We start from the raw sequence: 115,343 nt of genomic DNA, 5'->3' as shown, positions 1-115,343 counted from the left end.
CAAAACCACGACCTTGTACAGTGCCGTGGATTATTTGAATGCGCCGGAAGTCAGTATCGTTACCGCCGAAGATCCGGTCGAGTACGTCATCGACGGCGTCGCTCAGTGCTCGATCAATCCGAAGATCAATTTGACCTACGAAGAAACCTTGCGCCATATTGTGCGTCAGGATCCGGATATCATTGTACTCGGAGAGATTCGCGACCGGTTTTCCGCCGATACCGCGATACAAGCGGCGCTGACCGGTCACAAGGTATTGACCACGTTTCATACCGAAGATAGCATTGGCGGCCTATTGCGTTTGCTCAATATGGAAATCGAAGCATTCTTGATCTCGTCGACCGTGGTATCGGTGGTGGCTCAGCGTCTGTTGCGACGGGTCTGCCGTCACTGCGCTGAACCCTTCCGTCCCGATCCGGCCTTGTTGCGACGTTTGAACATCACGCTCGACGATTTGACAGGCGGAGCCTTCATGTTGGGTAGGGGCTGCGAAAAATGCCGTTATACCGGTTATGCCGGCCGGGTTTGCGTCTTCGAATTGTTGTCGATGAACGAAATGGTCAAGGATGCGATCCTGCAACGCAAAACCTCCTACGAAATTCGCCGGATTAGTCTGGAGACGGCCGGTTTGGTGACGCTGGTCGAGGACGGCTTGGTTAAGGCCGCGGCTGGCGCGACCTCGTTGCAGGAAGTCATTCATAATTTGCCGCGTTTCGGCAAACCCCGTCCACTTTACGAATTGCGGCGCCTGCTAGGCAGCCGTTGATGCCGAATACTACTAAAAATGAGCGATAAGTCCCTCGCGGAGTTGATAGACGAAGCCATCGCGTCCGGAACTGCCGGCTTGCCGGTATTTCCACGCGCGGTCACCGAACTGCGGCTGGCACTAAAAGACGAGAATCGCTCGCTGGACGCTATCGCCAAGCAAATTGCGATGGATGCCAGTCTGGCCAGTCAAATTTTGAGGGTTGCCAACTCGTCGTTTTATGCCAGTCTGAGCAAAATTAATACGGTTAAGGATGCCATTGTCCGATTGGGCTTACCAAAGATTGTGCAAATAGCCACTTTGGTGATGCAAAAGGGGCTATTCACGACCAAGGATCTGGCCACCACGCAATTCATGACCAAACTGTGGCAGCACAGTGTCGCGGTGGCGTTGGGTAGCGAATGGTTGGCGAAACGCCTGGCTTTTCAGGCTCAGGCCGAAGAGGCCTTCATGGCCGGTTTGTTTCACGATATCGGTGAGTTGTTACTGATACGCTGCTTGGAAGACCTCCGTCTAAAGGAGCCCGATCTAAACTTGCCGGACGACTTAATACAAGAAGTTATTTCGCGCCAACACGAAGCAAAAGGCGCTTGGTTATTGCGATCCTGGAATTTGCCGGAAATTTACTGCAAGGTCGCCGGTTCTCATCACCATGCCGAATGCGCCGATAGCGGCACGGTCGAGTTGATCGTCAGAGTGGTCGATATGGTCTGCTACAAGCTTGGTATCGCACCGCGCGCGCAACCGGACTTAATGGTTTCGAGCAGCGAGGAAGCCGCGCGCTTGGGCTTGTCCGAGATTACGCTGGCCGAATTGGAGATTGCGTTGGAAGATTCGTTGGCCTTGTCGGCCTAGCGTTTGGATGGGGCTGCCTTTGCGTTCGAACTGATCGCATGCCGCGCGGCGAGGGCTTGAGCGTCGATCGAGGCCTACGTTCACGAACTTGCCGGGTACTTGGAATGTCGGTTGCCGCGCCAACCGCAAGCGGCGCGGCAACCGGTTTGCTTAGACCGCCTCGATTAAACTCGGGTCGTAGTCGTCCGGCGCTTCGAAGCCCAACAAATTCAGGATGGTCGCGGCCGAATTCGACAAGCCCGGCGCCGCGATGTCGCCGCGCAATCTGTAGCCGGGATTCTCCCCTGACACCAACACGAACGGCACCGGATTCAAGGTGTGAGAGGTTTTGGCCTTGGTGCGGCCCTCGGCATTACGCACCACATTACCTTTTTTGTCCAGCTCGTACATTTCGTCGGCGTTGCCGTGATCGGCGGTGATGATCGCGGTACCGTTCATTTCCAGAATCACCGGAATCAAACGCGCCAATTGCAAATCCAGACCTTGCATAGCGGTGACCGCCGCTTCGAAATTGCCGGTGTGGCCGACCATGTCGCCGTTGGCGTAATTGACCCGCAGGTATTGATACTTACCGCTGCGCACCGCGGCTATCAACGTATCGGTAATCTCGGCGCACTTCATCCACGGCCGTTGTTCGAACGGCACCACGTCGCTGGGGATTTCGACGTAGGTTTCCAAGGAATCGTCGAATTTGCCGGAGCGGTTGCCGTTCCAGAAATAAGTCACATGACCGAATTTTTGGGTTTCGCTGATCGCGTATTGGCTGATGCCGTTCTTGGCGAGATATTCGCCCAGTGTGCGATCAATGGTGGGCGGCTCGACCAAAAAGCGCGGCGGTAGTTTGGTGTCGCCGTCGTATTGCATCATACCGGCGTAAGTCACTTTCGGCAGCGGGCCGCGCTCGAACGGGCTGAATGACTCTTCGGTAAAGGCGCGGGAAATCTCGATGGCGCGGTCGCCGCGAAAGTTGAAGAACACTACCGCGTCGCCGTCCACGATGGTACCCAGCGGTTTGCCATCCTTGGCGATCACGAAGCCCGGTAAGTCCTGGTCGATGACATTGGCTTCGTTGCGGAAAGTTTCGATGGCTTCGTGGGCGCTGGCAAACTGCCGGCCTAAACCCAATACATGAATGTCCCAGCCGCGCTTGACCATGGACCAATCCGCTTCGTAGCGGTCCATCGTGATTTGCATCCGCCCGCCGCCGGACGCAATCGCCACGTCGAAATCCGCGCCGCGCAAGCCGTCCAGATAAGCTTCGAACGGATCGACGTACTCCAAAGCCGAGGTTTCGCCGACATCGCGGCCGTCAAGTAGGATATGCAGGCGCACTTTCGCAACACCTTCTTGCTTGGCACGCTCGATCATCGCTTTCAAATGGTCGATGTGCGAATGCACATTGCCGTCGGAAAACAATCCCAGGAAATGTAAAGTGCCGCCTTGTTTGGCGGTGGCGACCACGTCGTGCCAGGCATGACCTTGCCAGAGATGGCCGCTGGCGATGGATTCGGCAACCAATTTGGCACCCTGGGCAAACACCCGGCCGGCACCGAAGGCATTATGGCCGACTTCGCTATTGCCCATATCCTCGTCGCTGGGCATGCCGACCGCAGTGCCGTGCGCGCGTAGCGCAATCATCGGATAACTGGCCATCAGCTTATCCAGGGTTGGGGTACGGGCGGTTTTGACCGCATCGCCGTCCTCGCGCGGCGAAATACCGACGCCGTCCAGTACGATGGTGACCACGGGGCCGGGACAGGCGGAAAAGCGGGAAGATTTTTCGAGTTTCATAAGGTTTCGATAGTGTGGAAAATCAGCGAATGGAGGAATTTGCGCCTTGGCGGCAATCGGATCTTATTTTATCAGTTGTGCCGCTCGCCGGGATAACCGGCAAGGGCTAAGTACCGGCCGGGTTGGCAATTCATCCCATTTGGCGGAGGCCGTGTACGCCGCGAACCGCTTTGTCGTTGAATTGGGTTACGCGGTGCTGGCGAATTCTCGGCAATGCCATTACGATGGCGCGCCGCGTCCGCCGGATGGGCGCGGCGACATTTACGACAAAAGTTTAAGGAGCGCCCGATGGCATTAGCGTCGTTACGACAAATTCTGGATTACGCGGCCGAGCACGGTTTCGCGGTGCCGGCCTTCAACGTCAGCAATATGGAACAAGTGCTGGCCATCATGGCGGCGGCGCATGCTTGCGACAGCCCGGTCATCATGCAAGGCTCGGCCGGTGCCAACCGTTATGCCGGCGAAGTATTCCTGCGCCATTTGGTTTTGGCCGCCGTCGAACAATATCCGCATATCCCGGTCGTCATGCATCGCGACCACGCGCCGGCGCCGGCGATTTGCGCGCAAGCGATCCAGTCGGGCTTTAGCTCGGTGATGATGGACGGCTCGCTGTTGGAGGATATGAAAACGCCCGCTTCGTTCGAGTACAACGTCGAGGTCACCCGGCAGGTCGTCGCGATGGCGCACGCCTGCGGGGTGTCGGTGGAAGGCGAGATCGGTTGTCTGGGGGCGCTGGAAAACCGTCCGGACGATGAACACAGCCGTTTGCTGACCGATCCCGACGAGGCGGTCGAGTTCGTCGCGCGTACCGGGGTTGACGCACTGGCGGTTGCCATCGGCACCAGTCACGGCGCTTATAAGTTCAGCAAGCCGCCCACTGGCGAGGTATTGGTGATCAGCCGTCTGAAGGTATTGCAACAACGCTTGCCGAACCTGCATTTCGTCATGCACGGTTCCAGTTCGGTGCCGGGGGAATGGTTGCAAGTTATCAACGAATACGGAGGCGCGATTCCCGAGACCTATGGCGTGCCGGTCGCGGAGATCGTCGAAGGTATTCGATACGGCGTCCGCAAAGTCAATATCGATACCGATCTGCGGATGGCGTCCACCGGCGCGATGCGCCGGTTTCTGGCTCAGCCCGAACACGCCGCCGAACTGGATGCCCGCAAGACCTACCAAGCCGCCAGGGATGCGATGCAGGCCTTGTGTCAATCCCGTTACGAAGCGTTCGGCTCGGCCGGGCACGCCGGAAAAATCAAGGTCGTGCCGCTAAGTGCCATGGCAGAGCGGTACCGGCTGATTAAGGCTTAGCCAGGATGATCGCTGGCCGGCGTCCTCGGACATTCGGCCAGCGGCTCGTTGATGCCGGCGACGACCACGGTCCATCACTTTCCGATTGGCGAACACTGATGAACGATTCATACCGCAACGCCAAAACCTTCGACACGCAAGGCTATTTGCTGGTCCGAAGCCTGTTTTCCCAAACGCAGATCGCGGAGCTGAAAGCGATAGTCGAACGGATTTATCGAGCGTGGTTGGCTGAAAACCGGGCGTTGATGATCGCCAATCGCTTGGTGAATATGTATGGTTTGACCGACACTCGCTATTTTCTCGGAGAACCGGAACAGCGCTTAGCCTTGTTTGACTGGATCGCTCAGCCTTGCCTTGCGCTCTGGCTGGAAAGCCTATTCGGCGACACGCTCTACTTTCACAATACCCAGTTGTTTTTCAATCCCCACGATCCCGGCCAGGCGCCGTACTGGCACCGGGATCTGCAATACAGCGACGTGGACGATAGCACGCAACGCGCGGAGCAGGGCAGGTTATTGGCCTTGCATGTGCGGGTACCGTTGATCGCGGAACGCGGCGTGGCGTTGGTGCCCGGCAGTCATTGCCGTTGGGACAGCGAGCTGGAGCGGAATGTGCGCTTCGAAACTAACGGTTATCGTCAAGGCGACGATCTGCCCGGCAGCCTATTGATCGGGCTGGAGCCCGGCGATGCCTTGCTATTCGATGCGCAAATGCTGCATCGGGGACATTACCGGGACAGTGCCGAGCGCTTGGCCTTCGACATTTGTATTGGTCGTTATCATCCGGCCACTGCTTCGTTTTTGGATGCGGCGGTTTTACCCAGCGAAGCCGAGATGGCGCGGCTGGTCGATGATCGTTGGTATCGCCGAGCTTGGCGGGTGGCCGCCGGTATGGACTGAGTTCGAATTTTGGCGGGTTTGGGGGATGAGTGCGCGTGGCCCTAGGACCGGAGAGGCTAGGGCGAGACGATCGATTGGTACCCGGCCGATGGCTTCGAGCATCAAACCCACCGCCGAGGGCTCTCGAAAACCGGCAAAACGTTCAAGCCGTTATACCGGTGCTAAAGCAGTTGGGGAGGCGGCTGAGCTTGTATTAAATCCCCGTGACGGAGATACGTCTGATGACAGCTCGCCTCGCGCCTAGGGTGTATTAAAGCGATTTATACAGCGCTATCGCTTTGTTTAATTCTTCAGTGGCTTTTTGGATGTCGCCTTTCTTGGCTTGAATTTGTCCTTGCATTAAGGTTGCGTGGGCTTTCTTAGCGGTTTCGGAGCTGCCGGCAATCGCTTCTGAGGCAAAGCGCGCGGCTTTTAACTGAACTTGAGCGGCCGAGAAATCGCTTTTGCTGACTTCGACCAAGCCTTTTTCGATCCGCGAAATGATTTCGGCGGTGGCCGCCGCCGGGCTGCCGGTGGTTTCTTCGGCAAGCGCCGCGGTGCTGCTCGCCGCGAATGAGGTTGCGAAAACGAAAATGAGTGCTGCAATTTTGAGTAGATTCATGATGTATGCGTTTTATGAAAAGTAGGAAGGAGCCAATGACTAAAAATTGCGCCGTTTCAGCATATAGGCTGAAGCATGGACACCATGAGTGGCAATGGGGTTCACGTCCGTGCGAATGGGATAGGCGTTCTGCCCGAGCGTCGATGAAGACCCTGAGAACGTAAAGCGAATCCGTGCTGCTTGAAGGTTTGGTTTATCGCATTGGGTTAGGTAAGGTGTCTGCCCTACCGAGACCCATCATATAGGAAAACTCGATGCGCGGTACGGACAATTTGACAGTCCCTGGAGCGAATTTGATGTTGTGGAGGGGTAGGGTGGTTTCATTGGCAAATTCGGCCAAATCCCCTTTAGGTCGAGCAAAAACGTTTCTTGGTGTTTGCCGAGATTTTTGATGTTAGAGGTCAAGGCGTTTATGCTAAACCTTCGTTGCCTACCCTTGGGAGAACCGCCTTGAAGCTCTACGATATGCTGCTGTCCGGCAATTGTTACAAAATCCGCCTATTTTGCGGTTTGCTGGGACTCGAATACGAAACGGTGCCTATCGATTTGGCTAGGCAAGAAAATCGAAGCCCGGAATTCTTGCAACTCAATCCGCGCGGTCAGATTCCGGTTTTGCAGGACGGCGAGATCAGGCTTTGGGATTCGACGGCCATTTTGGTCTATTTGGCCAGGCAATACGGCGCGCCGCATTGGTTGCCCCTGGAGCCTTCTGCCTTAGCCGAAGTCATGCAGTGGTTAGCGCTCGCTCAAAACGAGCTGCTATACGGCTTGGCGCGGGCCCGGGCGGCTAATTTGTTCGGTAGGCCGTGGGACATCGGCCAATGCCAAGAACTGGGCAAGCGTGGTTTGGCGGTGTTGGAGCAACGGTTGGAAAACCGCGAGTGGCTGGCGAACGGCCGCATCAGTATCGCCGATGTGGCTTGCTATCCTTATGTCGCGCTGGCTTCGCAGGCCGGCATAGCGTTAGACGAATACCGGCATATTGGCGCGTGGTTGCAGCGAATCGGCCGTCAACCGGGTTATGTCGGCATGCCGGGGCTTTAACCGTCCGCCGGTTACAGTGGCGCGCACCCTACAGGCTGATGTTTCCGATGGGTGGATGGGCTGAGGTCGGCGAGGGCCTGACCGAATTCGCCGTCCACATCTGGCAATCGCGGATTTCCCGGAAACCCATGCGCCGCGGACCGGCTTGGTCGCTTGAAATGCTTGCGGGACGCCGACTGAATTAGCCTTGAAGGACGATGCCTCGACCAAAACGAGCAGGCTAGGCCACGGTATCGATATTGCCGCCGACACCGGTTGCCGAAGTATCGCCGGCCGTCGTCGTCAAACCCGACGCCGAATAGGTCGCTGGCTGAACTTCGGCTTCGTTGACGATTTTGGTCGCTTGCTCGCCGGCTTGGCGGAAAGCGTTGCTCAGCGTCAAACGGTTATTCAGGTCGTCCGATTTGACTTGCGCCTGATTGGCTCGGCTATCCAACGCCAGCGCTTTTTCCTCGTATTTATCCGCCATGGCTTGAGCGGAATCGGCTTGTTTCCTTAAGGATTGGGCCAGCTGTTCGGCTTGCTCGGCATTTCGTTTGGCCGAGACCGAACTCAGCTGTTGAAAGCCGGATTGCAGCGCGCTGGTAACGGACAAATCGCTCATGAGGAGACTCGAAATGACTAGGGAAACCCGAAAATCCAACGGTTGAAACCAAGATCAACCGACTGAATTACTCCCGCTTGTTACGCCGATTTGTTGGTTAAGTCAAGTCGATTGTTTGTCCGCTGCCACTCGGGGGCCAATCTTGGTTTTATCCGGGTTTCTCCATGGAGGACAGCGCCCGGTGGGAGATGTCGTCGGGCGCTCGGATCGCTGGTTTCGGCTTAAAACTCGTACTTCAACGAACCCATCACATTGACCGGATAACCGGGAATCGCGCCCAGACTGCTGCCGTCGGAGTTGGCGTAATAGCGTTTGTCCAACAGGTTGTTGACATTTAACTGAGCCGTCAAGCGTTGTTGGCCGAAACGTTGGGTATATGCGGCCATTGCATCCAAACGGACATAGCCGGGCATGTAGTAAGAATTATCCGAATCGCCTGGTCGCTTGCCGACCGTTACGACGCCCAGGCCCGCTTTAAACGCGTCGTTAAATTGCCACGTGCCCCACAAACTGCCTTGGTGCCTGGGTACGTTTTCCAGGCGTTTGCCTTGCAGTCCGTCGAAGTCCTCAATGTAATTGGCTTGCGTATACGCATATGTGCCAAGCAGATGCAGTTGGTCGGTAATCTGTCCGGCCAAATCCAGTTCTATGCCTTTACTACGGATCTTGCCAGCCAGAATCTGAAAATTGGGATCGGCTTGATGGGGATCGTCGGTCAGCAGATTGCTTTTGGTCAAATGGAAAAACGCCAAGGTCGACGAAAATTTCCGATCGGCAGATTCGGTCTTGATGCCGACTTCGTACTGTTGGCCTTGCTGCGGATCGAAGCGTTGGCCAGTGCCGGAGAGGCCGTTATTGGCGCTAAAGGATTCGGTATAGCTGCCGTACAGCGATAACCAGTCCTGAGCCCGGTAGACGACGCCGGCGCGGGGGCTGAAGGCGTTGTCTTCCTGCTTGACCCGGCCGGCTTGGGCGGCCGCCAGCGAGACCGGCGAAAACCGGCCGCCGGTGCTGACGTTGTCGTATCGGCCGCCGAGCAGGATGTGCAGCCGGTCGAACAGCGTGATTTGGTCTTGAACGTAAGCGCCTATCCAGGATTCCTTACGGTAGAAGAACGCGTTGTCGGCGGGCAGGGCGTTGAAATCGACTTGGCCGTAAACCGGCGCGAAGATGTCGATTCCCGCGACCGCCGCTCGCGCCGAATTCGACTCGGTTGTCGCATGAAAACCGTCGACGCCGATCAGCAGGTTATGCCGGCTGCCCAGGATTTCGAATTTGCCGTTCAAGTCGATATTACCGGAATGGGTCATGATGTCCTGCACGCCTTTGGAGGCGGTACGGTCTAAAAACAAGTGCCCGTCTTCCTCGCGCAGACCGCCGAAATTGAACAGGGTCGGTCCGCTCAAAGACCAATCCTTGAATAAATAACGCTGGGTGATTTTCCAATCGTCGTTGAAATGATAGGTCCAGTCGAAGCCGACTAGCTTGCTTTCCATCAACTGGCGTTGCGCGCCGTCCTTCAGCGTGCGGGTGATCGGAATCGGCGCCGGGCGATGGTCGATGGCCGGAATCCCGAAGTCGGCGTTGAAGCGGTCGCGCTTGTATTCCAGCTCCAGATTGGTTTCGAATTTTTCATTGGGCCGCCAGCTGAGTTTCGGCGCCACGAAATAGCGTTCGTTACCGACAAACTCCCGGAACGATTGGCTGTCCAGGTAGGAGCCATTGAGGCGGTACAGCACGGTTTTGTCGGCATCCAGCGGGCCGGTCGCGTCGATCAGCGTGCGGTATTGATCGTAACTGCCGAATTGTTGCTGGACCGAATAATACGCGGTATCCAACGGCTTTTTGGTCACGTAATTGACCAGGCCGCCGGGTTCGATGCGTCCGTACAATACCGCCGCCGGCCCTTTGACGATTTCCACCTGCTCGATATTGGCGATGTCGTAAACGTCCTGGCGGTTGAACAAGCCGTTGCGGTAGGCATCGCCGAATCCCGAGCCGGCTAGGCCGCGGATGATGAAATTGTCGTACAGATAGCCGCCTCCGGTGCGGCCCAGCACGCCGCTGACGTGGCCGTTGACCGCATCGGGCAGGGTGATGGATTGTTTGTCGGCCAGCACGGCCTTGGGTACCACCTGGATCGACACCGGCGTGTCCATGATGGGCGTGTCGGTCTTGGTCGCGGTGGTGGCGTTGGGTAGACGGTAATCGGTGTTGTAGGGATCGCTGGAATCGTAAGCGGCTTTACCGACGACATTGACCGGCGCCATCATCGTCGCATCGCCGCCGAGCGGCTTAATCGCCAGCGAGCCGTCCCCGGCAACCGAAGAGCTCAGGCCGGTGCCGGCCAGTAATTTGGCGGCGGCCTCGGGCAAGCTCATGGAGCCTTGCAAGGCGGGCGCGCGGCGACCGGCGACACTGTCGTGAGCGTAAAAGATTTGCTTGCCGGATTGCGCGGCCAGTTTTTGCAGCGCGCCCGCCAGATCTTGCGCCGGGATGTCGAAAGCGTAGCTCGGGTCGGCGGCGCGCACTTCGCAAGCCAGCAACGCGGCGGTCAATAAGAGCGGATGTTTTAGCGATGCGGTCATAGGGTCTCCTTGGGTTTAGGGTTTCCTATGAAACGCACCAGCGTCGAAAAGACGCCAAACCGTCGCGATTTATTTTGACAAGCGCTTACGTGGCTTGTTGGTGCGGACTTTAGGGGGTGTATTGTGTTTTCGGATAACCATTGCGGCTTGGTCAGCGGGATTAGATACGTCTGGTCGATTCTCCTGCGAATCCTGAGACGCCTCTAATCCAATTTCGGGTTAGAGGGTGGTTGCCCCCTGAATTCATAAGTTCCCGTTGGACTGCTTGTCGACGCGATATTAGGCGCGTGACGATGCAAAAAAATCGAATGGAGTTGGGGGATTTTCGTTTCTCAATCGTCTTACAAAATGTGCGCCGCTGATTAAACGTGTTAATACGGGTGCTGCCGTTTGGATAAATACTGATTAAGGAGACAACATGCTTGCTACCCTGTCTAGTCGATTGCTGATAATAGTCGTTGGAATGTGCTTGCTTTCGGCTAACGCGTATCCCGATCCCGGTTTGCCTTACGAGCAATTGGCGGGACAGATGCAAGTCGAACAATCGGACAAGAACCGCGTACCTCAAGTGGAATTTCAAACCGAGCCGCTGTATGGCGCGACACTGCTGAAGGAAACAGACTATCGGGGCGAAGGCCAGTTTCCATTGGAGTTTACCCGGTTCATCACCTCGCCGCGAAGCATCACGGCGGAAGACTGCGACAATCAAGCCGCCATGAACGGGGAGTGGCCTCATAGCTACTCCAGTTGTCTGATAGACCATCTCAACTATGGTGGATCCTCCGGCAATCGAACTATCAGTGTTTGCACGATGGGGATTTGCACCAAGTTCATGGAGAACCTGAAGCCTTATGCCAGAGACATACACGATACTCTGGTTAAAAACGGGTCTGTTAACGGCGTCACCTACAAATGGGTATATACCAATTTTAAAACCGGGATTCGCGAAGCTTACGATAGCAAAAACCGCTTGGTAGCTCGTTTCAACCGGGCGGGTATAGAACATCGCCTTACGTACCAAACCAATTCGCCGTACAGATTGACTGAAGTGACTCACATACCGAGCGGCCGCCGCTTAAGTTTTCAATATACCTCCGCCGTGCTGTCGTCGGTCACCGATCCGGACAATCAGGTTTACCGTTACAACTTCACCGCTAGCCCGCGAACCATTACATTGCCCGCCGCCGATGGGGCTTCGGCGGCGCTCGTCAGGACTTATGCCACGGTGACGACCGTCGATTGTAACGGGATACCTAACGCGTTTTCTTATCTGAGCAAAGTTCAAGAAGCCGGGCAAACAGTCTTGGATGTCAAATTTGATTGGCTCTGCGGGACTCTTTTTCCAACCTACTCTCAAATCACCCGTGCCGGCCATAACGCGAAGAACTTGCTACAAAAGCGCGGTTTAGTTCTTAACTCGAGTCCCACCAAATACAAACTGACCGAGCAATTTACCGATTCAGATTCGAGTGCCTATCGCTCGGTACCCTATTTCCGATCCTTCAAATGCATCAATTGTACCGACACCGACGCGGCTTTTCTTTATAGACCGGTCGCCGTCAGCACCCGTTGCGCCGGCTGCGACGCCGACTACCAAGGCTACACCTGGCAGAAAAACGGCGACATGCTGACCCGCACCGATTACCTCAACCGGGTCACCCGCTTTACCTACAACAGCAACGGCCTGCCCCTGACCGAAACCGAAGCCGACGGCACCGCCGAAGCCCGCACCACCACCCGTACCTGGGACAGCCGCTTCCCGCTGAAAACCTCGGAAGTGGTTGGCGAAGTCGCCAAGGACTGGCGCTATAACGACCAAGGCCACCTCACCCGCGAAATAGTGCGCCCCGCCTCGGAAGCCTTGGTCAACGACGCCTGTCCGGCCAACTCCAAAACCTGTCATCAAACCGATGTCAGCTACAACTACGACCCCAACACCCACGTCACGCTGCGCGTCGTCAAAACCGGGCCGCGCCCGGAAAACGGCGCCAGCGTCACCGACTACCGCAGCAACGGCGACCTGTGGAAAACCACCGACGCGCTGGATCACGTGAGTGAAGTCGTAAGCGTCAACGCCCACGGCCAAGTTACCGATCAGTCCGACATCAACGGCGTTCACACCGTCACGGCGTACAACGCGCTACGTCAACCCAAGACCGTCACGGTCGGCAACGACGTGACCCGTTACGACTACTACACCGACGGCCGTTTGAAAACCCTGACCCGGCCGGACAACAGCGTACTCCACTACACCTATACCCCGGCCGGTTCGGTCAAGACCGTCAGCCTGACCCACGACGGCATTACCGACAGCGTCGAATATCAACGCGATAGCCGGGGCAAGGTCCTGCACACCATCGCCAGCCGTAGCGGCGACAACCCACAGACCTGGCACCAATCCTTCGACGACAAAGGCCTGCTGTTGACCGCCTCGGACGGCAGCGGCGGCTGGAACCGGGAACTGAAACACAACGCCAACAACCTGCTGGAACGCAGTTGCCTGAGCGGCGAAATCTGCGACCTGAGCTTCTACACCGGTCTGGATCAGATCAGCGACCGGGCCAGGGCGCCGCTGCTGAGCAACGGCACGCTGGGCGCGCAAACCCCGCTATTCAGCCTGGACTACGACGTGGCTGGCCGGGTCAAGCAAGTCGTCGATCCGGTGAACGCCACCACGCTATTAAGCAACAACGAACTCGGCAAGCACACCGACGAAGACTCGCCGGACTTCGGCAACCGCGGTTCGGAATACGACAAGGCCGGCAACGAAACCTACCGGGCGGACAGCGACGGCCATAGCGCGGTCAAACAATACGATGCGCTGGACCGCTTGACCCGGATTGACTATTCCGATGGCACCAGCTTGGTCCAAACGTGGGATATTCCCACCATTTCCACTGACCCTGGCGCATCGACCAATTATGTCAATCGTGTCGCCAGTAGAAACCGAAGTTCGGTGGTTACCGGCGCCCGACAGGTGGTTGATAATCTCAAATACAACGGTCGTGGCGATATTGTCGCGGCGGAACAATTGATCACTGGCTTTAATACCTTAAAAACCGCCGCTCAATTCGGGGCCGGGCCAGGCGACTCGGGACGTTTAGAGCGCCTGACCTATCCCGGTGGCCTGGCCGTCGCTTACGGCTACGGTAGCGACGGACGGATTGTCGACGTGAAAGGCTATTTGCCGAACGGCTGGGCGGATACCTTGGCGGCGGATATCAGTTATCAGCCGTTGATCGGTCGCTTGCGAAAACTAATGTTCGGCAATGGTTTGGTGTATTCCCGCGAACGCGACGCCGGTGGGCGTTTGTCGGCGGTTAAGTTGGTCAAGCAAGACCAATCGGTGCTTTACAACAACGAGGTTCGCTACGACGAGCGAGATCGAGTAAGCGGTTACGGTGAATACGGCTTCGGTTACGACGACCTGGATCATTTGTCGTCCCAAACCACCACCCAAAGCCAACAGCGCACTGAGCTGACCCACAATAACAACGGCAATTTAACCCTGTTGCAAAACTTCAGCGCTTCGGGCGGGTTAGCCCGCACCGACACGTTCAGTTATCTCGACAACCGATTGGTCTCCGAAAATATGACCCCCGCTCCGCCAGCGAACGGCTCCGGTGGTTGGAATGCAGCTTACGGTTTCGATCTGTCGGGTTTCGTGACCAAATACGGCGGTTTCAGCTTTGGTTACGACGCCAGCCGGGCGATGGCCTACTTCAGCAAAGCCGGCGTCGGCAGCGAATCCTACCTATACGACGGCTTACGGCGGCGCGTCTTAAAAAGCGGCGTGGCCGGCGAGACTCGGTTTGTCTACGATCAGGCCGACCATCTGATTTTCGAAGTCGCCGCCAACGGCAAAATGCGCAATTATGTTTGGTTGGGGGATATCCCTCTGGCGGTGATCGACCAAAATGCCGATGGTAGTGCCGCCGCGCTGTACTACATCGAAACCGACTTCACCAACACCCCGCGCTATTTGCGCCGGGCGGCCGGCGACCTGACCCAACCGATCTGGGCTTGGCCGATCGCCCCCTATGGCGACACCCCGGCCCTGGAAGACCCGGACGGCGACGGCGTGAAGACCGCCTTCAACCTGCGCTACCCCGGCCAATACTACGACGCCTACTCCGGCCTGCACTACAACCACACCCGCTACTTCTCGCCCCGCGCCGGCCGCTACCTGCAACCCGACCTGATCGGCCTGGAAGGTGGCACCAATGTGTATACTTACGCCAACGGCAATCCGGTCAGCTATACCGATCCGACGGGGACTGAAAGCGAAAGCTGTGGTTGTTTCATGACGTTATTCAATTTTCTAAATTTCGCTTGGTCAGCCGAGATGGCTATGATTAGCGAGATGACGGAACCTTCTCAGTCGGATCAGAAACAGAGCGAAACTGATGTCGGCGATAAGCATCCATCGACTCCGACCGGTCAACGCGGGGCTCCAATGGATGTCCCTAAAGGTACAAATCAGCCGACGACTATTGGTGAGAGGGAATACGGCGGGCACTCACTCGACCAAATGCAAGGTCGGGGTGTTCCTCCAAGTGCAGTTGAGGATGCGATTACGAACGGAACTTCTGTCCCAGATAAAACATACCCAGATTCGAGAATTCAAAATACAAGCGTAGATGGGGGGCTCGTAGTTATTACGGATAGAGATACTGGTCGAGTCATTACGGTTATTACTAAATAACGAGGTAATAAAATGAGCGAATATTTAATCCGACAAATAAATCAACTTAGGTTTTCAATATCTGATTTCCATAATGGAAAGCTTGACTTTAATAGTTTTATTCGTCGCATGGAGATGATTGGTACTGTAATTGGAGGTGGTTTTTGGGAAGATTGTTTGTTTCCATTAATTCTGGATTTAGAAATAATAAATAGCGAGCTTATTGATAAAAGTCGTAATATTGACTCTGAAGAAAATAAGCAAATAAACTCTATTCTCGATAAATTGGAAGAAGTATTAATTCATGAGGAGGATTCGTTGTTATGTAAGGACCGTAGGTCCGATTAGCGAAGCGTAATCGGACGAATGGTTGGTATGTCTCCGATTACGCTTCGCTAATCGGAGACAGTTGGGCGGCAACCCTCTCGCGGTGATCGACCAACGGCCGGATGGCGGTCTGGTCAACCACGCCTAACTCGAAACCGACTTCACCAACACCCCGCGCTATTTGCGCCGGGTGGCCGGCGATCTGACCCAACCGATCTCGGCCTGGCCAATCGCCCCCTACGGCGATACCCCGGCCCTGGAAGACCCGGACGGCGACGGCGCGAAGACCACCTTCAACCTGCGTTACCCCGGCCAATACTACGACGCCTTCTCCGGCCTGCACTACAACCACACCCGCTATTTCTCCCCACACGTCGGCCGCTACCTGCAACCCGACCTGATCGGCCTGGAAGGCGGCACCAACGTCTATACTTACGCCAACGGCAATCCGGTCAGCTATACCGATCCGACCGGGACGTATGCGACGGGGACGTATGTACTCGAAGCTGTTCCGCCCCTTTTTGAATCGTTTGGCTTAGCTTCGATGATTAGCGATTTCACATCAGCAATCGGGAACGCTTTCAGTTCGATTGGATCGTTTGGTGCCACGATGGGATTGGGATTGCATTCGCCCGGACTCAATCTAGGCGAACAAGAGCAATTGGGGTATTGGCGGTCTACTTATACCTTAACTAAATATCGTTAAGGAACGGGGCGAAACTAAGGACGAAGGCGATGCAACTCACCACATCGTGGCGTGGGGAGCTAAAAGAGCAGAAGATTCGCGCGCCATTTTGGCGAAGGTAGGGATGAGTATTGACGATGCCAACAATGGCTTATTCGTGCATGGCATGTATCATGACTATCTTCATACTAGAGCCTATCATGAAGCGGTATATGATTCCTTACGAGGAGCGGCAACCTATGGTGAAGTTGCGGATTCTTTGGCTGGTATCCGTGCAAGAATCCAAGCCGGAACCTTCCCTTTTAAATGGTTAGAACACATCATTTATGAAAATCTATCAAATTAGATGCGATAACCGTTATAGAGTACCTTTGCTCGTGGATTCTAAAGCCAGTGAATCTTATCTGGAAGGCAAGGAGTGGATTTCATTGTTGGATAGTTGGCAACCGTTGCCGTTTTATTTTTATTCAGATCCAAAAGACATCAGAAAAGGCTGGGACAAGCGAGCGGATATATGTGCCTATCTTGAAGGGCTTTTTATACCTCAAAGCCTGCTAGATACTATTTTTCCTGCAAAGCCTCCGGAACTGGAGTTTTCGCCGGTCTTGATCGACGGGGAGGACTGGCTGTTGCTGAATTGCCTGAAAACCACCAAGGACTATGATCCGGAGCGATCGAAATTTCATCGAGATAACGATGACCGTCGGCAAATCTATATGATCGATTATGTCGTTATCCACGATCCCACCGTTGAGTCGGTCGGTTTGTTTACGCTCGAAGATTCCAATAGGTCAACCCTGTTTGCCACCCAGACATTTGTCGATCACATTCATCAACTTGGTTTGAAAGGCATCAGCTTTCGGGAAATCGGCATACTCGAACCACGTTAGCGAGTTGCCGATATAAACGCCATAGGACCGTAGCCATGTGGACGCGGATTTTAACGGTGGGCAAATTTGCCTACGCTTCATCTGCTCGTAACACTCGTTGATTCAGGGTGCCGGTAAGGCTGGGCGGCATCCCTATGGCGGTGATTGACCAAAATCAGATAGGCGTTTTTACTTCGCGCTAAATAGTTATAAAAGCCCGAATCAATCGTTGCCGCGCTTGTCGAGCACGGCTTGCCGCGGATTGGGTCGGCGAATGTCGATGGGCAGCGTCATCGCGATGATGTTCAAGGCGCTGTCGAGATTGTCGGTATGAAACGTGCCGCTGACCTTGAGTTTGGCCAAGGCCGGGTCGGCCAAGGTCAGGCGGATGTCGTGATAACGCTCCAGCTCGGCCAAAACCTCGTCAAGCCGGCGGTTTTCGAAGATCAACCGGCCTTCGCGCCAAGCGGTCTGCATCGCGATTTGGTTGGCGGGCAATTCGCGAAACCGGCCCTTACGGTCGAAACTCAACGCTTGGTTGGCGTGGATTTCCCGATTTTCGATGTGATCGACTCGAACCGCGCCTTCGACGACCGCGACCGTCACTTCGTCGTTATGCAGACGCACGTCGAAGCGGGTGCCTAAATCGACGACGCTAGCGCCACCGACTTCGATTTGGAACGGGCGGTCCCGGTCGTGCGCGACGTCGAAGTAAGCCTCGCCCTTGATCAGCACCAGCGAGCGACGCCAGCGGTCGAGGTGTACCGTCAATTCGCTGTCCGGACTCAATTCCAGCCGGGAGCCGTCCGCCAATTGAACCGTCCGGCTGGCGCCGCGCTCGGTCGCGTAAACCGCGTTGCGCCCGTACCAGCCTCGTTCGGAGAAGGTCGCCACGCCCAGACCCAACATCAGACAGGCCGCCAACGCCGATTCGGCGAGCCGGCGGCGCGGGCGCCGGTAGATCAGCGCGGCGGCGCGGACCGGAAAGTCCTGGCCCTTAAAGCCGTCAAGTTGTCGCCAGCGCCGCGCTATTTGCCGGTAGATCCGTTCGTGACCTTCGTCCCGCGCCAGCCACGCTTCGAAAGCCGCGCGCTCGGCCGGCGTGCAGTCGGCCGATTCCAGACGCAGCAGCCAGTCGATCGCTTGTTGCTGCAAGGTGGGCGGAGATTCGGGCATGCGCTTCAAGACGGTTGGCGAGTCGGGTAGGAAGGGCATTGTAAACCCTTGGGTTGAGCCATCGCGACCATGCTCGCGCCTTGAAAAACGCCAAATCCGCTCGGGAGAGTGGCTTCGACGCCAATTTCTCTCGGTCCTGCGCGGTATCGACGCAAGGGCGGGTAAAACCCGTTGCCGCCTTGATTTCCAGGCTGTACGCAGCGGACGTTCAATATGTCACGATTCGGTTTGCCAATGGTGTCGCGACAATCGACTCGCGGTTCGTCGCGCCGGACTAAGCTACTGGAGGTACCGCGCAAGCTAGTCGCGGCACACTGACCGCGACCGGAGTCTTGGCGCCCGGCGAAGGGCTCGGGGGAGGCGGGAAAGGTCATTGTTCGCTCCAGTCGGTAAAGCGCGTCAGTACGTGATGAGCGGCGATGCCCACCAGCCGGACCGAGTTACGTTCCGAGATGCCGAGGCGCCGGCCGATTTCCCGATGCGGTAGTCCTTCCAGGCGATACAGCACGAAGGCGTGGCGGGTGTTTTCCGGGAGCTCCAGCAAAATGTCGTTCAGGGTTTGCAAGGCTTGGCGGCTGGTCAGGCGGTCTTCGGGTAGCGGCTCCGCGTCGGCGATTTGTGCCAATAGCGCGTCATCGGCGCCGGCATCGTGGTGAAAACGCTCGCGGACCGACTGACGGCGGTGTTGATCGATACTTAGGTTGGCTATAGTCCGGTACAGAAAAGCCCTGGCGTTATCGATCGATTGCGGGTCGGGACATTGCAGCAGCCGTAAATAAGCCTCCTGCACCAAGTCCTCGGCGCTGTCCTGCCCGCCGCGCTGCCCGGCAAACACCCGCAACTCTTGACTGTGGCGTTGAAATAATCTGTCGAACAGCGATCGTTTGGATTTTGGCACGCGGCGGTCCGGAAGGGCAGGGTCGGCGGTCGACTTTGGGTTAAAGTCCCGTTTCAAGCAAGGTTCGTACCCCAATTGGATCGCTGTCGCGGATTGAGTTACTGTTGTTTAACAAATCCAACGGTTTGGCGGAGTTTGACGAGGGCGATTTTTCGAACCGGCGACGTTCGCGGCGGAGAGCAAGTGCGGCATATCCCGCAACAGCGGTCGCGCGTTACGGCAAGTCGCGCGTTTGGGATGGCCGGGCGGCGAACGCCATTTGAATACCGATGCGGGCGCTTTATCGCCAACCGATCCGGTCGTTACAGCTTGTCAGACGCCTCGACGACGATTTCCCGCTCGCCGAGACGCTTGATTTTCACCGGCAGCAGCGTGGCGACGGCATTTAACAAGTTGTCGAGTTGCTCGGTGCGGAAATTGCCGTTCACCCTTAGGCCGGCCAGTTTGGGATCGCGCAGCCGGATGACCACGTTGTGGTAGCGGCCGATTTCGGCCATCACTTCGCCGAGCGGCCGGCCGCGAAACAGCAATTGGCCCCGGCGCCAGGCGGTAGCGGCGGCGATGTCGGTTTGGCCGGCGGCCACGAAGCGGTCGTCGCTGTCGTAGGCCAGTTGTTCGCCGGCGCTCAACTCGCGCCGTTGTTGGCCGCCGGCCATTTCGACCTTGCCTTCTTGCACCGCTACGCTGACCCGGCCGGGTTGTTGGTAAACGTCGAACGCGGTGCCGATGTCGCGCACCGTTAGATTGCCGGCGGTCACGCTAAACGGCCGAGTCGTGTCGTGGCGTACTTCGAAGAATGCCTCGCCGCGTACCAGATCGACGTGGCGCCGGTTGCGGTTGTAGCGTACTCGAACTTCGGTATCGGTATTCAATTCCAAATGGGAGTCGTCGGACAAGGTCACCGTCAGCCGCTGGCCCTTGCCGGCGCTGTAGGTGCTGGACCAACCATACCAGCCTTGCGGCGAAAACACGGCCCAGCCCAGCCCCAGCAATACGGTCGCTGCCATGGCCCAAACGGCCGGCCGGCGGCGGCGAACGTCGTTCCGGGCCGCGCGGTAGCGCAACGCGGCGTCGCGAGCCGCAAAGGACTGCCGGGTAAAGGGTTCCATCCAAGCCCACTGCGCCTCGGCTTCGCGATAAGCGTCCGGATGGGCCGGATCGGCGGCCAGCCAAGCCGTAAAGGCCTGGCGCAGCGCCGGGTCGGCCGGCGTTTCGCGCAGTCGCAACAGCCAAGCGATCGCTTGGTCGCGTTGAGCTTGAGTACAGGCCGAAGACTGGGTCACGCGGATGTCGGAGTCGAAGTTGGAAGGGAGCAGTTTAACCAAAGTCGGGCGGGGACGGTCGGCTGGGATTAGAGTCGCGCCGCGTCGGCGGCCAGCCGGGCGCTGATGTGCTGCATCGCCAGCATCACGTATCGTTCCGAGCCTCGCACCGAAATGCCCAGCCGGTCGGCGATTTCTCGGTGCGAACAACCTTCGATCCGATACAACACAAAGGCGTGGCGTTGCAATTCCGGCAACTCGTCCAGCCAGGCCGAGAAGCGTTCGAGCTGCTGGTGGGCCTGCCAGTAATGTTCCGGGGACAAGCCTCGATCGGGAATCAGCTCCGGCTCGGCGTCGGCGTCGGCCAAGCGTTCGCGTATCTCGCGGCGGCGATGCCGATCGACGGTCAGATTGGCGGCGGTTTGCAGCAGAAAGGCTTTCGGATTGCGGATGGTCTCCGGCGCCGGATATTGCGACAGTCGCAAAAAGGTTTCCTGCACGATGTCGCCGACGTCCGGTTCCTTAGGCCAGCGGCCGCGCACGAAGGCGCCGATTTCGTCGGCGTGCCTCAAGAACAGAGTTTGTAAAAAACCGGAAGATGCGTCGGACATGGACGGCTTGGCTGGATTTTAGGATGGTCGAGCGCCTTAGGCAGCAAGAAACACGCCACGGGTTAGCGTTGGCCGGGAAGACTGCATTGTCGTGTCGGCAGCCGGTCAGAGTCGAAAGGCTTGGCGAGCGGAGCGAATCGCCCGGTGCCGGTTGGCGACGGGGCGTGATAACTCGCTGGGGCCGGCTTTCACCGCGCTTGAGGGCGTTTAGCCGAGAATCGGCGCAACGATTCGAGTGGCACCCAAGACGTGCGGGGGAGCAGGCGTCGGTCGAATCATTTCTCGGCATACCCTTGGAACTAAAGTGCGTGATATGCCGTATTTTTTGGAAAAATGCGGCATATCACGCATAGGGGCGCGCCGGCCAGACACGGCGGGCGACCGGGTTCGCCGTGAATTCACGGTTTGGCGGCAAGTAGCGTGGCTGGCGACTTTCGCGCCACCGGAAAGTCAGGCATCCGCTCAGGCTGCGACCGGTAGCTTCCGTTTTTTCAGTTCCATGCGTAAATCAGCTGTCGATGCGGCGGGAACATGCCGGATGTTCAAATTCGTTAATCCTCGGAGGGGCACGGACTCCGGCCGAACCCATCCGTACCAGTACAAATGTACTGTTGCATATCGCCTATGATTGGACGATCATCGCCAACGCAACGGTGTCGATGCCGGCGGTCGCCGGCATCGGAAACTCGCTACCCATCGCGCGAAACGACCGGCGTCCCTCGGTCCGCCATTCAAGTGAGGTTTAGCCATGCCTGTCTCGAGAACCAGCGTCAATTTGCCCGGCTTTGTCGGCGGCGTTTTCGCCACCGTCTTTTTGACCAAGGCGGCCAGCTATCTGACGCCTTACAAACTGTATTTTTCGTTCTCTTCGTTTATGTACAGCGAGAACGGCGCTTTTCGTTGGGAGTCGTTGACGATAAAGCTAGCCATTCCTTGTTTAGTGGGCTTTCTGCTGTTCTATTTGCCGTTCAAATGGATGCAAGTCACCAAGGGTAGCCGGATCAATTACCGAAACATCTACCGTTATTTGGCTCAACAAGCGGCATTGACCGCGCGTACCGCCGGATTTTTCGCGGCGCTGTTATTGGCTTGGCCGTTCATTGTGTTTTGGGACGTGTTGCAGCAGCCGGTTCTGCATCATCTGCAATTTCAATACGCCTGCGTGTATTTTTTGTACTTCGTGTCCTTCTCATACTTTGCCGGTTTGGGGGTCGATCTGGCCAAGCTATTATTGCGCGAGCAATTGCCGCAACCGGCGACCCACGATGTGGCGGGAAATCTCGCTTGGCTGGAAACCGTTCGTACATCTTTCATGGGGATTGTCACCAGTGGGATCGCTACTTATTTCGCCGCTATCTTGGGCCGCGCTACTTAAAAAAACCGGGCGCGAATTGCTGCTGTTCGCCGGTTTGGGCGGCTTATTCGCCGCCGCGGCTTTTTTCGAGCCCTTCAACAACGAAAAACCCTATACCGGCCAAACACCGGATCAAGTGGTTCGCGATCATTTGACCATGCCGGAGCGCTTGGGTTACGCAATTCTGTTGCGGTCCGGCTATGCTCAAGTTCAGTTGTACGACGAGGGCGAAGGAACGGCCATTTCGCTGTCGGAACAGAAAAACAGACAGAATATCGCGCTTCACCTCAGTATCGCCTCGTCGCATCCGGAGCTGGCCTGCTTGCGTCCGGATTACACGGTTGCGGTGGCCGACATCGGCGGCATCGATATTCATAATTTAACGATCGCGATCTTGGCGGCGGAAAAATACAACCGTTCCGCATTCGAGCGGCGCATCGAATTCGGTTTGGCCGACATCATCTTGCGATTGACGGGGCGACTGCCGAATTTCTCCTACGGATTAGCGCAACTACGTCCGGAAGTCGCCAGGCAGGTCCTGCGGAACGAGTTGGGGGACGCGCTATCGGACCGGGATTTGCTGGCCTTATTGGACAATCCCTGCCAGAACGCCAGACTGGCATCGCAATACCTAGAAATATTGGTCAAACAGGCCGGCGCGGCGAAAACCCTGGAAGCGTTGATTGCCCAAGTGGCTCGGACCTACAACGGTGCGGTGACACCGACGATACAAGGTCTCCGTTACGCGGACGCGGTTTTCGGCGCATACGGCCTGATACCTTCCGATTACGTCGGTGACCCGGCGCCCAGCGTTGCCGCCGATGTCGACATCCATTGTTTGACGTACGAACCGGGCGCGGTCGCGTTCAGCGACGCCACGATGCTGAAGTCGGCGATGCTGGGCTCCGGCGATGCAGCAGAATCCGAGCAGGATAAGAATGCTCCGGTGTCTAAGAAACCGGTAGTGCCGCCGGCGGAGCGAGACATTCAACTGAAATTTTCGACCACCGATCCGGGACCCGGCGCTTATACGGAATTATTAGCTCAGCGCCGCAAGCTATGGTTGGTCGAGCAATTGACGGCGTTGGGTTATAACAGACAACGGATCTCTATCGCCGACATCCGGCCGGAGGAATCGTTGTCGGCCGCGTGCGGCGATTCCGAATCGAAGTCCGATTTGGAGCCGAGCGTCGAAATCGATGTTTCCAAACCGGTTTCCGAGGCGGCAGCGGAATAGCCGTGGCGAATGCCATCGACATGGCGGGTCGCGAGTAGCACGATAAGACCTCAAGTTCGCCAGCGCTTTGGGTTTTCCGCAAACAGTGCTTAGCGGCTTGATTCGACACTGACGGGGATACTTATGCAGATGCTCGGGGCGATTCCTATCGGCATTTGGGCACCGTTGCTGGGCTTGGGCTTGGCGGTATGCGCCGGGGTGTGGCTCGGAGAACGGAAGGCATTTGCTCGGCGCGGCAAAGTCGCGGCCTGGCGCTGGGTCCGGCTGGCGACCCTGCCGATCTTGGCGGCGACCGCCGCGGTCGCCTGGCTGCCGGCGCAAGCGGTCGGAGGCCCGGAAGCCTTGGCGGTGTTTTACCTGTGTTTGTTGTTCGTTTGCCCGGTCGTGTATTTTGGCTTGCATGTCTGGCTGGGACGATGGGTTTCACCGGCACTGATCGGCGGCGAAGCCTTGGGCATCGCCGCCACCGGATTACTGCCGATCGCGGTGCCGGTCGCCGCCGCTCATCTGTTGCAACCCTGGTATTTCGAAGCACGCGCGGCGGTTGCCGAGGCCGGCCGATTGCGAGCGCCGGTGCGGCCCAGGCCGCATCGCATTGTCGACGAGCGTCGGTTTTTACTGCCGGAAATAGGCGAAGTGTGGGCCGAACATTGGCTGGCGCCGGGCGGGGTTCGGGTCGAACGTATCGAGTCGCGGCACGGCGGCGAGTTTTCGCGAGCCGACGATAGCAGCGGCGGCGGCTTGTGCCGGGCGGGCGATGACGTGTATCTGTTTTGGTCCGCCGCCGCGCCGACGCCGCATTGGCGAATGTTTTGGCGCGACGAGAGCAGCGAGTTGTTGCAATCGGAATGGACTTCGCAGCCGGCCGCCGGGCCGGCCGAGCATTTTGAGTTGCGTTGGTCGGACGCCGGCTTGCGTTTGCCGGCGCGGATTCCGTTGGGCATGGTTGCTTTGGCGCGTGTCCCGGACGGCGGGGCGGAGTCTTTCGACGGTTTGTTGGGACTCGGGGCGGTTTACGATCCTCTCGACAATTGTCTGCCGCTGGATTTGCGCTGGCCGGCCAAGCCGGGTTGGTCGGCGCCGCAAGCATTGCGGATCGCGCAGTGGCGCATCGACTTGCAAACGATGCGTTTCGCGACCTTCCGCCGACCCTAGCCCAAATCCCGGACAACCCCAACACCACCCCAGCCGACCGTGGCTGCGGTGGTTAGCGTCGAGGTATGCCGTGGCAAGCGTAAGGCGCTTGTCCGGCGCAGATGCCCCAATAGCGGCCGAACAAACCTTCGTTGCCCGGTTTCCAATTTTCGGCGAAGGCTTCGAAGACCACGCCGGACCAGCCTTTTTCGGCCAGTTTCGCCAAGGTCGACGTCACCACCAGGGCCTGATTGGCGGGACTGGCCACGCCGCAGTGCTGACCGGTATGGGCGTTGACTTCGGTGCCGTTTTCCGGGCCGCTGGGCCAGCCGAATTCGGTGACGACCACCGGTTTGTCGGGATAGGTCTTACGCAATTGGTTCAGGCGAGCGATATGAAAGTCGGCGGCTTGTTCGGCGCTGGTGCAAGGATACAGGCCGGAAAACTTGTTCTCCCACCACGGAAAGATGTTCGCGCCTATCCAATCGACCTTGGCCGCGAACTCGGTGGGCTGACACTCGGCCGCGCGGTCGCACCATTCCCACCAGGTATCGATCGTCGTCAGCGGCTGACGGACGCCGGCCTCGCGGAAGGCGTCCAGGCAACGCAGGATCTCGCCGTCCAGGGCCTTGGCGTGGCGGGTGCGCACTTCCGAGCCGCAAGCCAACTTGACGATGGTGTCCGAATACGTTCGGGCGGCGGCGATGCCCTCCGAAATCGACTGAGAGTTCATCGCAATATCCCGGTCCAGCCAGATAATGGCAATCACCTTGAGTCCGCGAGCGCGGGCGGCGGCGAAGGTGTGCTCCAAGCCGTTGGTGACGCCGTAGGTCATGATGCAGCGAAACGGGGTTTGCGCGATCAGGCGGTCCAGCAAATTGTCTATCAATTCCGGGCTGGGATGGGCGCCCCAGTCCGGGTTCAATTGGCCGACGTAGGGACTGAAGGCCGCGCAGTGCATCATGTCCGCGCTAACGGTCGAAGTCGGAGTAGGACTATCGGCGGCGCGGCCGGAGCCGGCGGACAGGCTTAGAATCAGGATCAACCACATCCAACGTGACATGAGAACTCCTCGGCTGCAAGGTCAGCCGCTGTTTAAAGAGGGATTGCCGTTAGCTTGAGCGCCCGAACGGCTGCCTGGGATGCGGGAGGTTCGCGTGCATCCGGAGTGCAGGTTAAGCCTATCAGCGCACCGCTTAACGCCGAATTAACGCGGTTTTCGGCGGTCGCTCCGCCGGCGGCGTTGTAACTATTCAGAGGGCGTTTGGGGGAGGGGTTACCTGTGGCGTTAAGTTAAACCTAAAAAGGGCAGTTGGTATGTATTGCGGGCCGTTCGTGCTGAGTCCTTCGGCTGCGTTCAGGAGAGCCTTGTCGAAGCATGATGACGGCTCGGAATACACTCGCCAAATGGATGAATGAAAAATCCCGCGCGCCCTTCGACAAACTCAGGACGAACGGGATTTTTCATCGCCAAACTGCTCTTTTTAAGTTAAACGGTTACAGTCAATGTAAGCCGCAGGCTGAGCGGAGCCGAAATAAGGCGCTGGCCGGGCGGAGCCGAAATAATGCGGTGGCCGGGCGGAGCCGACATAAGGCGGTGGCTGAGCGGAGCCGAAGCCAGCGATTTCGCTTCGACGCCGCTCAGCGAACGGCATAGCCGACATTGAGGTGTTCATCCCCCGCTCTGTTGGGAGAGGGTATTTTTACTTCGCGCTGAATAGTCATGCGGCGTTTTCGGCCTAAAACGCCACTTGCAGTTTCGCCAACAGCGGCTTGAGTTCCGGATTGGCGGCGTTCGGCGCTGGATAAATCGCCGAGACGGTCCGACGAATGTCCGGGTCGGACAAATAGCGCCATTTCAAGCGCTCCGCTTGCTTGGGCACGCTGAATTCCGGCAGCAGCGCAACGCCGATGCCGGCGCTAGCCATCGCCAGAATCCAGTCTTCGCTGTTGCTGCGATAAGCGGCGTAGAGATCGATTTGCCGGCCCAGGCACACGCCGCGCAAGGTTTCGCGCAACTCGCAATTCAGCCGGTCCAGATAGGGTTCGGCTTGTATCGCCGCTAGATCGATGGCCGGCAATTGATTGAAACGGTGCCGGTCGTTAAACACGACGACGTAACGCTCCTGGTACAAGCTCAAGGTCTGGAAAGGCGCGGGCGGCGGCAGGGTGGGGGCGCTAATCACCAGGTCCAAGGTTTGTTCGTCCAGTTGCCGCAGTAACTGGGCCTCGCCGTCCACGACCAATTCCAGTTCCAAATGCGGGTGTTCTCGCTGGAAATCGGCAAAGAAAGGACTCAAATGCCGGGCGGCGATGGTCGTCATCACGCCGAGCCGCAGCGGCACGGTATTCAAGCGGCTGAAACGAATAGCCTCGGCTTTGACGGCTTGGGCCTCGCGGAAAATCTGACGCAAGGTCGGTTCCACCAAGCGGCCCAACGAGGTCGGTCGGCAACCGCTGCGTTCCCGGCTGAACAGCTCGCCGCCCAACTCGTCTTCCAATTTTTTGATGGCTTGCGTCAACGATGGTTGGGCGACGTAGCTGGACTGGGCGGCGCGGGTAAACGAGCCCTTGTCGCAAACCGCCAGGAAATAGCGGATTTGTTGCATTTCCATGTTCGCTCTCCGGATAATGAATAGGTAATACCTATTGTTTCATAGGTAGTCGGTATTTTACTACTGGCATAAAAAGGCGTTTCATATGTGCTCCCATTCATCAAAACATTGGAGTTACCTATGAAAGCAGCAAAATTAATCGTGATGTACCCAGTCCCGACCGATCTGGAAACCTTCGAGCGTCTTTATGCCGACGAGCACGTGCCGATGGCCGTCGAAAAATTGGCCGGGAAAACCCGTTTCGTGGCCTCGCTGATCCTGTCCAACGCCGACCAAAGTCCGGCGGCCTTCCACCGGATCGCTGAAGTTTATTTCCCCAGTCTGGCGGATTTGCAAGCCTGCTTGAGCTCGCCCGGCGGTCAGGAAACCGCCGCGCACGCGGTAGCGATCTCCAGCGGAGGCGCGCCGGTATTCATGATTTCAGAAGTGGAAACGTTCGACTTTTAATCGAAACAACCGGCCGGAAAGCGCCGAACCGGCTTATCCTCGATTGAGCGGGATAGGGCGGCGGCGTTTTTCGGTGCCGGATTCGAAACCCAACGGAGGAATCGAATGAATACCCGCTACCGCAAATATCCCTGGCGCCGCCGGCTGAAAAGCCGATGGCCGCCCCGCCTGCTATTGCTGGCGCTGGCCGGCTTGCTGAGCGGCTTGGTCTACGCCCGGCGCGGAGAGGTTCAAGTAGAGCCGGTTTGCGAGCCCGGCGCCGGCTTACCTGCGGATGGCGGCAACGCTTACGTCACGCCGCCGCCGGTTAACGCGGCGGCGGTGATCGACGCGGTTTACCGGGCCGAACCCGGCCAAACCGCTTGCCGGACTCAGCGGTCGGACGGGGCGGCTGCCTGGACGTATTAAGATAGATTCGGCCCAAGATGGATGTTGGTCATGTCGGCTCGCGTCGCTGCGACGCTGGCTAGCCGTTACGCGGGCTGCGGGGACAGTTCGTTTCGGGAGCCTCGCACTGTAAAGCCGGGTGGTAGATTCGGCCTGCAGCCATTCTAGGTTCCTTTCGGCCCCGTTCGGGGAACAAATCGGCCGGTTATCACCCAAACGCCGCCTCTCTAACGGCGGCGTTCGAAGGGTCAGGAATCGGTGCGGATGTCGGTGGCGCGGGGCGTTGATTGCGGCGCCTCGGCCGCGGGAGCGATCGATTGTTTGGCCGAGTTCAGCCAGGCAGTCCAAACCGCGTCCAACGAGCGGGTGGTCAGCCATTCGTAAAACCGGTCGGCCGGCATCGGCCGGGCGATGCCGTAACCTTGCGCCAGTTCGCAACCGTTTTCCAGCAGCACTTCGGCGTGAGCCAGGGTTTCCACGCCCTCGGCAATCACCAGACGCTTAAACGCGGTGGCCAGACCGATCACGCCCTTGACGATGGTGAGGTCGTCCGGGTCCTCGAGCATGTCGCGGACGAAGCTTTGGTCGATTTTCAGAATTTCGGCCGGAAATCGGCGCAAATAGGTCAACGACGAGAAGCCGGTACCGAAATCGTCCAACGCAAATTGTACGCCGAGCCGGCGGCAGGCGTGCATCGTGTCGATGACCGCCGCCATATCGTGCAAGGCGCTGGTTTCCAGGATTTCCAGTTCCAGCGCGGTCGGCGAAACATCCGGAAATGCCGACAATAGCGCCGCCAGCCGCGCCGGAAAGTCCGCTTGTTGCAAGTGGAAGGCGTCGATATTCACGCTGACCGTCAAATGCACGCCGACCGCCGCCCAGGCCCTGATTTGCGACAGCGCGGCGGTCACGACCCATTCGCCCAGCGCCACGCACAGCGGATGGTTGTCGATGTGCGGCAAAAACAGGGCGGGCGCCAACAAGCCTTGCTCGGGGTGCCGCCAGCGGATCAGCGCTTCGGCGCCGACCACCTCGCCGCCGCGCAAATTCACCTTCGGTTGGTAGTGCAGGCAAAATTCGCCTTGATCCAAGGCCAGACGAATCCGCTCGATATTTTCGAAGCGCACCTTGACCGCCGCATCCCGGCCGACGTCGAACACGTGATAGCGGTTCTTGCCGGCTTGCTTGGCGATGTACATGGCCTGATCGGCGTGGCGCAAGAGTTGGTCGGTATCGGCTTGATCGTCCGGATACAGTGTGATGCCGACGCTGGCGGATACTTGCAGCGGGATTTGGTCGATCGTCACCGGATTGGAGGTGGCCCGCAGCAGACGCTCGACCACCGCTTCGAAATCGCCGGCCTGGTTTAAGTCGACCAGCACCGCGATGAATTCATCGCCGCCGATACGCGATAACGAGTCGCCCTCCCGTAACGTATCCTTTAAGCGGTTGGCGACCGCGATCAGCAGTTGATCGCCCAGGTCGTGACCGTAGCGGTCGTTGACCGCCTTGAAACCGTCCAGGTCGATATACAGCACCGCCAGCGAGGTCGCATGCCGTTCGCATTGCAGCATCGCTTGCTGAAGCCGGTCGGTCAATAACACCCGATTGGGCAGCCCGGTCAGCACGTCGTAATGGGCGATATGCTCGAGTTGTTGTTGGTGCTCCTTGATCGCGGTGATGTCGGTAAACAGCGCCACGTAATTCTGAATCCGGCCGTCGCCGTCGTGAACCGCGCTGATCGTCAGCATTTCGGCAAACTCCCGGCCGTCCTTGCGCCGGTTCCAGATCTCGCCCGACCAATAGCCCTTGGAGATCAGCTCGGCCCACATCATCGCGTAGAAGGCTTGCCCCTGCCGGCCGCTATGTAAAAAACTGGGTTTTTTACCCAGGGCTTCGGTGTTGCTGTAGCCGGTGATATGGCTGAAGGTATCGTTGACTTCGACGATGACGCCGGCGGCGTTGGTAATTATGATGCCTTCGCGGGCATGGCTGAACACGCTGGCGGCCAATTGCAATTTGGCCTCGCCATGCTTGCGCTTGGAAATGTCCTCGACGATGGACCAAATATATTCCCGGCCGTCCGGGCCGTGCACCAGCCGGCCGTTCAGATTGATCGGCACCAAACTACCGTCCTTGCGCCGGTAGTGTTTTTCGTAAGGTCCGTAGCGGCCGGAATGTTTTAGCGACTCCAGTTGCAAGGATTCCTCGTGCCGGTACTCCTTGGGCGTCAGCGTCCAGTAATCGATATCCGTCAATTCGTCGGCCGGATAGCCGCAGATGACGCGAAACGCCTCGTTGAACTCGATGTAGCGGCCGTCCATGTCGGTCAAGGCGATGCCTAGCGGCGCTAGTTCGTACAGGCCGCGCAATTTTTCCTCGCTGGCGCGTAGCGATTCCTCGGCGAGCTTACGCTCGGTGATGTCGGTGTCCATGCACACGTAGCCCAGCCGATTGTCCTCCAACGGTATCGTAAACAACGTGGAAAGCATCCAGCGCATTTGGCCGTCGCGGGTGTGCAACCGCACTTCGTAAGGACCTTGCGGGCAACGCTGTAAATGGGCCAGCAACATTCGGCGGCGAAAATCGGCGGTGGCTTCCGGCGTGAAGATCAATTGATCCAGGGTCTTGCCGAGCGCCTCCTCGGAACGCCAACCGTACAGCTTCTCGGACGCGGGATTCCAGTAAGTGACCCGGCCGGCGGCGTCGTACCATTGCACCGCGATATTCGGGGTATTGTCCAGCGTGGCGCGCAATTGCGCCTCGCTGCGAATCAGTTCGGCGGTGCGCGCCGACACCCGGTCTTCGAGCGCCGAGATCCGGGTCCGCGCCTGTTTGCGCAGCAAGCGATGCCAAATTAAGAACGCCGCCATCAACGACAGCGCTACCAACGCGACTTGGCCGGGGGTAAACAACACGTCGGGTTGAACGGCGTTGCCTGAAGCTGAGCCGCTAAGCTCCGACGGGTTGCCTTGGTCGGTTAACGTATTGCCGAGCCGGATAGTGGGATGGTCGGGTAGGCTGCCGGGGAGCGGCACGGCGTCGGCTCGGCCGAGGGTCAGTAAGGCCAGCGTAACCATCCAGCGCCGGGCGGCCGGCTTGCCGGGGCGGGCGGAGGACCGCAACCGGGAGATCAACATGAACGAAGACGGTTTGGTAATGGGCGGCTGGATTTTTCCATTCTCAAGTCGGGTGCCGATGAACGCGTTTCCCCGAATTTTTACAGGAAACCCTTGCAAATTGATAGGGGGAATTTTCCGCGCGGCGACGATCAACGCGCAATTCGCCGCGCGGGAAATGGTGGCTGGTTTCGCGCCGTGAGAACCGGACGACAGGCGTTCGCGCGGTGTTTACCACGATCAGCCGCGAGCCGGCACCAAGGCTACGGCCTCCAATATCCGCAGCCCAACGCTCAGCAAACGAACTCTGCCTAGCAGCGGAAAACTCTGCCGTGGAACCGCTGCAGCCGCGTTAGGCCGCGTCCCGCACGGTATTGAATTGTGCGCGGCCGACCCTACCAATATTTCGGTCCACCGCACGGGATTCTCGTCCGACCGCGCCAACATTTCGGTCCACCGTACGGGATTTTCATCCGACCGCGCCCACGCTTCGGTCCACCGCGCGGGATTTTCGTCCCACCGCGCCCACATTTCGGTTTACCGTACGGGACTCTCGCCCGACCGCGCCCACGGTTCGGTCCACCGCAGCGGATTTTCGACCGACCGCGCCAACTGTTCGGTTCACCGCACTGGATTTTCGTCCGACCGCGCCAATTTTTCCACCCACGGCCCGGCCGTTGCCGAGCTCCAAGCCCTATTGGCCGACAACGTCCCCGATTTTGCCGTCCACGGCGGGGCGGATCGCGAAAACCGTCGAATATTGGGCGGGGTTTATGCTAGCCGGCGCGAAGTTGTTGGGCTATTCGCAAATTAGGGTTGGAAACAACCCGCTGATCGATGTCATGGAGTCGAATCAACTGCTTGGAATTCGGTTATCGGGAAGTCATCGGCGTGGTTAGGTAGGGCACGATCGTCTTGTCTCGACCCTAAGCGGTCGGATTATGTGTGATTTTGATTGGCTGCTCAGTTTCGTATTGCAGACCCAGAGAAGATAGCCCAACAATGTTCCTGATTTTATTGCCTAGCGTCTGGTTATCATGGAAGATATTGCCGTTTTTGGGCTTCGGTCAGAATGTCGTTTTTATCAACACCAGTTGGGGCGTTGAAATCCGGGACTGGCTTCAAATCAATTACTTAAAATTTATCACTTGAGTTATGCGACATACGAACCGAATTATAAGACATCAAATGTCGTATATATTACGTTGGGCATCATGAGCGCGCTACCGACCGATCGCCGCATTCTTGAATGCATCTACGAGATGTATCAAAACGCTTATCCCGGAAGGGAACTTGGGGAGGCTCGTGGAAAATATGACCCCTATCTCCCAATTAACGTCACAGACGTTGCAACACGTCTTGGCTGTCTTCCGGAACTACTGTTTGGACGTCTGTACTACCACCTCGACGCTAAGTACCGCTACGAACAAGACGGCGGAGCGAAGGTCCATCTCTTCTCGTTGCAGGTCGGGTCGGAGCGGCACTGCGTAAACTTTCCCTACCTTGCGGCGGTTCTCGCGGAGAAAGACGAAGAGCATTCTCGACAGCTTTGGTCTTTGTGGCTGTCTATCGCTGCTTTAGTTCTTTCTGTCGCGGCCATCGTCGCGCAGGTGGCGACCGCAAAGTGAGCCGAAGACTGATGCCCAACCCCTCCGTCAACCGGACCGCCTGCAAGCTGCGCTTGCAGGTTCGCTCCGGCCTTCGGCCTCCGTCGGCCGGTTATGTTGAACGTTAGATACCGCTATGAATGAAGAAAACTTCAGGCTTTACGTGGATAGGGAAATATCTCACTATTAAACAATGGAAGAGGCAAAAGAAGCGGCAAAGTTATTTATGCCCAAAAAGGCTGAGCTGCGAATTGAGATATTGATGGAGATAAATATAAGTGAAGCAGGTTGGTGGGCATACAACTATGAAACAAAGGAATGGAGTTATGTCAGAAGAAGATAGCTGGGAGGAGCTTTGGGACGCCCGAGTCAAAGGAATGGAGCAATCTTTCGGGCCACATGATGAAACTGTGCTGCATGGAACCATTCCATTTCATCTGGGGCAAGACCTTGGTGGAAACCCAGATGTGGTGATGTTTTCAAAATACACAGATGGAAGGCTCTATGTAACGGCTGATCTAATAGGCTCAGAGCAGGCTCCAAACTCCGCTGGTAACTATGAACTAGCCGTAGTTCATAAAGGCGATGAAAGCTGGGGAGTGAACATCATCTGTCAACTGGCTTATTACACCCTTGAGAACCCAATAGACGATGGAGAAACAATGAGTATCGGATCAGCTACGCCTGAAGGTTCGTCAATTGAGGCGTTTCTTTTTCGCCGAATTGCAGAGTTTAATGTTCAAGACATCAAAGCCAATGTAATTTGCTGCATCGGCATCACCAGCCCCGAACTAGCTTATAAGCAAAAAAATGGCTCTGCGGCTCTTGTAAAGAAACTCGGTAACGAGTTTCTTCTTACCGATCTCTATCGTGCATCAAAAATATGATGCATAACCCTGCAGTCAACCGGACTACCTGCAAGCTGCGCTTGCTGATTCGCTGCGGGCTTCGCCCGCCGCCGCCCTACTTCAACTCAAACGTTACGCATCATGTCTGAGTCACGCGAGCCCACATCGAAAGTCCTCTTTCGAGTGCCAAACGAAAACGGGACGGCCGAAGTGGAATCGCTTTGGGCCTATGACCTTGGCAACGACCGGTATAAGATCGACAACTTGCCTTTCTTTGCGTATTCGGTTTCTCTACACGACATCGTCTTGGCTCCACTCAACTCTGTGGAAGGCATGGCAACGTTTGAGCGCGTCTTGTCGAAATCCGGCAACCGTACCATTCGAGTCATCTTCAATCCACCAGTATCCGAAGGCAATGAATCAAAAGCATTGCTTGATACTCTTATCTCGCTTGGCGTTGAGTACGAGGGCGCAAACCCCACCTACATTGTCCTCAACCTTCCACCCGCAGTCGACTTTGACGTCGTAGTGCAGCGCCTTACGGCTGCTGATGTCCAGTGGGAACACGCTGACCCTACTTATGACGAGTTGCATCCAAATGCCGCATAACCTTGCAGTCGAGCGGACCTGCGCAAAAAGCCGCGCAGGCCGCCTACTTCCACGCTAGAACAACACACTATGCACCTTATAAAGTTTGCACTGATCTGCTTTATTGCTGTGGCTCTGGGTGGCTGCTTTGGCTTGGTTCCAGGTTCGCGGGAGTATCAGCCTCTACTACAGTGGGAGGCAGGCTTCTATCAACAGGCACGGCGTGATGTTTTCCCGAAACAAGTCCGAGAACAGCCAACTCTCTTCCGCGACGCACTTGTTGCTTGGACAGGTGTAATCACTGCAATCGAATACAAAGGGGACGGCGCTTCAAAGGCCGTCCGCATCACGGCACAGCACCATTACTTTGACTGGATTGAGGATGCAGGGGCTCAACGGGAGAGATTCTTCCTCTCCCCTAGGAGCCTGTCGGACTTAACTTACCGGCACTTCTGTTGTCATCCAGCTCAGCGAAGACGGCGGTCGAAGGAAGGATTTGCCACTGGTTAGGCGAGCGTTTTGGCGTTGGATTCCGATAACGCCAATCGAGCCTTTTGCTGGCCAATCGTTTCGACCATTAGACGACCCTCGCCAAGATATGCATCCGTTTCAAGTTGAAGGCCATGGCCACCAGTTTCCACTCACCGGTGACCGCATCCAGACCGCGTAAGGAGAATTGGCGAAAGCCGAGTACCTGTTTGATGATCCCGAACACGGGTTCCACCGTGCATTTGCGCTTGGCATAACGGGCTTTGCCTTCGCGGGTTTTCAAGTACCAAGCCATCTTTTCCAGCGGATCGTCGCCAGTCGGTTCCGGCGCATCCGGGGCTAAACGTTCCGCCAACGGCCGATGATGACTGTCACGGCCCATGGCGATTAAAGGTTCGATCCGGTTTCGTTCGCAAGCCTGGACGTTGGCGGCACTGAAGTAGCCGGTGTCCGCCAGTAGGGCTTCGGCTTGGCCCAAGGCGTCGGGCAGTTTTTTCAGTTCGGCCAGCATCGGCTCAACTTGTTGTTTGTCGTTGGTCTGCTGCGTGACCGTGGTGGCCACGATCAGCATCGTATCGACATCGACGGCGGCCTGACTGTTGTAGCCTTGCACAAAGCCTTCGTGACTCGGCAGGATGCGCGATTCCTCGTCGGTCAGGTTGATTTGATCGTCGGGCTTGGGGCCGGCTACCGGCGCCTTGGGTTCCGGGCCTCGCGGCTTTTGGCCAGCTTGCCGCTGGGCTTCCCGGCGGGACACCTTGTCCTCGTATGCCTGTTCGGCTTGCGCGTCGCGCGGTTTGGCCCGCTCGGCGATCTTGGCTTTCGCTTCACGCAAGGCTTTCAGCCGGTCTTCCCGCCGCGCCAATTCGTCCGGCAGATCAAGGCCGTCCCGGTCGTCCACCGCGTCGGTTTCGTCGGCCTTTTGCAGTAAGGCCTGAACTTCGTCTCGTAGCTGTGCTTCGAGCTTTTCGATATGGCTGTGGGACAAGGCCTTGTGCTTGGAGGCATTCGCTTTGAGCTTGGTGCCGTCCAACGCGATTTGCCCCAGCTTCACCAACTTCATCGCTTGCGCCAGACTCAGCACTTGGACGAACAGGTCTTCCAACTCGACCAGGAACGTCTTGCGGAAGTGAGCCAGGGTATCGTGATCGGGATGGGTATCACCAGACAAGAAACGAAACGCCACCGAATCGTAGGTGGCTCGTTCGATCTTCCGGCTGGAAAACACGCCGGTGGCGTACCCATAGACCAGCAGTGCCAATAATATCGCCGGATGGTGCGCCGCCGAACCCCGACCTTGATAGCGGCTCGTCAACCGGCTTAAATCCAACTGCTCGATGACTTCGACGACAAAACGCGCCAAGTGATCCTCCGGCAACCATTCGTCCACCGAGGGGGTAATAGATAGATTTGATGGCGGTTGACAGGAATGAATCGACTCATCAAGGGCTCTCCCGGTTGCTGGTTCTTTCTATACCACCTATTTTATCTAACCAAGTTACCGAATGGACTATTGGCTTTTAAGTCCGACAGGCTCCTAGGGGAGAGGGAAAGTTCGCGGTGTTTTGGGGAGTTGGAAATCTTTCAGATCAAAAATTCATTGATCAGTTTTCCGTAGGTGACATGCTTGTTGCGTACGGAAGCCCTAGCTTCATTGAGCAGGACTTTATCGGCCTGAACCCCACCAAAAACATTCGCGGGATCAAACCCAATTGGTTTCGAATGGATATTCTCGACTACGGCAGGCCGGGTGAGCCAGTCAAGACACTGAAGGTTCCATTTTGAGTAAAACAAGAGCGTGTACCCACGCGGGTTGCAATGGTGGGCAAATTTGGCCACCTTACATCTGCTAAAAGCACTTAACCGGACGATCAAAATATAAAGGGCCGTGGGTTGAGGTAACGAACCCCAACATGTTGGCTAAGCATAACATTGATGCCCTTCAAGCCATCAGTCACTTGGATGTTTCGGCACCGACGGCGTGCGGATGGCTTTGCGGCTGTCTACGCTCTTGGCCTTGTTGGAATTGGGCGAAGCGGATGCTTGACGGTTTTATCGGCGGATGACGCTTCGCTTATCCGCCCAGTCATGAAAAAACCCAATATTAGTATTTGGTGCAATACAGGTCATATCACCTAAATTTCGATAGATTTAAGTGATTTCACGCAGTCCTTCCAGCTCAGCCCAGCCCAGTTCAAGGAATTATCCATGATACTGTAAGGTTTTAGGGCGTCATTTGATTTTGGCATATTTTCTGCCTCACCACTTAAGACAACTTAAGTCTAATTTTGCTAATTGTTTGGGGTATAGAAAATATGAAATTTAAAAACTCGGCACAGTCAATCGCCGCCGCACTCGTTTTTGGAGGGCTTTCATTCTCAGCGGAGGCTGCCTTAGTAGATATGGGGGGTGGTTTATTGTACGACAACATCCTGGATGTGACATGGCTACAGGATGCCAATTACGCACACACCACGGGATATTCTGCAACCGGTGTTGATACGACGACGGGTCGAATGACCTGGGATGCGGCAAACACCTGGGCAACTAACCTTGTGTATCACGATTCCGTGCGAAATGTCGATTATGGCGGTTGGCAGTTGGCTTCCGCCCTACCTGTGAATGGAGTCAGCTACAACATGACCAGAGCATTTGATGGCAGTACCGATAACGGTTTTAACATTACCAGTCAGAACTCGATGTTGATGTATATGCTTTATGTCAACTTGGGTCTGATTGGCGTGGTCGATACCTCTGGCAATTTTACGTATCACGATGGGCCATATGGAAACGGCACGTATCCCGCCAATTTCAATGTCCCGGTTATAGGTTTAGTGCACGACTTGATGACCAAACCTTATTGGTCCAGTGAATACGATGCAACCACTGCCTTCATTGGCAATATGAGTGGCGGCGGCCAGGCGACGAATCCAAAAACCAATCAATACTTCGCTTGGGCGGTACATCAAGGCAATATTGCCGCTGTTCCAGTGCCCGGTGCGGTATGGCTATTTGGCACTGGGCTTTTGGGTTTATTAGGTTTGCGCCGTAAATAATGCCTGTTTCTAATTTGGTATTTGGAAAGAGCACAAGGAGTTTTTATGAAAACAAAATTGGATAGAGCGATTGTTAGTATTTTAGGTGTTGCTGCATTGTCGGCAGTATCTGCTGAATCATTTGCATTCGGTTCAACAAATTTGGGCGTTTTTACGGGGACGACGATTACCCAGACCGACTCAACCCCTCTGAGATCTTGGTCGGATTACGGTACTAGCTTTAACCTCGGTTGGGTACACACGGCTGATTGGTTCACAATTCAGGTTGGTAGCGCGTCCGATATCGCCGCAGGCAATCGCTTAAACGTCGAGTTCAAACTCACCGCTGGTTTCACCGACCCTTTAAGCTATGGCGGCTTTTCGATTTGGACCAGCGGATCAAACCCCATCGTCAACGGCAGCGGTTTTCATAAATATAATCAGGTACGCGGCCCTAACGATGGTGGCGTACACACTAACGATAAGTTAGCGTCGCCAGGTAACATTATTTCCGGTCATAACGGTTGGGTTGGGTACGCGCAGAACGGTTTGACCTTTACCAATTCGGACGGTGATTTAGTCGCTAATGGCGGCGCGTGGAACACGACATCACCTTACTTAAATGGCGGTGCCGCCAGTTCGGTGGATGGTTCTACTCTGGATTTGTACGGATTAAAAGCCGGGTATTACTTGATCGGCTTGGGTGGCGTCTGTCCGGATAATGCCGCGTGCATGAGCCAATCGCCGACCACCCGAAATTATGTGTTCACCGCATCAACAGCACCAGTCCCCATACCCGGTGCTGTTTGGTTATTCGGTACTGCAATTTCGGGTTTGATCGGTTTCGGTCGACGTAAATCAGCCTAATTTAGCGCACTCATCAAGGAAAAAGGCCACGGAAGGTTTTTTCTATTGTAAATTTTGGGAGTCTTGACAATATGACATTTAAACAATCAACGAAATCAGTAGCCATGGCACTGGTTTTTGGCGCGTTTTTTCCTCCGCCAATGCTGCGCTGATAGACCGTGGAAATGGGCTGTTATATGACACGGTTTTAGATGTAACCTGGCTGCAAAATGCCAATCTTGCCGCAACCAATACTTTCGGCGTATCCGGCATTAATGCCAATGGCACCATGTCTTGGACAACTGCCCAAGATTGGATTTCTGCAATGAACTCTGCAAACTACCTTGGTTACAATCAATGGCGACTACCAGCGATCAAGCCGATCGACGGTAGCGCGACCAACTACAATCTAACCTATGCGACTAACGGTAGTTCGGATAACGGTTTCAGCATAGATAGCCCGTATTCGGAACTCAGTTATATGTATTACGTCAATTTGGGTTTGAAACCTGCTTTTGATGTCAACGGCAACTTTACTTCCGACTTTGGGATATTTGGTAATGGAACTTACAGTAGCTCAGCGCCGTATCTGCAAAATAACGTAGGACTGGTTCAAAATCTCCAAGCTTATGCTTATTGGTCAGGTTCACCGGATTTGTCAAACCCTGTATATGCATGGTGGGTGAATTTCGGGAACGGTCGGCAAGGCAGATATTTCCAGACTGATAAATACGAGGCATGGGCCGTTATTTCTGGTGATGTTGCTGCAGTACCGGTTCCGGGTGCGTTATGGCTATTTGGCTCTGCAATTGCCAGCCTAGTTGGATTGAGCCGTCGTCAATCTGCGTAAATTTGATTATGGACTTACTGCTATGGAAGGCTTTCATCATGCTAATAAGTTCCAAAGAGTGCTTGGGAACCTCGTAACGCAACGATAGTGTTAATTTGCTCGCCGAATACCGGCCAGTCGCCTGGGCAAAAAAATGTCCTAAATGTCGACATTGGATAGTTACCCCGACTGGCCGGGTTAGGCGGCTTTCCATTCCAATGCGGTCACTGAAACCAAGGCTCGATGATGGTCGGCTAATGGCCGGTAACGAGCATAACTCCCTAGCAAATTTGCACATAGCCGCTCACTGGAAACACTAATAATCCAACCAGGTTTGCTCAATGCGGAGTGATTTAAAACTTGGGTTAGCGCTAATTTCCAAGCCTAGAATGCAAATAGCCGGTTTTTGAAGGAAATCCGTGTTTGCAATGTAGTCGTTCGCGGCTAAAGCCCTCGGCCGTCAATTTTGAGTAGCGCGTAGCGATCGGCGTCGCTCGGTGACGGCTTCGAACAGGCCACTTTGCGACTTTACGCCCGCCAAACATACGTCGCCACGGTCCCGGCCGCCAGGCTGGCGGGGGCGTCGAGGTCGCGGTAGCGAATCCGGAAGTCGCGGGTCTCGGCGGTGTCGTTTAGGACGATCAACACGATGCGGTCGTCCGGAGTCAGGAAGGCGACGTTGGGCAGCGCGTCGGCGTCGGTTTCCAGGCGCAGCGAGCCGGGCCGGACCCATTTGGCGGCGTGGGCGATGATGTAGTAAGCGACATTGCGGGTGATCTGGTCGCCGTCTATCGTCAGCGCGCCGACGCAGCGGGCTTCGCCGCCGGCGGTGTGCGGCCGGCAGTGCGGGTCGGAGGCCAGATTCCATTCCAGCACGACGCTAGCCCAGTGGCGGGTGGCGCCGATCAGCACGTGTTTGACGTGCCAGAGCAGGTCGCCGCCGAATTGGCCGTCCGAGCCTACCCATTGTTCGGTGAAATACAGTTTTTTGTCCGGGTGGGCGGCGTGGATTTGCGACAGCACCGCGATGTCGCCGCCGTACAAATGCCAGGCCGATCCGCTGAAATAGGCGCGGGCCTGGTCGTCGGCCAACACGGTCAACGGGTATTCGGGGACGTCGCAATTATGGTCCCAGCAAAATACCTCGACCTCGGCCAGACCTGCGTCGGCCAGGGCCGGCCCCAGATGCAGCCTGACGAAGTCGGCCTGTTCCTCGGCGCTCATGACCATGCTGGGGTCGTTTTTGTAATTTTGCGGTTCGTTTTGCGGGGTGACGGCGTGGATGGCGATGCCGCGCGCCCGCATTGCCAACAGGTATTTGACGAAGTAGGCGGCGTAGACTGGTTGGCATTCCGGTTTGAGGCTGCCGCCGACCCAGGCGGCGTTGGTTTTCATCCAGCGCGGCGCGGACCAGGGCGTGGCGATGATTTTGATGGCCGGATTCAAGGCCAGAATGGCTTGCAGCAAGGGCACGACTTCGCGGTCGCCGGCTTGCAAGTCGAATCGGGCCAGTTCGAAATCGGTTTCGTCGTCGGCCAGATCGTCGTAGGAGTAGCTGCGCTCGCTCAAGTCCGACGCGCCGATGCTCAGGCGCAGAAAGCTGACCCCGATGCCGTCGCCGTCCGGCAAAAACAGTTCTTCCAGCAAGGCTTGCCGGACGGCGGCCGGTAGCCGGCTGATCAGCAGGGCGCTGCCGCCGGTCAGCGTGTAGCCGAAACCTTCGATGGTTTGGCGTTGCTGTTCCGGGTTGATGGTGATAGTCGACTGCCCGATGTCGTCGCCTTCGCTCTGGAAGGCCAGGGTCTCGAATTGCGGTTCGAATAGCCAGGTTTGGTCGGCGCTGGTTTGCCAGACTGTCGCTGCGAGTGGGATGTCCGTTAATGTGTCGCTTGCCTGCATCTGCTGTCCTCCTGCTCGGTCAGAGCCGGCAGTCTACCGAAGCGGCGCGGGATGTCCAGCGGCAAGGTGAAGTCGGTCGCTTCGGCTTGACGCCGGCGCCGGCAGCGAACGCAGGCTGAGCGGAGCCGAAGCAGGGCTGGTTCCTTTCCGCGCCCAACGACTTACCTAGCAACGATCATGAAACCGCCGTATCGTCCCAAGCGATGGCTTGCAGTCGGTGGGAGCGGCGTCCTGGTCGCGACGAAGGCGCCGCTCCTAACATGACTGTCACTGTAAAAACTGTTCTTGCGGCAAACACGCCATGCCGAAAGCGTCGGCGATGCCGGGGTAGGTAACGTGGCCGGCTACGACGTTCAGGCCTTTCAGCAAGGCCGGATTGTCGCGCAACGCGGTTTGCCAACCCTTGTTGGCCAGTTGCAGCACGTAGGGGAGGGTGGCGTTGGTCAGGGCCAGCGTCGAGGTGCGCGGCACGCCGCCCGGCATGTTGGCGACCGCGTAATGAACGATGCCGTCCACCAGATAGACCGGATCGGCGTGAGTAGTGGGGTGGGTGGTTTCCACGCAGCCGCCTTGATCCACCGCGACGTCGACGATGACCGCGCCGGGCTGCATCGTCGCCAAGTCTTCGCGGCGGATCAGTTTGGGGGCGGCGGCGCCGGTGACCAGTACGCCGCCGATGACCAGGTCGGCTTGGGCGATGTGTTCCAGAATCGCGTGGCGGCTGGAATACAGCAGTTGCACGTTGGGCGGCAGAATGTCGGCGAGGTGGCGCAGGCGGTCCAGCGACAGGTCCAGTATCGTGACTTGCGCTCCCAGGCCAGCGGCCATTTTGGCGGCATGGGTGCCGACCACACCGCCGCCGAGGATGACGACCTTGGCCGGCGCCACGCCGGGCACGCCGCCCAACAGCACGCCGCGCCCGCCGTAGAGCTTTTCCAGATAATGCGCGCCTTCCTGCACCGCCAAGCGGCCGGCCACTTCAGACATTGGGGTCAATAGCGGCAACTCGCCATGCGGCAATTGCACGGTTTCGTAGGCGATGCAGGTGGCGCCGGAGGCCAGATGCGCTTCGGTCAAGCGGCGGTTGGCGGCGAAGTGAAAGTAGGTAAACACGGTCAGGTCAGGACGTAACAGCGACCATTCCGGCTCAATCGGCTCCTTGACCTTGACGACCAGGTCGGCGCTGTCCCACACCGGCGCGGCGGCCGGGGCCAGTTCGGCGCCGGCCGCGACATAGAGTTCGTCGGCAAAGCCGGCGCCGGCGCCGGCGCCGGTCTCGATCACGACCTGGTGGCCGGCGCTTACCAGTGCGGCCGCGCCGGACGGCACCAGCGCGACCCGGTTTTCGTTGGGTTTGATTTCCTTGGGAATGCCGATTTTCATGTTGACCTCATCGAAGTGGTTGATGCAGGGTTTAAGCCCATTTCAGCGTGCTGCCGGCGGAGATTCACCCGGCCTGTCACTATTTGGCTGGGCTTCTCCAGCGGCCTTAATTCCGGTGTCCCCGTTTGGAGGGTGTCGGAAAAGCCCCTTGTCCTCGCGGGAGAGGGCGCGCGGTGAGGGGGAATTACAAGGTAACGCATTGGTTTTTATCTCCGCTCATTCTGTCCCTCACTTAATTCAACTTGGTTAGATTTCAGGCTTCCCCTTACCGAAGGCTGTCATTCCGGCATGGATTGCCGGACCCGTTAGCGCGCGGAGCGAATCTAGCCGCCATGGAGGGTTCGAAGCTCGCCATCCATGGCACTGGATACCCGCTTCCCGGCGGGTATGACGGTCTTTCTTCCAATCTGACAAGAACTACCCCCTCTTTCTCAAAGCGGGGAACAGATCGCTGAGCGCTTGCCGTCTACCGACCCCGGCCTTTACATTTCCGAATGGTGGACCGGATTTGCCGGTCGGCAATGGGGCCGAGTTAAGCATACCTACTATAGGTCAAGCAATATCCGCGCCCGGCGCCGTTCGGCGCCGAAGCGCCGGGAATCCGCGAGCTCCGGCGTTTCCGGCCGTCGGTCGGTTCCGGCATTGTCGGCAATGTCGATCCGGTTTGGCGTATCGCCGACAGAGCCGGCGGCGTCGGCGGAAAATTTTCGGCTAAGCTTAGCCCAGCTTGTTCCGCAGCCGAGATTGCCATGAGTGACACCACCGACAACATCCTGATCGCCTATTTGACCGAGGTGCGCGCCGACGGCATGGACGCCCGCATCGTCGAAGAGCATGCCACCGCGGCGCCGATCATCCGGTTGGGCGATGAAGAGATTCTGGCCGGCCATTTGGGTTCCTACGTGGTGATTCGCCAATCGCATATCGGGGTGCTGGCGTTGGTCTTCAAGATGTGGGAGCGCGACCGCTTCGATCAGGCCGGCAACCGCGCCACCGACCGCTTTATCGCGTTGATTCCGGTCGGCGAGCTTAACGAAAGCAATGTGTTCATCCGCGGCGTACGCCATTATCCGACGCCCGGCGCGGCGGTGTATGCGGTGGGCTTGGCCGAGATCAACGCGATTTTTTCCAAGTTCCGAGACTACCAATTTTTCATCGGCCAGCTCGCCAGTCACAAGGATTACCATCTCAGCCTCGATCCGCGCGCCTTGTTCGGCCGGCATTTCGCGATCGTCGGCCAGTCCGGTTCCGGCAAATCGTGGACCGTGACCAGTCTGATCCAACACACGATCGCGGCGATGCCGAAGACCCATTTGATCATGCTGGACCTGCACGGCGAATATTGCTGGAAGACGCCGGACGGCCGTATCGAGTCGGCCTTCCCCAGCGAGCGCGTCAATTACGTCGACGCGATGGAATTGGAAATGCCGTATTGGATGATGACCTACGCCGAACTGGTGGATTTGTTCATCGACCGCGACGATCCCGGCTCGTCGATTCAAATGGCCTTCATGCGCGAGATTTTGCAGCAGCTCAAGCGTAAGGAAGCCAAGAATGTCGGCTTGGGCGTGGTGTCCATCGATACGCCGATTTTCTTTTCGCTGGCCGAGCTCTACATGCAGTTCAAGGCCGCCAACGAGGAACGCAAGGACTTCGGCAAGACCAAGGGCGCCTTGTTCGGCCAGTTCGACGAATTTTTGGTGCGCATGCAAAGCCGCTTCAACGACGTGCGCTACGACTTTTTATTGAAACCGAAAAAGCGCAACACCTCGGACAGCATGGCCGAATTGCTGCGCGAGTTCGTCGGTCTGGGCCGTAAGAAGGCCAATATCACCGTCGTCGATCTCAGCTCGGTGCCGACCGACGTGCGGCCGGCTGTGTCGGCGCAAGTCGGCCGGCTGGCTTACGAATTCAATTATTGGAATCCGCGCCGCCGCGAATTCCCGATCACGTTGATTTGCGAGGAAGCTCACGCCTACATCCCGCGTGAAAAAAGCAGTCAGTTCGAAGGCACCCGCAAAATGATGGAGCGTATCGCCAAGGAAGGCCGCAAATACGGGGTGTCGATCGGCGTGGTCAGCCAACGGCCGACCGAATTATCGGAAACCATGCTGGCGCAATGCAGTTCGTATATCTGTTTACGCACCACCAATCCGGACGATCAGCAATACATTCGCGGCCTAGTGCCGGAAGCCGAGGGCGATCTGGCCGATATTTTGAGTTCGTTGGGGCGCGGCGAGGCCCTGGTGCTAGGCGAGGCCGCGCCGCTGCCGACCCGGGTGCAAATCTACCGGCCCAATCCCGAACCCAAAAGTAACGACGTCGATTACTTCACCGCTTGGCGGGAAGGCCCGGACGATTTGGATGTGGAAGGCATCGTCGATAACTGGCGCAATCAAAACCGCCACTAGGCCGGACGGGAGTCAAGCGCCGCCCGGATACCAAACCAGCAAGGCGTGGCTGTCGCTGGTTCTAGCCAGCCCGAAGCCCAGCTTGGCGTAAAACGCCAAGGCGCCGGGGTTGTCCAGCGCGGCGACCAACGTCAACGGCGCATGGGCCTGTCCGGCCGCCTGCTGTAAGGCGCGAATCACCGCCCGACCGTGGCCGCGATTTCGGGCGGCCGGCAGCAAGGCTAAATCGATCAAACGCACTTCGTTGTGGCCGAAATCGACGGCGACCCGGCCGACAGCTTGGCTATGTATTTCGATGATGAAATACATCGCATTCGGAAATTGTTGACCGTAGCCTTCGCGCTGGGCGCGAAACTGCATTTCGATCAGTTCCTCGACGAAATCGCGCTCGGCGTCGAGCAGGCGCAAGTCGTCGCGCAAGCTGTGGTACAGGCCGGCTAGAAAGGTCGCGTCATTGTCGCGTTGCGGCCTCAGATTCAAGCCGGCCGGCGATGGCGCTAGCGCCATCGCCGTCGCCGCTGGGGTTGAACCGAGCTTTTTCGCCGTTCGCGTCGGTAGGTATGCGCGCTCATGTCAGTTAAACACTGCTTGAAACAACGCCGCCGGTTGCGGGCCGGCGTTCAAGACCCGGCTCAGGTAAATGCCGGGAACCTCGAACGCTTGGGCGATGCGCATCGTAAACACACCGTCCAGATACGGACAATCGGCGTCGCCTTTCAGTAGCAGCGCGAACGGCATGCGGCTGTCCCGGTCGCCGCTCGGCGAGCGGGCGCCGGGTTTTTCGTCGACGCGCGCCAGGACCGTGGAGATCGTCACCGCGCCGCTTTCCAACAGACAGGTTTGGCCGAGATAGGGCAGGAAATGCCCGCTACTCAAGTCGGCGATCGGTGCATTTTTTGGATCAGGATTCGCGGTACTCATTGCTGCATCGGGAAAATGCCGTTCAGCGCGATGCAGAAGTTCAGCGCCAGATAGGGAGACATCGCGGCCGGGACGCTGAAGTTCAGGGGTGCGCTGACCGGGGCGCCGGCGCCGGTATTACCGACCGTGACCGTGCCGTTGCCGCTCAACGTGGTCGTCACTCCGCCCAGCGTGATCGGGTTGGATTGCGGCGTGGCGGCCGGCAGAAACACCGCGGCCGAGGTCTGGCCGTTTGGGGCGTTAGTCAGCGTGGCGTTGGCATCGGGATTAACGCCGCCGCCGGCGCCGGTAGAGACCTTGACGGCCGTGGCGGCGTTGATGCCGGCTAGCGATAGATCGGCGGAGTGGGTATGGGACGGCAAATTGGCGGTCGTCAAACTAAAGGCGGTTTGGGTTTGGACCGTGGCGCCAGAGGTGCCGCCGGTTTGCGCCATCTGGTAAGGTTGCGAAGCGGACAGCGGATTGGCGCCGAAATGAATCGGCGCCCGGCCTTGCAGATTGGGTAAATTGAAGAAGCTACGGCCATCGCCGCCGAATCTTGTACCAAGCAGCGCGTACAGTGCATTTTGTTGTTGTATCGCCATTTGCTGGCCGTTGCAGAACGCCCAATCTTGCGGGGCATATGCAAAACCGAAGATGTGGATTTCGCCTAAAAATGGATCAGCCATGATGGACCTCCTGGGGTCTTTGCGAAAAATAGCCGGGAAAAAGCCGCCAAGCTTGTTCTCCGGGCGAACGCCGAAGTTTTGTAAAGCGTAAGCGACATTAAGCATAATCGTTCCTAACGGAAAAGCTAGGCTACTGTGAGATCCGATACCGATGTTCGGCTTGAATGCGCCGCGCGGTTGACAAGGTCGCGGTCTGCGACTATTTTTCGAACCCATTACCCGTTCGCGAACTTGTTACCGACACTGTGCTGATGAAAAATATCGATATGCCGCGGGTTGTCGACGCGACGGCCCGCGCCTTGGCGCTGGGTTCGCAATGAGTCATCGTTACCACTTTATTTCCGGCCTGCCGCGCTCCGGTTCGACGCTGCTGGCCGCTATTCTGAAACAGAATCCGCGCTTTCAAGCCGGTATGACCAGTCCGGTCGGCGCATTTTTTTCGGGTTTGCTCGATCAGGTCAGCGCCGGTAGCGAGTGGGGGCCGGTCGTGACCACCGCGCAACGCCGCCGCCTACTGCGCGGTTTGTTCGACAGTTATTACGCCGAGGAGACCGGCAAGGATGTGGTGTTCGATACCAACCGGGCTTGGTGCGGCCGCCTGCCGGCACTGCTGGATTTGTTCCCGGACGCCAAGATCATTGCCTGCGTCCGCAACGTGGCCTGGGTCATGGACAGTCTGGAACGGCTGTACCGGGCCAGCCCCTATGAAAACAGCCGCTTGTTCGCCGACGACGTCGAGCGCAATACCGTGTATAGCCGGGTGGAAACCTTGGCGCAGCGCAATCGCCTGGTCGGTTTTGCCTGGTCGGCGCTGAAGGAAGCGTTTTACGGCGAGCAGGCCGCTTCGCTGCTGGTCGTCGACTACGATTTGCTGGCTCTGGCGCCCGAGAAGGTGATGCCGTTGATTTACGATTTTCTCGGCGAGCCCGCGTATCCGCACGATTTCGCGAATCTGCAGTACGACGCGCCGGCCTTCGACAACAATTTGGGCTTGTCCGGCCTGCACAGCATTCGACCTCGAGTGACCTTGGAGAACCGGGCGACCATTCTGCCGCCGGATCTGTTCGAGCAATACGCCGATATGGCGTTCTGGCGCGACGGACGCGGCAGTCGCGCCCACGTTGTTTCCGCGCAACCGGCCGCCGCCCGGCCGCTGGCGACATCCGTTTGATTGACCGTCGATTTTGGGGAGCAAGACCATGAAACTATTCCAGCGTATTCGCCCCGCCGGGACTCGCCATCGTTCCAAGGCGGCACCGCTACGTGCCTGGGCCTTGGAACCGCGCATCCTGTTCGACGGCGCGGCGGCGGTCAGCGCCGACGCCGCTCAAGCGGACGCGCCGCCGACCGCCGATCAGCCGCCGTCGGCGCTGGACGCTCAACATTTGCTGGATGCGGCGGCCGCCTGCCAATTCCCGGAAGCGCCGGCCGCCCGGCCTACCGCCGTCATCTTCGTCGACAGCCGGGTCAGGGACGCCGAAACCTTGTTGGCCGGCGCCGATCCGCGCGCCGAAGTCGTAATGTTGGAGGCCGGCCGCGACGGCGTGCAACAGATGGCCGACTATTTGGCGGATCGCCGGGACATTTCGGCGATTTCCATTGTCGCCGAGGGCGGCGAGGCCAACGTTTGGTTGGGCAATGCCTGGCTGAACAATGATTCAATCGGCGGCTACGCCGCTCAACTCGATACGATAGGCCAAGCGCTGGCGGCCGACGGCGATCTGCAAGTCTATTCCTGCAACCTGGGCCGGGGCGCCGACGGCGCTACGTTTGCCCGGACCCTGGCCGATCTGACCGGGGCCGACGTGGCGGTGTCCGACGACCGCACCGGCGCCGGCGGCGATTGGGACTTGGAAGTGCGGACCGGCGACATCTCGGCGCCCGCGGCGTTTTCCGCTTCGGCCATGGCCGACTACGATTACGCGCTGGCGACGGTCACCGTGACCAACAATAACGATAGCGGTGCCGGGTCGTTGCGCGCGGCGATTGCGTCGGCGTCGTCCGGCGACACGATTACATTCAACGCTGGGATGACGATTACCTTGTCCAGCGGCCAGTTAAGTATCAGCCAAAATTTGACGATAGACGGCGATCTGGACGACAACGGTAGTGCCGATGTTACCGTCGATGCCAATTACCACAGCCGGGTGCTGTCGATTACCAGCGGCAACGTGACCGTGGACGGTTTGACGATCACCCACGGTTTGGTTTCGGGCGACGGCGGTGCGTATAACAGCGTCAACGGCGGCGATGCGTTGGGCGCCGGAATCTCGGTGACCGGCGCGGGCACCACGGCCACATTTTTGCATTCGACAATCACCGGCAACGTCGCGGCCGGCGGCGGCGGCAACGGCGGTAGCGACGACGGGTCTTACGGTTACGGCGGCGGCGGCGGCGCAGGTTGGGGGACGACTGTCGGCGGGTCGGGAGGCGCATTCAATGCCTCTACGTCAGGGGCTTCAGGTTCGGCGGGCACGGGTGGCGACGGTGGCTTCGCCTCGGTCTCCAGCGCAAAAGGCATTGGCGGTAGCAGTGGCGTCAGTGGCGCCGGCGGCGCCGGCGGAACCAGTGGTAGTAACAACGCGGGCGGAACCGGTGGAACCGCCGGCTCGGGCGGACTGGGTTTTATCGGCGGCGGTGGTGGCGGATACGGTTCCGGCAGCGGCAGCGCGGTGGTTGGCCGGGGAGGGATCGGCGCCGGCGCTTTAGCAATTGGTTCCGGCGCAACGGTGTACATGGCTTCGACCTCGATCACCAATAATCTCGGCGCCGGCGGCGGCGGCGCGGGTGGTTACGATGTCGATGGTGGTGACGGCGGAGCCGGCGTCGGCGGAATCTACAACAATGGTGCGTTCAAATACGAAAACGCCACCATTACCCACACCTCGAATTACGGAGGCGGCGGTGCCGGCGGAACGTCCTCGGGCGGTAACCCCGGCGCCTCCGGGTCGGGCGGTAACGCCGGCACCGAATGGCTGGACGGGCCGGGCAGCACGGCCGCCTGGACGCCGCCCTCGCCGACGGCGTCGATTACTTCGGCTACCTACGACGCTAGCACCAACGTGCTGACCGTCACCGGCGCTAATATGACCACCGGCGACACCATCGATACCACCAAGCTGACGCTGACCGGCGAGGGCGGCAATACCTATACCTTGGCCGGCAGTTACACGGTGACCGCCAGTAGTTCCACCAGTTTTAGCATTACTTTGGATGCCACCGATCAGCTCAACGTCGAAGGCCTGCTGAATAAGGACGGGACCGCGTCCGCCGGCGCGACCACCTACAATCTAGCCGGCGCGGCGAATTGGGACAGCACCGCCGCGGCATCCGCAGATACCACCGGCAACGGCGTTACCGTCAGCAGTACCCAAACGCCGACCTTGACCTCGGCGACCTACGACACCACGACCGGCTTGTTGGTCGTGACCGGTACCCATCTGGTCAAGCAAAGCGGCGCGACCAACGATATCGACGCTTCGTTGTTCACGTTGACCGGCCAAGGCGGCAGCTACACCTTGACCGACACCAGCGATGTGGAGATCACTTCGGCGACTGCGTTCACGTTGACGTTGTCGGCCACCGACCAGGCCCAGGTCAACACCCTGCTCGATAAAAACGGCACCAGTTCCAGCGGCAGCACGACTTACAATCTGGCGGGCGCCGATAATTGGAACGGCCCAATCACCGGCGGTAGTATTGCCGATACCAGTGGCAACGGCATCACTGTTTCCGGCATCAATTCGGCGGCGGTGATTAGCGGTTTGAACGGCGATAGCGTGGCCTTGTCCGGCACCGTGACGCTCGATGCCGGCGGCAATTTGACCGTTTCCGACGCCGAAAACGACGTAGGAGACTGGAACGGCGCTTCGTTGACCGTGCAGCGCGGCAAGATCGGCGATGCCAGTATCGCCGATGCCAGCGGCAACGACGTCTACAGCTTCAATGCCAGCGGTTTCAGCGATACCGGTTCGGCGTTGCAAACCGGCGGCGCGACCACCTTCGCTACCTACACCAATACCGGCGGGGTGTTGACGATCAACTTCAACGCCAATGCCACCACCGCGTTGGTGCAAGCAGTGATGCGCGGCATTCAATACGCCAACAGCACCCCGTTCGGCGATGCCACGATCCGTTTCGCGTTGAGCGACGGTGCCGCGACGACGAATGCCGACGTCAGTGTGACCAGTTCCAACATTTACGTGACCCAGACCAGCGACGACAGTGGCAACGACGCCGCCGACGGCTTCGGTTTGCGTGAAGCGTTGGCGCGCTCGGCGGCCCAGGCCGGCGCGGATAGCGTGATTCTGAGCAATTTGACCAGCGGCACCACGCTGACCTTGACCGGCTCCACCGCAAGCTTGGGTGCCGACGATACGGTGACCTTGCAAGGGGCAAAGACCGTGACGATAGCCGGTAGCGGCGGTGGCGGTCTGGTACTGGCCGGGTCCGGCACCCTGAACTTGATCGGCGCCAGCGCCGCCTTGACCGTGTCCGCCGATATATCCGGCGCCAGCGGCAGTCTCGGTAAAACCAACGGCGGCGCCTTGACGCTGTCCGGTAGCAATACTTACGGCGGCACGACGTCGTTCAGCAACGGCGCCGTGACCCTGAACGGCGGCGCGGCGATCCCCAATGCCAGCGCGCTGACCTTGGGCAACGGCGCAGGTCTGGCCGTCACGCTGGGGGCCAACGAAACCATAGGTTCGTTGAGCGGCAGCGGCGTGATAGGCAGTTTCGATCTCGGTTCGTTCACGTTGACGACCGGAGGCGACGCCACCTCGACCGGTTTCGACGGGGTGTTAAGCGGTTCCGGCGGCTTAACCAAAGCCGGCAGCGGCACCTTCACGCTGAGCGGCGCCAACACCTATACCGGCGCGACTACCGTGTCGGCCGGCACGCTGGCTTTGAGCGGCGGTAGCGCCTTGGCCGACACCAGCGCGGTCAGCGTGGCCGGCACCTTGAGTCTCAACGCATCCGAGACGATCGGTTCGTTGGCCGGGGCCGGTAGCGTCGTTCTGGGCGCCAATACCTTGACCGCCGGCGGCGACAATTCGTCAACCACGTTTTCCGGCGGAATCTCCGGTAGCGGCGGATTGACCAAAGCCGGCAGCGGCACCCTGATTTTGTCGGGTAGCAACACCTTCAGCGGCGCGCTGACCTTGTCCGGCGGCACGTTGCAAACCGCCAGTCTGGGTAGCGCCGGTTCGCTGGTCATGGACGGCGGTACCTTGGCGGCTAGCGCCGGGGGTATTACCTCCTCGGTTGGGGTATCGGTCACCGCCAACGGCGGCGCGTTCAATACCACGGCCGGCAACATCACGCTGAACGGTAATCTGACCGGTACCGGTGGCATCTCGGTCGGCGGGGGCGCGGGCAACGTGCTGAAGCTAGCGGGTACCAACACCGGTTACAGCGGCACCATTACGTTGAACAACACGATCATCGACATCGCGTCGGACAGCGCGCTGGGGACCGGCGCGCTGGCCTGGAACGGCGGCAAGCTGCGTTCGACCACCACGGCGCGCAGCATAGCCAACGCGATCACGCTCGGCGGCGATGTGACGATGTCGGGATCGTTTGCGTTGACCTTTACCGGCAACGTCGATTTCGGCAACGCGGCACGGACCATCAACAGCGGCGTGGATACGACGTTCTCGGGTGTCTTGAGTAATAGCAGCGGTCTGTTCACCAAGACCGGCGGCGGCACGATGACGCTGTCGGGCGCGAATACCTTGACCGGCGCCGTCACGCTGTCGCTAGGCGGGTTAACGTTAAATAACGCGAGTGCCATCGCCAACAATACCGCGGTTTCGGTGGGTGCCGGGACGACGTTGACGCTGGGTGCCGCCAAAACCATCGGTTCATTGGCGGGCGCCGGCAACGTTGCGCTCGGGGCTTTTACGTTGACGGCCGGGAATGGCTCCAACACCAGTTTTACCGGCGTCATCAGCGGTAGCGGCGGTTTGACCAAGACCGGTTCCGGTACCTTGACCTTGGGCGGCACCAACACCTATACCGGTGCGACCACAATTTCGGCCGGTACCTTGACCACCAGCGGCAACAACCGAATCGCCGACAGTTCGGCGGTGACGGTGGCCAGCGGCGCCAGCTTGACGCTGTCGTCGGCCAGCGACAGGATCGGTTCGTTGGCCGGCGCCGGCACGGTGTCCTTGACCTCCAGCACTTTGGAAATCGGCGGCGACAACACCAGCACCAGTTTTACCGGCACGATCACCGGTAGCGGCGCGACCGTCGACAAAGTAGGCAGCGGAACGCTGACCCTGGCCCTGTCCGGGACGAATGCCTTGACCGCCACGTCGCGTCTCCAAGCGTCCGGCGGTACGGTGGTGTTGTCCGGTACGCTGAGCGGCACGCCCGAACTGGCGCTGAACGGCGGCTCCTACCAGTTGGCGTCGGATGTCAGCGTCGGCCAAATCAATAGCTACAGCAGCGGTAATATCGATCTGCAATCCTTCACGCTGACTAGCGATTCGGCATCGTCAGGGGCGTTTTCCGGGGTAATCAGCGGCAGCGGCGGCCTGACCAAGCTGGGTAGCGGCGAATTGGACTTGTCCGGCACCAATACTTACACGGGGGCCACGACGATTTCGGCGGGCACGCTGACCTTGTCCGGCAGCGGCTCGGTGCTGGCCGATACCACCGCCGTCACCGTGGCTTCAGGCGCCATTCTGAATCTGCACGCCATCGACGACACGATAGGCTCGCTGGCCGGAGCCGGCACCGTGACACTGAACAGCGGCACGCTGACGCTGGCCGGTAATGCTTCGACCACGTTCTCCGGTATTTTGCAGGACGGCGGAAATAGCGGCGGCTTTGCTAAAGCCGGCAGCGGTAGCTTGACCTTGTCCGGCGCCAATACCTATACAGGTTCGACCGCGATCGACGCCGGTACCTTACTGGTCACCGGCAGCTTGAACGGCGCCGGAGCCGGCGCGGTTAACGTGGCCAGCGGCGCCACGCTGGCCGGCACCGGTAGCGTCAACGGCGGCCTGACGATCGCTTCGGGCGGGACCTTGGCGCCGGGCGTGGCCGGCAGCAACGACGGCGTCGGCACGCTGACCGTGACCGGCGGTTTAACTATCGCCTCCGGCGGCAGCTTGGCGGCCGACATTGCCGGTTCGGCCAGCTACGATAGCGTGGCGGTTACCGGCGCGGTCAATGTCAGCGGCGCCGCGCTGAGCTTGTCCGGCGCCCATGTCGCCACCAAATCGGCGAGCGGCGAAGCCTTCACATTGATTTCCAACGACGGTTCGGACGCGATCACCGGCAATTTTAGCGGTTTGGCGGCGGCCGGCACCGTGACGTTTAACGCCGTGGCGTTGACCGCCAGTTACACGGCCGGCAGCAACAGTAACGACTTTCGCTTGACCGGACCGGTCAACCAGGGGCCGGCCCTGGGCGGTACCTTTACTACCGCCGGCAGCGTCAACGACAATGCCACGACCACGCCGTTCGCCAACGTGACCTACACCGACGCCGACGACAGTTCGGGCACGTTCACGCTGACCATCAGCTACACCGGCGCCAACGGCACCTTGAGCAGCGCCGGCGGCGGTTTGACCGGTTCGGCCGGCAGCTACACCTTGACCGCGAACAGTCCCGGCGCGCTGCAAACCCTGCTGCAAGCGCTGGTGTTTACACCGACCGACAACCAAGCCGTGCCGGCTGGCACCGTCCAGACCACGTTTACGTTGACCGGCAACGACGGCACTAGCAGCGGCTCCGCCGACAGCTCGACCATGATCACCGCGACCTCGATTAACGACGCGCCGACCGATTTGCAACTTTCCAACAACGCGATCAGCGTGTTCGACGGGCTCAACGCCACGGTCGGCACGCTGTCGGCGTCCGACGTCGATACCGGCCAGACCTTGACTTATAGCTTGGTCAGCGGCAGTGGCGACACCGACAACGCCAGTTTTACAATCAGCGGCACCACGTTGAGCGTCGACAACGCGGCTTTGACCGCCGGTCAGACGTATTCGGTTCGTATCGGCGCCAGCGACGGCACCGATTCGGTCGAACAGGTATTCTCGATCACGGTATCTAATGATCTGACAGTGACCGTCACCGCGATAGACGGCAACGCGGTCAGTAGCTTTAATGCCGACGTCGCCGACGGCGGCGGTCTGGATCTGCGGGAAGCGCTGTATTACGCCGGTACCATTGCCGGGCCGACCACGATCAACTTCGCCGAAACCTTGAGCGGCACCATCACGTTGGGCGGGGCCTATACCGTGGCCGACGGCGTGACCTTGGCGATGGATAGCGACACCGACAGCCGCTCGCTGACGATCACCAGCCAGTCCTTGAATTTGGCCGGCGCGATTGGGGTCAGCGTCGGCAGCGGCGATACGCTGACCATCAATTCCGCGCTAGCCGACGACGGTAGCGTGGTTTCTAATTTGACCAAAAGCGGCGCCGGCAAACTGGTGCTCGGCGGCACCAACAATACCTCGACCGGCGGCACCAGCGGCACCGGCTTGAATACCGCCAGCATCGCCGGCGGCACGTTGGCGGTGGCCGGCGACGCCAATCTGGGAACCGGCGACCTGATCTTGAGCGGCGGTACCTTGCAGACGACCGGCGGCTATCCGAACGCGATCGACAACAATATCGTGCTGGCGGCGGACAGCGGCATTCTGGTCGATACCGGCGCTTACCTGCAACATACCGGCGTGCTGAGCGGCAGCGGCGTACTGACCAAACTGGGCGGCTCCACGCTGGAGCTGGCCGGCTCTTCGGCCAACACCTACAGCGGCGGCACCGCGATCGGCGCCGGTTATCTGCTGACCAGCAAGAGCGGCGCGCTGGGCAGCGGCGGGGTGGTTATCGCCAACGGCGCCTCGTTACACTTGCAAAGCGCGGCGAACTACAGCAACACGATCTCCGCCGCCGGCGTCGGCGCGGACACTAACGGCGCGATCCGCGCCATCGGCGGCGACAATACCTTGAGCGGCCAAATCACGCTGACCGGCAACACCAAGATCGACACCGGCGGCAACGCCTTGACGCTATCCGGCGGCATCACCGACGGCGCCAACAGCTATGCGCTGACTCAGTTCTGGACCGGCACGCTGCTACTGTCCGGTACCGGCGATTGGGACGGCGGTCTGGCCGTGACCGGCGGCACCGTGCAGGCTGAAGGAGGCGCGGCGATCAAGGACAGTTGCGCGGTGACCTTATCCGGTGCCGGAGCGCTAAGCATCAGCGCTAGCGAGACGATAGGCACGCTGTCCGGCGGCAGTTCGGCGGTCGCCGGCATTAGCTTGGATAGCGGCGCGGTATTGACCGTCAATCAAGCGACCGGCAGCAGTTTTTCCGGCGCGATCGCAGGTGCCGGCGGTTTGACCAAGGCCGGCGCGAACGAGTTGGAACTGTCCGGAACCAATACCTACAGCGGCGCGACCACGGTAACGGCCGGCATGTTGTCGGTCTCGGGCGGCGACGCCATCGGCGACGATAGCGCGCTCGACATCGCCGGCGGCGCCACGCTGTTTTTATACGACAACGAAACCGCCGGCTCACTGTCCGGCGCCGGCAGCGTGACCTTGAACAGCGGCAGCCTGACCGTCGGCGGCAATAATGCCTCGACCGGCTTTTCCGGGGTGGTCGAAGACGGCGCCATTGGCGGGAATTTGATTAAAACCGGCACCGGCACTTTGACCCTGTCAGGCAATAACAGCTATAGCGGAGAAACCACGGTGCGTGGCGGCGGTACCTTGGCGATAGCCTCCGACGCCAATCTCGGCGGCGGCGATCTGACCTTGAACGCCGGCACGCTGTCGATTAGCGCCGCCACGACCATCGATAACGATGTGACCCTGATCGGCGCGGCGACCGTTTCGAACAGCGCGGCCGCGACGCTGTCCGGCGTGTTGTCCGGCAGCGGATCGTTGACCAAGCAAGGCGGCGCGGCGTTGACGCTGTCCGGCAATAATACTTATAGCGGCGTGACGACCGTATCGGCCGGCACGCTGGCGGTGACCGGCGCGCTGGGCGGGACCGGCGGCGTTTCGGTGCAATCCGGGGCGACCTTGGCCGGCAGCGGCAGTATTTTCGCGGTCAGTTCGACCAATCAATTGACGATACTCGACGGAGCGACATTGGCTCCCGGAGTGGCCGGCACCAATAACGGCATCGGCGTGCTGACCGTCAACGGCAATCTGCGGCTCAGCGGCGACATGGCCGCTGAAGTCGGCGGCGACGGCGGCGTGGCCGGCACCGACTTCGACCAAGTCGTCGTCAACGGCGTCGTCAGTTTGAACGGCGGATCGTTGAGCGTGAGCCGGGTCGGCGCTTACAGTGCCAGCAACGGTGCCACGTATCGGATCATCGACAACGACGGCGCCGACGCGGTGTCCGGCAGCGCCGGCACTTTCAACGGCATACCCGAGGGTAGCGACGCGACGTTGAACGGCGACATTTATACCGTGCGTTACGCCAGCGGCACCGGCAACGACGTGGTGCTGACCGCGTTGGTCAACCCACTGGTAACCGAAGTTTCGGCTTCGACCGCCAGCGGCAGTTACAAAGCCGGTGACACCGTCACCATTACCGTGACCTTTAACCGTGCCGTCACGGTGACCGGCACGCCGACCTTGGCGCTGAATACCGGCCGCAACGCCAGTTTCAGCGGCGGCTCGGGCACGACCACGTTGAGTTTCAGCTATGTCGTGCAAGCCGGTGACACCAGCGCCGACCTGGACTACGCGGCCACCACCGCGTTGGCCTTGAGCGGCGGCGCGATACTGGATAGCTCGACCAGTCTACCGGCGATATTGACCTTGGCCGCGCCCGGCGATCCCGACTCCTTGGGTGCCAACCGCGACATCGTGGTCGATACCTCTGCGCCGGCCGCGCCGAGCTTGAGTTTGACCACCGACAGCGGCACCAGTAACAGCGACGCCATCACCAACAGCGGCGCGGTGACGGTGTCCGGTCTGGAAGGCGGCGCGAGCTGGCAATACAGCAGCGACGGCGGCACGAGCTGGACGACGGGCAACGGCACCAGCTTTAACGTCAGCGGCGATGGGGCCAAGTCGCTGTTGGTTCGGCAGATCGATATTGCCGGCAATGTCTCGGCCAATTCCGCCGCGCTAGCCTTTACCCTGGATACAGTCTCCGCCGCGCCGAGCTTGGCCTTGGCCGAGGATAGCGGCGCCAGTGCCGTCGATGGCTTGACCAACAATGGTGTCGTCAACGCGGCCGGTCTAGAAAGCGGCGCCAGTTGGGAATACAGCATCGACGGCGGTACGACTTGGGTCGCCGGCAGCGGCGACAGTTTTAGCGTGGCCGGCGACGGCGCCAAGTCGGTGTTGGCGCGGCAGACCGACTTGGCCGGCAATGCATCGGCTGAGTCGGTCGCATTGACCTTCACGTTGGACACCGCCGCGCCGGCCGAGGCGAGCGGAAGCTTGAGCGTGGCCGAAAATGCCGCGAACGGCACGGCGGTCGGTAGTGTGACGGCCAGCGATCTGCATGCGGTGGTTTACAGTCTGGTTGACGACGCTAACGGCCGCTTCGCGATCGACGCCGCGACCGGCGCGGTCACCGTCGCCGATGGCGGCCAACTAAATTACGAAGCCGCCGCCAGCCACTCGATCACCGTGCGCGCCACCGACGCGGCCGGCAACAGCCGCGACACCGAACTGAGCGTGACGCTGACCAATGCCAACGACGCGCCGACCGGCACCTTGTCGATACGCGGTACGCCGACCGCCGGCGAAACCCTGACGGTCGTCGATGCGCTGAGCGACGCCGACGGCAAGGGTAGCGTGGTATATACCTGGAAGGACGGCGACGGCAATGTCCTGGGGACCGGCTCTCGCTTGTTGCTGACCCAAGCTTTCGTCGATAAAACCATCAGTGTGACAGCCAGTTACACCGACGGCTTGGACAACGCCGAGGAAGTCACTTCCAGCCCTACCGCGGCGGTGGCGATAGGCATCGTCACCAACGCCACGCAAACCGTGGACTTTAACGCGGGAACCGGCGGTGGACTGGGCGGTTTCGGTGGTTTGGGCGGCTCGCCCGCTGGTGGCGCCGGCGGCAATACTCAAACCTCGGTCAACGCGATTGCGCCGCTTGCGGTCGGTCCAGGCGTTGGCGGCGCTGGTGGTGTCGGAGCGACCGGCGCCGGCGGCACGGTTGGTTCGGGCGGCTCTACTGGCGGCGGTTTGGGTGGCGGCATCGGCGCTGGCGCCGCCGGCGGTTTAGGCGGGGGTTCCGGATTTGGCGGAGCCGGCTTAAGCGGCGGGCTCGGCGCCGGTGGCGGCGCGGGTTTCGGCACCTCACTGTTTTCCAGCACCGTTGGCGACGGCGGTTTGTCTTCGACCAGTGGGCAAACCACCTCCTTGCAAATGCAGGCCAGCGTGTCGGCGGATGGCGGCAATGCGTTTACGATGCCGGCTCAAGCACTGTCCAGCCTGGATACCAGCTCGGGCGTCAGTTTTCAGGCGACCCAGGCCAATGGCGCCAGCCTGCCGAGTTGGGTACGTTTCGATCCCGCGACCGGCGGCTTGAGCGTGCGAGAAGGACAGGGCGGCGATAACACCGTCGTCAAAATCACCGCGACCGACGGACGGGGCAACCAGACCGTCGTGACCGTGGTGCTGAAACCGCAGAACCGGCCAGGCCAGGGTACGGGCGGCGAAGGTCGGAGCGGAGGCGAAGGCCAGAACGGGGCCGGCGAAGGCCGGCCGGGCCAAGGCCAAGGCGGCGGACGCCCCGCTTCCGGCCGTGGCGGAGAGCCGCGCGCCGAGCTTGGCAAGACGCCGCTAAGCACCCAATTGCAAGCGTTCGGCAGCCAACGCACCCTACGGGATGCCGACACCCTATTGAACCATCTGGCGCGAGCGTTCCGCGATCCACGGGACGCCGCATGACTTTATCGACACAGGAATTCGCTATGGCTGAAAACCATTCCCGACCGACCCCTCGGTTTAATCCCGGCCTGTTGGCGGCGGCGATCGGTGCCGTATGGCTGACCGGTTGTTCGCTGACGCCTTCGCCGCTAACCCAGCAAGAGCGGCAGAGCCAGATCGGTCTCGATCAGAGTCAGTTGTTCAAGCAACAAGAACCGCTGACCGCGCCGTTGACCTTGTATCAGGCGATGTCGCGGGCACTCAAATATAACCTGGACCATCGGGTCAAGATGATGGAACGGGCGGTCGCGGAAGGCCAGGCGACCTTGGCCCGCTTCGATTTGTTGCCGGAAGTGGTGGCTTCGGCCGGCTATCGCAGCCGCGACAATTTCAACGCCTCGGCCAGCCGCTCGATTTCGACCGGCCGGCAATCGCTGGAAACCTCGACCTCGCAGGACCGCAGCCGCTACCTGGGCGATTTGAGTCTGCGCTGGAATATTCTGGACTTCGGCGTCAGTTATTTCCGGGCTCAGCAGGAAGGCAACAAGGCCTTGGTGACCGCAGAAAGCCGGCGCAAGGTCAGCCACAATTTGATGAAGGACGTACGTAGCGCCTATTGGCGAGCCTTGAGCGCGCAGCGAATGACCGCCAAGATTCAACCGGTGCTGGCCGAAGCCCGCCGCGCCTTGGAACTCGCCAGCCAGGCCGAGGCGGAAAAACTGCGGGCGCCTCTGGAAGCCTTGCGCTATCGAAAAAGCCTGTTGGAAATCGTTCGCCGCTTGGAAGGCTTATTGGAACAACAGCAATTGGCTAAAGCCGAATTGACCGGCTTGATCAATCTGCCGCCGAATCAGGACTATCAATTGGCCGATGTCGCGGCCGGCGCTTGGCCCGGCATCGCCACGCCGCAGTTGAGTCAGGAACAACTGGACGAATTGGCCTTGCAATTGCGTCCGGAATTGCGTCAGGAAATGTATCAAACTCGGATCGGCTCGGCCGAAGTCAAAAAAGCCATGCTGCGCTTGCTGCCCGGCGTCGAGGTGCAATTGGGCGGCAATTACGATTCCAACTCCTATTTGCTGAATCAAAGCTGGGGCGAAATCGGCACGCAGATTTCCAAGAATCTGTTCGAGCTATTGTCGGCGCCGCAAGCCATCGCCACCGCCGAGACGCAGGAGTCGCTGGCCAACTCGCGGCGTTTGGCCGCGCACATGGCGATTTTGACCCAGGTGCGGCTGGCCCGGCAGCAATTGGCGCTGAGCGAAAACCAATTGAAATTGACGTCCGAGCTCGACGACATCAATCAGCAGATCCACCATCACGTGTTGAACAGCGAGTTGACCGAAGCGATGAGTTCGCTGGAGCGGATACGCACGTCGGTCGATTCGGTCTTGTCCGAGTTGCAACGCCACCAAAGTTACGCGGATTCGCAGGATGCGCTGGGTAAATTGTATGTATCCCTGGGCTTCGACCCGTTGCCGGCGACGATGGCCGACGACAGCGTCGATACGCTGGCGCGGGCGATCGAAGCGATCGATCAGGATTGGGTGCAAGGCCGCTTTCCATCGCAAGCCACCGACGATCCGACGCCGGAAACCGCCAACGCCGGCCAGGGAGAACATTCCTGATGGGCAAAGCTTGGTTTTTGTTGGTCGGTCTGGCATTGGCGCCGATTTTGCACGCCGAGCCGGCCGCCGAGACCGAAATCCGCGCGCAGCTGACCGCGCGCAACGCCACCACGCTGTCGGCGGAACTGGCGGCGGTGATTAAGGAATTGACGGTGCGCGACGGCGAGCGCTTCAAAAAGGCCAATTACTGGTCGCTTTCGACTGCTCCATCCAACAAGCGCAATTGGAAAAAGCCCGCGCCACCGCGCAGGGCGCCGCCAAGACCTATGAAGTCGATCAACGCCTGGCTAAGCTGGAATCGATCAGCGTGCTGGAAGTCGAGGTCGCCGCCGCCAAATTGGGCGAAGCCAAGGCCGACGTGGCCTTGACCCAGGCCGGTTTGGAAAAGTGCAAGATCGCCGCGCCATTCGACGGCCGGGTCGCCGAACTGAAAGCCCAGCGTCATCAACATTTGAAAGTCGGCGATCCGATCATGGATGTGTTGGACGACGGCCAACTGGAAGTCAAACTGATCGTGCCGTCGCCGTGGCTGCGCTGGCTGAAAGCCGGTCAAGCCTTTTCGGTACATATCGACGAATTGGACCGGGATTTCCCGGCCGAAGTCGTCACATTGGGCGCCCGTATCGATCCGGTCAGCCAAACCGTTGCCATTTTGGGGCGTATTACCGGCAAACATACCGAATTACTGGCCGGCATGAGCGGCCGGGCAGCCTTTCCCAATCAAACGCACTAATTCATGGGCGAGACCGAGGACGCCCGCTACCGTCAGGCGCGGGGCCTGGCGCTGCTGCTGCAACTGCAACGTCGGGCGCGGGCCGCCGAGGACTTGGCCGCGCTCGGCTTCGTGGCGGTCAACGAAACCCGCGGCTTGGTCGAGTATCGGCAAGCCGCGTTATGGTTGGATCGGCCGTTGCGGCCGATCGCGGCCTTGTCCGGCGTCGCCGATGCCGATCCGCAAGCGCCGTATGCGGTCTGGTTGGCGGCGGTGTGCCGCTGGCTGCACGGCGCCGACCGCGCGCAGGCTTACCGCTGTATGCACCTGGACGAACTGCCGGAATCGCTGCGCGGCGATTGGCGGCAATGGTTGCCGGCTCAGGCCTTATGGTTGCCGTTGACGGCGCGCGGCCAGCGCCTCGGCGGTTTGTTGCTGGCCAGGGAATCGGCCTGGCTGGACGCCGAAGCGCAACTGCTGGCCGAATTGGCCGACGCTTACGCTCACGCCTGGCAAGCGCTGGCGCCGAAACCGGCTTGGTATCGGCGCGGGTTCGGGCGGCGCTCGGTCAAGCTGTGGGCGTTCGGCGTCCTGCTGGCGTTGATGTGGCCGGTGCGCTTGTCGGTGCTGGCGCCGGCCGAGATCGTCCCGGCTCGGCCCACGCTGATCCGCGCGCCGCTGGCCGGGGTGGTCGCCGCGTTTCACGTCCAGCCCAATCAAAGCGTCGCGGCCGGTGAACCGCTGCTGAGCCTGGAAAATACCGATATCGCCAACCGCTTGGAAGTGTCGCGCAAAGCGCTGGCGGTGGCCGAGGCGGAATATCGCAAGACCGCGCAGCAAGCCATGTTCGATGCCGACAGCAAGGCGGAAGTCGCGGTGCTGAAGGCGCGGATGGATCAGCATGCCGCCGAGGTGGCGTTCATGCAAGGCCAGTTGGCGCGGGCCGAGGTCGCGGCGCCGCATGCCGGCGTGGCGATCTTCGCCGACGTGCACGACTGGCTGGGCAGGCCGGTGGAATTGGGCGAGCGGATTTTAATGGTGGCCGATGCCAACCAAGTGGAGCTGGATATTCGTCTGCCGATCGGCGATTTCATCGAATTGGCGGAGGGAGGCCCCGCGACGGTGTTTTTGAACGTCGACCCTCAGCATCCGATGGAGGCCGAGGTGTATAGCGTCAGTTACCAAACCTCGGCCGAGGCTGGCGACGCACTGGTGTACCGCGTCAAGGCGCGTCTGACTGACAGCGAGCGGCCGCCGCGCATCGGTTTGAAGGGGACGGCCAAGCTTTACGGCGAACGGGTGACGCTGTTTTATTACTTGTTTCGGCGGCCGTTGGCGGCCGCGCGTTTATGGTTGGGATGGTAGCCGATCCGACGGCCTTGCCGCCGTTGCGGGAAGAAATTCATTGTCTGGCCGGGCCCGCCGGATTTGACGGCGCACCGACCTGGACCCTGCACGATCCGGCCAACAACCGTTTTTACCGTATCGGCTGGCCGGAATTTGAAATCCTCAGTCGCTGGCGGTTGGCGGTTCCGCAGGCGATCGCAGACGCGATCGGGCGGGAAACCACGCTGGCGGTGAGCGCCGAGCAAGTCGCCGATCTGGGCAAGTTTCTAATGGCGCACAATCTGCTGCGCGCGGAAGGGCCGGCCGGTTTGGAAGGGCTGCGCCGGCAAGCGGCGGCTCGCCGAATCGGTGTCGGCGAATGGCTGTTGCACAATTATCTGTTTTTTAAGATTCCGTTGCTTCGCCCGGACGCCTGGCTGGCGCGCTGCTATCCGCGATTGGCTTGGGTTTACAGCGGGCGTTGCGCCGCGCTGTTCGGACTGTGCGCGTTACTGGCGCTGTTTTTGTTGTCGAGGCAGTGGGACGCCTTCCTGAACACCTTTCCGTATTTCTTTAACTGGCTGGGTCTGGCCCAGTGGTTTCTGGCCCTGGCTCTGGCGAAAACCTTGCACGAGTTCGGCCACGCCCTGACCGCCCATCGCTACGGTTGCCGGGTACCGACGATGGGGGTTGCCTTCATGGTGATGTACCCGATGTTGTACACCGATGCCAGCGAGGCCTGGAAATTGGTGTCGCGCCGGCAACGCCTGGCGATCGCCGGGGCCGGTGTCGCCGCCGAACTGGGCTTGGCCGTGGTCGCGGCTCTGGCCTGGAGTTTTTTGCCGGACGGGCCGGCCCGTGGCGGCGTGTTTTTGTTGGCGACTTCGACCTGGATCGTCACGCTGGCGATCAATCTTAGCCCATTCATGCGCTTTGACGGCTATTACCTGCTGGCTGACTGGTTGGGCGTCGATAATCTGCAGCCGCGCGCGTTTGCCTACGCCCGCTGGCGGATGCGGACTTGGCTGTTCGGTTTGGACTGGCCGGCCCCGGAAATCTTGCCGCCGCGCATGGCGCGGTTTTTCGCGGTCTATGCTTGGGGAACCTGGCTGTACCGCTTCTTCCTGTTTTTGGGGATCGCGGTACTGGTTTACCACTTCAGCTTTAAATTGCTGGGTTTGTTGTTGATGGCGGTTGAAATTGGTTGGTTTATTGTCCGGCCCATCGTTTCCGAATTGCGGGTCTGGTGGAGCTTGTCCGGCCACGACATCGGCCGGGGCCGGCGTTTGACCGGACTGGCCGCGCTGCTCGGCGTAGCCGCCCTGCTGCTGTTGCCGTGGCAGGGGTATACGACCGCGCCGGCCATGATCCGCGCCGAACAGTATGCCGAGATTGTCCTGCCCAGAGCAGGGCGCTTGGAGAGTTTTCCGATCGCCGCCGGTCAGACCGTCAAACGCGGTGAATTATTGGCGCGCCTGAGTTCACCGGAGCTGGATTACCAAGCCTCGGACGCTGGCAGTCAGGGTCGCGCGCTGGCTTGGCAATTGGCCTATCAAGGCCTGCGCCAGGATTTGTTGCAGCGGCGGCGAGTGTTATTGAAGGAATTGGAGTCTGCTGCCGCCAAGCAGGCCGGCACCCAGGAGCAACAAGCCGAACTGACGTTGTCGGCACCGTTCGACGGCGTGGCGCTGGACGTTAACGATGCACTTCAGGTCGGTCAATGGTTGCCGGCCGGCGAGGCGATGCTGATTGTCGCCGATCCCGGCGCTTGGTTGGTCGAGGCCTATCTGGCCGAAGAGGATTTGCTGCCCGCCGAGCAAGCAGTGTCCGGCTGGTTTTACCCGGACGATCCGGACGCGGCCCCGGTCGCGTGTCGGGTGGAACGCATCGATCGCGGCGGCTCGACTCGAATTCCCGATGCGCTGGCCTCCAGTTACGGCGGGGATCTGGCGGCGCGTCCGGACCGGCAGGGCCTGCAGATACCGGAAAGGGCGGTGTATCGGATCGTATTGCGGCCGATTCAAACCCCAAGCCGCAACGCCTTTCCCGGCGTACGCCGAGGTAGCGTGCGCTTGGATACGCCGGCCGTCAGTCTGCTCAGTAAAGCCTGGCGAAGGGTTGCCACCGTGGCGGTCCGCGAATCGGGGTTTTAGACGTTTACTCATTCCGAAGATAACGTTCACGAAACCGTCGGGTCGTCCCAGCCAATCAAAGCGCCGGCGTGGGAGCGGCTTTAGCCGGGATCGGTGTCGTTCCCACGTTGGCACGCCGTGATTTGCCTCCTGACTTTCAGAAAGATGATCAGCTAAACGGCACTGCGAGGACAAAGCCGAGCGCAACTACGGCCTTGGCTAGGCAAGGTGTCCCTATTTCCCCGCACTACGCGGGTTGTTCCAGACTTCTTCTCCCGCGTCTCGTCCAGCGGCGCGCCATTACGGTATACCGTGTCGCGCACGAAATATCGTGGCGCTTAGACGGTGCCAGTGAATTTGCTTACGGCCGACCTCCAATTTATAGTGCTTTATTATCAATGGCTTAATTTCGATTTGGCATGGCTTGCATGATTTGGCATCCAATTTGCCCTTATCGATTCAAGTCCATCAAGTTTCTCGGTGATTTTTTAAATCAAATTTGGTGACTTTCAGCGATATCACACTATCGGATTATTCGACCTTGTAAAAGGCAAATCAGAATAGTTTTAACTTAATTCACTTTGTTGGGGATATATCATGAAAAAAATAACCGGTATTTTAAGCGTTATATTAGGTGTCATCGCATCGTCGGCAAACGCCGCGGGCTCGGCCGTCGCGGAGGACCCGAATGCCAATAGCGGCCCGGCTACCTACTTTGAATTCAGCGCCGGCGCGATTACGACCTATTTCACCGACTGCAAGGGCATGGGTTCGCAAAACGAGGTTGTCGAATCCAAGGTCGTTAGCGGGCGGGGGGAAATGGGTGCGGTTAAAGTGCCAGGGCGAATGTCGGTTAGAAATCTAACTTGCAGCAAAGCCTTGGGTAAATCGCTGGAGTTATGGAATTGGCGGCAACAGGTCGCGGACGGAAATATCGGCAGGGCACGTTACGATGCGACTTTGATTGCCTACGATGCGTCGATGACACCTATTGCGGAATGGTCTTTTAGTCGCGCATGGCCGGTATCGGTGGATTACAACGAAACCACGCCCGGAAAAGAAACCCTGATATTCGCCGCCGAACGTGTCCAGCGGGTGAAGTGATCGAGTCCCGGCCCGGCCATCGCCGGATTGTGGAGCGTTGACGGTCGCGGTTTCAAATCCGTTTAAGCCGAGCGGATCGATAGACAATAAGTTTGGCCCCCCAATGCTTCGTGTAGCTAGGCCACGCTGGGGGGGGGGCGGGTTTCGTCGCGGACCTTTTTATAACAGGTGGGGTGCCTGTTACTGTCTCCAGCGCTTGTTGCGGCGCGGGTGTTTATTCACGATGGTTTTGTAAGATGTCCAGCGCCAATGCCGCCGCCAAGCGGCCGGTTTGGGCGCCGCCTTCCATGAAACCGTAATTGGCGTCGCTCAAATGCTCGCCGGCAAAAATCAATTTGTCGAAAGCCACTTGTTGGGTCGCGGAGCCGTCGCCCTCGACCCAAAAGAATTCGGCGAATGTGCTTAGCTGTCCAGGCGCAAAGTTAGCGTAGCCGCCGCCGGCATAAGGATTGTTCCCCCAGGCGCTTTTTGCCAAGCCCCCGCTCGCCGAGGCTTTCGCGCCAGGGATAAATTTGTCCAGATCGGTGATGAATTGTTTCGCCAGCGGTTTGATATTGCCGGTGTTATTCAGTTGTCTGGCCTGATCGCCGCCCAAGAAAAATTCAACGCGCCGCCGCGACGATGCGGTTGGCGCTGAGTTTCGTCCCAGACCTCCGAGTAGCCGAAGTCCGTCCAGGCCGCCAAACTAAAACCGGCGGGGCTATGCCAGAAGCGTTGCTTAAAACCGGCGATCAATTTTTCATTGGCGCCGGGATTGGCTTCGGCGACGAAACGGCGAAACAAAGCGGGTAACGGGGCATCGAGCTCCACGTTGCGCAAGGCCGGAAAGGGTGTCGCAATGATGACGATGTCGGCTTCAACCCGGCTTCCGTCGCCGAAGGTCAGATGGTATTCGTCGTTGCGCAGCTTGAGCGCTCGCAAAGCTTTACGCAGATGAATTTGCCCCGCCAAGGCGCGCGCCAGCGCATCGGTGATCCGCGCCGAACCGCCGACCACGGCGTAAACCTCATCGCTGTAGCTGAGCAAATCGACGGCTTGACCGTCGACCACCGGCAAAATATCGATTAGTTGTAATGCCGACGCTTGTGAGGTTTCCGCGCCGAATTCGGTTCGCAGCATATTTCCCAGTAGGCTGCGCACATAAGGCGCGCCGATTTTATCGGCGTGTCGGTGCAAGTAATCGCTGACCGACCTTTGATCGAACAGCGGCGCATGCGTTTCCCAGTCCTGGTCCAGCAAGCCGGCATCTTCGTGAATCTGCGCGGCAATGGCGCGCAAATCGTCGGCCAGCTGCGCTTCGCTAAAGCGTTCGCCGTTGAAGAAATAGACTTCTTTCGGATAAGGTAAGCGCGCCGCATCCTGGCGTTTATCGAACAGCTTAATCCCGAAGTCCTTGGCCAACCCCAGCATGTCCGGATGATTGGTATTGATCAGCTCCGCGCCCAAATCGATCGTCAAGCCGTCGTCGAGGCTGGCGGACAACATACGGCCGCCCACCCGAGATCGCGCTTCGAAGACTGTCGCCGCAACGCCGGCTTTTTTAGCCGGTAAGCGGCATTCAGGCCGGCAATACCGGCCCCGATGATCGCCACTCGCGCATCGCCGCGATCTTTCGCCCAAGCCGGCGGCGCCAGGCTTGAGCTCACCGCGCCGGCAAATCCGGCCGCTGCGGAAGTCTTGATAAAACGGCGTCTGCTCCAGCCCGCCTGGCTAGCGGGAATCGGGTCGGGCAAGTGATTGGCTTTAAGATGGTCCCGTCTGGCAGCCTGTAAAATCAGAACCAGCCGCCGAAATAAAGTGCTATGCGTCATCAGCAAATCTCCCGTATTCGAAAATCGCATTATAGAATTAAAATCCGCCGCGGCTGAGGTCTCGCGCTGGAATAAACGTGTTGCCCGCTACCGCGATACCAGGGGGAGGACGGCGCTTTGGCGGGGAAATCGTCAAATCCGGCGTACGGTCGAATGGAGTCAGGCGGCCATCGGCTGTGTTTCTTCAGCTTTCTCCGTTTGCAAGATGACAGCGATACCGCTCTGAAAACGAATACCTCCATTGGAACGCCCTCGATCGCGGCTAAAGACGCTCCGGCCCGGTTTTTGTGCTGCGGGCGAAAACCCTTTCACGATCGTTAGATTGAAGCAAGTCGCGATGTTGCGAGCGAAAACCGCTATCTAGGCAAACGGAAGGTCGCAGGCGTTGTGCGGTTGGGTTCGCCCGGTTTCGGGCTTCGCCGCCGGAACCGGGCATTGGGCTGCCTGTTCCTGACGGCGAATCCGCGCCTATCCGATTAGGCGCTTCTTACTCGGTCGGCCCGCCGATAAAACGATATGCCAAAGCGCCCAATATCGCGCCGATAAACGGTGCGACCCAAAACAGCCACAGTTGCGCCAGGGCCCAATCGCCGACGTACAGCGCGACGCCGAGGCTGCGGGCCGGATTGACCGAGGTATTGGTGACCGGAATGCTGATCAAATGAATCAAGGTCAGGCACAGACCGATCGCGATCGGCGCCAGACCTTGCGGGGCGCGCGCGTCGGTGGCGCCGAGTATCACCAGCAGAAACATCATCGTCATCACGACTTCGGTGATCAGCGCCGCCAGTAGCGAATAGCCGCCCGGCGAATGTTCGCCGTAGCCGTTGGAGGCAAAGCCGGCGGATACATCGAAACCGGCCTTGCCGCTGGCGATCAGATACAGGACGCCGCCGGCAATCACCGCGCCGACGACTTGCGATGCAATGTACGGCAACAATTGTTTGGCCGGAAACCGACCGCCCATCCACAAGCCGACCGATACCGCCGGATTGAGATGGCAGCCCGAGATATGACCGATCGCGTAAGCCATCGTCAGCACCGTCAATCCGAAGGCCAGCGAGACGCCGAGCAGGCCGATACCGACTTGCGGAAACGCGGCGGCCAATACGGCGCTGCCGCAGCCGCCCAATACCAACCAGAAAGTCCCAAAGGACTCGGCTACATAATTTTTCATCTGATTCTCCCGTGTATAGTTATTGTGGTGCCGATTTTGGGACTTTGTTTTTGTTTGTGAATCAATCGGCTAGCAGACTCTAGCCCCGCCCCGCACGGGCTGTCAATCACAAAAATTCGTGCTGACCACTAACCGGGGCGATGGTCGGATTTGGCGACGGGATTTTCCGGCTGGGTGGGCGTTTAGGCGAGGAAACCGAAGGCCGGTAACGGCGGTTTGGCAAAACCGGGTTATCGATGTGAAAATATTCGGTTAACGATCATTCCCAAGGTAGCCGACCCGACTATGCCCGACATTTCCCGTCACGGACACAGTACCAACTTGATCGGCGTGGCGACGGAGTGCATCGCGAGCCACTTGTTCAACGAATACCCCAAATCCCTGAGCATTGCCGGTACCCGCGAGGCGGCGCACGGCCTGTTCGACAAATTGGCCGAGCAAACCACGCTGGAGCAATGCGGTCAGGTATTTCAGGATTATATGTGCGTGGTGTTCGGCTTCGAAACCGAGCAACGCTTGAGCGACGACGCTCTAGGCCGGCGGCGCTACCGCAACAGTTATTTGCGGCTGATTCAGGATTGGGGACTGGATTCCAACAACGCTCAGGGGGCGGTGTTGAAGGGGTGGGTGGAAAGTCGATTCGGCTTGTTTCCCAATTATCATAAGACCCGTATCACCAGTTTCATGAGCTACGACTGGCTGGCCTATGTCGAAGAAAAGATGAACAGTCGTTATCACAACAACTGCATCTTCATGCAGCTGGATTTGCTGTACGAGTTTTGCCAATGGGTGGTCGCCCGCTTTCAGCGGCCGGCGGCCACGCACAAGACGCTGTATCGAGGGGTCAACGATTTGGGGGATTGGGTTGTCGAAGGCGTGGGTGATCACCATGAAAAAATCGTCCGCTTCAACAGCATCGTGTCGTTCACGGATAAGTGCGGTATCGCCGGCGAGTTCGGTAGCTACATTTTGGAAGTCGAGGTGCCGATGGTAAAACTGGTGTTTTTCAGCGATCTGCTGCCGCACCATGCCTTGCGCGGCGAGGCTGAATATTTGGTGATCGGCGGCGATTACCGAGTTACCGTGAGGCGTTGATGAACGAAGCTTTGCTGAACCGCGCACTGGGCGCGTATCTGGGTTTTGCCTGCGGCGATGCGCTGGGTGCGACGGTGGAGTTTATGTCGCCCAAACGCATACAAAAACGCTACGGCGTGCATCGCGAGATGATAGGTGGGGGCTGGTTGGATTTGGCGCCGGGACAAGTTACCGACGATACCCAGATGTCGCTGGCCTTGGGCGCGGCGATACTGGCTAGACCGGACTGGGATTTGGCGACGGTGGCCGACCATTTCGTGGCTTGGCTGGAAACCGAGCCGCCCGATGTCGGCATGACTTGCCGGCGCGGCATCGTCCGCTACCGCGACGACGGCGAATTGATCGGCTTGCCGCGCGAGGACGAGGCGGGCAACGGCGCCTGCATGCGCAATTTACCGGTGGTGTTGGCGACCTTGAATCGTCCGCTCGAATTCGATCGTTGGAGTCTGGAGCAGGGCAGGATTACCCACCACAACCCATTATCCGACGCCGCGACTCTGACGCTGGGGCGGATGACGCAGAGCTTGTTGTTGGGCGAGGAGGTCGCGGTTTGCCGAGCCCTGGCCGCCGGTTTGGTCGAACAATTCGAGCTATTCGGGTTCGATCCGTATCCGGGGAAGTCGTCCGGCTATATCGTCGATACGCTGCAGACCGTGTTGCACTATTTTTTCACGACCGACGATTTCGAGTCCTGTCTGGTGGCGACGGTCAATCAAGGCGGCGATGCCGATACGACGGGCGCTTTGGCCGGTATGTTGGCGGGTGCGCGCTATGGCTTGGCGGCCATTCCGCCGCGTTGGCTGGAAAACCTGGACGGCAAGGTTGCCGCCGAAATTCGCCGCCAAACCGAGAAATTACTGGGTCTAGCCGCTTAGCTGCGCCGAACGGCGGTCGCGGTCAGACGCGCGCGGCCAGCTTCAGCAACAAACCGGCGACCAATGCGGTCTGCAACAAGCCGACGCCAACGACCGCGCGGATCGGTTCGGCCTGATGCTCGGTAAAGCCGTCGGCTTTGAGCTTATTGGCGAATTCGAGCGTATCGAGAATGATGCTGCTCATGGTGGGTAGACTCCGGATGCGGGACACTGACCGTAGAGTCGGCCCAAATTCAGCGCCACCGACAAAATGCCTGTTGTCTCAAGCGCAAAACGCCTCGATGCTGGCCAACAGGCCTTTGGCGTCGAGTCCGCACAAGCCGAGCAGTTGTTCTCTGGAGCCCTGCTCGACGAAGCGGTCGGGCAGGCCGAGGGTCAGGACCGGCATCAGTATCCGCTGCGCTTGCAGGAATTCCAGTACCGCACTACCGGCCCCGCCGGCAATGACGTTTTCCTCGACCGTGACGAACACGTCGTGGGTTTTGGCGAGTTCCAGAATCAAGCTTTCATCAAGGGGCTTGACGAAGCGCATGTTGGCGACCGTGGCACCCAGTTGCTTGCCGGCTTCGACGGCCGGGGCGACCATCGCCCCCCAGGCCAGGATGGCAATCCGGTCGCCCTGGTGGCGAATCTCGCCCTGGCCGATCTCAAGGTCGGTCAGGCGCGGATCGATCGCCGCGCCGGGCCCCTTGCCGCGCGGATAGCGCACCGAGGCTGGGCCGTGGTAATGGAAGCCGGTGGTCAGCATCTGCCGGCACTCGTTCTCGTCGGCCGGGGCCATCACTAGCATGTTCGGAATGCAGCGTAGATAGCTGTAGTCGAAGGCGCCGGCATGGGTCGGGCCGTCCGGGCCGACCAGACCGGCTCGATCCAGCGCAAACAACACGTCCAGATTCTGCAAGGCCACGTCGTGGATCAACTGGTCGTAACCGCGTTGTAAAAAGGTCGAATAAATCGCCACCACTGGCTTGGCGCCTTGGCAGGCCTGGCCGGCGGCCAGGGTCACCGCGTGCTGCTCGGCGATGGCCACGTCGAAATAGCGTTGCGGGTATTGCTGGGAAAACTCGACCAACCCCGAGCCTTCGCGCATGGCCGGGGTAATCCCCAGCAGCCGCTCGTCCTCGGCCGCCATGTCGCACAACCAACGGCTGAACACCTCGGTATAGGTTGGATGTGGCGACGGCGCCGCCTTGGGCAGAAAATCCTGGGTCGGATCGAAGGCCGGCACGCCGTGGTAAGCCAAGGGGTCCTTCTCGGCCGGCGCATAGCCCTTGCCCTTCTTGGTGACCACGTGCAAAAACACCGGTCCGCGCAAATCCTTGAGCTTGTCCAGGGTCGACACCAGGATCTCCAGATCGTGGCCGTCGATCGGTCCGAAATAATTAAAGCCCAACTCCTCGAACAAGGTCCCCGGCACGATCATGCCCTTGACGTGTTCTTCCGCCTTGCGCGCCAACTCCCAAACGCTGGGCATGCTGGACAAGGCCTTCTTGCTTTCCTGGCGGACCGAGGAATACAGCTTGCTGGACAAAATCTTGGTCAGATAATTGTTCATCGCCCCGACCGGCGGCGAAATCGACATCTCGTTGTCGTTCAGAATCACCAACAGATTGGCATTGACGTCGCCGGCATGATTCATCGCCTCGAAGGCCATGCCGCCGGTGATCGAACCGTCGCCGATGATGGCCACCATCTTCTTGTCCTCGCCGCGCAACTGCGAAGCGATCGCCATGCCCAAGGCCGCGCTGATCGAAGTCGAGGAATGGCCGACGCCGAAGGCATCGTATTCGCTCTCGGCCCGGCACGGAAAGGCCGACACCCCGCCCAGGGTACGGATCGTGGTCATCCTATCCTTGCGGCCGGTCAGAATCTTGTGCGGATAGGCCTGATGGCCGACATCCCAAACCAATTGATCGACCGGGGTGTTGAATACGTAATGCAGCGCCACGGTCAATTCCACGGTGCCCAGGCCGGCCGCGAAATGGCCGCCGGAAATACTGACGGTGTGGGTCAGAAACCGGCGCACCTCGTCGGCCAACGCCTGGAGCTGCTCGGGCGCCAGCGCGCGGATGTCGGTCGGGCTGGCGATGGTGGCTAGCAGCGGAAATTCGTTAGTCTGTTTCATATTAGTACAGGGGTTCGCGGTAGAACATCAGAATCACGCCGATTTGGAATAGCGCAAAAACCGAGATAAAGCCGGCCACGTTTTTGCCCGGCGCGTCCAATTTCAGCTCCAGCCAACGGCCGCAAGCCAGGATTAGCGCGAACACGCCCATCAGGGTGTGGCCGACCTGGATTAGAAACGCGGTTTTAGCCTCGAAGCCGACATGCGAGTGCGCTAGCAGCATCATGCCGCCGAAGGCCGACATCAGCGGAAACAAATAGGGCAGAATACCGGGGTCGGCCTTGACGCGGGCGCGGGTCTCGTACAAGCCCAGCATGAACACCAGAAAGGTGGCGATCCGGTGTTGCAAAATCTCGCCGTTGTTGAAAGTGCTATCCCAAAAGCCGATCGGACCCAACGGCCAGCTCTCGGCGTCGGAACGGAAGAACAGGAATATCCCGAGTCCCATGAAGCCGATCGGCCAGTAGCGCGCCCAGTTGTGAAAGCGCTCCGAGTAGGACAGCATCGCGAAAAAACTCATCGCGGTCAGGAATATACCGGAGATGTTGTGGTTGTAATCCGACCAGGCGGTGGCGGCTTCCGACGGGATTTGGCCGACGATGGCGACTCGGCCGGCCTCGCCGGCGAGCAGGGCTTCGTGGGTTGGCGATTCCCAACGCGGTATGCGCGGGTGAAACATGTTCAACACTTCTTCCCAGGTTGCGGTCAGGTGCGGAATATCGACCGACGGCGGTTGCGAGGCCAGACTAGCGGCGGTGAACAGAATGGTCAACAGAATCAGGGTTTCCGCTTCGATGTAGTAGGGCACCCGGGCGGTCAGCACGTACTGGCTGCGGCTGGTGAAGTACTCTCGGACGGCGGATTTGTTCATCCAGGCAAAGCCCAATGCCAGTCCCATCATCATGATTTTCACGGTTAGCAGGTTGCCGTAACCGGCGCCGATAAAACCCTGGAAGGTGCGAATGTAATACCAGGCTAGCGGCGTACCGGTCACCAGCAGCAAGCCGACCGCGCCTATCCCCAGGCCGGAGAAACGCTTCAACAGCAGCGGCCAGACTTCCTCGGCGATGGCGTTTTGCTTGCGCAAGCCCCACAGAGCCAGTATTTGGAAAATGCCGCCGACCCAGGCCGCCGCTGCGATCTGATGGCTGACGGTCAAGGTCATTAGCAAACCGCGGTCTTCCAGGCGACTGGCTCCGTGGACCAGCCAGGCGGCGGCTATCACTAGCGGCACGATAATGGCGATCGCGATTTGCCAGTGCCGTTTGGAACGTAAGTGGTGTTTCAGGCCGAATTTGATGAATAAATACAGCGCAAAGGCAAATAGTGCGCGGGCCACGCCGGCGTTGAATTGCACGGTGTGAAAAAACGCCGGGAACGGCGATTTGCCCAATGTAACGGCCATTAGCCAAATTTTCAGACCGATTTTCGACAATTGGGTGATGACCACGGCTTTGCTGCCGAAGTGGATCAGATTGACGGTTCTGTCCAGTAACGCGCTATTGTAATTGGCGGTTTCGTCCCAGGGGCGCAAAACGAACAAGCCCCACAGCAAGCCGCCAATGGCGATGGAGTAGAAGGTCAGATCGACGCCGCCGATCAACGAGTCTAAATAATTGGCAATGCCTTCCATAAGGATTTATTTGGGTTCTTTAACGAAAAAGCGCAGCAGGTCTTCACTGAGATGACCGTCCGCGGCGAAAATCTTCAGTTTGATCGCATACTCGCCGGGCGCCAAGGCCGGCAGGTCGAGCAGCACTTGGCCGGGTTTGGCGCCGAGCGAGGCGCTGACCGGCGTCATCACGTCGCCGGCGCTGACCAGAAACACTTCCGACAAATCGAGCTCCACTTTCGAATTGAACGACAATTCGACCTGGCTGGCTTGATTGACCGGCACCGGTTTCAATTTCAACGAGTTATGGGTAACGACGGCGTGACCGAACGCAATGTTGCTGGTAGCCAGCGTTAAAATCAAAAGTATCCGTTGTAACGAGTGCATAACAATCTCCTTATTTCTTGTTTTTCAGAGCATGACTGGCTAGGTTTTTGCCCAGCGTCCAGATCGAGCCGGTGACGTTGTGGGTATCGGCGATGGTTTTTTCCATCGCGTCGACGATCCAGTCGCGGTCTTTTTGCGTCAGGTTAAGCGGCGGCAACAGCTTGACGACATTCATGCCGTGGCCCGCAACCTGACTGAGCACCCGATGTTCCTTGAACAGCGGGATCGTAATCATCTGACAGAACAGACCTTTGTTGGCCGCTTCCAGCATCGCCCAGGCGGCTTTTAGCCCCAGGCTCTTCGGCGACTGGAATTCGATCGCGATCATCGAGCCCTTGCCGCGCGCTTCCTTCAGGAATTCGTACTTCGGACTCATCGCATTCAACGTGGCGATGATGTCTTCGCCAATCTTGGCGCTGTTTTCCACCAGTTTTTCGTCGTGGATCACATGCAGGCTGGCCAGGCCGGCGGCCATCGCCATATTGTTTTTCGAGAAGGTCGAACCGTGGACGACGGCACGGTCCATCCGGTTGAACACCGTGTCCATGATTTTGGCGGTCATCGCCACGCCGCCGACCGGCACGAAGCCGCCGGACAGTGCTTTAGCCATCAAAATCATATCGGGCTTGACGCCCCAATGTTCAATCGCCCAGAACTTGCCGGTGCGGCCGATGCCGGTCTGGATTTCGTCTGCGACGAACAGCGTGCCGTATTTTTTACACAGGCGTTCGACTTCCGGCAGGTAGTCGTCGGACGGCAGGTTGACGCCCTTGCCTTGGATCGGCTCGACGATGAAGGCGGCGACGTCCTTGCCGCTAAGTGCTTGTTCCAGCGCGGCCAGATCGTTGAACGGCACCGCCGAACAGTTCGGCAATAAGGGGCCGAAGCCCTCGCGGAATATTTCCTCGCCGTTCAGCGACAAGGCACCCATGGTCAGACCGTGATAGCCGTGTTCGCAATAAACGATGCGCGGCCGCTTGGTGGTGTAACGGGCGAATTTGATGGCGGCTTCGACCGCCTCGGTGCCTGAGTTGCAGAAAAACATTTTTTCCAAATTGTCCGGACAGGTGGCGATGATTTCCTTCGCCAGTAAGCCGCTCAATAAGGAAACGTCCATTTGCACCAGATTCGGTAATTCCAGCGTCAAGGTTTCTTGCAAGGCCTTGACGATGGTTGGGTGATTGCGGCCCATCGCGAATACGCCGAAACCGCTCAGCAAATCCAAGTACTCGTTGCCTGCATCGTCGTACAGGTATTGGCCGATCGCTCGCTGGTATTTGCGGTCGTAACCGATGGTGCGCAGGACTCGCACCATTTGGTTGTTAAGGTATTGCTCGTGCAGATCGAATTTTTCATCGAAGTGCTGAGCAAACAGATCGGCAATGCTGAAGGACATGTAATACCTCTTAAGGATGCGCCAGCGCCGCAATCGGCGGCGTCGGCGTGGATTTTTCTAATAAATAACGATTTCGTTTAAGTGTTTGGCGATGGTTTTCAGCGTCTTTTGGGCGGCGCCGAAATGTCGGCCGAGTTTGATCAATCCTGGAAGCTCCCAAGGATGATTCAGCAAGTGGCGCAGTAATTTAGCCATCTCGACGCGGCCTTGATCGTTCAAGGCACCGACCACCGCGCGCGGCAGGTCCATCGCGGCCGGATCGGCGATCGCGCGCAATACCAGGAATGGTAAATTGGCTTGACTGGCGACTTTGGCAATCGCGCCGCTTTCCATGTCCAACGCTACCGCGCCGGTTTCGCGGTGAATCAGTTGTTTGTCGCTACTCAGCGCGACGATACGCGCTTCGGTGGAGAGATTGCCGCTCCCCACCGTCAGGCGTTCGCTGAGTCGGTTGCGCATTTTGTGCGACCAACGTTTGTCGGTTTCGTAACTTTGACGGTCGAAAAAAATCTGGTCCGCGACTACCAGAACGCCGGGCCGCAACTGCGGCGCCAATGCCGCCGCGCAACCCCAGCTGATCAGCCGATCGGCGCCCTTGGCGATGAGCAGGCGAGCGGCGCTAGCGGCATTGTTGGGACCGGCGCCGGCATAAGCGACCAGGATGTCGGCGCTTATTCGGCAACATTCGCCGCGCGCCAATTTCCGGGAAGTCAGCGTGGCAAGTTCTTCTGGCAGGGCAACGACGATTCCGCAACTCACGTTACTGTTTATTCAGTTCGTTGCGGTATCGGGCCAAAGCCCACAACGGGAAGAACTTGTCGTAGCCGTGATATTTCAAATAAAACACCTTAGGAAAGCCGGGTGCGGTAAAGCAGGGGTCGTTCCAGACGCCGTCGGCTTGTTGGGTCCGCATCAGGAAGTCGATGCCGGCCTTGACTTCCGCGCTACGCGCTTCGCCGGCCGCGATCAGGCCCAATATCGCCCAAGCGGTTTGGAACGCGGTGCTGAAGTGGTAGCTGCCGCGATACTGAATGTCGTCGTGATAACTCAAGTTATCCTCGCCCCAGCCGCCGTCCTCGCGTTGCACGCTCTTTAGCCAAGCGGCCGCCTTGACGAACATCGGGTCGGTTTTCGGCACATCGGTTTGTTCCAGACCCAATAGGGTCGACCAAGTACCGTAGATGAAGTTGGTACCCCAGCGGCCGAACCAGGAGCCGTCGGCTTCCTGTTCGCCACGGATGTATTCGATCGTGCGTTGCAAGGCCGGACGGTATTCGTCGTGGTCCTTGGCGACGCGCGCCATCAACATGGCGCAACGGGCGCTGACGTCGACGGTCGGCGGATCGAGCAAGGCGCCGTGATCGGCGAACGGAATTTCGTTCAGGTAGTAATAGGTATTGTCGACGTCGAAGGCACCGTAGCCGCCGTTTTCCGATTGCATGCCGACGATCCAGCGCGTGGCGCGGTGGATGGATTCGTCCAGGTCGTCCAGGCCGGATTCGGCCATCGCGAAACCGACGATCGCGGTATCGTCCACATCGGGGTAATGCGGGTTGGCGAACTGGAAGGCCCAACCGCCGCCGGCTAAGTCGGGTTTCCGGACCCGCCAATCGCCGGGTTCGTCCGACAATTGCACGCTTTTCAACCAGTCGTAGGCATGGGACAGGGCCGCGGCGTTACCGCGTTTGTCGGCTTCGATCAATGCCATGCTGGCCAATGCGGTGTCCCAAACCGGCGACAAACAGGGTTGGCAATAGGCGTCTTTTTCGTTGACGACTAATAGTTTATCGATGGCTTGCCGGCAGATAGTCACATTCGGGTGGTCGTGCGGCATGCCGAGCAACAGCATCGCCTCGTAGGCGTTGACCATAGCCGGGAAGATGCCGCCCAGGCCGTCCTCGCCGTTCAAGCGTTCGGTGAACCAAGTCACGGCTTGGTCTATCGCGCGTTGGCGCATGCGGTTTGGGATCAAGGGTTCGGTGACTCGGCCCAGTTTATCCAGGGCCAGAAAGCATTTGTTCAACAACGTGCGTTCCGGGAAGTAGTGCTTCTCTTCGTCGGGGTGGACGACGAACAGTTCCAGGATGTCGATATTACGCGGATTCTTGGCCTTGGCTTTCAGCGTGCACAGGATGAACAGCGGCACCATCACGGTCCGCGACCAATAAGAAACCTTGTCCAAATGGAAAGGAAACCACTTAGGCAACAGCATGATTTCGACCGGGATGTAGGGTACGCCGCGCCAGGGCAATTGTTCGAATATGGCCAGAGCGATCCGGGTAAACACGTTGGCGCGCGCCGCGCCGCCTTGGGCCAGAATCCAGGTCCGTAGTTTGACCATGTGCGGCGCGTCGATGGCATCGCCGGCCATCTTCAGTGCGTAGTAGACCTTGACGCTGCAGCTGATGTCGCCGGGACCGCCCGTGAACAACGGATAACTGCCGTCGGGATTTTGCCGCCCGCGCAGGTAAACGGCGATCTTGGCTTGCAATTCTTCGTTAATGTCGTCCAGGTAATGCATCATCATGATGTATTCGGACGGGATGGTGCAGTCGGCTTCGAGTTCGAACACCCAATAACCCTTGGGATTTTGCAGGCTGAGCAATCGGGTTTGGGCGCGCTCGATGGCGATATTCAGCGCGCTTGACGCGTTGGATGTCGCCGAGCTGCTGGGTGAAAAGTCGTGGTTGCTCTCTACGGGGGCTTCAGTAAACATGGCGATTCCTTATTGTCCGGAGTGAGATACGGGTAAATACTGCCAGTCAGGCGTCTTCAGGCCACGGCTGGACAGATTGAATAAAAGCGACAAAAGCCAGTTGCTGCGAGCCGCTAATTTACTGGCGACTATCGTGGCCTTGACGCTGTTGCGGCTGATCTTGACCTGACTCGAATCATTGAAATCAAGGTGTTGCTTGATTTTTTTCAAGGTCAGTACCGCCATGCCCAGCGCCCACAGGCAAAAATTGCGAATGCCGGTTTCGTGGCTGGGCAGAAGTTGGGTGTAAGTCAGTGCGTTTTGCAGATGGCCGTGGGCAATGTCGATCAAATGTTCCAGGCCTTTCCGAAAGCGTTGGTCGTTGGTGGTCGGCGTCAGTTCGGTCAGTTTGAAACCGGTCTCGTCGAAAATATCTTGCGGCAGCCAGCACACGCCGCGTTTGGCGTCGTCCCAAATGTCCTTGAGAATGTTGGTCATTTGCAGGCCTTGACCGAAGGAAACCGACAGCTTCAATAGTTCCTCCCGATGGGCGGCGATTTCCGGAGAATAGTGACAGAACAGTTTTGCCAACATCTCGCCGACGCAGCCGGCGACGTAGTAGCAATAGTCGTCCATGTCCTTCATTGTTTTCAGGCCGGCGTGTAGATCCAGCGCCTGGTAAATAGGCATGCCGTTGGCCATCGTTTGCACGCATTCGGCTAGCGCTTGAATTTGCGCCGCGTCAAGACTGTGGGTGATCGCGATGACCCTTGGAATCACCCGGATCAAGCTGTGTTCGGCCGGAATGGTTTGTTCGGAAAGCAGTGGCGCCAATTCGGCGGCAAACGAGTCAGCGTGGGCGCCGGTCTTGACGACTTCGATAAAGCCGCGGCAGAAGTACTTTTTTTGCTCTGCATCCAGAGACACTTCGTCTTCGATGGTATCGACAATGCGGCACAGTAAGTAGGCATTGGCCACGGCCGTGTAGAGCGCGCCGGGCAATTGCGGAATGGTCAGGGCGAAAGTGCGCGACACGCCTTCAAGCAATACGGCTTGAAACCCGCTGTCCGGGAGCCGGTTGAGTTCGGCTATGTCGGTGATTGGCGATCGAGGTCCTTTCATGGTTTTACGGTCTATTGAAGATGTGTCAATGATAGTCGGTTTGTTGGTGATTTGCAAAGCGGTGTTGTTTTAGGGCAAATTTTTCGACGCCTTGCTTAAGGTAGGTCGTGAGTTAGTTGAGATTGTTTAAGTAAGTATATGATTTATAAATGTACTGATTTGTTGTGTTGGATCGGTTTTCCTATGGCGCGGCTGTTCAATTGAATAGATTTACCGCAAGCAATTTGCCGGCGTTGTTGCTTTTTCTTCATTCTTACTGGAGCGAATCCAGAAAAAGTAGTATTCTAGCGACATCTGCTTGTATCGCCGCACTGTATTTCACTAGTATTTCTCAGGTTTTATGGGGCCTCGGCGGCATACGGAAGGTTGGCTTGGGTTGTTGTTTTTTTTAACAACAAATCGATGTCAGTGTCTTGATAGATTTTGGAGAAAACGCTGTGAGTGTTCCTTTACGTCAGCAATGGGCTGTAGGTAGTTATCTGGTTAAGCAAAAACTCAAGGGTGTGAAAAAATACCCGTTGGTGTTGATGCTGGAGCCGTTGTTTAGATGCAACTTGGCTTGCGCCGGCTGCGGTAAAATCGATTACCCGGACGATATTCTCGACAAGCGCTTGTCGGTGCAAGAATGTCTGGATGCCGTGGACGAGTGCGGTGCGCCGATGGTCTCGATTCCGGGCGGCGAGCCTTTAATACACAAGGAAATGCCGCAAATCGTCGAAGGTATCGTCGCTAGAAAGAAATTCGTCTATCTTTGCACCAATGCGTTGTTGTTGCGCAAGCGCATCAACGATTACAAGCCTTCCCCGTATTTGACTTTTTCGGTACACCTGGATGGTTTGAAGCATCGCCACGATGCCTCCGTTTGTCAGGACGGCGTGTTCGACATTGCGATCGAGGCCATCAAGCTGGCCTTGGGCAAGGGCTTCCGAGTCACGATCAACTGTACGTTGTTCCAAGGCGAAACCCCTGAAGAAGTAGCCGAGTTCCTGGATTATGCGATGGACCTGGGCGTCGAAGGCGTGACGATCGCGCCGGGTTTCAGTTACGAGCGGGCGCCGCGTCAGGATGTGTTTATCCGCGGCGTGGATACCAAGAACCTGTTCCGGGGTATCTTCAAACTGGGCAAAAAACGCAAATGGAAGCTTAACCACTCGGCGCTCTATTTGGATTATCTGGCCGGCAATCAAAGTTACGATTGTACGCCGTGGGGTAACCCGACCCGGAATGTGTTTGGTTGGCAGAAGCCTTGCTATTTGCTGGCTGACGAAGGCAACGCCACGTCTTTTAAAGAGCTGCTGGAAGATACGCCCTGGGATAAATACGGCACCGTGAAAAATCCCAAATGCGCGAATTGCATGGCTCATTGCGGTTACGAGGCGACAGCGGTCGAAGATATGTTGGCGAATCCGTTGAAAGGACTTTGGGTGTCGTTACGCGGGCCGAAAACCTCCGGAGATATGGTTGCCGAGACGCAGCCTAACTATACCGGCGGTCGTAAAACCTCGATTTCGGAAATTCCGGTGAAAATCGAGTCTTAATGTAAATCACCGAGAGTGTAACTTGAATTGGCGCTGTAAACCGAACAGTTTGGATGGCAAGGCAATGATGTTGAGAAAGATCTTATTGGGTATTGGTTTTCTGGCGCTATTATGCGTTTCTTCGGCGGGCATTGCCGGCGAAATGACGGCACGGCAGGTCGTCGAGGGCTTTCAGAACGAGCTGTTGGACGTGATGAAGCAAGGTAAAGCGCTTGGTTTTCAGGGGCGATACGAAAAATTGGATGTTGCCGTCAAGAAAAGCCACGACTTGCCGAAAATTGCTCGTATTGTCGTCGGCAAGCAGTGGGAGGAGTTGGCACCCGAGCAGCAATCCAAGCTGGAAGAAGTATTCAGCAAATTAAGCGTGTCGGCTTACGCGCATAATTTCAAGGATTATTCGGGGGAATCGTTTAACTTCGTGTCAGAAGAGGAAACCGGTCGGGGTGGCGTGGTTATTCACACTAATCTGTTGATTCCAGGTGAAAAAGACGTCAAGTTCGATTACATGATGAAGAAAAAAGACGATGGTTGGCAGATTATCAATATAATAGCCGACGGCGTTAGCGATTTGGCTCTGAAGCGGTCCGACTACACAAGTGTGCTGAGTCGGGAAGGTTTCGATGCCTTGATCGCTAAAATTAACGAAAAGATCGATAGTTACGCGAAACAATAAGTCTGTTTTAGGAATTTCTGTAATGTTTAACCCCAGTTTTCAAGCGAAAAGTCAGGCTCCCCTGCTTTGGGCGCTGTTGGTTTCAGGCGCCTTGGTCGGTGGCGGATGCGCGACGACGGAGTCGCGTAGCGACCAAGCCGCCGGCAAGAGTAAGGATGTGTCTGGTTCTTCGAACTCCGTCGATCCGTACGAAGGATTCAACCGTTCGATGTATGGCTTCAACATGGGATTGGACAGGTATTTGCTCAAACCGGTCGCGGACGGTTACAAATACGTCACGCCGGATTTCATGGAAACCGGCGTCAGTAACTTTTTCAATAACCTTAAAGGCATCAACGTCGTGTTGAATGATGTTTTGCAAGGTAAGTTCGAACAAAGCGCGTCGGATACCGGCCGTTTTCTGGCGAATACCACATTCGGCGTCGCGGGTTTGTTCGATGTCGCCAGCGATTTGGGTTTGCAAAATAATGTCGAGGACTTTGGTCAAACCTTGGCGGTTTGGGGTGTCGATCAAGGCGCTTATTTGGTACTTCCGGTGCTGGGTCCTACCACGGTTCGCGACGGTGGGGCAGTCATTATCGATAAAGCCGCCAATCCGGGTACTTATGTGCCGGGCAGCGGCATCGTCGAAGGCATTAACGACCGCGCGAATGCCGAAGGCGCGCTGAATTTCATCGATGAAGCGGCGCTCGATCCTTATGTATTCACCCGCGAGTCATTCCTGCAGTATCGGAAAAACCTGATCAACGACGGTAAAGCCGATACCAGTAGTTACGATTTGGATGTCGACGCGGCGCTTGAAGAGACTTCGGGTTCAGAAGTCGAAAAAAAACAGTTCAGGAAAGCCGGCGCCGGCCGATAGCAGCAAAGTCGACCAACCGGTAGCCGCACCGGTCAAGTCCAGCGCCGTAGCAACGGCAGCGAGCCCGGCCTTCGAAAAAATGCTCAAATCCTTTGAGGAGGCCTCGGCTAAAATGGATAGGATTAGTAAAAAAAACCAGACACAAGCGTTAGTCTGAGCTGATTAGGTGTTTGCTAATAACAAAAAAGGCCGGTTTTACCGGCCTTTTTTGTTGGAAAGCACTCGAATTAATAGTGCAGCAAGGAATGAATTTCGTACCCTTGCAAATTCCCTCTCCCGTTCAGAAAATCCAATTCGACGACGAAAGCGCATGCCACCACGCTGGCGCCGAGTTTTTCGATCAATTCGCAACTGGCCTTCGCCGTACCGCCGGTTGCCAACAAGTCGTCTATCAGCAGCACTTTATCTTTGCTATCGACGGCATCGATATGTACCTCAAGTTCCGCGGAGCCATATTCCAGATCGTAAGACACGCTTTGTACGTCGTAGGGCAACTTGCCGGGCTTTCGTAGCGGGACGAACGGAATACCCAGTTCCCAGGCAACTAGAGAGCCGAAAATGAAGCCGCGGGCTTCCATGCCGGCTACCGCAGTAATGTCGCGGCCGAGAAACGGATGTAACAGTTGATGTACAGCCAGCCGTAGCGTGGCCGGGTCCTTGACCAGTGGCGTGATGTCCTTGAAGACGATACCGGGTTTTGGGAAATCGGGAATGTCGCGAATTTTGTTTCTGAGTCTGTCCATTGTTGCCTCTTGTCTCAAGCGCAAAACGCCTCAATGCTGGCCAACAGGCCCTTGGCGTCGAGTCCGCACAAGCCGAGCAGTTGTTCTCTGGAGCCCTGCTCGACGAAGCGGTCGGGCAAGCCGAGGGTCAGGACCGGCATCAGTATCCGCTGCGCTTGCAGGAATTCCAGTACCGCACTACCGGCCCCGCCGGCAATGACGTTTTCCTCGACCGTGACGAACACGTCGTGGGTTTTGGCGAGTTCCAGAATCAAGCTTTCATCAAGGGGCTTGACGAAGCGCATGTTGGCGACCGTGGCACCCAGTTGCTTGCCGGCTTCGACGGCCGGGGCGACCATCGCCCCCCAGGCCAGGATGGCAATCCGGCCGCCCTGGTGGCGAATCTCGCCCTGGCCGATCTCGATGTCGGTCAGGCGCGGATCGATCGCCGCGCCGGGCCCCTTGCCGCGCGGATAGCGCACCGAGGCTGGGCCGTGGTAATGGAAGCCGGTGGTCAGCATCTGCCGGCACTCGTTCTCGTCGGCCGGGGCCATCACTAGCATGTTCGGAATGCAGCGTAGATAGCTGTAGTCGAAGGCGCCGGCATGGGTCGGGCCGTCCGGGCCGACCAGACCGGCTCGATCCAGCGCAAACAACACGTCCAGATTCTGCAAGGCCACGTCGTGGATCAACTGGTCGTAACCGCGTTGTAAAAAGGTCGAATAAATCGCCACCACTGGCTTGGCGCCTTGGCAGGCCTGGCCGGCGGCCAGGGTCACCGCGTGCTGCTCGGCGATGGCCACGTCGAAATAGCGTTGCGGGTATTGCTGGGAAAACTCGACCAACCCCGAGCCTTCGCGCATGGCCGGGGTAATCCCCAGCAGCCGCTCGTCCTCGGCCGCCATGTCGCACAACCAACGGCTGAACACCTCGGTATAGGTTGGATGTGGCGACGGCGCCGCCTTGGGCAGAAAATCCTGGGTCGGATCGAAGGCCGGCACGCCGTGGTAAGCCAAGGGGTCCTTCTCGGCCGGCGCATAGCCCTTGCCCTTCTTGGTGACCACGTGCAAAAACACCGGTCCGCGCAAATCCTTGAGCTTGTCCAGGGTCGACACCAGGATCTCCAGATCGTGGCCGTCGATCGGTCCGAAATAATTAAAGCCCAACTCCTCGAACAAGGTCCCCGGCACGATCATGCCCTTGACGTGTTCTTCCGCCTTGCGCGCCAACTCCCAAACGCTGGGCATGCTGGACAAGGCCTTCTTGCTTTCCTGGCGGACCGAGGAATACAGCTTGCTGGACAAAATCTTGGTCAGATAATTGTTCATCGCCCCGACCGGCGGCGAAATCGACATCTCGTTGTCGTTCAGAATCACCAACAGATTGGCATTGACGTCGCCGGCATGATTCATCGCCTCGAAGGCCATGCCGCCGGTGATCGAACCGTCGCCGATGATGGCCACCATCTTCTTGTCCTCGCCGCGCAACTGCGAAGCGATCGCCATGCCCAAGGCCGCGCTGATCGAAGTCGAGGAATGGCCGACGCCGAAGGCATCGTATTCGCTCTCGGCCCGGCACGGAAAGGCCGACACCCCGCCCAAGGTGCGGATCGTGGTCATTCTGTCCTTGCGGCCGGTCAGAATCTTGTGCGGATAGGCCTGATGGCCGACATCCCAAACCAATTGATCGACCGGGGTATTGAATACGTAATGCAGCGCCACGGTCAATTCCACGGTGCCCAGGCCGGCCGCGAAATGGCCGCCGGAAATGCTGACGGTATGGGTCAGAAACCGGCGCACCTCGTCGGCCAAGGCCTGGAGCTGCTCGGGCGCCAGCGCGCGGATGTCGGTCGGGCTGGCGATGGTGTTCAGTAACGGGAATGTTCCGGAAAGCGTCATGTCGTGATTGGGTTTCTTCGGATTACCGATGGCGGTCGTGTTGCGGTTCGATTAATGGGTGCGCTCGATAATGTATAAAGACAGCTCGCGCAGCAGATCGGCTTCGTCACCGAAACCGGCCAAACTTTCGACGGCTTGCTCGTGCAGCTCTTGGGCTTTTTGTTTGGCGCCGGCCATGCCCAGCAACGCGGGGTAGGTCGGTTTATCATTGTTCACATCCTTACCTTGGGTTTTGCCCAAGGTGGCGGTGTCGGCCTCGATGTCGAGTATGTCGTCCTTGACCTGAAACGACAGGCCTATGCATTTAGCGTAATGATCCAGTTTTTTGGCGGCATCGGTCGCTAAATCCGGTTTGGAGAGCGCGGCCAGATTGACGCTCGCGCGAATCAGCGCCCCGGTTTTATGGATGTGCATGTTCTCCAGCTCGGGTAACGTCAGTTTACGGCCTACCGATCCCAAATCAATGGCTTGGCCGCCCACCATGCCTTGCGAACCGCTGGCGCGAGTCAACGCCGCGATCATCTTGACTCGGGCTTCCGCGCCGACCTTGATGGCGGCGTCGTTGGCCAACACGTCGAAGGCCAGCGCCTGCAAGGCGTCGCCGGCCAAAATCGCGGTGGCTTCGTCGAAGGCTTTATGGCAGGTCGGTTTGCCGCGGCGCAGGTCGTCGTCGTCCATGGCCGGCAGGTCGTCGTGAATTAGCGAATAAACGTGGATGAACTCGACCGCGCAAGCTTGGGCGTCCAAAGCGTCCTCGGCAATGCCCAATGCTTGACCGGTTGCGTAAGTTAATAGCGGGCGGGTCCGTTTGCCGCCATCCAACACGGAATAACGCATGGCTTGATGCAAAGTTTGCGGCAGAATATTTTCGCCCGGTAGTCGAACGTCCAGAGCGCGTTCCACGCGATTTTGACAGGCGGTCAGGTAGTCTTTCAGTTTACTCATCGGTGAATGGCTCCAGGGTTTGTTGGCCGTTTTTTTCTAATAGGATGTGCACTTTTTGCTCGGCGTCCTGCAAGGCTTGCTGGCAGGTGCGGGTGAGCTTGATGCCGCGCTCGAACGACTTTAACGATTCTTCCAAAGAGATGTCGCCGCGCTCCATTTGCTCGACCAATTTCTCCAGTTCTTCCATCGCTTCCTCAAATTGGGATGCGCTTTTGCGTCTCGACATATAATGCGCTGATGTGCTCGAAAAAATGACCGAGCATTATAGTATGAATTAACCGCCATTTGATGAGTAACGATGACCCAAGAATATAACGCCGCCGCGATTGAGGTGCTGAGCGGCTTGGACCCGGTGCGCAAACGCCCCGGCATGTACACCGATACCACCCGGCCCAACCATCTGGTGCAGGAGGTGGTCGATAACAGCGTCGACGAGGCTCTAGCCGGACACGCCGACAGTATCGAAGTATCCCTATACAAAGACGGTTCGGTTAAGGTGATCGACAACGGTCGCGGCATGCCGGTCGATATTCACCCAGAGCAAGGCATGCCGGGCGTGGAGGTGATCCTGACTCAGTTACATGCCGGCGGTAAGTTTTCCAATAAGAATTACCAGTTCTCCGGCGGCTTGCACGGGGTCGGCGTTTCGGTGGTCAACGCGCTGTCCGAGAAATTGTTGGTCGAGATCAAGCGCGGCGGCGGTATCTATCAAATGGAATTCGCCGGCGGCGACAAGGTCGGCGAACTGCAGCAGACCGGTACGGTCGGCAAGAACAATACCGGCACCAGCGTACACTTTTGGCCGGACGGCAAATATTTCGATTCCAACCGAGTCTCGGTCAGCAAGTTAAAGCACGTATTGCGGGCGAAGGCGGTGCTGTGTCCGGGGCTGAAAATCGTGTTGGTGTCCGAGCTCAGCGATGAACGCATCGAATGGTGTTACCAGAACGGTTTGCAAGAGTATTTGTTGGACAGGGTCGGCGACGCCGAGATCTTTCCCCAACCGCCGTTCATGGCTAAGATGGCCGCCAGCACCGAAGCGGTGGAATGGGGTATCGTCTGGACGCCCGACAGCCTGCCGGAAGCCGTTGCCGAGAGTTATGTCAATCTGGTGCCGACCGCGCAAGGCGGTACCCACGTCAACGGATTACGCGCCGGTCTGACCGAGGCGATCCGTGAGTTTCTGGATTTTCGTAATTTGCTGCCGCGCGGCGTCAAAGTCGCGCCTGAAGACGTCTGGGAAAATTGTCATTTTGTGTTGTCGGTAAAACTCGAAGACCCGCAGTTTTCCGGCCAGACCAAGGAACGCTTGAGCTCGCGCGAGTGCGTGACCTTCGTTTCCGGCGTCGCCAAGGATACTTTCAGCTTGTGGCTAAACCAGCATCCCCAGGAAGGCGAGAAAATCGCCGAGATCATTCTCGCCAGCGCCCAGAAGCGCTTGCGAGCCGGCAAGAAGATCGTCCGCAAGAAAATCACCAGCGGTCCGGCCTTGCCCGGTAAATTGGCCGATTGTTCGGGGCAGGATCTCAGTCGAACCGAACTGTTTCTGGTCGAGGGCGATTCGGCCGGCGGCTCGGCCAAACAAGCTCGCGACCGCGAGTTTCAGGCCATCATGCCGTTGCGCGGCAAGATTCTAAATACTTGGGAGGTCGATTCCGGCGAAGTGATGGCTTCTCAAGAAGTCCACGATATCGCCGTCGCCTTGGGTATAGAGCCGGACAGTAACGATTTGCAAAACTTGCGCTACGGCAAGGTCTGTATATTGGCGGACGCCGATTCCGACGGCAACCACATCGCGACCTTGATCTGCGCGCTGTTTTATCAGCATTTTAGGGCCTTGGTCGATGCCGGTCACGTATTCGTGGCGATGCCGCCGCTTTACCGGATCGACGTTGGTAAAAAGGTGTTTTATGCATTGGACGAATCCGAACGCCTGGGGGTATTGGCGCGCATCGAAGCCGAAAAATTGACCGGCAAGGTCAATATTCAGCGCTTCAAGGGCTTGGGCGAAATGAACCCGTCCCAATTGCGGGAAACCACGATGAATCCCGACACTCGCCGACTAGTACAGTTGACCGTCGCGGAAAACGACAATACCCGCGAGCAGATGGATTTGCTGTTAGCCAAAAAACGTGCCAGCGACCGTAAGAGTTGGCTGGAAGACAAAGGCAATTTGGCTGACGTATAACCGTGCCCAACAGGACTGAAATCATGATAGAACTCGGCAAACTCAATACTTTAAGCATCGTTAGCCATCGCGACGATCAATGCTATCTCGATGGCGGCGAATGGGGCGAAATCGCGTTGGCCGACTCCGGCGGGGCGGCTGGTAAGCCGGTCGGTGATCGCCTAACGGTTTTCGTCTATATAGACGGCAAGAATCAAGTCGTTGCCACCTCGCAAACGCCTAAGGCGCAAGCCGGCGAAGTCGCTTGGCTGAAAGTGGTATCGCTGAGTCACGCCGGCGCGTTTTTGGATTGGGGTTTGCCCAAGGATTTGCTGTTACCGTTCAGCGAGCAAAAAGGTAAGGTGATCGAAGGGCGTTTCTGCCTGGTGCGGCTGTTTCTGGATGAAGATAATCGGATTGCGGCGTCGATGCGTCTGGACGATTTTATCCAAGATGAGGCGTTTTATTATCAGGACGGCCAGGCCGTGGAGTTGATCATCGCCGAGCATACCGAACTGGGTTTTAAGGCCGTTGTCGATCACAAATACTGGGGTGTGTTATATAAAAGCGAGGTGTTCCAGCCGTTGAAAAAAGGCCAGAAGCTGGCCGGCTTCATCAAAAAGATACGGCCGGATCGACGGTTGGATCTGATTTTGACGCAAGCGAAATACGGCGAGAAAGTCGATAGCACCTCGCAAAAAATCTTGGATATCTTGGCGGAGCGCGGCGGTTATATCGCGTTGACCGACAAAAGCGACCCGCAATTGATTTACGACACCTTTGGCGTCAGTAAGAAGGTGTTCAAGCAGGCTATCGGCGGCTTGTACAAGCAACGCCGAATAGTGCTGGAGTCGGATGGGATCAGGCTAACGTGAGGCCTGCTCGAAGGGCGTGAGTCCGGACGGTTGATGCGCCCCGTCCGGCGGCAAACAGAGATGGTGTTCCGTGGGACCGACTTAAGCAGCGCTCGCGGTTCTTAGGCTTAGGTCGAAGGATGGGCGGTTTCTACGATGATCTTGAGTTTAGTGCCGGGTTTTATATCGGCCTTGTTTTTAGGGACATTGTTCCACTTGCGCAGCTCGGTGACGGCGACGTTAAATTTCTTGGAAATTTGCGCCAGGGTGTCGCCGGATTTAACCGTGTAGCTGATTTGCTTGAACGCCGGTGCCGCCGAAGCGACAGTAATGTCGCCGCCTTTTTTGACGGTGATTTTTTGACCAGGCTTCAGAACCGCTTTTTTCGGCAGTTTGTTCCAATTGACGATGTCGTCTCTATCCACGCCTAAATGTTGCGCGACGCTCCACAGCGTATCGCCTTTTTTGACCGTGTAGATTTGCTTGCTAGGCGCGGCTTGGGTTGGCGCCGAAGGTTGCGCGGCGGCTAGGTTGCCGGTCGGTTCGTCGCGCAAGGCTTTGTAAGAGGTCGGTATCAGCAATACCTTGCCGTCGGCGACTGTTTCGCCGTCCAGGTGATTGACTTGCATGATCTCGTCCACCGACGTGTTGTGTTTCTTGGCGATGACTTTCAAGCTTTCGCGGTGGCCCACGGTATGGTGCATCCATTTGATGCGCTCTTCGTGGGGCAATTCCGCCAGCTTTTCCTTGAAGGCCGGGGCTTTGTCGACCGGAATCAGTAAACGGTGCGGACCTTCCGGATCGGTGCTCCAGCGGTTGAACCCCGGATTCAGCTTGAAGAAATGGTCCATCGGCAATTGCGCCAGTTCGGCGGCCTTGCCCAAATCCAGTTGCGATTTGATATCGACCAGTTCGAAGTAGGGTTCGTTGGGGAATTGCTGCAAACTGACGTTGTATTTCTCGGGGTTGGCGAAGATCTTGGCGATGGCCAGAAGCCGGGGCACGTAGGCGGAGGTTTCGTTGTTCAGGTCCAGCGACCAGAAGTCGGTGGGTTGGCCTCGATCGAGATTGCGATCTATCGCGTTTTTGATATTGCCTTTGCCGGCGTTATACGAGGCCAGTGCCAATAGCCAATCGTTGTTGAACCATTCGCTGAGCTCCTTCAGGAAGGTCGCGGCAGCTTGGGTGGATTCTATGACGTCGCGGCGGCCGTCGAACCAGCTGTTTTGTTTCAGGCCGTAGAGTTTGCCGGTGGGCGGAATGAATTGCCACAGGCCCGAGGCTTGGGCCGGCGACATGGCGTCCGGTCGGAATGCGCTTTCGACGGCCGGTAACAGCGCCAGCTCGCCGGGAATGTTTTTGGCTTCGAGTTCGTTCAGGATGAAGTACAGATAAGGCTCGGCGCGCTGTTGTACCCTGGTCAGGTATTCCGGATTTCTCAGGTACCAGTTAACCTCGCGATCGATTCGGGCGTTATCGATTTCCGGTAACGCGTACAATGACAGCATCCGGTCCCAGATAGTCGAAAACTCCTTGGTTTCGCTCGGTGATTTTTCGTTACGGTTGGCTTGGCCGTTGCGGGTAAATATCGAGAACTTGCTGCCGACGGCCTGGCCCAAATGGTCTTTTTTGGTGGACTGGCTACAGCCGGACAACAGCAGTATCGGCAGAATCAAAGACAGATGACAGGCTGTTTTTTTCGAAAATGAGCAGGGCATTGTCTGTACTCGCTAAAATAAAAAAATTAGATGCTAGCATGGCTTTCCCGATTAGCCAAAAAAACATGCTCTAAAACGGTTGGGGTAAATGAAGAGAGACTTTTTGTTCGCACTGTATCAGACGCCTAGGGGCAAGCTGTTGCAAAGCATGGAGGCGAGTTATTTGAAACGCTCGATCACGGTCAGTTGCAAGCAGACGCAATTGCAGATCGGCGGATTGGGTTGGGAACGGGACTTCGTGGATTGCTCGCTCTACCAAAATTATTTAATTCTGGATGCCAAGCGTCTTGGTAGCGCCGAGGCGTTAAAGGTAACCGCCAAGGCCTACAGCTTGCCGATACAGACAGAGTCGATGGACTTGGTGATATTGCCTCATTTGTTGGAATTCGATGCCCAGCGTTTTCGAACCCTGCGGGAAGTGAATAGAGTGCTAAAACCGGGCGGTGAGTTGGTAATGCTGAATTTCAATCCGTTCAGCCCGTCGGTGCGCTTTCAATTCGTTTGGGACCGCAAACTGGCCGATTCCTGGCGCGCCCATTTCATCAGCCGCGCCCGGCTGTTGGACTGGCTGAAACTGCTGAATTTCGAGGTTTTGAACACCGTGGAATTTGGCTTAGACCGTTTTACGATCACCCACGGCCAATTTCGGACCGGTTATCCTTCGTTGCTGACGATGGCTTACGGTGTCAAGGTTGTGAAGCGTCAGTATTCGCTGATTCCGTTGGCGGCGGAATTTAAGCGCAAAGCCGGTTTGGCGACCGCCGGAGTGGGCGTCGAAAATCGATTACCGAATTACTAAAACAAATTAAATCATGAGCGAGTTAGTTGAAATCTATACCGACGGCGCTTGTCGCGGCAATCCCGGTCCGGGCGGTTGGGGGGTTTGTCTCCACTACAAAGGCAAGCAGAAACTGCTGCACGGCGGCGACCCGGAAACCACCAATAACCGGATGGAGTTGATGGCGGCGATTCAGGCCCTGGAAGCGTTGACGCACGCTTGCAACGTGCGTTTGCATACCGATTCCAAATACGTGTTGCAGGGTATTACCGAATGGATGGTCAATTGGAAGAAGCGGTCCTGGAAAACCTCGGCCAATCAAGCGGTCAAAAACGAGGATTTGTGGCGGAGGCTCGACGCGGCGATCCAACGCCATCGCATCGATTGGGTATGGGTGAAGGGCCACTCCGGCAACGACGGCAACGAGCGGGCGGACCGCTTGGCCAACCAAGGCATCGACGAACTCAAGCGCCGATGAATGCCGTCAGGCTATCGGATGCGGTGGGCTTGGTGGCCGGCGACGATGGCCGGCATACGGCCCCCGATGCGGAAGTCGTGTCCGTCGCTTGGTCGGTTTACATTGTGTTGTGCCAGGACGGCAGTTTGTATACCGGAATCAGCACCGACGTGGCGCGCCGCTTCGACGAACATCGGAGCGGGCGCGGCGCTAAGTTTTTTCGGAGTCGAATTCCGCTCGCGGTTGCCTATCGCGAAGCCGGACACGACCGCGCCTCGGCGTCTCGGCGGGAGGCCGAGATCAAGAAGCTGTCCAAGCGGCGGAAGCTGGCACTGATCGAAGCGGCGGGCGGGCGTGAAACGCTGTAAACCGCTGGGATTGGTAGCCTAGCCGATACCTGGTCCGGTTGCCGGTCGTTATTTAGGCGCCTTGTACGGCCACGGCGATTCGGATTTGTAGCCGTCGGTCAAAGTCTTCAAAAACGCCACCAAATCGTCGACTTCCTTTTTCTTCAGGTTCAATGCGCCGAGCTCGGCATGGTTGACGTTGGTATTTTCCTCGGGAGCCGGCCAACACTTTTTCGACAAGGCGGTCGCTTCCAGCGTTAACGTATTCCCGCAACGTTTTTTGATGTCGCGGTTGCTGTACAACTCAACCGCGCCTCGCAGGGTTTTGAAATAGCCGTTGTGCATATAGGGTCCGGTGACCGCGACATTGCGCAGGGTCGGCACTTTGATTTTGCCGAGTTCGGCGTTGAGGTGCAGGCGGCCGCCCAGGCCCTCGTCGATGAAGGTCGCGCCTTCCGGGTTCAATTCCGCGCCCAAGGTATAAAACAAGTTCGCCGGGTTCTTCGGCACGCCGAGGTTATCGTAACTGTGGTCGGTGAATAGCGGCGGAGTGCCGTCGGCCAGTGGGCGATTGGGGTGGCAGGCCGCGCAATTGCCTTTGTTGCCGGCTTCAAAGAGTTGCAAGCCGCGTTTTTCCTGAGCAGTGAATTTGGCTTTGCCGAATAAGTAAAAGTCGTACTTGGACGTAAAGCGGTTGAATACCGGACTGCGCTCGAACTCGGCAATCGCGTCGGCGATCCTGTCGTAGGCGAGGTCGACGTCGTCCAGCGCGCCGTTGCCGTAAACGGTGTCGAACATCGCGGCATACGCGGCGGAGCGGACCTTGGACACGACCGTAGCGCTATCGGGGTTGGCCATTTCCACGGGGTTTAAAAACGGCCCCTTGGCTTGGTCTTCCAGCGTCGCGGCTCGGCCGTCCAGGAATTGGCCGCCGAGGTAAAGACCCGAGGCGCGGTCGTAATAAAACGCCGGGGCGTAACCGGAATACATCGCGGTCGGCGTGTTCCGGTTGCCCTGCAAATTGCTCAGTACGCCTTGCGATGTCGGCGAGTTTTTGTCCGGGTCGGTAAAGGCGAACGCCGGATCGTGGCAGGTAGCGCAGGCCTGGCCGGCCGGTTCGGATAGATTGGTGTCGAAAAATAACTGTTGGCCCAGTTGCGCCTTGGTACTGAGATTGCCGGCACCGGGCAGAACCGGAACGTCGGCCCCGGCAGTCGCGGCGAAGCAAGCGGCGGCGAGGGTAGTAAGCAGCGAAAATAATTTCATGATCGTATCTCGTGGGGACCGTTTCGCGCGAGGCGAGTGCACCCGAGGCGGGGCGGATGTTGCTCAGGTCGCCGCCTCGTCGCTGTGGTTATTATTAATAGATAAAGCCGAAGCCTAGATTGAACTCGTCCCCGAACGGTACGCCGGCCGGGACCAGTTTTCGATCGCGGATGTTGCGGTAGTCGGCCTTGATGACGATATTGTCTATCGGTTTGTAGCTGAGGCCGGCTTGATAAATCCAACGATCGAGGCCGCTGCCTTTCTCGAAACCGCTAGCGACGGCGGCGACGGTGTCGTAACGCTCGACCCGGACGAATGGTGCGAGGTATTGGCTGCTTTCCTTCCAGACGAAGGGCATGATGTCGTGAGCGGCTTCCACATACCAGCCGAAGCTTTCCTTACCGATTGGGCCGTCGCCAGCGATAATCGGATTCAAGAATTCGGTGTTCTCGATACGGCTCCACGCCCCCAAGGCGCGCAGTTCCAGGCCGCGGTATTTGTATTGCAGATGGCCTTCGTAGAGTTGGGTGTAAAAATCCACGCCCTTGCCGTCGAAGTCGACCAAATTCTTTTGACTGCTGTTGCCTTGAAACGTCGATGCACCCACCATCAAGCCCGGCACAAAATTCGGCGAATAGTCCAGGCGGGCGGTGAAGGCAAAATCCTCGGCCTGGGCGTTGCTGCCGCCGCCTCTACCTTCCTTGATACCGATATTGGAGAAATTCGCGGCATTCAGGCCGTTGACGGCGTAGGCCCGATATTCCAGGCCCGGCAAGATCTCGCCGAACAGGCCGGCGCCCATTTCTCGCCAAGTGGACGGGATGATGTAGCGCTCGACGTCCGGGCGGTGATTGCCATGGTAGGTGGTCGGTTCGTGCATTTCGTTGATAAAGCCCATCGGCATCAACATCAATCCGGCACGGACGTTGTATTTGGGATTGAGCAGGAAATCGAGTTGCGAGAACTCGACGGAAATTTCGCCTTTTTCCTCGGCGCCCTCGCCGGTCGAGGCGTGTTCGAATTCGAATTCGTTGTTCAGCACGATCCAATCGTTGAATTTGTAGCCCAGGTAAATGACGGCGCGTTCCAGGTCGGCGGTGTCTTTATTAGTGGCACTGTCGCCGCGCGGATCGGCGTAATTGGTGTACATTGCTTCGCCGTAACCGCCGATTGAAATACCCCGATTGACACGGTAGACATTGGATGCGGCCGGACCCAGACCGTATTGGCTCTTATATTCGCGGGACTCCGGTATGAACAATTGGGTTTTCAGGCGTTCGACTTCGGTTGCCAGCACATCGGTTTTGCGTTCCAGCTCGCCGTTTTGTCCGGTCTTTCCGTTAACCGCCGGTGCGGAGTGCACTGCCACTAGGGTGGTTTTTTGTTGTTCCTTCAATGTGTTGACTTCCTGCTGCAAGGCCTCGTTTTGGGCGGTTTTGGCCTTCAGCGCCTCGATTTCCTTTTGCTGTTGCTGAACGATTTTCCACATCTCCTCCATCGTGTTCGGTATTGGCGGAGCGGCATCGGCGGAACCGAGCGCCAAGCTGATTGCCCCAGCGAGGCATGCGGACGGTTTGAATTGTTTGCAAATGATCATCGGATAACCCCTTGATAGGATGTTGAGCAATAAGGTGAGTTTTCAAATAATAAATGCCAAGCATTCTCATTTGCAAGGAATATTACTAGGCCCCCTGTGGTAATTTACGAGCTACACTGGTTTGTCCGAGCGGGAAATGAGGCAAAAAAGATGGAGTAGGCTGACCGCTGGTGGACGATAAGGTTGGAAATGGTATCGGGAAAGGTTTGGCAAATCGGTTAGCTGTCTCTATCATAGCCACCCTTTATTTGCAGGAACCGTAGTGAATATTTTTAGCCTGATCAGATCATCAATAGCGTTGATTGCCCTGTTGACCGCCGCAAGTTCGGCGCTGGCGACGGTGTATTACAGCAAGGCGGAAGCGCTGAAGCTGGCCTTTGCGGAGGACGTCGGTGTCGAAGTGCTCTCGCTGTTTCCGACGCCGGAGCAGGTTACGGAAATCGAACGACTGGCTAAAGTTAAGCTCGATTCCAATCTGATTAGTCTGCATGTCGGTAAAAAACAGGGCCAGATTGTCGGGTACGCATTGATTGAGTCCCACACCGTAAGAACGCAGCCGGAAACTCTGTTACTGGTCTTGAACCCCGATGGCCGCTTACGCAACGTGTATACTCTGGCCTTCCATGAGCCGACCGAATACCAGCCGCCTGAACGTTGGTTCGCGCTATTGACTAACCGCAGCCTGGAAGATTTGAGCTTCGACAAAGAAGTTCAGGCCGTGGCCGGCGCCACCTTGAGCTCGCGGGCGGCGTTAAATAGCGCCAGAAAACTGGTCGCCATCTTCGAAGTCCTGTTGAAACCAGCAAAACCCTAATGCGATTTTTTGTGACCGGCGAACAAAACCGCCAATTGTTGATCAATTCCTTGATCCTGATGTTTTTGGCCTACGTGGCGCTGTTGTGGGTCAGTAACGGCTTGATGTATTTTCATAAGATGAGTTTGACCACCGACTCCGTCGTTACTTTCTATCTGGGTTCGGAAGAAGCCTTCACCCAGCCCAGAAGCTATCAAAGTCTGCTCGAAGTCACCCACTTTCATCTTTTTGCGATGGGCATGCTGGTGCTGACCTTAACGCATCTGATGCTGATGACCTCGTTACCGACTTTGTTGAAAGTGTGGTTAAGCGGCATCATTTACGCGGCGGCTTTGGCCGACGAAGCGGCCGGTTGGCTGGTCAGGTTTGTTGACCCACGTTTCGCCTATTTTAAGATTGCCGCGTTTCTTACCCTGGAAGCGTCGCTGCTGGCGCTGATCGTCATAGTCTCGATTTCGTTGATCCAGTCCCGACAGCGTATTCAGTAACGCGGAACGAATCCGGCCGGCTCAATCCACGCGCATTCTAAATTTCATTAACAGCGGGTAACTATGAACAAGCATTTACAATTGGTTAAGGAATTTCATCGTCAATTCGGCATTTCCCAACCCGATGACGGCGATTTAGCGCATCTGTCGGACATGGATATCGTCATGCGCCAGGCGCTGTTGTTGGATTGTGCCAGCCACACCTTCAAAGCGGTCGCTGGCGGTGACTTGCTGAAAATACTGGCGGGTTTGGTCGATTTGGCGTTCAATGCCTTGGCGGCGATTGCCTGCCGGGGTGACGAGGTGGTCACGGTGTCGGTCAATTGGCGCCAGGACGGCTCGGTATTGTCGTTGGTACGAGCCTTATCCGATAAAGTCCACCAGTGCGTCTCCGGTGAAACCGTGGACTACTCGGCCTTGTATGCGTTATGCGGGCATTTGGCGCAACGCTTCGTGAATGCCGATTTCGATCAGGCGTTTCAGTTGGTCCACGGTCATCTGATGGCCGGCCTGGACGATAGCCAACCGATCGATCTGAGTCCGGCATTGTTCGAATAAGGTAGAAGAGGGCCGCGATGCGCTATACATTGGGATTTGTCGGCATCGGCTTGATGGGTAGGCCGATGACCTTGCGCTTGCTGGATGCGGGGTTTACCGTGCGCGTCTGGAATCGCAGCCCGGAAAAGCTGAGCGACGTTGCCGCCGCCGGTGCGGCCGTGTGTGCCAGCGTTGCTGAGTTGGTCGCCAATTCCGATGTGATCTTGCTGTGTCTGGCCGATAGTGCCGCCGTGGAAAGCGTCGTGGCCCAAGGCGTCATCGCCGCCGGCAACGCCCAGAAATTGTTGATCGACCTGTCCAGCATTCATCCGGATGTTACCCGGCGCTTGGCCGCCGCGGTCAAGGCCGGTTGCGGCATGCGTTGGGTGGATGCGCCGGTGTCCGGCGGTACGGTCGGTGCCGAGGAGGGCAGTCTGGCGATCATGGCGGGCGGCGAAGCGGACGATATCGATGTCGCCCGGCAGGTGTTGCGACCACTTTACAGTCGCTTAACCCACATGGGGCCGGTCGGCAGCGGTCAGATTACCAAAATCTGTAATCAGATGATCGTCAGTTGCAACGTGCTGGTCATCGCCGAAATGATGGCGCTGGCTCGGGCGGCCGGGGTCGACGCCGAGCGGATTCCGCAAGCGCTGGCCGGCGGCTTCGCCGATTCCAAACCGCTGCAAATTGTCGGTCCGGAAATGGCGGAGAATCGTTTCGAGCCGGTGAAATGGCGGGTAGGCACGCTATTGAAAGACCTGACGATGGCGGCGGATATTGCCGGCCAAGCGGGTTCTGCGGTGCCGATGTCCGGTCTGGCCGCGCAACTGCTGCGGCTCCACGCCGGTCGCGGCTTTCTGAATCAAGATCCGGCGACCTTGATCAAACTTTACCGCGAGACTTGATTGGCGATGTTGCGTTTTTCGGCCAATCTCAGTTTGTTGTTCGACGAATACCCACTGCTCGAACGGTTCCAGGCCGCGCGCCGCGCCGGTTTCGACGCGGTCGAAATCCAGTTTCCCTACGATTTGCCGGCCGAAGCGATCGCCGACCAATTGCAGTATCATGATTTGCGCCTGGTGCTGTTCAATGTCGACGCGGCCACTTTGTTGCAGGGCGGCGAAGGCCTCGCGGCTGTACCGGAGCGCGTCGCCGAGTTTCGGCGAGCGGTGGCGCAAGCCTACCGTTACGCCCAAGTGTTGCGACCGGCGTTCGTCAACGTGTTGCCGGGCCGATGCTTGACGGCCGCGTGTCGTCCGGCGTATTGGCAAACCTTGCTGGATAATTTGCGATTCGCGGCCGACCAGTTTGCCGAATTGGGCGTCGAGACAGTGTTCGAGGCGATCAACACCTTCGACATGCCGGGCTTTTTGGTCGATAGCGGTCGGCAAATGTTGGACATCCTCGATCAAATCGGCCATTCGCATTTAAAAATGCAGTACGACATTTATCACATGACCCGGATGGGCGAGGATTGCGCGGCGTTTATCGCGGAACATGCCGAGCGTATCGGCCACATTCAGTTTGCCGACGTGCCGGGGCGCGCCGAGCCGGGGAGCGGAGCTATCGATTTTTCCGCCATGTTCGGCGCGATCGCCGGATCGGCCTATCGCGGTTGGCTCGGCGCCGAATACCGCCCGTCCGGCGCCACGGCCGACAGTTTAGCTTGGCTGCCGGCATCGACGGTATAATCGATGGGATTTTCAATCCGGGGCAGCGCCATGACCGCACACAATTTTACGTTACATCATGCCAGTCTATTGGTGTCCGATACCGAACAGTCCTTGCGGTTTTACCGCGACGTTTTGGGTATGCCGCAGACCGAGCGACCGGACTTGCCGTTTCCGGGTGCATGGCTGCAGATCGGTGCCCAACAAATTCATCTACTGGAGCTGCCCAATCCCGATCCCATCAGCGGACGTGCGGCGCATGGCGGCCGAGATCGGCATGTGGCGATGCATGTCGATTCCATCGATGCCCTCAGGGAAAGTTTAGAGCGGGGCGGTATAGAATTCACATTGAGTATCTCTGGGCGTAAAGCCTTGTTTTGCCGGGACCGGGACGGCAACGCCCTGGAGTTTATCGAGCGTCCGTAACGATGTCCGGACGTTTGGTGTGGGCGGCGTTGTTGCTCTGTGGCTTGGCAATGCTATCGTTGTTGGCCGGTTTTTTGGCGATGCAAGCGGGCTTGGCTTTGCTAACCGGCTTGCTTTATCTGATAGGCGCCAAAATTTTATTGGTGGCCTTGGGCTTATGGGGTGGCCTAGGGCTATTCGGTTTGATTAGAGAGGTCAGTCGCGATCTGCGGGCTTTTTGCAGCGAAACCGCGGCGGCTTTGCGGCGCGTCGCCGCGCTGGAACTGGCCAGGCGCGCAGCCGCGACTCGCCGGGCTTTGGAGTTCAAGCAGTTGCAATACCGGGCGGCCATGCGGCGCCGGCGCATCCTGGCGGCCGACGATCGCAAGCAGTTGCGGGAGTTGTCGGCGGCTGTCGAGTCGGAATTGTTGGCGGGCAAGGCTCTGTTGCCGGCCAAGCGTTTCAAAACGCTTAGGCGCGAATTGAAACATTGTCTACGCAGCGGCGACGTCGCGGGCATCCTTGCGGTCCGCGAGCAAGTCTGATGGCGGCGATCGGGCGCTGGCTGAGCGCGGCGCTTTCATTTTGGCGGCGGGCTAGCGACGATCAGCTTGATTGGCGTTTGGCGCGCCAAGACTTGGCCGCCGAATTGCGCCGAAATCAAGCCGTCGCGGAGCAGGCGCTAGCCGCCCAGCTGCGCAAACAGGCTCAGCAATTGGCCCACGAGTTGGCAGTGAACAAAGCGCGCAACGCCAACGAACTGGCGATGGTCAAGGTTCAATGCCAGCAGGATTTAAAGGACTACCGGCAATATCTGGAATCGTTGGACAAATTGAAAAACTCGCTACGCGCCAGTTACGCGCATTTGCCGGAGGCCGTGGCATTTACGATACATCACCACGCCAAGCAGTTGTTGAACCGGATGTGGGATAGTGACGAACCGGAGGAAAAATTGCGGATGGAGATGGCCTTGTTGCAATTCATGGCGGCGGTGCACGAGGACAGCCGCGCCGCGTTGCAGCAGGAGACCAGCACCGCCGGCATGCCGCAACGCGCGTTGGCGTTTATCGATGCGGATCGCGAAGGTAAGCCGCTGTCGGATTGATGCCTTCGACGGGTGGTGCGCTCAGATCGGTTGGAAATATTCCTCGATATCCTTGACGTGCTTCTTGTTCAACGCAAACATCACCACATGATCGCCTTCCGCGAACACGGTGTCGTGATGTACCGGAATCACTTCCTTCTCGCGAATCAGCGCGCCCAGAATCACGCCGTCGGGCAGATTGACCTGATCGACCCGTAGACCGACCACCGAAGAGGCGTTTTTGCTGCGATGGGCGATCGCTTCGATGGCCTCGGCGCTGCCTCCGCAAACCGAGCTGACGCCGACCACGTCGCCTTTGCGAACGTGTTTCAAGATGCCGCCTAGGGTTTCCAGCTTGGGTTGTATCGCCAAATCGATGTCGCTGCCGTCCAGCAATTTCAGGTAGGAGTTATTGTTGACCAAGCAGATGGCTTTCTTGGCGCCGAGCTTTTTCGCCAGCCCCGCCGAAATCAGGTTGATGCCGTCGTTATTGGTGATGGCGCAGAACAGATCGGTATCCTCGATCATTTCTTCCAGCAGCAGCGATTCGTCGGTGCAGTCGCCGTGCAAAATCATTGTGTTGCGCAAATCGTTGGCGATGTCCTTGGCGCGCTCGATGTTGTGTTCGATCACCTTGACGTGATAGTTGTTTTCCAGCGCTAACGCCAGACGTTTGCCGATGTGGCCGCCGCCGGCCAGCATGATGGATTTGATCGGCGATTCCAGTTTGTGTAAATCGATCAGTGTCTTACGGACCTTGTCGCGCGGGCAGACGAAAAACACCTCGTCGCCGGTGGCGATGACCGCTTCGCCGTTGACCGGAATCGCCTTGCCGTCACGAAAGATCGCGGCAACGCGGATCATACCGTCGGCCAGTTTTTCCTTGACCGCCTGGATGCGTTTGCCGGTCAAAAAGCCGGTGGCGACTACCTTGATCGAAAACAACCGCACCAAACCGTCGGCGAATTCGGAGACGTGCAGCGCGCCCGGAAATTTGATCAGGTTGCGAATGGCTTCGGTGACCACTTGTTCCGGACTGATGACGATATCGATAGGAATACCGTTAGGTTGGAACAGTTCGGGGTGGGTCAGAAAATCGATGGCCCTTACCCTGGCGATGGTTTTCGGCTTGCTGTACAGCGTATTGATAACCTGGCAGGCCAGCATATTGGTTTCGTCGCGGTCGGTCACCGCGATGACCATGTCGGCGTCGCGAATCCCGGATTGCTCCAAAACGCTGGGATGCGTGGCGTTGCCTTCGACAGTGGCGATGTCCAGGCGCGCTTTAAGGGCCGTCAGCAAGTGCGATTTTTGATCGATGACCACGATGTCGTTTTCTTCGCTGGCGAGAGCGCCGGCTACCGATGAGCCGGTGACGCCGGCGCCGAGTATCACAATTTTCATACGGAGGAGGCGTGCCGGAAAATGGGTGGCGAGGTGGGAAAGTGAAGGAGAGAAATTATACCTGCATTGCCTGGCTTGTCCATGTTCCAGCGGTTTTGGCGTCGGTGGCATGGGCTTGTTTTCTAGTCAGCGCCCCCCCATAACGTTATAATCGCAAACTTTGGTTCACTCTAATACTGGAATTATCATGCTGGGGAAGCTGGTTAAAATGGTAGTTGGCAGCCGGAACGACAGGCTGATCAAGAAAAAGCGCAGAATAGTCAAGAAGATTAATGCGTTGGCCGCCGAATACGAAACACTGTCCGATGCCGCGTTAACCGCTAAGACTCAGGAATTCCGCGATCGCCTGGCACGGGGCGAAAAACTGGACCAACTATTGCCGGAAGCCTTCGCCACGGTGCGCGAAGCGTCCTCCCGGGTGTTCGGTATGCGCCATTTCGACGTGCAGTTGATCGGCGGTATGGTGTTGAATTCCGGCAAGATCGCCGAGATGAAAACCGGTGAAGGTAAAACCCTGATGGCCACGCTCGCGGCCTATCTTAACGCCTTGCCCGGCCGCGGCGTTCACGTCGTGACCGTCAACGACTATCTGGCGCGCCGCGACGCCGAATGGATGGGTAAGCTCTACGGTTTCCTGGGTTTAACCACCGGCGTGATCGTTAGCGACTTAAACCACGAACAACGCCAAGCCGCATACGCCGCCGATATTACCTACGGTACCAATAACGAATTCGGCTTCGACTACTTGCGCGACAACATGTCGTTCAGTCTGGAGCAAAAAGTTCAGCGCGACCTGAATTTCGCGATCGTCGACGAGGTCGATTCGATCCTGATCGACGAAGCCAGAACGCCGCTGATCATCTCCGGGCAGGCCGAGGGCAATACCGACGTCTATTTGAAGACCAACGCGATCATCCCGCTGCTGACCAAGCAGGAAAAATCCGAAGATCCGGAATTGCAAGACAAAATGCCGGGCGATTATGCGGTGGACGAGAAATCGCGGCAGATACACCTGACTGAAGCCGGCTACGAAAAAGTCGAGCGTTTGTTGGTTGAACACGGCTTGATCGAGGCCGGTTCCTCGTTGTACGACGCGGCCAACATTCGTTTGATGCACTACCTGAATGCCTCGTTGCGGGCGCATATTTTGTTTCAGCGCGATGTCGATTACGTCGTTAAAAACGATCAAGTCATCATTGTCGACGAATTCACCGGGCGCATGATGACCGGCCGGCGCTGGTCGGACGGCTTGCATCAAGCGGTCGAAGCCAAGGAACGCGTTACCATTCAAAACGAGAACCAGACACTGGCCTCGATTACCTTCCAAAACTATTTCCGCCTGTACAACAAGCTGTCCGGGATGACCGGTACCGCGGACACGGAAGCCTTCGAGCTGAACAAAATTTACGGTTTGGAAGTTGTCGTTATCCCGACCCATAGACCGATGATCCGTAAAGACATGGGCGATTTGGTGTACTTGTCGGCGCGGGAAAAATACAACGCGGTCATCGAAGACATTAAGGATTGCGTCAAACGCGGTCAGCCGGTGCTGGTCGGCACCACGTCGATCGAAAACTCCGAGCGGATTTCGGCGATGCTGAAGCAACAAGGCATCCAGCACGAAGTCTTGAATGCCAAACAGCATGAGCGCGAGGCCCATATCATCGAGTTGGCCGGTATGCCGGGCGCGGTGACGATTGCCACCAACATGGCCGGTCGCGGTACCGACATCGTGTTGGGCGGTAATTTGAACGCCGAGCTGGCGACCTTGGGCGAAGACGCCAGCGACGATGCCAAGGAACAGGTGCGAGGTGCGTGGTTGGATCGCCATGAAAAAGTGTTGGCGTCCGGCGGTTTACACGTGATCGGTTCCGAACGCCACGAGTCGCGGCGGATCGATAACCAGTTGCGCGGTCGTTCCGGTCGGCAGGGCGATCCGGGTTCAACCCGGTTTTATTTGTCGTTGGAAGACGATTTGATGCGGATTTTCGCATCTGAGCGGGTAGCTGGCCTGATGCAGAAGTTGGGCATGCAGGAAGGCGAAGCGATCGAGCATCCCTGGGTGACTCGGTCGATCGAGAGCGCCCAGCGCAAGGTGGAAAACCGCAACTTCGATATTCGTAAGGAAATTTTGGCCTACGACGATGTCGCCAACGATCAACGCAAAGTGATCTATTCGCAGCGCAACGAGTTGATGGCCGCCGAGGATATCAGCGACATCGTGGCGGCGATACGCGCGGATGTGCTCAACGACGCGGTGACCCAGTTCGTCCCGCCGAAAACGATGGAAGAACAATGGGATATTCGCGGTCTGGAACAGCATTTGTCGCAGGATTTTAACCTGAGCATGCCGTTGGTCGAGATGATGGCGCGGGACAAAACTTTGAACGAAGCCAAGCTGCGGCATTTGGTCGTCGAGAAAGCCGAGCAGGAAGCCAAGGCCAAGGAAGACAGTATCGGTGCTTCCGTGATGCGTCACTTCGAAAAATCGGTGATGCTGCAAGTCCTCGACAACAGTTGGAAGGAGCATTTGGCGGCGATGGACCAACTGCGCCAAGGCATACATTTCCGCGGTTACGCGCAAAAGGACCCCAAGCAGGAGTACAAGCGCGAGTCATTCCAAATGTTTACCAGCTTGTTGAATCACATCAAACAGGAAGTCGTGACTATACTCTGCAAGGTGCAGGTCAGTCGCGAGGAAGATGTCGAAGCGATCGATCAACAACGCCAAGCGCCGCAGGAAATGCATTACGAACATGCCGAGGCTTCGTCGCTTTTCGAATCCGGCGACGAAACGGCCGAGCCGGCCGACGAGAATGGGGTACCGTTTGTACGCGGCGATCGTAAGGTCGGTCGTAACGATCCGTGCCCTTGCGGTTCGGGTAAAAAGTACAAGCAGTGTCACGGTAAGCTGAGCTGATCGGGTTGACGGGCGGCTCCGCCAGTCGCCCGACTCAAGTCGTCCGGTTTTGAGCGGATCGGATTGTTTGCCCGGCTTGCCGGGAGTGTATCGTCATCCATGTTTGCGCTATGGCTTCCAGAGATTCATTGTTTTACAGGGTAATCACGATGCCGCATAGAGTTTTTCATAAGAGCAATCCCGCTTCCGACATCACCAAGCTGCCCAAGTTGGGGATGGAAAAGAAGCATTTCATCTCCGATTTCAAACACTATTACAGCCATCGGTTGGGGCGAGACGAAAATTGCCGTTCGCCGCACTATGCCTACGAGGCTTTGTCGTTGACCATCAGCGACAGGTTGGTCGAGCGCTGGAAAAAAACTTACAACGTCTACCGCGATTCGGATTGCAAGAAGGCCTTTTATCTGTCGATGGAGTTTCTGATCGGCCGGTCCCTGAGCAACGCGATGCTGAATTTGGGCGTGGACGACGTGGTTACTCAAGCGCTATACGATCTCGGTTTGGAAGCCGAGGAACTGGTGGAGAGCGAGCCGGACGCCGGTTTGGGTAACGGGGGCTTGGGTCGGCTGGCGGCCTGTTTCATCGACAGTTGCGCGACTTTACAGTTGCCGGTCACCGGTTACGGGCTGCGTTACGAATACGGGATGTTTACCCAACAGATCGTCAATGGCGAGCAGGTCGAGCGGCCGGACCACTGGCTGCGGATGGGCAACGTTTGGGAGATCGAACGTCCGGAATACATGCATCGGATCAAATTCGGCGGCCGGACTCAAAGTCACATTGACGAACACGGCAATCGGCGTACCAGTTGGATAGAAACGCACGATATTCTGGCCATGCCTTACGACACGCCGGTACCTGGCTACAAGAACGGTACCGTCAATACTTTGCGGCTTTGGAAGGCAATCGCCACCGAAGAGTTTAATCTGCAGGAATTCAACGCCGGCGACTATGCCGAGGCGGTCGCTCAGAAGGTCACCGCCGAGAACATCACGATGGTGTTGTACCCCAACGATGCCAACGAAAACGGCAAGGCGCTACGCCTGCAACAACAATATTTGCTGGCATCCGCCAGTTTGCAGGACGTGATCGCAAACTGGGTCGGGCGGCACGGCAACAATTTCTCGAAGTTTTCCGAAAAGAATTGTTTTCAGTTGAACGACACCCATCCCAGTATCGCGGTTGCCGAATTGATGCGTCTGCTGATGGATATCCATGGGTTGTCCTGGCGCGATGCCTGGAATATCACCCGCAACACGATGGCCTACACCAATCACACGCTGTTGCCGGAAGCCTTGGAAAAATGGTCGGTCAATCTGATGCAAAGTTTGTTGCCGAGGTTGTTGGAGATCATCTACGAGATCAACGCGCATTTCCTGGCCGAAGTGTCGGCGCGTTGGCCGGGCGACGGCGAGCGCATGGCGAGAATGTCCATCATCGAAGAAGGCCCGACGAAAATGGTGCGCATGGCCTATTTGGCGATCGTCGGGAGTTTTTCAGTCAACGGTGTGGCCGAATTGCATTCCAAATTGCTGAAGGAAGGCTTGTTCCGGGATTTCTACGAACTGTGGCCAGGCAAATTCAACAACAAAACCAACGGCGTCACACCGAGGCGTTGGCTGGCCGGTTGCAATCCCGAACTGGCGGAATTCATTACCGAAACTATCGGCGATGCCTGGATTACCGATTTGTCTCAATTGGCCGAGCTCAAACCCTATGCCGACGATGCGGCATTCCGCAAGAAATGGTACGAGCTGAACCGGGCCAGCAAGCAACGCTTGGTGGATTTCAAGAAATTCGAGTACGACATCGATATCAACGTCGATGCCTTGTTCGACGTGCAGGTCAAGCGGATCCACGAGTACAAGCGGCAAGTCCTGAACGTGCTGCATGTGATTCATCTCTACGACCGGATCAAGCGCGGCGATACCGACAACTGGGTGCCGCGTTGCGTGTTGATCGGCGGCAAGGCGGCGCCGGGCTATGCGATGGCGAAGAAAATCATCAAGTTCATCAACAATGTCTCGCATGTGATCAACAACGATCCGGATGTCGGCGACAAGTTGAAACTGGTGTTTTTGCCGAATTACTGCGTCTCGGCGATGGAAAAGATTTGTCCCGGCGCGGACTTGTCCGAGCAAATTTCGACGGCCGGCAAAGAAGCATCCGGTACCGGCAATATGAAGTTCATGATGAACGGTGCGCTGACGATAGGCACGTTGGATGGCGCGAACATTGAAATCCGCGAGGAAGTCGGCGAGGAGAACTTTTTTCTGTTCGGCTTGACCGAAGCCGAGGTGGAAGCGTTGCGGGGTCATTACGACCCGGAGGCGTACATCCGCGACGATAACGATCTGCAGCGGGTCATGTATTTATTGGAATGCGGCCATTTCAATCGCTTCGAACCGGGTATGTTCGACGACATTATCGCGTCGATTAAAAGCCCCAACGACCCCTGGATGACCCTTGCCGATTTCCGCAGCTACCTGGAAGCGCAGAAACGCGTCGACGCCGCGTACCGGGATCAAGAGCATTGGACGCGGATGAGCATTATCAACACCGCCGCCAGCGGCAAGTTTTCGACCGACCGGACCATCAGCGAATACAATCACGACATTTGGCACTTGACGCCGATCCAAGTCGAGGGATAGCCGGGCGGGCGATGCTGGATATCGTGCTGTTCGAACCGGAGATTCCCGCGAACACCGGTAATATTATCCGGCTATGCGCCAATACCGGTGCGCATCTGCACCTGATTCGTCCGCTGGGTTTTGAGCTGGACGACAAGCGCTTGCGCAGAGCCGGTTTGGATTATCATGAGTGGGTCAATATTCGTCAGCACGGCTCGTTGGCCGATTACTTGGAGCGCGGAAAGCCCAAACGTTTGTTCGCGTTTACGACCAAGGGCACCAATGTGTTTAGCCAAGTGGGCTATCAAGCCGGCGATGCCCTGTTGTTCGGGCCGGAAACGCGCGGATTGCCTCAGGAATTCCTGGAGAGTTTGCCGCCCGAGCAAAAGCTCTACTTGCCGATGCGGGCAGAGAGCCGTAGCCTGAATTTATCGAATACTGTCGCCGTGGCTTTGTATGAGGCCTGGCGACAATTGGGCTATCCGGAGGCCTTGCCGAAGGCACGTTGAAACGCCTCCATGTCAACCCTTCGCTAGTGGGCGATTACGGTCCCGGATCCATTCGCTCCACGAGCCGGCATACAGCCGAGAACCGCCTAGTCCGGCGATTTCCATTGCCAACAGGTTGTGGCAAGCGGTCACGCCGGAGCCGCACATATGGACGACTTGTCGGGGCTCGATCGGACCGAGAATATCCTGGAATTGCGCTTTCAGATAATTGGCCGGTAAAAAAAGCCTTTGCTATCCAGATTGGCCTGAAACGGCCTATTCCGCGCGCCCGGTACATGGCCAGCGACCGGGTCGATCGGTTCCTGCCGGCCCGCGAAGCGCTCAGGGGTTCTAGCGTCGATTAAAACGATTTCATGTTTGGCCAGACCGTCCCGAACCTTGTTCGCATTCAGCCAACGGCTATCGTCAAGATAGCAACGAAACGTGCCGGAAATCGGTTTCGGCAATATCGTCGTTACCGGTTTGCCCAGGCGCCGCCAGTTTCGGTAATCGCCATCCAGCACCGCAACCCGGTCGTGTCCCATTGCGCGCAACAGCCACCACAACCGTCCGGCAAAGGCGCCGGAAGCGTCGTCATAAACCACGACTTGATGGCGGGCACTGACTCCCCAGGCAATCAGCTTTGCGGTGAGTGCCCGAAAGTCCGGTAATGGATGGCGGCCGGTATAATCTCGGATGGGCGCGGAGAGGTCTTGATTGAGATCCGCATAGCGGGCGCCTGGGATATGATGCTGGCGATAGGCCCGATGTCCAGCTTCCGGCTCGGCCAGCGAGAAGCGGCAGTCGACGATCAGCCAATTCGGGTCGTCTAGGTGGGTGCTTAGGGTGTCGGCCGAGACTAGCGTAGTGCAAGACATCGTTATACCTCCAGGATAATTTTTCCGATATGTTGAGAGCTTTCCATTCTGGCGTGGGCTTCCGCGGCGTTTGCCAGAGGATAGAGTGAATCGATGACGGGTTTGATTCGGCCCGATTCAAGCAAGGGCCAGACTTGGCTCAGCAATTGTTGGGCAATCGCGGCCTTGAATGTATCGTCCCTTGCGCGTAAGGTGGAGCCGGTGATAGTCAGCCGCTTCATTAAGACCGCCGCCAAGTTGATCTCGGCCTTGGCGCCGGTTTGAATCGCGATCTGCAACAGGCGGCCGTCAGGCGCCAGCGCTTTCAGATTACGCGGAAAATAGTCGCCGCCAACGATGTCCAGTACCATGTCCACGCCCCGCCCCACGGTCAATTGCTTGCAGGTCTCGACAAAGTCGTGGTCACGATAATTGATTGCCGCTTCGGCGCCGAGTGTCATGCAAAAATCGCATTTCTCTCGGCTGCCGGCGGTGACGATCACTCTGGCACCAAGCGCACTGGCGAGTTGGATAGCTGTCGTGCCGATGCCGCTGCTACCGCCGTGGACCAATAAACATTCGCCGGAGCATAACTTGGCTCGGTCGAATAGATTGCTCCAGACCGTGAAAAAGGTTTCGGGAATCGCGGCGGCCTGCACATAGTCAAAGCCGGCTGGTATCGGTAGACAACAGATCGCACTGGCTATTGCGTATTCAGCGTAGCCGCCGCCGGTCAACAAGGCGCAAACGCTGTCCCCCGGTTTGGGAGAGACGACGTCCGAGCCGGTTTCAATCACCGTGCCGGCGACTTCCAGGCCTAAAATGGGGGATGCGCCTTCCGGTGGGGGGTATAAGCCGGCGCGCTGCGCGAGATCCGGGCGATTGACGCCGGCGGCGGAGACCTTGATCAGGACTTGGCCGTTGTCTGGCTTGGGCGTCGGCAATTCGGTTAAAGCGAGTTGACGAGCTTCGCCGGGAAGAATGGTGATCGCGCGCATCGGCGTCTGCGGTTGGGGAAGAGTGTCGTATTATATGCGGCCATTTCGAGTATTAGCGGATTTTCAGCGAGATCAACATGATAAAAGCGGGCATCGTAGGCGGCACCGGATATACAGGGGTCGAATTGTTAAGAATCCTGACATTGCATCCCGAGGTCGAGGTCGCGGCGGTGACATCGCGGGCCGATGCGGGCACGCGGGTCGACAAAGTCTATCCTAGTCTGCGCGGCTATTGCGATGTGGTCTTCACGCGACCGGAAATAGAAAACCTTCGCGACTGCGATGTAGTGTTTTTCGCGACGCCAAACGGAATCGCGATGACCATGGCAGAGGCTTTGCTCGCACTGGGCATCAAAGTGATCGATTTATCCGCCGACTTTCGACTGCAGGATAGTGCGGAATGGGAGCATTGGTACGGCGTCGAGCACGCCTGTCCGGAGCTGATCGGCGAAGCAGTTTACGCGCTGCCGGAAGTGAATCGCGCGGCGATACGCGCCGCCAGATTAATTGCCTGTCCGGGTTGTTATCCGACGGCCGTGCAGCTGGGATTTTTGCCGTTGCTGGAGCATGGGCTGGTTGATGTCGGTAATCTGATCGCCGACTGTAAATCCGGCGTTAGCGGTGCCGGTCGCAAGGCCGAGCTGTCCTCGCTGATGAGCGAGGCCGGCGAGAGCTTCAAAGCTTACGGCGTGGCGGGTCATCGGCATTTGCCGGAGATTCGTCAAGGCTTGCGGCGCGCCACGACCGAACGGGTCGGCCTGACCTTCGTACCGCATCTGACGCCGATGATTCGCGGCATACACGCGACCTTGTACGCCAGATTGACCAAGTCGGTCGATTTGCAGAGCCTGTACGAAACTCGGTATCAAGATGAAAAATTTGTCGATGTGCTGCCGGCCGGCAGTCATGCCGATACGCGTAACGTCAGAGGCAGTAATCGCTGCCAGATCGCGGTTCATCAGCCACGGGGTGGCGATGTCGTCGTGATTCTGTCGGTCATCGATAACCTGGTTAAGGGCGCCTCCGGTCAGGCGGTGCAAGCGATGAATTTGACGATGGGTTTGGATGAGTTTATCGGATTGGAGTTGGTGCCGCTTTATCCGTAGTCTGTATGCCATGACAAACAAAAAGGCCCGTCCCAGCGGTTACTGGGGCGGGCCTTTTTGTTTCGGTGCCGAGCAGCGATGGACCGGCTTAGGCTATTAGCAAATTTCCGCGAGTGTCTCTCATCCTGGCTCTAAAACCCAGCAAGCCCAGCGCAATCAATAGGGCGCTGGCGGGTTCCGGCACGCTGCCCGTAGTGGTGCTGACGATGCCTGAAACGGCGGACAATTTAAAGTAGTCGTTGCCGAAGCTTAATAATGAAGTCGAATCGCCTTTACCGGTTCCCGCGCTGGTCGTATAAGCGCTGATCAGCCAGTAACTGGAGGACACATTATCGGAATTGATCGCTTTAGCGGTGTTGGTCGAACCCATATTGTAATTACCGATGAAAGACCAACCGGCGCTGAGTAACTGAGCAAAGGTATGGTTGGCGATTGCGGCCGCCGCAGGCAAGGCGCCACCTACTAGAGAACCAGTGTAGGCCAGCACTGAAATGTCGGCATCTCCATTGATGTAGCCAACACTCAGGCTGTCGATATCGACACCGTTGGGGCCAAAATACAGCAACGCCGCGTCGACGTTTCCGTCAGGCGCGTAGTCGGTATATGACGACGCGCTGCCATCATTGTCGAACGCATGGTCCGGCTGGCTGCCGAGTGTTCCGTCGTTACTAGCGGCGGTCGCCCCTAAGCCGTAACCGGAATACAAAGCCAGGGTTGCCGCGGCAAAAGTTGATGCGGGTGTGGCTGAGGTGGACGACGTTGAAAATGCCGATACCGTTAGGTTAGGCGCGCCAGCCGTGGATGATGAGAATGCCTGACTGTTGCCAGAGGTCGGAGAGTAAGTTGGGTAGTTTGCCGTACAGCCATTTAAACAATTCGCAGTATTTAACAAATTCCAGGCGGTAGCGTGCGCGGAAAGTGGCGAAAGAATGAAGGCTGCCAGCACTAAGTATGTTCTAGTCATTTGGGGATCTCCGTATTTAGCAGGTGTGCTCGCCCGGTATTCTCTATAATTTCCGATATAGAAACACTGTACTGAAGGATTAAAGCGGGAAGCGTCAATATTTTTACAGCAAGAAATGTGCGTATATTTGATTTATATGCAATTTCAATTGCTTGGTGTTGCTTGTGAGGGGCGGGGGACTGCGCGTGTAAAATAAGCCGACATGAGAGTTAGCGGTTGAGTTTTTCCAATAAAATCTTTGCTTTGTCGATCCCGTTAAATGATTGGCCACTATTCAAGGCTTCTTGCAACTCGGCCTTGGCTTCGTCATTCCGCTGCAGCATTTCTAACGCCGCGGCAATATGGTAGCGAATTTCCGGGTCGCCGGATAAGCGAGAGTGTGCGTCGCGTAGGTAGCGAAGGCCTTTTTCCGGGTTCCCGGTATTGGCCAGAATCCATCCTAATGTGTCGTTTGCCGAAGGATGCTCGGGCGCCAATTTGACGGCGTTTTCCGCTAAAACCAGAGCTTTGGGATTGCCCAGATTGAAGTATACGTATGCGAGATTGTTTAAAAACTGTGGTTCGTCCGGGAATTTTTTCAAGAGCTTATCGTACTGTTTTTCGGCGGCGGCAAATCTGCCGGCACGCATGTTTTCTTCAGCCAACGCAGCCAGCGGTACGCTATCTTCGGGGTGTTTTTCGATCCAGTTGCTCAGCAGACCGTAAGCTTCCGGGTTCCGGTCGGCTTGCTTCAACGCATCGAACAACTTCATCAATACTTGCGAGTTAGGCTCCAGATTGAAGCCTTCTTGAAAGTGGTTTACGGCTAATGCGTAATTTTTGTCATGCATCGCGATATCGCCCAACAAGGTGCGGGCGAAACTTCGGTTTGGGTACTGCTGACGTAAATTTTCGGCGCGGCTAAGCGCAAAAACCGGCTTGCCGTAGTTCAGCTCGGTTTCCACCAGCGCGATCTGCGATGGCAGATGTTTAGGGTCGGCCAGGACCGCTTTCTTTAACGTTTTGATGGCTTCATATTGGTCTTCGGCGTCCAATTGACGACGGGCGACTTTGTAGAGCAGTTTCGCGCTCAGTCTGGCTTGATCCGCCATGCGGATGTAAATTGCCAGCGCTCGATCTCGGCTATTGTTCGCCAAGTAGCAGCGCGCAAGCGCGTCCAGCACTTTATGGTCGTTTTTATCGATGAGTTCGGCGGCTTCGGCGATACTGACGGCTTCCGTGGTTTTGCCAGTGTGTAATTTGACTTCGATCAGCGCCAGTAGAACCGGTATGGACTTTTGATCGACTTTGCGGGCCTTGGCCAGCCAGGACTCCGCGCGTTCGTGATTCCCGGCGGCCAGTTCGATCAGCGCCAACTCCGTCATCAGCGTCACATTATCGGTTTGTTTATTTAGCAGGTTTTCCAGTCTGGATTTTGCAGCATCGAGTTTATTCTCGGCTGCATCCAATCGGCCCAAATTCACATAAGCGGCTACAAAATTAGGTTCCAGTTCGATCGCGCGTTCAAAACTTTGTCTGGCCTGTTTGTATTGTTTCGCGCTGACTTGGGCGGTGCCCATTAAGTTGATCAGTGTAATATTTTTCGGCGCTTGTTCAACCATGGCCTTTGCAACGCGTAGCGCGTTTGCGGATTCGCCCCGGCTGATGTAAATCGACACTAAATGGGTTCCGGCCTGAGTATTGCTGGGGTTGTTTTTGAATGACGCTTCCAACTCTTCGGCGGCCATCTGCTCTTGCCCCATCGACAGCAGGTTTAAGCCGATTTCGGTGTGGATTTGCTCACCATCCGCGCTTAAAGCCGAAGCCTTCTCCAACATAGTGCTGGCCAAATCGTGTCTGCCGGTGCGCATATAGGCGCTTCCCAGTAAAAACATCAGGCGATAGTCCCGAGGATTTCGGACTAATACCGGTTTGAGTAGGGTAATCACTTGTTCCGGTTCGTTTTTCGCAAGCAGTGCCGATGCCAGCAATTTATAGCCACCGATTTGTTCCGGAAATTGGCGGACGTACAGCTGCAAATGGTTTATCGCGATATCGTAGCGCTGCAGGCCGAAGTTTACCAAGCCTGACAACATCAAGGTCTGCGCGTGGGCGGTTACTAGTTCCGGCTTTAGATTGACTAACGTATCCGCCGCGGTATTGAGTTCCTTGACCGACTCGTCGATTCGATTGTTGCGCGCCAGAATGACCGATCTTAGATAGTTGCCTCTTGGGTCGAACGAATAATGTTCCTTGACGTAGTCCAAATCTTGCAGGGCCTGATCGTCACGATGCTGAT

General features: G+C 57.8%; 96 protein-coding genes and 1 pseudogene (2 of these 97 cut by a window edge). 55 read left to right on the top strand and 42 right to left on the bottom strand.

Annotated elements, in window-relative coordinates; all coding sequences use genetic code 11:
* Both ACP4CD_RS09825 and ACP4CD_RS09820 read left to right on the top strand, forming a co-directional pair.
* Nucleotides 1-766, top strand: partial view of a GspE/PulE family protein gene (locus tag ACP4CD_RS09825; protein WP_426994406.1) — the final stretch only. It extends 1,133 nt beyond the left edge of the window; the window shows 766 of its 1,899 coding nt (coding positions 1,134-1,899); its start codon lies off the left edge, out of view; its stop codon occupies nt 764-766.
* An 18-nt stretch (nt 767-784) separates the two neighbouring features.
* Complete coding sequence (locus ACP4CD_RS09820; RefSeq protein ID WP_426994405.1) at nt 785-1,621, top strand: HDOD domain-containing protein; 837 nt, start codon at nt 785-787, stop codon at nt 1,619-1,621.
* A gap of 150 nt (nt 1,622-1,771) precedes the next feature.
* On the opposite strand, the gene gpmI is transcribed toward ACP4CD_RS09820, so the two are convergent.
* On the bottom strand, nt 1,772-3,412 hold the full coding sequence (gene gpmI / locus ACP4CD_RS09815) for a 2,3-bisphosphoglycerate-independent phosphoglycerate mutase (protein WP_426994404.1): 1,641 nt from the start codon (nt 3,410-3,412) through the stop codon (nt 1,772-1,774).
* A gap of 288 nt (nt 3,413-3,700) precedes the next feature.
* Between gpmI and fba the strand changes: the two genes are divergently transcribed.
* Nucleotides 3,701-4,723, top strand: a complete 1,023-nt coding sequence (gene fba / locus ACP4CD_RS09810) for a class II fructose-bisphosphate aldolase (protein WP_426994403.1) — start codon at nt 3,701-3,703, stop codon at nt 4,721-4,723.
* A 98-nt stretch (nt 4,724-4,821) separates the two neighbouring features.
* Nucleotides 4,822-5,622, top strand: coding sequence for a phytanoyl-CoA dioxygenase family protein (locus ACP4CD_RS09805; protein ID WP_426994402.1), 801 nt, complete (start codon nt 4,822-4,824; stop codon nt 5,620-5,622).
* Nucleotides 5,623-5,872: 250 nt separating this feature from the next.
* On the opposite strand, the gene ACP4CD_RS09800 is transcribed toward ACP4CD_RS09805, so the two are convergent.
* Nucleotides 5,873-6,082, bottom strand: coding sequence for a hypothetical protein (locus tag ACP4CD_RS09800; RefSeq protein WP_426994401.1), 210 nt, complete (start codon nt 6,080-6,082; stop codon nt 5,873-5,875).
* Between ACP4CD_RS09800 and ACP4CD_RS09795 the strand changes: the two genes are divergently transcribed.
* Together ACP4CD_RS09795 and ACP4CD_RS09790 are read left to right on the top strand one after the other, a co-directional pair.
* Entirely contained in the window at nt 6,066-6,248 is a 183-nt protein-coding gene (locus tag ACP4CD_RS09795; RefSeq protein ID WP_426994400.1) for a hypothetical protein, read from the top strand. The two genes, ACP4CD_RS09800 and ACP4CD_RS09795, sit on opposite strands and share 17 nt — an antisense overlap.
* 425 nt (nt 6,249-6,673) lie before the next feature.
* Nucleotides 6,674-7,267: a glutathione S-transferase family protein gene (locus tag ACP4CD_RS09790; RefSeq protein ID WP_083385560.1), complete on the top strand. Its 594-nt coding sequence runs from the start codon at nt 6,674-6,676 to the stop codon at nt 7,265-7,267.
* 220 nt (nt 7,268-7,487) lie between these two features.
* On the opposite strand, the gene ACP4CD_RS09785 is transcribed toward ACP4CD_RS09790, so the two are convergent.
* Nucleotides 7,488-7,871 carry a hypothetical protein gene (locus ACP4CD_RS09785; protein WP_426994399.1) on the bottom strand — a complete coding sequence of 128 codons (384 nt, stop codon included), beginning with the start codon at nt 7,869-7,871 and terminating at the stop codon, nt 7,488-7,490.
* Nucleotides 7,872-8,092: 221 nt separating this feature from the next.
* Nucleotides 8,093-10,459, bottom strand: coding sequence for a TonB-dependent siderophore receptor (locus tag ACP4CD_RS09780; protein ID WP_426994398.1), 2,367 nt, complete (start codon nt 10,457-10,459; stop codon nt 8,093-8,095).
* Nucleotides 10,460-10,877: 418 nt separating this feature from the next.
* Here ACP4CD_RS09780 and ACP4CD_RS09775 point away from each other — a divergent pair, with 418 nt between their 5' ends.
* The 5 genes from ACP4CD_RS09775 to ACP4CD_RS09755 all read left to right on the top strand — a co-directional run bounded on the left by ACP4CD_RS09775 (nt 10,878) and on the right by ACP4CD_RS09755 (nt 17,045).
* The gene (locus ACP4CD_RS09775) at nt 10,878-15,164 is read left to right on the top strand and encodes an RHS repeat-associated core domain-containing protein (RefSeq protein WP_426994397.1); all 4,287 of its coding nucleotides are present in this window, start codon (nt 10,878-10,880) and stop codon (nt 15,162-15,164) included.
* Between the two features lie 12 nt (nt 15,165-15,176).
* Nucleotides 15,177-15,491, top strand: coding sequence for a hypothetical protein (locus ACP4CD_RS09770; protein ID WP_426994396.1), 315 nt, complete (start codon nt 15,177-15,179; stop codon nt 15,489-15,491).
* A 169-nt stretch (nt 15,492-15,660) separates the two neighbouring features.
* A complete protein-coding gene (locus tag ACP4CD_RS09765; RefSeq protein ID WP_426994667.1) occupies nt 15,661-16,176 on the top strand; it encodes an RHS repeat-associated core domain-containing protein in 516 nt (171 codons plus the stop codon).
* Complete coding sequence (locus tag ACP4CD_RS09760; RefSeq protein ID WP_426994666.1) at nt 16,169-16,501, top strand: AHH domain-containing protein; 333 nt, start codon at nt 16,169-16,171, stop codon at nt 16,499-16,501. Before ACP4CD_RS09765 ends, ACP4CD_RS09760 begins: the two co-directional genes overlap by 8 nt.
* Nucleotides 16,482-17,045: a hypothetical protein gene (locus ACP4CD_RS09755; RefSeq protein ID WP_426994395.1), complete on the top strand. Its 564-nt coding sequence runs from the start codon at nt 16,482-16,484 to the stop codon at nt 17,043-17,045. The genes ACP4CD_RS09760 and ACP4CD_RS09755 overlap by 20 nt, the downstream gene beginning before the upstream one ends.
* Nucleotides 17,046-17,246: 201 nt before the next feature.
* Here the strand turns inward: ACP4CD_RS09755 and ACP4CD_RS09750 are convergent, their stop codons facing one another.
* Nucleotides 17,247-18,239, bottom strand: a complete 993-nt coding sequence (locus ACP4CD_RS09750) for a FecR family protein (protein ID WP_426994394.1) — start codon at nt 18,237-18,239, stop codon at nt 17,247-17,249.
* Nucleotides 18,240-18,253: 14 nt separating this feature from the next.
* Here ACP4CD_RS09750 and ACP4CD_RS09745 point away from each other — a divergent pair, with 14 nt between their 5' ends.
* Complete coding sequence (locus tag ACP4CD_RS09745) at nt 18,254-18,478, top strand: hypothetical protein (protein ID WP_426994393.1); 225 nt, start codon at nt 18,254-18,256, stop codon at nt 18,476-18,478.
* Between the two features lie 92 nt (nt 18,479-18,570).
* Here the strand turns inward: ACP4CD_RS09745 and ACP4CD_RS09740 are convergent, their stop codons facing one another.
* The 3 genes from ACP4CD_RS09740 to ACP4CD_RS09730 all read right to left on the bottom strand — a co-directional run bounded on the left by ACP4CD_RS09740 (nt 18,571) and on the right by ACP4CD_RS09730 (nt 20,971).
* Nucleotides 18,571-19,098: an RNA polymerase sigma factor gene (locus ACP4CD_RS09740; RefSeq protein WP_426994392.1), complete on the bottom strand. Its 528-nt coding sequence runs from the start codon at nt 19,096-19,098 to the stop codon at nt 18,571-18,573.
* Nucleotides 19,099-19,400: 302 nt separating this feature from the next.
* A complete protein-coding gene (locus ACP4CD_RS09735; RefSeq protein ID WP_426994391.1) occupies nt 19,401-20,423 on the bottom strand; it encodes a FecR family protein in 1,023 nt (340 codons plus the stop codon).
* Between the two features lie 26 nt (nt 20,424-20,449).
* Nucleotides 20,450-20,971 carry an RNA polymerase sigma factor gene (locus ACP4CD_RS09730; RefSeq protein WP_064028151.1) on the bottom strand — a complete coding sequence of 174 codons (522 nt, stop codon included), beginning with the start codon at nt 20,969-20,971 and terminating at the stop codon, nt 20,450-20,452.
* A gap of 748 nt (nt 20,972-21,719) precedes the next feature.
* On the opposite strand from ACP4CD_RS09730, the gene ACP4CD_RS09725 reads away from it, so the two are divergent.
* From ACP4CD_RS09725 to ACP4CD_RS09715, 3 genes are all read left to right on the top strand, one after another.
* The gene (locus tag ACP4CD_RS09725) at nt 21,720-22,346 is read left to right on the top strand and encodes a hypothetical protein (RefSeq protein ID WP_426994390.1); all 627 of its coding nucleotides are present in this window, start codon (nt 21,720-21,722) and stop codon (nt 22,344-22,346) included.
* Nucleotides 22,300-23,562, top strand: coding sequence for a hypothetical protein (locus ACP4CD_RS09720; protein WP_426994389.1), 1,263 nt, complete (start codon nt 22,300-22,302; stop codon nt 23,560-23,562). Before ACP4CD_RS09725 ends, ACP4CD_RS09720 begins: the two co-directional genes overlap by 47 nt.
* 123 nt (nt 23,563-23,685) lie before the next feature.
* Nucleotides 23,686-24,717: a hypothetical protein gene (locus ACP4CD_RS09715; protein WP_426994388.1), complete on the top strand. Its 1,032-nt coding sequence runs from the start codon at nt 23,686-23,688 to the stop codon at nt 24,715-24,717.
* A 52-nt stretch (nt 24,718-24,769) separates the two neighbouring features.
* On the opposite strand, the gene ACP4CD_RS09710 is transcribed toward ACP4CD_RS09715, so the two are convergent.
* Both ACP4CD_RS09710 and ACP4CD_RS09705 read right to left on the bottom strand, forming a co-directional pair.
* On the bottom strand, nt 24,770-25,759 hold the full coding sequence (locus ACP4CD_RS09710; RefSeq protein ID WP_426994387.1) for an exo-beta-1,3-glucanase: 990 nt from the start codon (nt 25,757-25,759) through the stop codon (nt 24,770-24,772).
* Between the two features lie 676 nt (nt 25,760-26,435).
* A complete protein-coding gene (locus ACP4CD_RS09705; RefSeq protein WP_426994386.1) occupies nt 26,436-27,311 on the bottom strand; it encodes a LysR family transcriptional regulator in 876 nt (291 codons plus the stop codon).
* Between the two features lie 120 nt (nt 27,312-27,431).
* Here ACP4CD_RS09705 and ACP4CD_RS09700 point away from each other — a divergent pair, with 120 nt between their 5' ends.
* Nucleotides 27,432-27,758, top strand: a complete 327-nt coding sequence (locus tag ACP4CD_RS09700) for an EthD family reductase (protein ID WP_064028162.1) — start codon at nt 27,432-27,434, stop codon at nt 27,756-27,758.
* Between the two features lie 105 nt (nt 27,759-27,863).
* Entirely contained in the window at nt 27,864-28,166 is a 303-nt protein-coding gene (locus ACP4CD_RS09695) for a hypothetical protein (protein WP_426994385.1), read from the top strand.
* Nucleotides 28,167-28,393: 227 nt separating this feature from the next.
* On the opposite strand, the gene ACP4CD_RS09690 is transcribed toward ACP4CD_RS09695, so the two are convergent.
* Complete coding sequence (locus ACP4CD_RS09690) at nt 28,394-31,285, bottom strand: sensor domain-containing protein (RefSeq protein WP_426994384.1); 2,892 nt, start codon at nt 31,283-31,285, stop codon at nt 28,394-28,396.
* Between ACP4CD_RS09690 and ACP4CD_RS09685 the strand changes: the two genes are divergently transcribed.
* The 5 genes from ACP4CD_RS09685 (at nt 31,284) to ACP4CD_RS09665 (ending at nt 34,328) form a co-directional block, all read left to right on the top strand.
* Entirely contained in the window at nt 31,284-31,466 is a 183-nt protein-coding gene (locus ACP4CD_RS09685; protein ID WP_426994383.1) for a hypothetical protein, read from the top strand. The genes ACP4CD_RS09690 and ACP4CD_RS09685 overlap by 2 nt on opposite strands.
* Before the next feature lie 1,012 nt (nt 31,467-32,478).
* Nucleotides 32,479-32,892 (top strand): hypothetical protein, encoded by a 414-nt coding sequence (locus ACP4CD_RS09680; protein ID WP_426994382.1) that lies wholly within the window; start codon nt 32,479-32,481, stop codon nt 32,890-32,892.
* 172 nt (nt 32,893-33,064) lie between these two features.
* Entirely contained in the window at nt 33,065-33,214 is a 150-nt protein-coding gene (locus ACP4CD_RS09675; protein ID WP_426994381.1) for a hypothetical protein, read from the top strand.
* Nucleotides 33,198-33,758 carry a suppressor of fused domain protein gene (locus ACP4CD_RS09670; protein ID WP_175463736.1) on the top strand — a complete coding sequence of 187 codons (561 nt, stop codon included), beginning with the start codon at nt 33,198-33,200 and terminating at the stop codon, nt 33,756-33,758. Before ACP4CD_RS09675 ends, ACP4CD_RS09670 begins: the two co-directional genes overlap by 17 nt.
* 102 nt (nt 33,759-33,860) lie before the next feature.
* Nucleotides 33,861-34,328, top strand: a complete 468-nt coding sequence (locus ACP4CD_RS09665) for a DUF4265 domain-containing protein (RefSeq protein WP_064028180.1) — start codon at nt 33,861-33,863, stop codon at nt 34,326-34,328.
* Nucleotides 34,329-34,884: 556 nt separating this feature from the next.
* On the opposite strand, the pseudogene ACP4CD_RS09660 reads toward ACP4CD_RS09665, so the two are convergent.
* Nucleotides 34,885-36,239: pseudogene (locus ACP4CD_RS09660) on the bottom strand (IS1182 family transposase).
* Nucleotides 36,240-36,380: 141 nt separating this feature from the next.
* Nucleotides 36,381-36,635, bottom strand: a complete 255-nt coding sequence (locus tag ACP4CD_RS09655) for a hypothetical protein (RefSeq protein ID WP_426994380.1) — start codon at nt 36,633-36,635, stop codon at nt 36,381-36,383.
* A gap of 476 nt (nt 36,636-37,111) precedes the next feature.
* Here ACP4CD_RS09655 and ACP4CD_RS09650 point away from each other — a divergent pair, with 476 nt between their 5' ends.
* The 3 genes from ACP4CD_RS09650 to ACP4CD_RS09640 all read left to right on the top strand — a co-directional run bounded on the left by ACP4CD_RS09650 (nt 37,112) and on the right by ACP4CD_RS09640 (nt 39,527).
* Complete coding sequence (locus ACP4CD_RS09650; RefSeq protein ID WP_426994379.1) at nt 37,112-37,852, top strand: PEP-CTERM sorting domain-containing protein; 741 nt, start codon at nt 37,112-37,114, stop codon at nt 37,850-37,852.
* A gap of 45 nt (nt 37,853-37,897) precedes the next feature.
* Nucleotides 37,898-38,698, top strand: coding sequence for a hypothetical protein (locus ACP4CD_RS09645; protein ID WP_064028187.1), 801 nt, complete (start codon nt 37,898-37,900; stop codon nt 38,696-38,698).
* Nucleotides 38,699-38,783: 85 nt separating this feature from the next.
* Nucleotides 38,784-39,527 carry a DUF1566 domain-containing protein gene (locus ACP4CD_RS09640; protein ID WP_426994665.1) on the top strand — a complete coding sequence of 248 codons (744 nt, stop codon included), beginning with the start codon at nt 38,784-38,786 and terminating at the stop codon, nt 39,525-39,527.
* 507 nt (nt 39,528-40,034) lie between these two features.
* Here the strand turns inward: ACP4CD_RS09640 and ACP4CD_RS09635 are convergent.
* Together ACP4CD_RS09635 and ald are read right to left on the bottom strand one after the other, a co-directional pair.
* Nucleotides 40,035-41,405 (bottom strand): glycoside hydrolase family 30 protein, encoded by a 1,371-nt coding sequence (locus tag ACP4CD_RS09635; protein ID WP_426994378.1) that lies wholly within the window; start codon nt 41,403-41,405, stop codon nt 40,035-40,037.
* A gap of 267 nt (nt 41,406-41,672) precedes the next feature.
* Complete coding sequence (ald, locus tag ACP4CD_RS09630) at nt 41,673-42,788, bottom strand: alanine dehydrogenase (protein ID WP_071158663.1); 1,116 nt, start codon at nt 42,786-42,788, stop codon at nt 41,673-41,675.
* Between the two features lie 749 nt (nt 42,789-43,537).
* Here ald and ACP4CD_RS09625 point away from each other — a divergent pair.
* Nucleotides 43,538-45,199 (top strand): ATP-binding protein, encoded by a 1,662-nt coding sequence (locus tag ACP4CD_RS09625; protein WP_426994377.1) that lies wholly within the window; start codon nt 43,538-43,540, stop codon nt 45,197-45,199.
* A 12-nt stretch (nt 45,200-45,211) separates the two neighbouring features.
* Here ACP4CD_RS09625 and ACP4CD_RS09620 read toward each other — a convergent pair whose 3' ends face one another.
* The 3 genes from ACP4CD_RS09620 to ACP4CD_RS09610 all read right to left on the bottom strand — a co-directional run bounded on the left by ACP4CD_RS09620 (nt 45,212) and on the right by ACP4CD_RS09610 (nt 46,788).
* Nucleotides 45,212-45,706, bottom strand: a complete 495-nt coding sequence (locus ACP4CD_RS09620; protein WP_064028199.1) for a GNAT family N-acetyltransferase — start codon at nt 45,704-45,706, stop codon at nt 45,212-45,214.
* 66 nt (nt 45,707-45,772) lie between these two features.
* Nucleotides 45,773-46,120, bottom strand: coding sequence for a DUF6916 family protein (locus ACP4CD_RS09615; RefSeq protein WP_426994376.1), 348 nt, complete (start codon nt 46,118-46,120; stop codon nt 45,773-45,775).
* The gene (locus ACP4CD_RS09610; protein ID WP_168027921.1) at nt 46,117-46,788 is read right to left on the bottom strand and encodes a tail fiber protein; all 672 of its coding nucleotides are present in this window, start codon (nt 46,786-46,788) and stop codon (nt 46,117-46,119) included. Before ACP4CD_RS09610 ends, ACP4CD_RS09615 begins: the two co-directional genes overlap by 4 nt.
* Nucleotides 46,789-47,104: 316 nt before the next feature.
* Between ACP4CD_RS09610 and ACP4CD_RS09605 the strand changes: the two genes are divergently transcribed.
* The 7 genes from ACP4CD_RS09605 to ACP4CD_RS09575 all read left to right on the top strand — a co-directional run bounded on the left by ACP4CD_RS09605 (nt 47,105) and on the right by ACP4CD_RS09575 (nt 66,580).
* Nucleotides 47,105-47,959: a sulfotransferase family protein gene (locus ACP4CD_RS09605; RefSeq protein WP_426994375.1), complete on the top strand. Its 855-nt coding sequence runs from the start codon at nt 47,105-47,107 to the stop codon at nt 47,957-47,959.
* Between the two features lie 28 nt (nt 47,960-47,987).
* On the top strand, nt 47,988-59,699 hold the full coding sequence (locus ACP4CD_RS09600; RefSeq protein WP_426994374.1) for a beta strand repeat-containing protein: 11,712 nt from the start codon (nt 47,988-47,990) through the stop codon (nt 59,697-59,699).
* A complete protein-coding gene (locus ACP4CD_RS09595) occupies nt 59,696-61,306 on the top strand; it encodes a TolC family protein (RefSeq protein ID WP_426994373.1) in 1,611 nt (536 codons plus the stop codon). Before ACP4CD_RS09600 ends, ACP4CD_RS09595 begins: the two co-directional genes overlap by 4 nt.
* A 223-nt stretch (nt 61,307-61,529) precedes the next feature.
* Nucleotides 61,530-62,039, top strand: a complete 510-nt coding sequence (locus ACP4CD_RS09590) for an efflux RND transporter periplasmic adaptor subunit (RefSeq protein ID WP_426994372.1) — start codon at nt 61,530-61,532, stop codon at nt 62,037-62,039.
* A 3-nt stretch (nt 62,040-62,042) separates the two neighbouring features.
* Nucleotides 62,043-63,383, top strand: coding sequence for an efflux RND transporter periplasmic adaptor subunit (locus tag ACP4CD_RS09585; protein WP_426994371.1), 1,341 nt, complete (start codon nt 62,043-62,045; stop codon nt 63,381-63,383).
* Nucleotides 63,368-65,497 carry an HlyD family efflux transporter periplasmic adaptor subunit gene (locus ACP4CD_RS09580; protein WP_426994370.1) on the top strand — a complete coding sequence of 710 codons (2,130 nt, stop codon included), beginning with the start codon at nt 63,368-63,370 and terminating at the stop codon, nt 65,495-65,497. The genes ACP4CD_RS09585 and ACP4CD_RS09580 overlap by 16 nt, the downstream gene beginning before the upstream one ends.
* A gap of 576 nt (nt 65,498-66,073) precedes the next feature.
* Nucleotides 66,074-66,580 (top strand): phage tail protein, encoded by a 507-nt coding sequence (locus ACP4CD_RS09575; protein ID WP_168027907.1) that lies wholly within the window; start codon nt 66,074-66,076, stop codon nt 66,578-66,580.
* 214 nt (nt 66,581-66,794) lie between these two features.
* On the opposite strand, the gene ACP4CD_RS09570 is transcribed toward ACP4CD_RS09575, so the two are convergent.
* From ACP4CD_RS09570 to aqpZ, 4 genes are all read right to left on the bottom strand, one after another.
* Nucleotides 66,795-67,175, bottom strand: a complete 381-nt coding sequence (locus tag ACP4CD_RS09570; protein WP_426994369.1) for an FAD-dependent oxidoreductase — start codon at nt 67,173-67,175, stop codon at nt 66,795-66,797.
* Complete coding sequence (locus ACP4CD_RS09565; RefSeq protein WP_426994368.1) at nt 67,148-68,065, bottom strand: flavin monoamine oxidase family protein; 918 nt, start codon at nt 68,063-68,065, stop codon at nt 67,148-67,150. The genes ACP4CD_RS09570 and ACP4CD_RS09565 overlap by 28 nt, the downstream gene beginning before the upstream one ends.
* Nucleotides 68,035-68,391 carry a twin-arginine translocation signal domain-containing protein gene (locus ACP4CD_RS09560; RefSeq protein WP_426994367.1) on the bottom strand — a complete coding sequence of 119 codons (357 nt, stop codon included), beginning with the start codon at nt 68,389-68,391 and terminating at the stop codon, nt 68,035-68,037. Before ACP4CD_RS09560 ends, ACP4CD_RS09565 begins: the two co-directional genes overlap by 31 nt.
* A gap of 487 nt (nt 68,392-68,878) precedes the next feature.
* A complete protein-coding gene (gene aqpZ / locus ACP4CD_RS09555; protein WP_064027191.1) occupies nt 68,879-69,568 on the bottom strand; it encodes an aquaporin Z in 690 nt (229 codons plus the stop codon).
* Nucleotides 69,569-69,853: 285 nt separating this feature from the next.
* On the opposite strand from aqpZ, the gene ACP4CD_RS09550 reads away from it, so the two are divergent.
* On the top strand, nt 69,854-70,663 hold the full coding sequence (locus ACP4CD_RS09550) for an NAD(+)--dinitrogen-reductase ADP-D-ribosyltransferase (protein WP_064027205.1): 810 nt from the start codon (nt 69,854-69,856) through the stop codon (nt 70,661-70,663).
* Nucleotides 70,663-71,538 (top strand): ADP-ribosyl-[dinitrogen reductase] hydrolase, encoded by an 876-nt coding sequence (gene draG / locus ACP4CD_RS09545; protein ID WP_426994366.1) that lies wholly within the window; start codon nt 70,663-70,665, stop codon nt 71,536-71,538. Before ACP4CD_RS09550 ends, draG begins: the two co-directional genes overlap by 1 nt.
* Before the next feature lie 22 nt (nt 71,539-71,560).
* On the opposite strand, the gene ACP4CD_RS09540 is transcribed toward draG, so the two are convergent.
* The 8 genes from ACP4CD_RS09540 to ACP4CD_RS09505 form a co-directional block, all read right to left on the bottom strand.
* On the bottom strand, nt 71,561-71,722 hold the full coding sequence (locus ACP4CD_RS09540) for a hypothetical protein (protein WP_157197814.1): 162 nt from the start codon (nt 71,720-71,722) through the stop codon (nt 71,561-71,563).
* A gap of 78 nt (nt 71,723-71,800) precedes the next feature.
* Complete coding sequence (gene dxs / locus ACP4CD_RS09535) at nt 71,801-73,663, bottom strand: 1-deoxy-D-xylulose-5-phosphate synthase (protein ID WP_426994365.1); 1,863 nt, start codon at nt 73,661-73,663, stop codon at nt 71,801-71,803.
* A gap of 1 nt (nt 73,664) precedes the next feature.
* On the bottom strand, nt 73,665-75,296 hold the full coding sequence (locus tag ACP4CD_RS09530; RefSeq protein ID WP_426994364.1) for a copper resistance D family protein: 1,632 nt from the start codon (nt 75,294-75,296) through the stop codon (nt 73,665-73,667).
* A 6-nt stretch (nt 75,297-75,302) separates the two neighbouring features.
* The gene (locus ACP4CD_RS09525) at nt 75,303-75,662 is read right to left on the bottom strand and encodes a copper resistance CopC family protein (protein WP_082885400.1); all 360 of its coding nucleotides are present in this window, start codon (nt 75,660-75,662) and stop codon (nt 75,303-75,305) included.
* Nucleotides 75,663-75,672: 10 nt separating this feature from the next.
* Complete coding sequence (locus ACP4CD_RS09520; RefSeq protein ID WP_426994363.1) at nt 75,673-77,058, bottom strand: aspartate aminotransferase family protein; 1,386 nt, start codon at nt 77,056-77,058, stop codon at nt 75,673-75,675.
* Between the two features lie 57 nt (nt 77,059-77,115).
* The gene (locus ACP4CD_RS09515; RefSeq protein WP_064026246.1) at nt 77,116-77,817 is read right to left on the bottom strand and encodes a phosphorylase; all 702 of its coding nucleotides are present in this window, start codon (nt 77,815-77,817) and stop codon (nt 77,116-77,118) included.
* Nucleotide 77,818: 1 nt separating this feature from the next.
* Nucleotides 77,819-79,774 (bottom strand): squalene--hopene cyclase, encoded by a 1,956-nt coding sequence (shc, locus tag ACP4CD_RS09510; RefSeq protein ID WP_426994362.1) that lies wholly within the window; start codon nt 79,772-79,774, stop codon nt 77,819-77,821.
* Nucleotides 79,775-79,783: 9 nt separating this feature from the next.
* On the bottom strand, nt 79,784-80,875 hold the full coding sequence (locus ACP4CD_RS09505) for a phytoene/squalene synthase family protein (RefSeq protein WP_071159356.1): 1,092 nt from the start codon (nt 80,873-80,875) through the stop codon (nt 79,784-79,786).
* Between the two features lie 437 nt (nt 80,876-81,312).
* Between ACP4CD_RS09505 and hpnH the strand changes: the two genes are divergently transcribed.
* The 3 genes from hpnH to ACP4CD_RS09490 all read left to right on the top strand — a co-directional run bounded on the left by hpnH (nt 81,313) and on the right by ACP4CD_RS09490 (nt 83,948).
* Nucleotides 81,313-82,413: an adenosyl-hopene transferase HpnH gene (gene hpnH / locus ACP4CD_RS09500; protein WP_281022711.1), complete on the top strand. Its 1,101-nt coding sequence runs from the start codon at nt 81,313-81,315 to the stop codon at nt 82,411-82,413.
* A gap of 67 nt (nt 82,414-82,480) precedes the next feature.
* Entirely contained in the window at nt 82,481-83,086 is a 606-nt protein-coding gene (locus ACP4CD_RS09495) for an ABC transporter substrate-binding protein (protein ID WP_064026260.1), read from the top strand.
* Nucleotides 83,087-83,108: 22 nt separating this feature from the next.
* On the top strand, nt 83,109-83,948 hold the full coding sequence (locus tag ACP4CD_RS09490) for an MlaA family lipoprotein (RefSeq protein WP_426994361.1): 840 nt from the start codon (nt 83,109-83,111) through the stop codon (nt 83,946-83,948).
* A 227-nt stretch (nt 83,949-84,175) separates the two neighbouring features.
* Here ACP4CD_RS09490 and ACP4CD_RS09485 read toward each other — a convergent pair whose 3' ends face one another.
* From ACP4CD_RS09485 to ACP4CD_RS09470, 4 genes are read right to left on the bottom strand one after another with little or no spacing between them, the layout of a single operon-like run.
* A complete protein-coding gene (locus ACP4CD_RS09485) occupies nt 84,176-84,691 on the bottom strand; it encodes an adenine phosphoribosyltransferase (protein WP_064026256.1) in 516 nt (171 codons plus the stop codon).
* Nucleotides 84,692-84,705: 14 nt separating this feature from the next.
* Nucleotides 84,706-86,568: a 1-deoxy-D-xylulose-5-phosphate synthase gene (dxs, locus tag ACP4CD_RS09480; RefSeq protein ID WP_426994360.1), complete on the bottom strand. Its 1,863-nt coding sequence runs from the start codon at nt 86,566-86,568 to the stop codon at nt 84,706-84,708.
* 51 nt (nt 86,569-86,619) lie between these two features.
* Nucleotides 86,620-87,513 carry a (2E,6E)-farnesyl diphosphate synthase gene (gene ispA, locus ACP4CD_RS09475; protein ID WP_064031836.1) on the bottom strand — a complete coding sequence of 298 codons (894 nt, stop codon included), beginning with the start codon at nt 87,511-87,513 and terminating at the stop codon, nt 86,620-86,622.
* Nucleotides 87,506-87,739, bottom strand: coding sequence for an exodeoxyribonuclease VII small subunit (locus tag ACP4CD_RS09470; protein WP_064031835.1), 234 nt, complete (start codon nt 87,737-87,739; stop codon nt 87,506-87,508). Before ACP4CD_RS09470 ends, ispA begins: the two co-directional genes overlap by 8 nt.
* Nucleotides 87,740-87,811: 72 nt before the next feature.
* Here ACP4CD_RS09470 and parE point away from each other — a divergent pair, with 72 nt between their 5' ends.
* Together parE and ACP4CD_RS09460 are read left to right on the top strand one after the other, a co-directional pair.
* Nucleotides 87,812-89,701: a DNA topoisomerase IV subunit B gene (gene parE / locus ACP4CD_RS09465; protein ID WP_071157085.1), complete on the top strand. Its 1,890-nt coding sequence runs from the start codon at nt 87,812-87,814 to the stop codon at nt 89,699-89,701.
* Between the two features lie 23 nt (nt 89,702-89,724).
* Nucleotides 89,725-90,555: a CvfB family protein gene (locus tag ACP4CD_RS09460; protein WP_071157087.1), complete on the top strand. Its 831-nt coding sequence runs from the start codon at nt 89,725-89,727 to the stop codon at nt 90,553-90,555.
* A gap of 107 nt (nt 90,556-90,662) precedes the next feature.
* Here ACP4CD_RS09460 and ACP4CD_RS09455 read toward each other — a convergent pair whose 3' ends face one another.
* Nucleotides 90,663-92,252 (bottom strand): LysM peptidoglycan-binding domain-containing protein, encoded by a 1,590-nt coding sequence (locus ACP4CD_RS09455; protein WP_426994359.1) that lies wholly within the window; start codon nt 92,250-92,252, stop codon nt 90,663-90,665.
* An 88-nt stretch (nt 92,253-92,340) separates the two neighbouring features.
* On the opposite strand from ACP4CD_RS09455, the gene ACP4CD_RS09450 reads away from it, so the two are divergent.
* From ACP4CD_RS09450 to ACP4CD_RS09440, 3 genes are read left to right on the top strand one after another with little or no spacing between them, the layout of a single operon-like run.
* On the top strand, nt 92,341-93,051 hold the full coding sequence (locus ACP4CD_RS09450) for a class I SAM-dependent methyltransferase (protein WP_064031831.1): 711 nt from the start codon (nt 92,341-92,343) through the stop codon (nt 93,049-93,051).
* Nucleotides 93,052-93,064: 13 nt separating this feature from the next.
* A complete protein-coding gene (gene rnhA, locus ACP4CD_RS09445; protein ID WP_064031830.1) occupies nt 93,065-93,508 on the top strand; it encodes a ribonuclease HI in 444 nt (147 codons plus the stop codon).
* The gene (locus ACP4CD_RS09440; RefSeq protein ID WP_168032960.1) at nt 93,505-93,855 is read left to right on the top strand and encodes a GIY-YIG nuclease family protein; all 351 of its coding nucleotides are present in this window, start codon (nt 93,505-93,507) and stop codon (nt 93,853-93,855) included. Before rnhA ends, ACP4CD_RS09440 begins: the two co-directional genes overlap by 4 nt.
* A gap of 48 nt (nt 93,856-93,903) precedes the next feature.
* On the opposite strand, the gene ACP4CD_RS09435 is transcribed toward ACP4CD_RS09440, so the two are convergent.
* Complete coding sequence (locus tag ACP4CD_RS09435) at nt 93,904-95,100, bottom strand: cytochrome-c peroxidase (protein WP_064031829.1); 1,197 nt, start codon at nt 95,098-95,100, stop codon at nt 93,904-93,906.
* Nucleotides 95,101-95,194: 94 nt separating this feature from the next.
* A complete protein-coding gene (locus ACP4CD_RS09430; RefSeq protein ID WP_426994358.1) occupies nt 95,195-96,697 on the bottom strand; it encodes a hypothetical protein in 1,503 nt (500 codons plus the stop codon).
* Between the two features lie 262 nt (nt 96,698-96,959).
* On the opposite strand from ACP4CD_RS09430, the gene ACP4CD_RS09425 reads away from it, so the two are divergent.
* From ACP4CD_RS09425 to ACP4CD_RS09390, 8 genes are all read left to right on the top strand, one after another.
* Nucleotides 96,960-97,511: an FMN-binding protein gene (locus tag ACP4CD_RS09425; RefSeq protein ID WP_197471902.1), complete on the top strand. Its 552-nt coding sequence runs from the start codon at nt 96,960-96,962 to the stop codon at nt 97,509-97,511.
* Nucleotides 97,511-97,999, top strand: a complete 489-nt coding sequence (locus tag ACP4CD_RS09420; protein ID WP_064031827.1) for a hypothetical protein — start codon at nt 97,511-97,513, stop codon at nt 97,997-97,999. The genes ACP4CD_RS09425 and ACP4CD_RS09420 overlap by 1 nt, the downstream gene beginning before the upstream one ends.
* A 63-nt stretch (nt 98,000-98,062) precedes the next feature.
* Nucleotides 98,063-98,557, top strand: coding sequence for a nucleoside triphosphate pyrophosphohydrolase family protein (locus ACP4CD_RS09415; protein WP_064031826.1), 495 nt, complete (start codon nt 98,063-98,065; stop codon nt 98,555-98,557).
* A gap of 17 nt (nt 98,558-98,574) precedes the next feature.
* Entirely contained in the window at nt 98,575-99,444 is an 870-nt protein-coding gene (locus ACP4CD_RS09410) for an NAD(P)-dependent oxidoreductase (protein WP_064031825.1), read from the top strand.
* 6 nt (nt 99,445-99,450) lie between these two features.
* On the top strand, nt 99,451-100,230 hold the full coding sequence (locus ACP4CD_RS09405; RefSeq protein WP_426994357.1) for a hydroxypyruvate isomerase family protein: 780 nt from the start codon (nt 99,451-99,453) through the stop codon (nt 100,228-100,230).
* Nucleotides 100,231-100,260: 30 nt separating this feature from the next.
* Nucleotides 100,261-100,635 (top strand): VOC family protein, encoded by a 375-nt coding sequence (locus ACP4CD_RS09400; RefSeq protein ID WP_064031823.1) that lies wholly within the window; start codon nt 100,261-100,263, stop codon nt 100,633-100,635.
* Nucleotides 100,636-100,637: 2 nt separating this feature from the next.
* A complete protein-coding gene (locus tag ACP4CD_RS09395) occupies nt 100,638-101,159 on the top strand; it encodes a hypothetical protein (RefSeq protein ID WP_426994356.1) in 522 nt (173 codons plus the stop codon).
* Nucleotides 101,159-101,719, top strand: a complete 561-nt coding sequence (locus ACP4CD_RS09390) for a hypothetical protein (protein ID WP_426994355.1) — start codon at nt 101,159-101,161, stop codon at nt 101,717-101,719. The genes ACP4CD_RS09395 and ACP4CD_RS09390 overlap by 1 nt, the downstream gene beginning before the upstream one ends.
* Nucleotides 101,720-101,740: 21 nt before the next feature.
* Here ACP4CD_RS09390 and trkA read toward each other — a convergent pair whose 3' ends face one another.
* Nucleotides 101,741-103,102, bottom strand: coding sequence for a Trk system potassium transporter TrkA (gene trkA / locus ACP4CD_RS09385; RefSeq protein WP_064031820.1), 1,362 nt, complete (start codon nt 103,100-103,102; stop codon nt 101,741-101,743).
* 187 nt (nt 103,103-103,289) lie between these two features.
* Between trkA and secA the strand changes: the two genes are divergently transcribed.
* The 3 genes from secA to trmL all read left to right on the top strand — a co-directional run bounded on the left by secA (nt 103,290) and on the right by trmL (nt 109,161).
* Nucleotides 103,290-106,022, top strand: coding sequence for a preprotein translocase subunit SecA (gene secA, locus ACP4CD_RS09380; protein WP_426994354.1), 2,733 nt, complete (start codon nt 103,290-103,292; stop codon nt 106,020-106,022).
* 149 nt (nt 106,023-106,171) lie between these two features.
* The gene (locus ACP4CD_RS09375; RefSeq protein WP_064031818.1) at nt 106,172-108,673 is read left to right on the top strand and encodes a glycogen/starch/alpha-glucan phosphorylase; all 2,502 of its coding nucleotides are present in this window, start codon (nt 106,172-106,174) and stop codon (nt 108,671-108,673) included.
* Nucleotides 108,674-108,684: 11 nt separating this feature from the next.
* Complete coding sequence (gene trmL / locus ACP4CD_RS09370) at nt 108,685-109,161, top strand: tRNA (uridine(34)/cytosine(34)/5-carboxymethylaminomethyluridine(34)-2'-O)-methyltransferase TrmL (RefSeq protein WP_281022730.1); 477 nt, start codon at nt 108,685-108,687, stop codon at nt 109,159-109,161.
* A 200-nt stretch (nt 109,162-109,361) separates the two neighbouring features.
* Here the strand turns inward: trmL and ACP4CD_RS09365 are convergent, their stop codons facing one another.
* Nucleotides 109,362-110,018 carry a sulfurtransferase gene (locus ACP4CD_RS09365; RefSeq protein ID WP_426994353.1) on the bottom strand — a complete coding sequence of 219 codons (657 nt, stop codon included), beginning with the start codon at nt 110,016-110,018 and terminating at the stop codon, nt 109,362-109,364.
* A gap of 2 nt (nt 110,019-110,020) precedes the next feature.
* Nucleotides 110,021-110,995 carry an NAD(P)H-quinone oxidoreductase gene (locus ACP4CD_RS09360; protein ID WP_426994352.1) on the bottom strand — a complete coding sequence of 325 codons (975 nt, stop codon included), beginning with the start codon at nt 110,993-110,995 and terminating at the stop codon, nt 110,021-110,023.
* 77 nt (nt 110,996-111,072) lie between these two features.
* Here ACP4CD_RS09360 and argC point away from each other — a divergent pair, with 77 nt between their 5' ends.
* Complete coding sequence (gene argC / locus ACP4CD_RS09355; RefSeq protein WP_426994351.1) at nt 111,073-112,101, top strand: N-acetyl-gamma-glutamyl-phosphate reductase; 1,029 nt, start codon at nt 111,073-111,075, stop codon at nt 112,099-112,101.
* Between the two features lie 88 nt (nt 112,102-112,189).
* Here argC and xdp1 read toward each other — a convergent pair whose 3' ends face one another.
* Nucleotides 112,190-113,047 (bottom strand): exosortase-dependent surface protein XDP1, encoded by an 858-nt coding sequence (gene xdp1, locus ACP4CD_RS09350; protein ID WP_168032983.1) that lies wholly within the window; start codon nt 113,045-113,047, stop codon nt 112,190-112,192.
* Nucleotides 113,048-113,274: 227 nt separating this feature from the next.
* On the bottom strand, nt 113,275-115,343 hold the 3' portion of the coding sequence (gene prsT / locus ACP4CD_RS09345) for an XrtA/PEP-CTERM system TPR-repeat protein PrsT (protein WP_426994350.1). The gene runs 760 nt beyond the window's last position; 2,069 of the gene's 2,829 nt are visible here — the last part of the coding sequence; its start codon lies off the right edge, out of view — the gene reads right to left on this strand; its stop codon occupies nt 113,275-113,277.

Source organism: Methylomonas stagni, assembly GCF_050154735.1.
Classification (GTDB): Bacteria; Pseudomonadota; Gammaproteobacteria; order Methylococcales; family Methylomonadaceae; genus Methylomonas; species Methylomonas koyamae_A.
This window is presented reverse-complemented; position numbering and strand designations above follow the sequence as displayed.

Excerpts from the sequence above, each read along its gene's own strand:
- ACP4CD_RS09820 (WP_426994405.1), top strand. The coding sequence starts at position 785 with ATGAGCGATAAGTCCCTCGCGGAGTTGATAGACGAAGCCATCGCGTCC.
- gpmI (WP_426994404.1), bottom strand. The coding sequence starts at position 3,412 with ATGAAACTCGAAAAATCTTCCCGCTTTTCCGCCTGTCCCGGCCCCGTG.
- fba (WP_426994403.1), top strand. The coding sequence starts at position 3,701 with ATGGCATTAGCGTCGTTACGACAAATTCTGGATTACGCGGCCGAGCAC.
- ACP4CD_RS09805 (WP_426994402.1), top strand. The coding sequence starts at position 4,822 with ATGAACGATTCATACCGCAACGCCAAAACCTTCGACACGCAAGGCTAT.
- ACP4CD_RS09785 (WP_426994399.1), bottom strand. The coding sequence starts at position 7,871 with ATGAGCGATTTGTCCGTTACCAGCGCGCTGCAATCCGGCTTTCAACAG.
- ACP4CD_RS09780 (WP_426994398.1), bottom strand. The coding sequence starts at position 10,459 with ATGACCGCATCGCTAAAACATCCGCTCTTATTGACCGCCGCGTTGCTG.
- ACP4CD_RS09775 (WP_426994397.1), top strand. The coding sequence starts at position 10,878 with ATGCTTGCTACCCTGTCTAGTCGATTGCTGATAATAGTCGTTGGAATG.
- ACP4CD_RS09770 (WP_426994396.1), top strand. The coding sequence starts at position 15,177 with ATGAGCGAATATTTAATCCGACAAATAAATCAACTTAGGTTTTCAATA.
- ACP4CD_RS09755 (WP_426994395.1), top strand. The coding sequence starts at position 16,482 with ATGAAAATCTATCAAATTAGATGCGATAACCGTTATAGAGTACCTTTG.
- ACP4CD_RS09750 (WP_426994394.1), bottom strand. The coding sequence starts at position 18,239 with ATGCCCTTCCTACCCGACTCGCCAACCGTCTTGAAGCGCATGCCCGAA.
- ACP4CD_RS09730 (WP_064028151.1), bottom strand. The coding sequence starts at position 20,971 with ATGTCCGACGCATCTTCCGGTTTTTTACAAACTCTGTTCTTGAGGCAC.
- ACP4CD_RS09725 (WP_426994390.1), top strand. The coding sequence starts at position 21,720 with ATGCCTGTCTCGAGAACCAGCGTCAATTTGCCCGGCTTTGTCGGCGGC.
- ACP4CD_RS09715 (WP_426994388.1), top strand. The coding sequence starts at position 23,686 with ATGCAGATGCTCGGGGCGATTCCTATCGGCATTTGGGCACCGTTGCTG.
- ACP4CD_RS09710 (WP_426994387.1), bottom strand. The coding sequence starts at position 25,759 with ATGTCACGTTGGATGTGGTTGATCCTGATTCTAAGCCTGTCCGCCGGC.
- ACP4CD_RS09705 (WP_426994386.1), bottom strand. The coding sequence starts at position 27,311 with ATGGAAATGCAACAAATCCGCTATTTCCTGGCGGTTTGCGACAAGGGC.
- ACP4CD_RS09700 (WP_064028162.1), top strand. The coding sequence starts at position 27,432 with ATGAAAGCAGCAAAATTAATCGTGATGTACCCAGTCCCGACCGATCTG.
- ACP4CD_RS09695 (WP_426994385.1), top strand. The coding sequence starts at position 27,864 with ATGAATACCCGCTACCGCAAATATCCCTGGCGCCGCCGGCTGAAAAGC.
- ACP4CD_RS09685 (WP_426994383.1), top strand. The coding sequence starts at position 31,284 with ATGAACGAAGACGGTTTGGTAATGGGCGGCTGGATTTTTCCATTCTCA.
- ACP4CD_RS09690 (WP_426994384.1), bottom strand. The coding sequence starts at position 31,285 with ATGTTGATCTCCCGGTTGCGGTCCTCCGCCCGCCCCGGCAAGCCGGCC.
- ACP4CD_RS09680 (WP_426994382.1), top strand. The coding sequence starts at position 32,479 with ATGAGCGCGCTACCGACCGATCGCCGCATTCTTGAATGCATCTACGAG.
- ACP4CD_RS09675 (WP_426994381.1), top strand. The coding sequence starts at position 33,065 with ATGGAAGAGGCAAAAGAAGCGGCAAAGTTATTTATGCCCAAAAAGGCT.
- ACP4CD_RS09670 (WP_175463736.1), top strand. The coding sequence starts at position 33,198 with ATGTCAGAAGAAGATAGCTGGGAGGAGCTTTGGGACGCCCGAGTCAAA.
- ACP4CD_RS09665 (WP_064028180.1), top strand. The coding sequence starts at position 33,861 with ATGTCTGAGTCACGCGAGCCCACATCGAAAGTCCTCTTTCGAGTGCCA.
- ACP4CD_RS09650 (WP_426994379.1), top strand. The coding sequence starts at position 37,112 with ATGAAATTTAAAAACTCGGCACAGTCAATCGCCGCCGCACTCGTTTTT.
- ACP4CD_RS09645 (WP_064028187.1), top strand. The coding sequence starts at position 37,898 with ATGAAAACAAAATTGGATAGAGCGATTGTTAGTATTTTAGGTGTTGCT.
- ACP4CD_RS09635 (WP_426994378.1), bottom strand. The coding sequence starts at position 41,405 with ATGCAGGCAAGCGACACATTAACGGACATCCCACTCGCAGCGACAGTC.
- ald (WP_071158663.1), bottom strand. The coding sequence starts at position 42,788 with ATGAAAATCGGCATTCCCAAGGAAATCAAACCCAACGAAAACCGGGTC.
- ACP4CD_RS09625 (WP_426994377.1), top strand. The coding sequence starts at position 43,538 with ATGAGTGACACCACCGACAACATCCTGATCGCCTATTTGACCGAGGTG.
- ACP4CD_RS09620 (WP_064028199.1), bottom strand. The coding sequence starts at position 45,706 with ATGGCGCTAGCGCCATCGCCGGCCGGCTTGAATCTGAGGCCGCAACGC.
- ACP4CD_RS09615 (WP_426994376.1), bottom strand. The coding sequence starts at position 46,120 with ATGAGTACCGCGAATCCTGATCCAAAAAATGCACCGATCGCCGACTTG.
- ACP4CD_RS09610 (WP_168027921.1), bottom strand. The coding sequence starts at position 46,788 with ATGGCTGATCCATTTTTAGGCGAAATCCACATCTTCGGTTTTGCATAT.
- ACP4CD_RS09605 (WP_426994375.1), top strand. The coding sequence starts at position 47,105 with ATGAGTCATCGTTACCACTTTATTTCCGGCCTGCCGCGCTCCGGTTCG.
- ACP4CD_RS09600 (WP_426994374.1), top strand. The coding sequence starts at position 47,988 with ATGAAACTATTCCAGCGTATTCGCCCCGCCGGGACTCGCCATCGTTCC.
- ACP4CD_RS09595 (WP_426994373.1), top strand. The coding sequence starts at position 59,696 with ATGACTTTATCGACACAGGAATTCGCTATGGCTGAAAACCATTCCCGA.
- ACP4CD_RS09585 (WP_426994371.1), top strand. The coding sequence starts at position 62,043 with ATGGGCGAGACCGAGGACGCCCGCTACCGTCAGGCGCGGGGCCTGGCG.
- ACP4CD_RS09580 (WP_426994370.1), top strand. The coding sequence starts at position 63,368 with ATGGTTGGGATGGTAGCCGATCCGACGGCCTTGCCGCCGTTGCGGGAA.
- ACP4CD_RS09575 (WP_168027907.1), top strand. The coding sequence starts at position 66,074 with ATGAAAAAAATAACCGGTATTTTAAGCGTTATATTAGGTGTCATCGCA.
- ACP4CD_RS09565 (WP_426994368.1), bottom strand. The coding sequence starts at position 68,065 with ATGTTGTCCGCCAGCCTCGACGACGGCTTGACGATCGATTTGGGCGCG.
- ACP4CD_RS09560 (WP_426994367.1), bottom strand. The coding sequence starts at position 68,391 with ATGACGCATAGCACTTTATTTCGGCGGCTGGTTCTGATTTTACAGGCT.
- aqpZ (WP_064027191.1), bottom strand. The coding sequence starts at position 69,568 with ATGAAAAATTATGTAGCCGAGTCCTTTGGGACTTTCTGGTTGGTATTG.
- ACP4CD_RS09550 (WP_064027205.1), top strand. The coding sequence starts at position 69,854 with ATGCCCGACATTTCCCGTCACGGACACAGTACCAACTTGATCGGCGTG.
- draG (WP_426994366.1), top strand. The coding sequence starts at position 70,663 with ATGAACGAAGCTTTGCTGAACCGCGCACTGGGCGCGTATCTGGGTTTT.
- ACP4CD_RS09540 (WP_157197814.1), bottom strand. The coding sequence starts at position 71,722 with ATGAGCAGCATCATTCTCGATACGCTCGAATTCGCCAATAAGCTCAAA.
- dxs (WP_426994365.1), bottom strand. The coding sequence starts at position 73,663 with ATGAAACAGACTAACGAATTTCCGCTGCTAGCCACCATCGCCAGCCCG.
- ACP4CD_RS09530 (WP_426994364.1), bottom strand. The coding sequence starts at position 75,296 with ATGGAAGGCATTGCCAATTATTTAGACTCGTTGATCGGCGGCGTCGAT.
- ACP4CD_RS09525 (WP_082885400.1), bottom strand. The coding sequence starts at position 75,662 with ATGCACTCGTTACAACGGATACTTTTGATTTTAACGCTGGCTACCAGC.
- ACP4CD_RS09520 (WP_426994363.1), bottom strand. The coding sequence starts at position 77,058 with ATGTCCTTCAGCATTGCCGATCTGTTTGCTCAGCACTTCGATGAAAAA.
- shc (WP_426994362.1), bottom strand. The coding sequence starts at position 79,774 with ATGTTTACTGAAGCCCCCGTAGAGAGCAACCACGACTTTTCACCCAGC.
- ACP4CD_RS09505 (WP_071159356.1), bottom strand. The coding sequence starts at position 80,875 with ATGAAAGGACCTCGATCGCCAATCACCGACATAGCCGAACTCAACCGG.
- ACP4CD_RS09495 (WP_064026260.1), top strand. The coding sequence starts at position 82,481 with ATGTTGAGAAAGATCTTATTGGGTATTGGTTTTCTGGCGCTATTATGC.
- ACP4CD_RS09490 (WP_426994361.1), top strand. The coding sequence starts at position 83,109 with ATGTTTAACCCCAGTTTTCAAGCGAAAAGTCAGGCTCCCCTGCTTTGG.
- ACP4CD_RS09485 (WP_064026256.1), bottom strand. The coding sequence starts at position 84,691 with ATGGACAGACTCAGAAACAAAATTCGCGACATTCCCGATTTCCCAAAA.
- dxs (WP_426994360.1), bottom strand. The coding sequence starts at position 86,568 with ATGACGCTTTCCGGAACATTCCCGTTACTGAACACCATCGCCAGCCCG.
- ispA (WP_064031836.1), bottom strand. The coding sequence starts at position 87,513 with ATGAGTAAACTGAAAGACTACCTGACCGCCTGTCAAAATCGCGTGGAA.
- ACP4CD_RS09470 (WP_064031835.1), bottom strand. The coding sequence starts at position 87,739 with ATGTCGAGACGCAAAAGCGCATCCCAATTTGAGGAAGCGATGGAAGAA.
- parE (WP_071157085.1), top strand. The coding sequence starts at position 87,812 with ATGACCCAAGAATATAACGCCGCCGCGATTGAGGTGCTGAGCGGCTTG.
- ACP4CD_RS09460 (WP_071157087.1), top strand. The coding sequence starts at position 89,725 with ATGATAGAACTCGGCAAACTCAATACTTTAAGCATCGTTAGCCATCGC.
- ACP4CD_RS09455 (WP_426994359.1), bottom strand. The coding sequence starts at position 92,252 with ATGCCCTGCTCATTTTCGAAAAAAACAGCCTGTCATCTGTCTTTGATT.
- ACP4CD_RS09450 (WP_064031831.1), top strand. The coding sequence starts at position 92,341 with ATGAAGAGAGACTTTTTGTTCGCACTGTATCAGACGCCTAGGGGCAAG.
- rnhA (WP_064031830.1), top strand. The coding sequence starts at position 93,065 with ATGAGCGAGTTAGTTGAAATCTATACCGACGGCGCTTGTCGCGGCAAT.
- ACP4CD_RS09440 (WP_168032960.1), top strand. The coding sequence starts at position 93,505 with ATGAATGCCGTCAGGCTATCGGATGCGGTGGGCTTGGTGGCCGGCGAC.
- ACP4CD_RS09435 (WP_064031829.1), bottom strand. The coding sequence starts at position 95,100 with ATGAAATTATTTTCGCTGCTTACTACCCTCGCCGCCGCTTGCTTCGCC.
- ACP4CD_RS09430 (WP_426994358.1), bottom strand. The coding sequence starts at position 96,697 with ATGATCATTTGCAAACAATTCAAACCGTCCGCATGCCTCGCTGGGGCA.
- ACP4CD_RS09420 (WP_064031827.1), top strand. The coding sequence starts at position 97,511 with ATGCGATTTTTTGTGACCGGCGAACAAAACCGCCAATTGTTGATCAAT.
- ACP4CD_RS09415 (WP_064031826.1), top strand. The coding sequence starts at position 98,063 with ATGAACAAGCATTTACAATTGGTTAAGGAATTTCATCGTCAATTCGGC.
- ACP4CD_RS09410 (WP_064031825.1), top strand. The coding sequence starts at position 98,575 with ATGCGCTATACATTGGGATTTGTCGGCATCGGCTTGATGGGTAGGCCG.
- ACP4CD_RS09405 (WP_426994357.1), top strand. The coding sequence starts at position 99,451 with ATGTTGCGTTTTTCGGCCAATCTCAGTTTGTTGTTCGACGAATACCCA.
- ACP4CD_RS09400 (WP_064031823.1), top strand. The coding sequence starts at position 100,261 with ATGACCGCACACAATTTTACGTTACATCATGCCAGTCTATTGGTGTCC.
- ACP4CD_RS09395 (WP_426994356.1), top strand. The coding sequence starts at position 100,638 with ATGTCCGGACGTTTGGTGTGGGCGGCGTTGTTGCTCTGTGGCTTGGCA.
- ACP4CD_RS09390 (WP_426994355.1), top strand. The coding sequence starts at position 101,159 with ATGGCGGCGATCGGGCGCTGGCTGAGCGCGGCGCTTTCATTTTGGCGG.
- trkA (WP_064031820.1), bottom strand. The coding sequence starts at position 103,102 with ATGAAAATTGTGATACTCGGCGCCGGCGTCACCGGCTCATCGGTAGCC.
- secA (WP_426994354.1), top strand. The coding sequence starts at position 103,290 with ATGCTGGGGAAGCTGGTTAAAATGGTAGTTGGCAGCCGGAACGACAGG.
- ACP4CD_RS09375 (WP_064031818.1), top strand. The coding sequence starts at position 106,172 with ATGCCGCATAGAGTTTTTCATAAGAGCAATCCCGCTTCCGACATCACC.
- trmL (WP_281022730.1), top strand. The coding sequence starts at position 108,685 with ATGCTGGATATCGTGCTGTTCGAACCGGAGATTCCCGCGAACACCGGT.
- ACP4CD_RS09365 (WP_426994353.1), bottom strand. The coding sequence starts at position 110,018 with ATGTCTTGCACTACGCTAGTCTCGGCCGACACCCTAAGCACCCACCTA.
- ACP4CD_RS09360 (WP_426994352.1), bottom strand. The coding sequence starts at position 110,995 with ATGCGCGCGATCACCATTCTTCCCGGCGAAGCTCGTCAACTCGCTTTA.
- argC (WP_426994351.1), top strand. The coding sequence starts at position 111,073 with ATGATAAAAGCGGGCATCGTAGGCGGCACCGGATATACAGGGGTCGAA.